Annotated in this window: 119 protein-coding genes and 3 tRNA genes (2 of these 122 running past the window's edge); 46 read left to right on the top strand and 76 right to left on the bottom strand. The window is 69.7% G+C overall.

From position 1 onward, the window contains the following. The 14 genes from lysS to tilS form a co-directional block, all read right to left on the bottom strand. Positions 1-232 carry the 5' portion of a lysine--tRNA ligase gene (gene lysS, locus N1027_RS08050; protein WP_259506804.1) on the bottom strand. It extends 1,286 nt beyond the left edge of the window, so 232 of the gene's 1,518 nt are visible here — the first part of the coding sequence; it begins with the start codon at positions 230-232; the stop codon falls past the left edge of the window. Positions 233-259: 27 nt separating this feature from the next. Further along, positions 260-3,202 (bottom strand): helix-turn-helix transcriptional regulator, encoded by a 2,943-nt coding sequence (locus tag N1027_RS08045; protein ID WP_259506802.1) that lies wholly within the window; start codon positions 3,200-3,202, stop codon positions 260-262. Between the two features lie 141 nt (positions 3,203-3,343). Further along, a complete protein-coding gene (gene panC, locus N1027_RS08040) occupies positions 3,344-4,213 on the bottom strand; it encodes a pantoate--beta-alanine ligase (protein ID WP_284438952.1) in 870 nt (289 codons plus the stop codon). 113 nt (positions 4,214-4,326) lie between these two features. Continuing rightward, positions 4,327-5,031, bottom strand: coding sequence for a Rossmann-like and DUF2520 domain-containing protein (locus tag N1027_RS08035; RefSeq protein WP_259506799.1), 705 nt, complete (start codon positions 5,029-5,031; stop codon positions 4,327-4,329). Continuing rightward, positions 5,028-6,635: a PH domain-containing protein gene (locus N1027_RS08030; protein ID WP_259506798.1), complete on the bottom strand. Its 1,608-nt coding sequence runs from the start codon at positions 6,633-6,635 to the stop codon at positions 5,028-5,030. Before N1027_RS08030 ends, N1027_RS08035 begins: the two co-directional genes overlap by 4 nt. Further along, a complete protein-coding gene (locus tag N1027_RS08025; RefSeq protein WP_308199786.1) occupies positions 6,632-7,231 on the bottom strand; it encodes a PH domain-containing protein in 600 nt (199 codons plus the stop codon). The genes N1027_RS08030 and N1027_RS08025 overlap by 4 nt, the downstream gene beginning before the upstream one ends. A gap of 7 nt (positions 7,232-7,238) precedes the next feature. Beyond that, a complete protein-coding gene (locus N1027_RS08020; RefSeq protein ID WP_259506794.1) occupies positions 7,239-7,691 on the bottom strand; it encodes a DUF3180 domain-containing protein in 453 nt (150 codons plus the stop codon). Continuing rightward, the gene (gene folK, locus N1027_RS08015; RefSeq protein WP_259506792.1) at positions 7,688-8,233 is read right to left on the bottom strand and encodes a 2-amino-4-hydroxy-6-hydroxymethyldihydropteridine diphosphokinase; all 546 of its coding nucleotides are present in this window, start codon (positions 8,231-8,233) and stop codon (positions 7,688-7,690) included. Before folK ends, N1027_RS08020 begins: the two co-directional genes overlap by 4 nt. After that, positions 8,230-8,625: a dihydroneopterin aldolase gene (gene folB / locus N1027_RS08010; RefSeq protein WP_259506791.1), complete on the bottom strand. Its 396-nt coding sequence runs from the start codon at positions 8,623-8,625 to the stop codon at positions 8,230-8,232. The genes folK and folB overlap by 4 nt, the downstream gene beginning before the upstream one ends. Continuing rightward, a complete protein-coding gene (gene folP, locus N1027_RS08005) occupies positions 8,622-9,425 on the bottom strand; it encodes a dihydropteroate synthase (RefSeq protein ID WP_259506790.1) in 804 nt (267 codons plus the stop codon). The genes folB and folP overlap by 4 nt, the downstream gene beginning before the upstream one ends. Then, complete coding sequence (gene folE, locus N1027_RS08000) at positions 9,422-10,057, bottom strand: GTP cyclohydrolase I (RefSeq protein ID WP_259506788.1); 636 nt, start codon at positions 10,055-10,057, stop codon at positions 9,422-9,424. The genes folP and folE overlap by 4 nt, the downstream gene beginning before the upstream one ends. 7 nt (positions 10,058-10,064) lie before the next feature. After that, complete coding sequence (gene ftsH / locus N1027_RS07995) at positions 10,065-12,077, bottom strand: ATP-dependent zinc metalloprotease FtsH (protein ID WP_259506786.1); 2,013 nt, start codon at positions 12,075-12,077, stop codon at positions 10,065-10,067. Positions 12,078-12,229: 152 nt separating this feature from the next. Beyond that, a complete protein-coding gene (gene hpt, locus N1027_RS07990) occupies positions 12,230-12,784 on the bottom strand; it encodes a hypoxanthine phosphoribosyltransferase (RefSeq protein WP_259506784.1) in 555 nt (184 codons plus the stop codon). A 31-nt stretch (positions 12,785-12,815) separates the two neighbouring features. Further along, a complete protein-coding gene (gene tilS, locus N1027_RS07985) occupies positions 12,816-14,006 on the bottom strand; it encodes a tRNA lysidine(34) synthetase TilS (RefSeq protein WP_259507939.1) in 1,191 nt (396 codons plus the stop codon). A 51-nt stretch (positions 14,007-14,057) separates the two neighbouring features. Between tilS and ppa the strand changes: the two genes are divergently transcribed. Then, the gene (gene ppa, locus N1027_RS07980) at positions 14,058-14,552 is read left to right on the top strand and encodes an inorganic diphosphatase (protein ID WP_259506782.1); all 495 of its coding nucleotides are present in this window, start codon (positions 14,058-14,060) and stop codon (positions 14,550-14,552) included. 450 nt (positions 14,553-15,002) lie between these two features. On the opposite strand, the gene N1027_RS07975 is transcribed toward ppa, so the two are convergent. Together N1027_RS07975 and N1027_RS07970 are read right to left on the bottom strand one after the other, a co-directional pair. Continuing rightward, on the bottom strand, positions 15,003-16,280 hold the full coding sequence (locus N1027_RS07975) for a M23 family metallopeptidase (protein ID WP_259506780.1): 1,278 nt from the start codon (positions 16,278-16,280) through the stop codon (positions 15,003-15,005). A 10-nt stretch (positions 16,281-16,290) separates the two neighbouring features. Beyond that, positions 16,291-17,559, bottom strand: coding sequence for a peptidoglycan DD-metalloendopeptidase family protein (locus tag N1027_RS07970; protein WP_259506778.1), 1,269 nt, complete (start codon positions 17,557-17,559; stop codon positions 16,291-16,293). A gap of 180 nt (positions 17,560-17,739) precedes the next feature. Here N1027_RS07970 and N1027_RS07965 point away from each other — a divergent pair. The 3 genes from N1027_RS07965 to N1027_RS07955 all read left to right on the top strand — a co-directional run bounded on the left by N1027_RS07965 (position 17,740) and on the right by N1027_RS07955 (position 18,115). Beyond that, positions 17,740-17,812: transfer RNA gene (locus N1027_RS07965), tRNA-Glu, on the top strand. A gap of 58 nt (positions 17,813-17,870) precedes the next feature. Continuing rightward, positions 17,871-17,947 (top strand) — tRNA-Asp (locus tag N1027_RS07960). A 95-nt stretch (positions 17,948-18,042) separates the two neighbouring features. Further along, positions 18,043-18,115, top strand: a tRNA-Phe gene (locus N1027_RS07955). Positions 18,116-18,159: 44 nt separating this feature from the next. On the opposite strand, the gene N1027_RS07950 is transcribed toward N1027_RS07955, so the two are convergent. Both N1027_RS07950 and N1027_RS07945 read right to left on the bottom strand, forming a co-directional pair. Next, positions 18,160-19,119, bottom strand: coding sequence for a beta-ketoacyl-ACP synthase III (locus N1027_RS07950; RefSeq protein WP_259506777.1), 960 nt, complete (start codon positions 19,117-19,119; stop codon positions 18,160-18,162). A gap of 253 nt (positions 19,120-19,372) precedes the next feature. After that, positions 19,373-21,838 (bottom strand): preprotein translocase subunit SecA, encoded by a 2,466-nt coding sequence (locus N1027_RS07945; RefSeq protein WP_259506775.1) that lies wholly within the window; start codon positions 21,836-21,838, stop codon positions 19,373-19,375. A 264-nt stretch (positions 21,839-22,102) separates the two neighbouring features. Between N1027_RS07945 and N1027_RS07940 the strand changes: the two genes are divergently transcribed. Continuing rightward, positions 22,103-22,966: a DNA/RNA non-specific endonuclease gene (locus N1027_RS07940; protein ID WP_259506767.1), complete on the top strand. Its 864-nt coding sequence runs from the start codon at positions 22,103-22,105 to the stop codon at positions 22,964-22,966. A gap of 56 nt (positions 22,967-23,022) precedes the next feature. Here N1027_RS07940 and N1027_RS07935 read toward each other — a convergent pair whose 3' ends face one another. From N1027_RS07935 to N1027_RS07925, 3 genes are read right to left on the bottom strand one after another with little or no spacing between them, the layout of a single operon-like run. After that, positions 23,023-23,529 carry a GbsR/MarR family transcriptional regulator gene (locus N1027_RS07935; protein WP_259506766.1) on the bottom strand — a complete coding sequence of 169 codons (507 nt, stop codon included), beginning with the start codon at positions 23,527-23,529 and terminating at the stop codon, positions 23,023-23,025. Positions 23,530-23,582: 53 nt separating this feature from the next. Continuing rightward, complete coding sequence (locus N1027_RS07930) at positions 23,583-25,199, bottom strand: ABC transporter permease (RefSeq protein WP_259506764.1); 1,617 nt, start codon at positions 25,197-25,199, stop codon at positions 23,583-23,585. Beyond that, on the bottom strand, positions 25,196-26,305 hold the full coding sequence (locus N1027_RS07925; RefSeq protein WP_259506763.1) for an ABC transporter ATP-binding protein: 1,110 nt from the start codon (positions 26,303-26,305) through the stop codon (positions 25,196-25,198). The genes N1027_RS07930 and N1027_RS07925 overlap by 4 nt, the downstream gene beginning before the upstream one ends. A 146-nt stretch (positions 26,306-26,451) precedes the next feature. On the opposite strand from N1027_RS07925, the gene N1027_RS07920 reads away from it, so the two are divergent. Then, a complete protein-coding gene (locus N1027_RS07920; protein ID WP_259506761.1) occupies positions 26,452-26,745 on the top strand; it encodes a DUF4287 domain-containing protein in 294 nt (97 codons plus the stop codon). 14 nt (positions 26,746-26,759) lie between these two features. Here N1027_RS07920 and N1027_RS07915 read toward each other — a convergent pair whose 3' ends face one another. From N1027_RS07915 to N1027_RS07880, 8 genes are all read right to left on the bottom strand, one after another. Then, a complete protein-coding gene (locus N1027_RS07915) occupies positions 26,760-27,233 on the bottom strand; it encodes a hypothetical protein (RefSeq protein WP_259506760.1) in 474 nt (157 codons plus the stop codon). Then, positions 27,233-27,826, bottom strand: coding sequence for an ArsR family transcriptional regulator (locus N1027_RS07910; protein WP_259506759.1), 594 nt, complete (start codon positions 27,824-27,826; stop codon positions 27,233-27,235). The genes N1027_RS07915 and N1027_RS07910 overlap by 1 nt, the downstream gene beginning before the upstream one ends. Before the next feature lie 72 nt (positions 27,827-27,898). After that, on the bottom strand, positions 27,899-28,291 hold the full coding sequence (locus N1027_RS07905) for a PPOX class F420-dependent oxidoreductase (protein ID WP_259506757.1): 393 nt from the start codon (positions 28,289-28,291) through the stop codon (positions 27,899-27,901). A 35-nt stretch (positions 28,292-28,326) separates the two neighbouring features. Then, entirely contained in the window at positions 28,327-29,019 is a 693-nt protein-coding gene (locus N1027_RS07900; protein WP_308199785.1) for a response regulator, read from the bottom strand. Then, positions 29,016-30,347 carry a sensor histidine kinase gene (locus tag N1027_RS07895; RefSeq protein ID WP_259506756.1) on the bottom strand — a complete coding sequence of 444 codons (1,332 nt, stop codon included), beginning with the start codon at positions 30,345-30,347 and terminating at the stop codon, positions 29,016-29,018. The genes N1027_RS07900 and N1027_RS07895 overlap by 4 nt, the downstream gene beginning before the upstream one ends. Before the next feature lie 121 nt (positions 30,348-30,468). Continuing rightward, entirely contained in the window at positions 30,469-30,873 is a 405-nt protein-coding gene (locus tag N1027_RS07890; protein WP_259506754.1) for a VOC family protein, read from the bottom strand. 10 nt (positions 30,874-30,883) lie between these two features. Continuing rightward, positions 30,884-31,333: a helix-turn-helix transcriptional regulator gene (locus N1027_RS07885; RefSeq protein WP_259506753.1), complete on the bottom strand. Its 450-nt coding sequence runs from the start codon at positions 31,331-31,333 to the stop codon at positions 30,884-30,886. 144 nt (positions 31,334-31,477) lie between these two features. Next, a complete protein-coding gene (locus tag N1027_RS07880; protein ID WP_259506751.1) occupies positions 31,478-31,723 on the bottom strand; it encodes a hypothetical protein in 246 nt (81 codons plus the stop codon). A gap of 35 nt (positions 31,724-31,758) precedes the next feature. Between N1027_RS07880 and N1027_RS07875 the strand changes: the two genes are divergently transcribed. Further along, complete coding sequence (locus N1027_RS07875; RefSeq protein ID WP_259506746.1) at positions 31,759-32,208, top strand: MarR family winged helix-turn-helix transcriptional regulator; 450 nt, start codon at positions 31,759-31,761, stop codon at positions 32,206-32,208. A gap of 9 nt (positions 32,209-32,217) precedes the next feature. On the opposite strand, the gene N1027_RS07870 is transcribed toward N1027_RS07875, so the two are convergent. Next, positions 32,218-32,700, bottom strand: a complete 483-nt coding sequence (locus N1027_RS07870) for a DUF5684 domain-containing protein (RefSeq protein ID WP_259506745.1) — start codon at positions 32,698-32,700, stop codon at positions 32,218-32,220. A 99-nt stretch (positions 32,701-32,799) separates the two neighbouring features. Between N1027_RS07870 and N1027_RS07865 the strand changes: the two genes are divergently transcribed. Together N1027_RS07865 and N1027_RS07860 are read left to right on the top strand one after the other, a co-directional pair. Beyond that, positions 32,800-33,576 carry a class I SAM-dependent methyltransferase gene (locus tag N1027_RS07865; RefSeq protein ID WP_259506744.1) on the top strand — a complete coding sequence of 259 codons (777 nt, stop codon included), beginning with the start codon at positions 32,800-32,802 and terminating at the stop codon, positions 33,574-33,576. Positions 33,577-34,017: 441 nt separating this feature from the next. Next, positions 34,018-34,866, top strand: a complete 849-nt coding sequence (locus N1027_RS07860) for a class I SAM-dependent methyltransferase (protein ID WP_259506743.1) — start codon at positions 34,018-34,020, stop codon at positions 34,864-34,866. A 9-nt stretch (positions 34,867-34,875) separates the two neighbouring features. On the opposite strand, the gene N1027_RS07855 is transcribed toward N1027_RS07860, so the two are convergent. Continuing rightward, positions 34,876-35,193, bottom strand: a complete 318-nt coding sequence (locus N1027_RS07855) for an ArsR/SmtB family transcription factor (RefSeq protein ID WP_259506742.1) — start codon at positions 35,191-35,193, stop codon at positions 34,876-34,878. Beyond that, positions 35,190-35,663: an SRPBCC family protein gene (locus N1027_RS07850; protein WP_259506740.1), complete on the bottom strand. Its 474-nt coding sequence runs from the start codon at positions 35,661-35,663 to the stop codon at positions 35,190-35,192. Before N1027_RS07850 ends, N1027_RS07855 begins: the two co-directional genes overlap by 4 nt. Positions 35,664-35,797: 134 nt before the next feature. On the opposite strand from N1027_RS07850, the gene N1027_RS07845 reads away from it, so the two are divergent. Beyond that, positions 35,798-36,718: an aldo/keto reductase gene (locus N1027_RS07845; RefSeq protein ID WP_259506738.1), complete on the top strand. Its 921-nt coding sequence runs from the start codon at positions 35,798-35,800 to the stop codon at positions 36,716-36,718. Between the two features lie 50 nt (positions 36,719-36,768). On the opposite strand, the gene N1027_RS07840 is transcribed toward N1027_RS07845, so the two are convergent. Both N1027_RS07840 and N1027_RS07835 read right to left on the bottom strand, forming a co-directional pair. Continuing rightward, positions 36,769-37,692 (bottom strand): S1C family serine protease, encoded by a 924-nt coding sequence (locus N1027_RS07840; protein ID WP_259506736.1) that lies wholly within the window; start codon positions 37,690-37,692, stop codon positions 36,769-36,771. 72 nt (positions 37,693-37,764) lie between these two features. Beyond that, positions 37,765-39,363: an ABC-F family ATP-binding cassette domain-containing protein gene (locus tag N1027_RS07835; RefSeq protein ID WP_259506734.1), complete on the bottom strand. Its 1,599-nt coding sequence runs from the start codon at positions 39,361-39,363 to the stop codon at positions 37,765-37,767. A 195-nt stretch (positions 39,364-39,558) separates the two neighbouring features. Here N1027_RS07835 and N1027_RS07830 point away from each other — a divergent pair, with 195 nt between their 5' ends. Beyond that, complete coding sequence (locus N1027_RS07830; RefSeq protein ID WP_259506732.1) at positions 39,559-40,260, top strand: hypothetical protein; 702 nt, start codon at positions 39,559-39,561, stop codon at positions 40,258-40,260. 5 nt (positions 40,261-40,265) lie between these two features. Continuing rightward, the gene (locus N1027_RS07825; RefSeq protein WP_259506731.1) at positions 40,266-40,958 is read left to right on the top strand and encodes a PRC-barrel domain-containing protein; all 693 of its coding nucleotides are present in this window, start codon (positions 40,266-40,268) and stop codon (positions 40,956-40,958) included. 43 nt (positions 40,959-41,001) lie between these two features. Here N1027_RS07825 and N1027_RS07820 read toward each other — a convergent pair whose 3' ends face one another. The 6 genes from N1027_RS07820 to N1027_RS07795 form a co-directional block, all read right to left on the bottom strand. Next, a complete protein-coding gene (locus tag N1027_RS07820; RefSeq protein WP_259506730.1) occupies positions 41,002-41,895 on the bottom strand; it encodes an aldo/keto reductase in 894 nt (297 codons plus the stop codon). Positions 41,896-41,958: 63 nt separating this feature from the next. Continuing rightward, on the bottom strand, positions 41,959-42,312 hold the full coding sequence (locus N1027_RS07815; protein WP_259506728.1) for a nuclear transport factor 2 family protein: 354 nt from the start codon (positions 42,310-42,312) through the stop codon (positions 41,959-41,961). 139 nt (positions 42,313-42,451) lie between these two features. Further along, on the bottom strand, positions 42,452-43,273 hold the full coding sequence (locus N1027_RS07810; RefSeq protein WP_259506726.1) for an anti-sigma factor: 822 nt from the start codon (positions 43,271-43,273) through the stop codon (positions 42,452-42,454). After that, positions 43,254-43,922, bottom strand: a complete 669-nt coding sequence (locus N1027_RS07805) for an RNA polymerase sigma factor (RefSeq protein ID WP_259506725.1) — start codon at positions 43,920-43,922, stop codon at positions 43,254-43,256. Before N1027_RS07805 ends, N1027_RS07810 begins: the two co-directional genes overlap by 20 nt. A 14-nt stretch (positions 43,923-43,936) precedes the next feature. Next, positions 43,937-44,698: a class F sortase gene (locus N1027_RS07800; RefSeq protein ID WP_259506724.1), complete on the bottom strand. Its 762-nt coding sequence runs from the start codon at positions 44,696-44,698 to the stop codon at positions 43,937-43,939. 5 nt (positions 44,699-44,703) lie between these two features. After that, positions 44,704-45,534: a DUF4397 domain-containing protein gene (locus N1027_RS07795; protein ID WP_259506723.1), complete on the bottom strand. Its 831-nt coding sequence runs from the start codon at positions 45,532-45,534 to the stop codon at positions 44,704-44,706. Positions 45,535-45,729: 195 nt separating this feature from the next. Here N1027_RS07795 and N1027_RS07790 point away from each other — a divergent pair, with 195 nt between their 5' ends. Genes N1027_RS07790 through N1027_RS07775 form a run of 4 tightly spaced genes read left to right on the top strand, consistent with a single transcriptional unit; the run spans position 45,730 to position 50,460 of the window. Next, on the top strand, positions 45,730-47,919 hold the full coding sequence (locus N1027_RS07790; RefSeq protein ID WP_259506722.1) for a glycosyltransferase: 2,190 nt from the start codon (positions 45,730-45,732) through the stop codon (positions 47,917-47,919). Beyond that, positions 47,898-49,262, top strand: coding sequence for a glycosyltransferase (locus N1027_RS07785; RefSeq protein WP_308199784.1), 1,365 nt, complete (start codon positions 47,898-47,900; stop codon positions 49,260-49,262). Before N1027_RS07790 ends, N1027_RS07785 begins: the two co-directional genes overlap by 22 nt. Before the next feature lie 17 nt (positions 49,263-49,279). Continuing rightward, positions 49,280-49,549 (top strand): hypothetical protein, encoded by a 270-nt coding sequence (locus N1027_RS07780; RefSeq protein ID WP_259506721.1) that lies wholly within the window; start codon positions 49,280-49,282, stop codon positions 49,547-49,549. A gap of 8 nt (positions 49,550-49,557) precedes the next feature. After that, positions 49,558-50,460: an FHA domain-containing protein gene (locus tag N1027_RS07775; RefSeq protein ID WP_259506720.1), complete on the top strand. Its 903-nt coding sequence runs from the start codon at positions 49,558-49,560 to the stop codon at positions 50,458-50,460. On the opposite strand, the gene N1027_RS07770 is transcribed toward N1027_RS07775, so the two are convergent. Then, positions 50,450-51,364 carry a cation diffusion facilitator family transporter gene (locus N1027_RS07770; RefSeq protein WP_259506719.1) on the bottom strand — a complete coding sequence of 305 codons (915 nt, stop codon included), beginning with the start codon at positions 51,362-51,364 and terminating at the stop codon, positions 50,450-50,452. The genes N1027_RS07775 and N1027_RS07770 overlap by 11 nt on opposite strands. 76 nt (positions 51,365-51,440) lie before the next feature. Here N1027_RS07770 and N1027_RS07765 point away from each other — a divergent pair, with 76 nt between their 5' ends. Both N1027_RS07765 and N1027_RS07760 read left to right on the top strand, forming a co-directional pair. Then, on the top strand, positions 51,441-52,127 hold the full coding sequence (locus N1027_RS07765; RefSeq protein ID WP_259506715.1) for an HAD family hydrolase: 687 nt from the start codon (positions 51,441-51,443) through the stop codon (positions 52,125-52,127). Positions 52,128-52,287: 160 nt separating this feature from the next. After that, a complete protein-coding gene (locus tag N1027_RS07760; RefSeq protein ID WP_259506705.1) occupies positions 52,288-52,581 on the top strand; it encodes a DUF3253 domain-containing protein in 294 nt (97 codons plus the stop codon). Positions 52,582-52,593: 12 nt separating this feature from the next. On the opposite strand, the gene N1027_RS07755 is transcribed toward N1027_RS07760, so the two are convergent. The 6 genes from N1027_RS07755 to N1027_RS07730 all read right to left on the bottom strand — a co-directional run bounded on the left by N1027_RS07755 (position 52,594) and on the right by N1027_RS07730 (position 56,430). Next, positions 52,594-52,953, bottom strand: coding sequence for a SpoIIAA family protein (locus N1027_RS07755; protein ID WP_259506704.1), 360 nt, complete (start codon positions 52,951-52,953; stop codon positions 52,594-52,596). A 39-nt stretch (positions 52,954-52,992) separates the two neighbouring features. Beyond that, positions 52,993-53,754, bottom strand: coding sequence for a ParA family protein (locus N1027_RS07750; protein ID WP_259506702.1), 762 nt, complete (start codon positions 53,752-53,754; stop codon positions 52,993-52,995). Continuing rightward, positions 53,751-54,335, bottom strand: coding sequence for a hypothetical protein (locus N1027_RS07745; RefSeq protein ID WP_259506700.1), 585 nt, complete (start codon positions 54,333-54,335; stop codon positions 53,751-53,753). The genes N1027_RS07750 and N1027_RS07745 overlap by 4 nt, the downstream gene beginning before the upstream one ends. Positions 54,336-54,452: 117 nt before the next feature. Beyond that, positions 54,453-55,229: an SDR family NAD(P)-dependent oxidoreductase gene (locus tag N1027_RS07740; RefSeq protein ID WP_259506699.1), complete on the bottom strand. Its 777-nt coding sequence runs from the start codon at positions 55,227-55,229 to the stop codon at positions 54,453-54,455. A gap of 5 nt (positions 55,230-55,234) precedes the next feature. Further along, positions 55,235-55,441: a hypothetical protein gene (locus tag N1027_RS07735; RefSeq protein WP_259506698.1), complete on the bottom strand. Its 207-nt coding sequence runs from the start codon at positions 55,439-55,441 to the stop codon at positions 55,235-55,237. Positions 55,442-55,530: 89 nt separating this feature from the next. Further along, positions 55,531-56,430 (bottom strand): sigma-70 family RNA polymerase sigma factor, encoded by a 900-nt coding sequence (locus N1027_RS07730; protein WP_259506697.1) that lies wholly within the window; start codon positions 56,428-56,430, stop codon positions 55,531-55,533. A gap of 77 nt (positions 56,431-56,507) precedes the next feature. Here N1027_RS07730 and N1027_RS07725 point away from each other — a divergent pair, with 77 nt between their 5' ends. Both N1027_RS07725 and N1027_RS07720 read left to right on the top strand, forming a co-directional pair. Further along, the gene (locus N1027_RS07725; protein ID WP_259506696.1) at positions 56,508-57,308 is read left to right on the top strand and encodes an SDR family oxidoreductase; all 801 of its coding nucleotides are present in this window, start codon (positions 56,508-56,510) and stop codon (positions 57,306-57,308) included. Positions 57,309-57,344: 36 nt separating this feature from the next. Beyond that, a complete protein-coding gene (locus N1027_RS07720; protein WP_259506695.1) occupies positions 57,345-58,646 on the top strand; it encodes a wax ester/triacylglycerol synthase domain-containing protein in 1,302 nt (433 codons plus the stop codon). Between the two features lie 88 nt (positions 58,647-58,734). On the opposite strand, the gene N1027_RS07715 is transcribed toward N1027_RS07720, so the two are convergent. Both N1027_RS07715 and N1027_RS07710 read right to left on the bottom strand, forming a co-directional pair. Next, complete coding sequence (locus N1027_RS07715) at positions 58,735-59,604, bottom strand: hypothetical protein (protein WP_259506694.1); 870 nt, start codon at positions 59,602-59,604, stop codon at positions 58,735-58,737. After that, the gene (locus N1027_RS07710) at positions 59,597-60,625 is read right to left on the bottom strand and encodes a TerC family protein (RefSeq protein WP_259506693.1); all 1,029 of its coding nucleotides are present in this window, start codon (positions 60,623-60,625) and stop codon (positions 59,597-59,599) included. The genes N1027_RS07715 and N1027_RS07710 overlap by 8 nt, the downstream gene beginning before the upstream one ends. A gap of 241 nt (positions 60,626-60,866) precedes the next feature. Between N1027_RS07710 and N1027_RS07705 the strand changes: the two genes are divergently transcribed. Genes N1027_RS07705 through N1027_RS07695 form a run of 3 tightly spaced genes read left to right on the top strand, consistent with a single transcriptional unit; the run spans position 60,867 to position 62,956 of the window. After that, the gene (locus N1027_RS07705; RefSeq protein ID WP_259506692.1) at positions 60,867-61,622 is read left to right on the top strand and encodes a histidine phosphatase family protein; all 756 of its coding nucleotides are present in this window, start codon (positions 60,867-60,869) and stop codon (positions 61,620-61,622) included. A 9-nt stretch (positions 61,623-61,631) separates the two neighbouring features. Then, positions 61,632-62,189, top strand: coding sequence for a DUF3090 domain-containing protein (locus N1027_RS07700; protein WP_259506691.1), 558 nt, complete (start codon positions 61,632-61,634; stop codon positions 62,187-62,189). Next, on the top strand, positions 62,186-62,956 hold the full coding sequence (locus N1027_RS07695) for an SCO1664 family protein (protein ID WP_259506690.1): 771 nt from the start codon (positions 62,186-62,188) through the stop codon (positions 62,954-62,956). Before N1027_RS07700 ends, N1027_RS07695 begins: the two co-directional genes overlap by 4 nt. Positions 62,957-63,057: 101 nt before the next feature. Here the strand turns inward: N1027_RS07695 and N1027_RS07690 are convergent, their stop codons facing one another. From N1027_RS07690 to N1027_RS07680, 3 genes are all read right to left on the bottom strand, one after another. Continuing rightward, positions 63,058-65,118 (bottom strand): vWA domain-containing protein, encoded by a 2,061-nt coding sequence (locus tag N1027_RS07690; protein ID WP_259507936.1) that lies wholly within the window; start codon positions 65,116-65,118, stop codon positions 63,058-63,060. Between the two features lie 203 nt (positions 65,119-65,321). Next, on the bottom strand, positions 65,322-66,704 hold the full coding sequence (locus tag N1027_RS07685) for a magnesium chelatase ATPase subunit I (protein ID WP_259507935.1): 1,383 nt from the start codon (positions 66,702-66,704) through the stop codon (positions 65,322-65,324). A gap of 66 nt (positions 66,705-66,770) precedes the next feature. Further along, positions 66,771-68,255, bottom strand: coding sequence for a glycosyltransferase family 39 protein (locus N1027_RS07680; RefSeq protein WP_259506689.1), 1,485 nt, complete (start codon positions 68,253-68,255; stop codon positions 66,771-66,773). An 81-nt stretch (positions 68,256-68,336) separates the two neighbouring features. Here N1027_RS07680 and N1027_RS07675 point away from each other — a divergent pair, with 81 nt between their 5' ends. Beyond that, complete coding sequence (locus N1027_RS07675) at positions 68,337-68,978, top strand: dihydrofolate reductase family protein (protein ID WP_259506687.1); 642 nt, start codon at positions 68,337-68,339, stop codon at positions 68,976-68,978. A 21-nt stretch (positions 68,979-68,999) separates the two neighbouring features. Here N1027_RS07675 and N1027_RS07670 read toward each other — a convergent pair whose 3' ends face one another. Next, entirely contained in the window at positions 69,000-69,938 is a 939-nt protein-coding gene (locus tag N1027_RS07670) for a 5'-3' exonuclease (protein WP_259506686.1), read from the bottom strand. A gap of 107 nt (positions 69,939-70,045) precedes the next feature. Here N1027_RS07670 and N1027_RS07665 point away from each other — a divergent pair, with 107 nt between their 5' ends. Next, entirely contained in the window at positions 70,046-70,855 is an 810-nt protein-coding gene (locus N1027_RS07665) for a dienelactone hydrolase family protein (protein ID WP_259506684.1), read from the top strand. 12 nt (positions 70,856-70,867) lie between these two features. On the opposite strand, the gene dgt is transcribed toward N1027_RS07665, so the two are convergent. Next, positions 70,868-72,433: a dGTP triphosphohydrolase gene (gene dgt, locus N1027_RS07660; RefSeq protein ID WP_259506682.1), complete on the bottom strand. Its 1,566-nt coding sequence runs from the start codon at positions 72,431-72,433 to the stop codon at positions 70,868-70,870. A gap of 135 nt (positions 72,434-72,568) precedes the next feature. On the opposite strand from dgt, the gene N1027_RS07655 reads away from it, so the two are divergent. Both N1027_RS07655 and N1027_RS07650 read left to right on the top strand, forming a co-directional pair. Next, positions 72,569-72,883, top strand: a complete 315-nt coding sequence (locus N1027_RS07655) for a hypothetical protein (RefSeq protein ID WP_259506681.1) — start codon at positions 72,569-72,571, stop codon at positions 72,881-72,883. A 23-nt stretch (positions 72,884-72,906) separates the two neighbouring features. Then, entirely contained in the window at positions 72,907-73,242 is a 336-nt protein-coding gene (locus N1027_RS07650; RefSeq protein WP_259506680.1) for a LysR family transcriptional regulator, read from the top strand. 63 nt (positions 73,243-73,305) lie between these two features. On the opposite strand, the gene N1027_RS07645 is transcribed toward N1027_RS07650, so the two are convergent. Next, entirely contained in the window at positions 73,306-74,244 is a 939-nt protein-coding gene (locus tag N1027_RS07645) for a putative endonuclease domain-containing protein (RefSeq protein ID WP_259506679.1), read from the bottom strand. 207 nt (positions 74,245-74,451) lie between these two features. Between N1027_RS07645 and N1027_RS07640 the strand changes: the two genes are divergently transcribed. Both N1027_RS07640 and N1027_RS07635 read left to right on the top strand, forming a co-directional pair. Beyond that, positions 74,452-75,834 (top strand): LLM class flavin-dependent oxidoreductase, encoded by a 1,383-nt coding sequence (locus N1027_RS07640; RefSeq protein WP_259506677.1) that lies wholly within the window; start codon positions 74,452-74,454, stop codon positions 75,832-75,834. Between the two features lie 41 nt (positions 75,835-75,875). After that, the gene (locus N1027_RS07635; RefSeq protein WP_259506675.1) at positions 75,876-76,559 is read left to right on the top strand and encodes a hypothetical protein; all 684 of its coding nucleotides are present in this window, start codon (positions 75,876-75,878) and stop codon (positions 76,557-76,559) included. 3 nt (positions 76,560-76,562) lie between these two features. On the opposite strand, the gene N1027_RS07630 is transcribed toward N1027_RS07635, so the two are convergent. The 3 genes from N1027_RS07630 to N1027_RS07620 all read right to left on the bottom strand — a co-directional run bounded on the left by N1027_RS07630 (position 76,563) and on the right by N1027_RS07620 (position 78,418). Next, entirely contained in the window at positions 76,563-77,264 is a 702-nt protein-coding gene (locus tag N1027_RS07630) for a Pr6Pr family membrane protein (protein ID WP_259506673.1), read from the bottom strand. A gap of 9 nt (positions 77,265-77,273) precedes the next feature. Next, positions 77,274-77,501, bottom strand: a complete 228-nt coding sequence (locus tag N1027_RS07625) for a hypothetical protein (RefSeq protein WP_259506671.1) — start codon at positions 77,499-77,501, stop codon at positions 77,274-77,276. A 92-nt stretch (positions 77,502-77,593) separates the two neighbouring features. Continuing rightward, a complete protein-coding gene (locus tag N1027_RS07620) occupies positions 77,594-78,418 on the bottom strand; it encodes a ferritin-like domain-containing protein (protein WP_259506669.1) in 825 nt (274 codons plus the stop codon). Positions 78,419-78,522: 104 nt separating this feature from the next. Here N1027_RS07620 and N1027_RS07615 point away from each other — a divergent pair, with 104 nt between their 5' ends. Both N1027_RS07615 and N1027_RS07610 read left to right on the top strand, forming a co-directional pair. Next, complete coding sequence (locus N1027_RS07615) at positions 78,523-78,999, top strand: DUF2975 domain-containing protein (RefSeq protein ID WP_259506667.1); 477 nt, start codon at positions 78,523-78,525, stop codon at positions 78,997-78,999. Continuing rightward, positions 78,999-79,211: a helix-turn-helix domain-containing protein gene (locus N1027_RS07610; protein ID WP_259506665.1), complete on the top strand. Its 213-nt coding sequence runs from the start codon at positions 78,999-79,001 to the stop codon at positions 79,209-79,211. The genes N1027_RS07615 and N1027_RS07610 overlap by 1 nt, the downstream gene beginning before the upstream one ends. On the opposite strand, the gene N1027_RS07605 is transcribed toward N1027_RS07610, so the two are convergent. Beyond that, positions 79,208-79,435 carry a hypothetical protein gene (locus N1027_RS07605; protein ID WP_259506663.1) on the bottom strand — a complete coding sequence of 76 codons (228 nt, stop codon included), beginning with the start codon at positions 79,433-79,435 and terminating at the stop codon, positions 79,208-79,210. The genes N1027_RS07610 and N1027_RS07605 overlap by 4 nt on opposite strands. Before the next feature lie 73 nt (positions 79,436-79,508). On the opposite strand from N1027_RS07605, the gene N1027_RS07600 reads away from it, so the two are divergent. The 4 genes from N1027_RS07600 to N1027_RS07585 all read left to right on the top strand — a co-directional run bounded on the left by N1027_RS07600 (position 79,509) and on the right by N1027_RS07585 (position 82,884). Then, positions 79,509-80,456 (top strand): CPBP family intramembrane glutamic endopeptidase, encoded by a 948-nt coding sequence (locus tag N1027_RS07600; protein WP_259506661.1) that lies wholly within the window; start codon positions 79,509-79,511, stop codon positions 80,454-80,456. 82 nt (positions 80,457-80,538) lie between these two features. Continuing rightward, complete coding sequence (locus N1027_RS07595; protein ID WP_259506659.1) at positions 80,539-81,306, top strand: SDR family oxidoreductase; 768 nt, start codon at positions 80,539-80,541, stop codon at positions 81,304-81,306. Positions 81,307-81,583: 277 nt separating this feature from the next. Beyond that, positions 81,584-82,075 carry an FBP domain-containing protein gene (locus N1027_RS07590; RefSeq protein WP_259506657.1) on the top strand — a complete coding sequence of 164 codons (492 nt, stop codon included), beginning with the start codon at positions 81,584-81,586 and terminating at the stop codon, positions 82,073-82,075. A gap of 35 nt (positions 82,076-82,110) precedes the next feature. Next, a complete protein-coding gene (locus N1027_RS07585) occupies positions 82,111-82,884 on the top strand; it encodes an MBL fold metallo-hydrolase (protein ID WP_259506656.1) in 774 nt (257 codons plus the stop codon). Between the two features lie 24 nt (positions 82,885-82,908). On the opposite strand, the gene N1027_RS07580 is transcribed toward N1027_RS07585, so the two are convergent. Further along, the gene (locus N1027_RS07580) at positions 82,909-83,937 is read right to left on the bottom strand and encodes a PHP domain-containing protein (protein ID WP_259506654.1); all 1,029 of its coding nucleotides are present in this window, start codon (positions 83,935-83,937) and stop codon (positions 82,909-82,911) included. A gap of 59 nt (positions 83,938-83,996) precedes the next feature. On the opposite strand from N1027_RS07580, the gene lspA reads away from it, so the two are divergent. Beyond that, positions 83,997-84,632 (top strand): signal peptidase II, encoded by a 636-nt coding sequence (lspA, locus tag N1027_RS07575; protein ID WP_259506652.1) that lies wholly within the window; start codon positions 83,997-83,999, stop codon positions 84,630-84,632. Here the strand turns inward: lspA and N1027_RS07570 are convergent. From N1027_RS07570 to N1027_RS07560, 3 genes are read right to left on the bottom strand one after another with little or no spacing between them, the layout of a single operon-like run. Next, complete coding sequence (locus N1027_RS07570) at positions 84,553-85,668, bottom strand: PDDEXK nuclease domain-containing protein (protein WP_372499692.1); 1,116 nt, start codon at positions 85,666-85,668, stop codon at positions 84,553-84,555. The genes lspA and N1027_RS07570 overlap by 80 nt on opposite strands. 43 nt (positions 85,669-85,711) lie before the next feature. After that, positions 85,712-86,365 (bottom strand): response regulator, encoded by a 654-nt coding sequence (locus N1027_RS07565; protein WP_259506649.1) that lies wholly within the window; start codon positions 86,363-86,365, stop codon positions 85,712-85,714. Further along, complete coding sequence (locus tag N1027_RS07560; protein WP_259506647.1) at positions 86,362-87,783, bottom strand: ATP-binding protein; 1,422 nt, start codon at positions 87,781-87,783, stop codon at positions 86,362-86,364. Before N1027_RS07560 ends, N1027_RS07565 begins: the two co-directional genes overlap by 4 nt. Positions 87,784-87,896: 113 nt before the next feature. Here N1027_RS07560 and N1027_RS07555 point away from each other — a divergent pair, with 113 nt between their 5' ends. The 3 genes from N1027_RS07555 to N1027_RS07545 are packed head-to-tail and all read left to right on the top strand — an operon-like array spanning position 87,897 to position 90,373. After that, positions 87,897-89,465: a PspC domain-containing protein gene (locus N1027_RS07555; RefSeq protein ID WP_259506645.1), complete on the top strand. Its 1,569-nt coding sequence runs from the start codon at positions 87,897-87,899 to the stop codon at positions 89,463-89,465. 7 nt (positions 89,466-89,472) lie between these two features. Then, positions 89,473-89,817, top strand: coding sequence for a hypothetical protein (locus tag N1027_RS07550; RefSeq protein ID WP_259506643.1), 345 nt, complete (start codon positions 89,473-89,475; stop codon positions 89,815-89,817). 46 nt (positions 89,818-89,863) lie between these two features. Continuing rightward, complete coding sequence (locus N1027_RS07545; RefSeq protein WP_259506642.1) at positions 89,864-90,373, top strand: anthrone oxygenase family protein; 510 nt, start codon at positions 89,864-89,866, stop codon at positions 90,371-90,373. 34 nt (positions 90,374-90,407) lie between these two features. Here the strand turns inward: N1027_RS07545 and N1027_RS07540 are convergent, their stop codons facing one another. The 5 genes from N1027_RS07540 to N1027_RS07520 form a co-directional block, all read right to left on the bottom strand. Further along, positions 90,408-91,070, bottom strand: coding sequence for a response regulator transcription factor (locus N1027_RS07540; protein WP_259506640.1), 663 nt, complete (start codon positions 91,068-91,070; stop codon positions 90,408-90,410). Next, positions 91,067-92,242: a sensor histidine kinase gene (locus tag N1027_RS07535; RefSeq protein ID WP_259506638.1), complete on the bottom strand. Its 1,176-nt coding sequence runs from the start codon at positions 92,240-92,242 to the stop codon at positions 91,067-91,069. The genes N1027_RS07540 and N1027_RS07535 overlap by 4 nt, the downstream gene beginning before the upstream one ends. Before the next feature lie 51 nt (positions 92,243-92,293). Further along, on the bottom strand, positions 92,294-93,097 hold the full coding sequence (locus tag N1027_RS07530; protein ID WP_259506637.1) for an ABC transporter permease: 804 nt from the start codon (positions 93,095-93,097) through the stop codon (positions 92,294-92,296). A 1-nt stretch (position 93,098) separates the two neighbouring features. Next, the gene (locus N1027_RS07525; protein WP_259506635.1) at positions 93,099-94,118 is read right to left on the bottom strand and encodes an ABC transporter ATP-binding protein; all 1,020 of its coding nucleotides are present in this window, start codon (positions 94,116-94,118) and stop codon (positions 93,099-93,101) included. A gap of 124 nt (positions 94,119-94,242) precedes the next feature. Further along, positions 94,243-95,184 (bottom strand): NADP-dependent oxidoreductase, encoded by a 942-nt coding sequence (locus tag N1027_RS07520; RefSeq protein WP_259506634.1) that lies wholly within the window; start codon positions 95,182-95,184, stop codon positions 94,243-94,245. A gap of 331 nt (positions 95,185-95,515) precedes the next feature. On the opposite strand from N1027_RS07520, the gene N1027_RS07515 reads away from it, so the two are divergent. From N1027_RS07515 to N1027_RS07505, 3 genes are read left to right on the top strand one after another with little or no spacing between them, the layout of a single operon-like run. Continuing rightward, positions 95,516-96,790: a winged helix DNA-binding domain-containing protein gene (locus tag N1027_RS07515; RefSeq protein ID WP_259506633.1), complete on the top strand. Its 1,275-nt coding sequence runs from the start codon at positions 95,516-95,518 to the stop codon at positions 96,788-96,790. Then, positions 96,787-97,623, top strand: coding sequence for a spermidine synthase (locus N1027_RS07510; RefSeq protein ID WP_259506632.1), 837 nt, complete (start codon positions 96,787-96,789; stop codon positions 97,621-97,623). Before N1027_RS07515 ends, N1027_RS07510 begins: the two co-directional genes overlap by 4 nt. A 35-nt stretch (positions 97,624-97,658) precedes the next feature. Beyond that, on the top strand, positions 97,659-98,369 hold the full coding sequence (locus N1027_RS07505) for an SOS response-associated peptidase (protein WP_259506631.1): 711 nt from the start codon (positions 97,659-97,661) through the stop codon (positions 98,367-98,369). Between the two features lie 8 nt (positions 98,370-98,377). Here the strand turns inward: N1027_RS07505 and N1027_RS07500 are convergent, their stop codons facing one another. From N1027_RS07500 to N1027_RS07490, 3 genes are read right to left on the bottom strand one after another with little or no spacing between them, the layout of a single operon-like run. Further along, complete coding sequence (locus N1027_RS07500) at positions 98,378-99,235, bottom strand: SMP-30/gluconolactonase/LRE family protein (RefSeq protein ID WP_259506630.1); 858 nt, start codon at positions 99,233-99,235, stop codon at positions 98,378-98,380. Between the two features lie 22 nt (positions 99,236-99,257). Further along, positions 99,258-100,136 (bottom strand): zeta toxin family protein, encoded by an 879-nt coding sequence (locus tag N1027_RS07495; protein ID WP_259506628.1) that lies wholly within the window; start codon positions 100,134-100,136, stop codon positions 99,258-99,260. Beyond that, positions 100,133-100,588, bottom strand: a complete 456-nt coding sequence (locus N1027_RS07490) for a winged helix-turn-helix transcriptional regulator (protein WP_259506627.1) — start codon at positions 100,586-100,588, stop codon at positions 100,133-100,135. The genes N1027_RS07495 and N1027_RS07490 overlap by 4 nt, the downstream gene beginning before the upstream one ends. 110 nt (positions 100,589-100,698) lie before the next feature. Between N1027_RS07490 and N1027_RS07485 the strand changes: the two genes are divergently transcribed. From N1027_RS07485 to N1027_RS07470, 4 genes are all read left to right on the top strand, one after another. Further along, complete coding sequence (locus tag N1027_RS07485) at positions 100,699-101,115, top strand: cytochrome c oxidase subunit 4 (RefSeq protein ID WP_259506626.1); 417 nt, start codon at positions 100,699-100,701, stop codon at positions 101,113-101,115. Between the two features lie 65 nt (positions 101,116-101,180). Further along, positions 101,181-102,194 carry a zinc-dependent alcohol dehydrogenase gene (locus N1027_RS07480; protein WP_259506625.1) on the top strand — a complete coding sequence of 338 codons (1,014 nt, stop codon included), beginning with the start codon at positions 101,181-101,183 and terminating at the stop codon, positions 102,192-102,194. A gap of 224 nt (positions 102,195-102,418) precedes the next feature. Continuing rightward, complete coding sequence (locus N1027_RS07475) at positions 102,419-103,165, top strand: phosphotransferase (protein WP_259506623.1); 747 nt, start codon at positions 102,419-102,421, stop codon at positions 103,163-103,165. A 130-nt stretch (positions 103,166-103,295) separates the two neighbouring features. Further along, a complete protein-coding gene (locus N1027_RS07470) occupies positions 103,296-104,138 on the top strand; it encodes a TspO/MBR family protein (protein ID WP_259506621.1) in 843 nt (280 codons plus the stop codon). Positions 104,139-104,141: 3 nt separating this feature from the next. Here N1027_RS07470 and N1027_RS07465 read toward each other — a convergent pair whose 3' ends face one another. The 5 genes from N1027_RS07465 to N1027_RS07445 all read right to left on the bottom strand — a co-directional run. Beyond that, positions 104,142-105,629: a hypothetical protein gene (locus tag N1027_RS07465; protein WP_259506620.1), complete on the bottom strand. Its 1,488-nt coding sequence runs from the start codon at positions 105,627-105,629 to the stop codon at positions 104,142-104,144. After that, on the bottom strand, positions 105,619-106,446 hold the full coding sequence (locus tag N1027_RS07460; RefSeq protein ID WP_259506618.1) for a TIGR03943 family putative permease subunit: 828 nt from the start codon (positions 106,444-106,446) through the stop codon (positions 105,619-105,621). Before N1027_RS07460 ends, N1027_RS07465 begins: the two co-directional genes overlap by 11 nt. Further along, a complete protein-coding gene (locus N1027_RS07455) occupies positions 106,439-107,488 on the bottom strand; it encodes a permease (protein ID WP_284438937.1) in 1,050 nt (349 codons plus the stop codon). Before N1027_RS07455 ends, N1027_RS07460 begins: the two co-directional genes overlap by 8 nt. Positions 107,489-107,753: 265 nt before the next feature. After that, positions 107,754-109,433 carry a sensor histidine kinase gene (locus N1027_RS07450; protein ID WP_259506616.1) on the bottom strand — a complete coding sequence of 560 codons (1,680 nt, stop codon included), beginning with the start codon at positions 109,431-109,433 and terminating at the stop codon, positions 107,754-107,756. Then, positions 109,430-110,087: the 3' portion of a response regulator transcription factor gene (locus N1027_RS07445; RefSeq protein ID WP_259507931.1), read on the bottom strand. 47 nt of this gene lie beyond the right edge of the window; 658 of the gene's 705 nt are visible here — the last part of the coding sequence; the start codon falls outside the window, past its right edge; it ends in the stop codon at positions 109,430-109,432. Before N1027_RS07445 ends, N1027_RS07450 begins: the two co-directional genes overlap by 4 nt.

Raw genomic sequence — 110,087 nt, 5'->3', positions numbered from 1 at the left:
GCCCGGCGATGCCGACGGTCTCGCCCGAAACGGCGTCGGCTTCGAGCCAGCCCCACTTCGCGCGCACCGCGGGGATGGTGGTGGTGACCGGCACGCTCACCGGGTAGGCCTCGACGCCCGACTCGTTGAGCTTGTCGCGCTTGGCCAGGCGCACGGCCTTCTGCTCGGAGACCTCTTCCTCGGTCATCTGAGCGTCGGGTTCGGACGAGCGTGGCGCCTGTGCGTCGGTCATGCGAGAAGGGTCTCCTTGAGGTCGCCCTCAGTTTACCGGCTCGGCCCGGCCGCCCTCCGCGTCGCGTGACGCGGCGAACCAAGTCGCGATCTCGGCGCGCCTAGTGGCGCCGAGCTTCGCGAGGATGTGCTCGACGTGCACCGAGGCGGTCTTGGGTGAGATGGACAAGGCGGTGCCGATCTCGCGATTCGTCGACCCGGTCGCCACCAGCCGCGCCACTTCGAACTCCCGCGCCGTGAGCGGGCCGGCCGAGGTCTCGTCGCCCGCGCGTTCGGCGTGCTGCACCCGCCTCAGCAGGAGGCTCGCCCCTGCCTCGTCGGCTCGGCGTCGCGCTTCGGCGAGAAAGGCAGCACTCTGTGCCGGCCGCCGCGACCGCGAGGCGCAGCGGGCCTGGTCGACGAGCACCTGCGTTCCCTCCCAGAACCGGTCGTGGGCATCCCACTCGGCGGATGCCCGCGCGAGACTCGAGCGCGCGGCATCCGTTCGCCCCTCACTCAGCTGAACCAGCGCTTCCGCGTGTTCCAGCGCGGGCAGGGTTCCAGGAATTCCGCGACGCTCGATCAGAACGCGGCTCCGCTCGAGCCAGTCGCGCGCCCCGCTCGATCCCGAGCCTGCCGCGCTGAGCCGGGCGCGCACGCCCGTGATGACGAAGGGGAACAGGTAAGCGGCGTCGTCGACCAGGGCCGACGACTCGTACGCCCGCTCCGAGAGCGCGAGCGCGGTCGCGGCGTCTGCCCGGGACAGCGCCAGCTCGGTCAGGCCCCAGAGCGCCGGCGAGAGGCGCTGCAGTTCGCCCATCCGCTCACCGATCTCCAGGGCCTCGGTGAGCAGAAGCTCGGCTTCGTCGGGCTCGTCGCGGCCGAGGGCGAGGTAGCCCAGCACGGTGAGGGCCGTGCTCCTCGTGGTGATGCCACCACCTTCGGCGAGTGCCCGGCGCGCCAGGGCTTCTGCCTCGTTCCACCGCCCCTGCGCGCAACGCACGTGGGCGAGGTGGGCCGTGAGGTAGTGGTGGTCGTTCCAGTTCTCGGTGGTCGCGGCATAGCGGATGCCGTCGGTGAGCATCCGCTCGGCCAGTTCGTATTCGGCGAGCACCGACGCTGAGCTGCCTGCCATTCGATAGGCACGGGCGGTCTGGGCCTCGAACCCGGCCGCGGCTCCGTCGGCCACCGCCCGCTCGAGCAGCGCCCAGCCCTCGTCTCCTCGGCCCGCGAACACCAGGATCGCGCCGAGCGTGCTGTCGATGTCGATGCACAGCGGGTCGTCGCAGGCGGTGCGGGCCAGGGATTGCGCCTCTTCGCCGAAGGCGAGCCCGGTGTCCAGCCGACGATCGAGCATGTGGGCTGCCGCGAGCGCGCCGAGCAGCTCGGCCCGCAAGGCGAGCGGGCCGCCGTCGGGCAGCGAATCGAGGTCGTCGAGCGCCGCCTGCACCACCGCGCAGCGCGCTTCGCGGGTGTCGCCGAGCAGGTGACGGGTGGCGATCAGGTGCGGCACCAGCCGCGCCGCCGAGACCCGGTCGCCCTGCTCGCGGTATAGCTCGACGGCGATACGGAAGTGCTGCGCGGCCGCCTCGATGTCGTCGACCGCGGCGAGCTCGCGCGCGAACTCCGCGTGGATGACGGCCTCGCCCGCCTCCGGCTCATCGACCCCGTCATCGAGTCGCCAAGAATTGTCGGAATCACGCGGCTCATTCCGACTGTTTTTGGCGACTCGATGGTCTTCGGCACTCGGTGCTGTGCGAAGGGCACGCGCGTAGAGCTTCGCCGACTCCCGGTGGGCCGACACCCGGGCCGCCAGTCGGGCGGCCTGCAGGGCGAACGGATGCGCCAGCTCGGGCAGTCGGGCGAGCTCGTACTGTTCGGAGATGTAGGCGTCGCGCGCGTGCCGCACGATCGCGGCCTTCGCCACCTCCTCATGCAGCGACCGCCGGCGGATGGGCGGCAGGTCGTCGTGCACCACATCGCGCACGAGGGCGTGCCGGAACTCGAAGCCCGCCTCGGTCTCGACGATGAAGTGCCGGTCGAGCAGGGCCTTCATCGCGCGATCGACGACCTGATCGTCGTCGTCGACCAGGTCGGTGAGCAGCACGAGATCGAAGCGGCACCCCACGATGGCGGCCGCCGAGAGCACGTCGTGCGTCGACGGGTCGAGCGCATCGGCGCGGGCTCGCACGGCGTCGGCGAGGGTGTCGGGAACCCGGTCACCGACACCGGCCACCAGCAGCTCTTCGATGTAGAGCGGGATGCCGTCGCTCCGGCTGTGCAGCAGCGCCACGAGCTCCGACGAGGGCACCGTGCCGGTGAGGGCGGCCACGAACTCCCCCGTTCCCACGGGATCGAACCGGGGGATGCGCACCTCCTCAGCCAGGCGCTGGGCCAGCAGTCGCCCGCGCCACTCGGCGAGCGGGCTGCCCGCGTACACCTCGTCGGTGCGGTAGGTGGCAATCACCAGCCCCGGCGTGGTGAGTAGTGCCGGAGCCAGGCGCGCGAGCACGTCGAGACTGATCTCGTCGGCCCAGTGCAGGTCTTCGAAACGCAGCACGGTGGGCGCCTCGCGCAGCACCTCGAGCACGACCTCGGTGAGATCACGCAGCAGTACTCGGCGGGCGAGCGCGTCGCTGTCGTCGCGGGAGCCCAGCAGCAAGGCGTTCAACCGGTCGGCGTGCGCCCGATCGCCGTGCCGCGCCAGGTCGTCGGCCAGATCGAGCAGGATCGACCCGCCCACCTGGGCATCCTTCGGCCAGATCGAGGCCCCGAAGAAGCGCCCCGAAGAACCGACCCGCTCCGCGAACTCGCGCACCAGGCGACTCTTGCCGATTCCCGCTTCGCCGGCGAAGAGCAGGAGCCGACCGTCGCCCTGCAGGGCGCTCTGCCAGCGTTCGAGGGCGAGGTCGACGAGATCGTCGCGGCCGACGAGTGACCCGTGCCCCACGGCGACGCCGCGGTCAGCCCACGCGGTGTCGACGCCGATCACGCCCCCATTGTAATTCCGGGGGCGTGCGAGGTCACGGGGTGTGGCCATCCTCGCGACTCGCCGAAATCCGCCGTCCCGGCGTGAAAACAGGGCGGATTTTGGCGAGTCGCGAGGAGAGGGAGGCGGGTGGGAAGGGGGGGATCAGCCCAGGTAAAGGGGGGTGTTGTCGATCAGGCGGGTGTCGCCGACCCGGGCCGCCACGATCGCTCGGGCCGGACCGCGGTAGTCGTCGTCGACCGGCAGGAAGGTCTCCGGATGCACGACCGCCAAGTAGTCGACGGAGACCAGCGCCTCGCCCATCGCCGCCGATTGCGCGGCCGCGAGCACGGCGTCGATCCCCCGGTCGGCGGCCGACTCGGCGGCCTCGAGCATGTGCGGCAGCGTGAGCGCCGCACGACGCTCACGCGCGTCGAGGAAGCGGTTACGGCTGGAGAGCGCGAGCTCGTCGGAATCGCGAACGGTCTCGACGACCTCGACCGAGACCGGCATGTTCAGGTCGGCGATCATCTGCGACACCAGGAAGACCTGCTGCGCATCCTTCTGCCCGAACAGGATGCGCTGCGGCCCGACCGCGTTGATCAGCTTCGCCACCACGGTGAGCACGCCATCGAAATGGCCCGGGCGACTGCGGCCCTCGAAGAGCGTGCCGACCCGGCCGGCGGTGACCCGCGTCTGGGAGTCGCCGTGCGGATACAACTCATCGACGAGGGGCGCGAACACGATGTCGACACCGTGACCGGCGAGGGTTCGCAGGTCGCCCTCGAGATCGCGAGGGTAGCGCTCGAGATCGGCTGGATCATTGAACTGCAGCGGATTGACGAAGATCGACACCACGACGATGTCGGCGATCTCGGCCGCGCGGTCGACGAGCGCGAGATGCCCGGCGTGCAGCGCACCCAGGGTGGGCACCAGCGCGACCCGCGCGCGACCGGCGGCCGGCACGGCAACTCCCGTCGCCCTCTTGCGCGTCGCCGCGTCATCGATCTCGCGGCGGACATCCGCCACCGTCATCGTGACGATGGGAGTGTCGGCGGCGAGGGCATCCGTAACGGCTTCGGCCACCGGAACTCCTTCAGCTGCGCACGTGCTCGCGGTCGCCGTGGAGCGCGACCGCCAGATCGATGCTACTCGGGAACCGTGCCCCCCGTGCGCGCCAGCGCGTTCTCCACCGAGGAGCGCACGAGCGGCGCGAGCACCCGGCCGGGGAGTTCGATGCCGATGCCGGTGAGGATGCCGGCCGCCTGATCGACGATCGCGGTCGAGAACGTGGTGGCCGTCTCGATCGCCTCGGCATAGGCCGCGCGATCGGCCTCGGCCACCACCACCGGCTCTCCGCCCATCTCCACGACGAGCGCCTGGGCGATCGGCAGCACGGGTGTGGGAGCGGTGACCGCGAAGTAGGCGCCCGCGAGGCGGGCCAGGTCGACGCTCGTTCCGGTGAACGCCATCGCCGGATGCACGGCGAGCGGGATGACGCCGGCCGGGCGAGCCGGTGCGAACACGTCGGCGCCGAACTCCGGCGCCGTGTGCAGCACGAGCTGACCCATCTGCCAGGTGCCGGTCTCGGCGAGACCCGCGATCAGCGAGCCGAGCTCCGACGACGGCACGGCCAGAACCACGAGTTCACTGCGCTCGACCAGGTCGGGAATGGTGAGGATGGGCACCCCCGGCAGCATCGCATCGGCACGCTCCCGACTCTCGTCGGAGATGGCGGCTATGCCCACGATCGCGTGACCCGCGCCGGCGAGGGCGGCGCCGAGAACCGGTCCGACCCGCCCGGCACCGATGATTCCGACGCCGAGACGCCCGGTTCGTTCGGCCGGCCTCACGAGGTCTGCCCTTCTGCCCAGCGGGTCGAGTGGTCGTTCGCTCCGGCGTCGACGACCTGAGCCGACCAGCGCCCGAAGGCCGCGGTTCCGCCGGCGCGATCGGCGGCGCCCAGGGTGGCCCGCACAGGTCCTGTGACCGTGTGCACGGTGAGCTCGACCAGGTCGAGAACCCGCTGCACCGGACCCTGCGAGATGCGCAGGCTCTGCACCCGCGCCAGCGGCACGACGGTGAGGTGGCGCCAGACGAACCCCGAGCGCAGCAGAATCGCGTCGTCGGTCTCGGCGTACCCGGTGCGTTTCCAGGAGAACGGGCGCAAGGGCCACGCGCGACGCGGCGCATCCGTGAATCCCGCACCCGATTTGGCCAGCAGACCGGCCAGCACGAGCTGCCGGGTCTGCTCGCCGGCGAGACCCGGCAGCAACAGCCCGAGCACCTTGCTCACGTCGTCGACCGTGCCCACGGGGAGCATGAGAGTGCTGGTCTGCGAGGAGCTCTGACCGGCCGCGCCCGCGCGATTGATGCGGATCATCCACCATTTCACCGGCCGCCACAGCAACGGCTGACTCACCTCGATGGCGTGGATGCGCCCGGGCGGCAGGGTGTCGTTGCTCGTGGAGAGCAGGCCGAAACCGATGCGCACCCCGTCGGCCGTGCCGGCGATGCTGAAACGCAGCGACTTCGTGAACCGGTTGAAGTAGTAGCCCGCGGCGGCCAGCACACCCGGGAGGATCAAGAAAAGGAAGAACTCGCGGCGGCCGAGCAGCGACATCACCACGATCAAGACGGCCACCAGCACGAGCACGACGGTGAACCCGCTCAGCACGAGCGACAGAATCAGCCGCAGCGGCGGAATCTTCACCACCGATTCGGGCGGCGCGATGGAGGGGTCGAGTTCGGGAGCGAGCAGTTCGCGCACCCGCTGATTGACCACGCCGGGAACGACGGATGCCGCGGAGGAGCCGGGCGCCACCGCCACGTTCGCGGCATCCGGCCCTGCCGCCGCTTCACGAGCACCCGAGGCCAGCACCAGCACGTCGCGGCGCAGGCGATCGGCCTCCGAGCCGCGCAGGTATGCCAGCTGCACCTTGGCATCCTGGCCGGCGACGCTGATGTCGAGTTTCGCCGCCCCGAACAGCCGTGCGAAGATCGGCCGGCTGATGGCGACACCCTGGATGCGGTCGAGTCGCGCCCGCCGGTGCGTGCGGAACAGGATGCCGCTGCGCACCTCGACCACGTCGTCGCCCACACGGAAGGTGTGCATGCGCCAAGAGGCATAGAACACGACGATGCCCACCACCAGGCCGCCGATGACGATCACGATCGCCCAGCCCAGCTGACCGCGTTCGTAAGCAGTCTGGAACGGGTCGCCCGGGAGATCCGGTGCGCCGAAGATCCAGTCGATCAGTCGTTCACGGAAGTTCGCGAGCACGAAGCCGAGGATCGCGACCAGCACGATGCCGCCTCGCAGGAGCGGGGTGGCGGGGTGGAGACGGTGCCACTCGCCGTCGGTGAGGTCGGTCGGGGCGGTGGGGCCGGTGGATTTCGGCGGCCCGTCGGATGCGGCCGGCTCGAGCGGGGAGCCCGGCACGCGCGGCTCGCTCACAGGCCGACGCGGCGGGATTCGGCCAGGCCCACCAGGTAGTCGCGCAGCGCGTTCGCCTCCTCGTCGACCAGCCCCGGGATCGACACCCCGGTCGACGCGGCCGCCGTCACGAACTTCAGCTCCGCCAGGCCCAGCGCGCGGGCGACGGGCCCGCGGTTGATGTCGATGAGCTGCATGCGACCGTAGGGCACCGAGACGACGCGGTGGAACATGATGCCGCGCTTGAACACCAGGTCGTCGGAGCGCAGCTGGTAGCCGATCGAACGCACCCGCCGGGGCGCCAGCACGAGGGTGACGACACCGATCACGATCGCCACGCCGAGCGCCGGCCAGCCGAACCACGTGCCCAGCACGACGAACACCACGGCGATCGCAGAGAGCACGAGGCCGCTGATGATGCTCGACACGATCTCGACGCCGAGGTACTTCGGGCTGACGCCGTGCCACTCGCCGTCGACCACGAGCCGGCGGGAACCCGATTCGGGAGCGGGCTCGCGCTCGGGCTCAGGCGCGGGCGCGGGCGCGGGTGAAGGTGCGGGGGCGGGCACCTGCTCCGGCGCGTTCAGCGGGGCGATCTGCTCGTCGGGGCTGGACACTGGAGGCTCACTTCGCGTCTGGTTCGTCGGGAGGCAGGGTGCACAGTCGTTCGGCCACGAGCCCTGCCGTGAGGAGCACGGCCCCGGCCAGCGCGGCGGTGATCCCCGGCCACAACGAGCCTACATCGGCCACCACGGGGCGGGTGAGGAGGAAGGCGATCACACCGATCCCGAACCCGGCGATCAGGCTGCCCACGAGGCTCGAGGCCTTGGCGAGCAGCACGATCCGCATCGCCCGGAAAGGATTGATCCGCGCTTGGGAGGTGCCCCGGATGGCGCGGCGGATCGGCACGGCGAGCGCGATCACGATCGCTGCAGCAGCCACCAGCGTGATCGCGAGCGTGTAGGGCGGGATGAGCACCGGCTGCCCCATCGCCACGAGAGCCACCTCGAGCACGAACCCGGTGGCGATGCCGACGACGCCGAAGATGACGATGGTCAGCGGATGCGTGTGCCTCACCGTGACTCCCCCACATAAGGTCGCAGCGTGGTCTGCGGGATGCTCCGCACCAGCTGATCGACGCGCCCCCGGCCGGGCAGTACCGCCGCCGGCTCGATCTCGAGCCACGGCACCAGCACGAAGTCGCGCTCGGCGGCCCGCGGATGGGGCAGCGTGAGCCGCTTCGTGTCGCGCACGACGGAGGCGAAGGTCACGATGTCGACGTCGAGAGTGCGGTCGCCCCAACGCTCCGCCCGCACCCGACCGTGCTCGTGCTCGATGTGGTTGACCACCCCGAGCAGTTCCTCGGGATGCAGGCTCGTGCGGATGAGCGCGACGGCATTGAGGTAGGCGGGCGCGTCGAGATCGACGCCATCCGGTTTCACCGCCGTGGTCTCGTAGAGCCGCGACACCGCGGTGACCTCGACGCCGTCGGTCGCCCGGAGATCGTCGAGGGCACTGAGGATGGTGGCTTCTCGATCGCCGAGGTTGCTGCCGAAGGCCAGCACGGCAGGAAGCCGGATGATCCGTCGCTCGACGCTGTCGATGGGGCGGGGGCTCATGCGATGGGAACCGATCTCGATCTGGTGATGCTGATGCTGACGTCGGCGAAGGGCACGGTGATGGGCGCATCGGGTTTGTGCACCACGACCCGCACCCGCTCCACGGGATCGTTCGCGAGCACGACGCCGGCGATCCGTTCGGCGAGGGTCTCGATGAGGTCGACCGGATCGATCGACGCAGCCTCGGTGATCGCGACCGCCAGCTCGCCGTAGTGCACTGTCTTGGCGAGATCGTCGGAGTCGGCCGCGGGAGCCGTGTCGAGCCAGAGCGTGACGTCGATGACGAAACGCTGGCCCTCGGCACGCTCGAAGTCGAAGACGCCGTGCTGCGCGAACACCTCGAGGCCGGTGAGCGTGAGGGAGTCGAGCTCGTCGTGCTGCTCGCCGCTCATCGTGCTCTCCCTCCATCCCAGGCGTCGGTCACGTTCAGGGCCGCCCGGGTTCCCGACACGTCGTGCACGCGAACCCCCCAGACACCATTGTGCGCCGCCAACGCCGCGATGACGGCGGAGGCGAAGTCGCGCTCCCCCAACTGTGCCCCACCGGGCATCAATTCACTGATGAATCGCTTGCGCGAGGCGCCGATCAGCACCGGAAGACCGAGCTTCTGCAAGCGGTCGAGGTGGCCGAGCACGGTCCAGTTGTGCTCGCCGTTCTTCGCGAAGCCGAGTCCGGGATCGACGATGAGCTTCTCGGGCGACACGCCCTTGACGATCAGTTCGGCCACCCGGTACTCGATCTCGCCCACGACCTCCCCGACGACATCCTTGTAGCGCGCTCGCTCGTTCATCGAGTCGCTGTGGCCGCGCCAGTGCATCACCACGAAACGGGCGCCGGATTCGCGCACCACGTCGTCCATCTCCGGGTCGGAGCGGCCGCCGGAGACGTCGTTCACGATCTCGGCGCCGGCCTCGAGGGCGGCGGCGGCGGTTGCAGCGTTCATCGTGTCGATGCTCACGGTGATGCCCCGCGCGACCAGTTCGCGCACCACGGGGAGCACGCGCCTCTGCTCCTCGGAGATCGCCACCCGCGCGGCGCCCGGGCGCGTGGACTCGCCACCCACGTCGACGATGTCGGCCCCTCGCGCGACCATGCCCACCGCGTGCCGCACGGCGGCGTCGCGATCACGCCACAGGCCCCCGTCGCTGAACGAATCGGGAGTGACGTTGAGGATGCCCAGGATGCGCGTCACCGCTCGTCGCCCCGGGGAGCGGCGATCAGGGCGGTGATCTCGGCGCGAGCGGCGGGTTCGCTGAGGGTGCCGCGTGCGGCGAGGGTGAGGGTGGTGCTGCGGGTCTGCCGGTGCCCGCGGGCGCTCACGCACCCGTGTTTGGCATCCACCACCACCAGCACGCCGCGGGCATCGAGGCCGCGCTGGACGGCGTCGGCGATGTCGTCGGTGAGTCGCTCCTGCAGCTGCGGCCTTGATGACGCGGATTCGACCACCGAGACGATCGAGCCGAGGCCGGCGATGCGGTCACCCGGCACGTAGGCCACGTGCACGATGCCCTCGAAGGGCAAGAAGTGGTGCTCGCACATCGAGCGGAAGGTGATGTCGCGGATCAGCACCGGCTGATCGCCGGCATCCGCTGCCGTGCCCGGCTTCGCGTTCTCCGCCGCGCCGGCCGCCTCCGCAGACGGAGCGGCGAACATCGACCCGAGCGCACCCGCGGGGTCGTCACCCACGCCGCCGAAGAGCTCGGCGTACATCTCGGCCACGCGGCGCGGGGTGTCGCGCAGACCCTCGCGCCCCGGATCCTCGCCGATCGCGGCGAGGATCTCGCTGACCGCGGCCTCGATCCTCTCTCGGTCGACGGAAGCCACGAGGCGCCTACGCGGTGGCGGGGCGGGGCTTGGTTCGCGGAGCGCGCTTCGGCTTCGACTCGGGCTCCGGCTCGGAGCCGACGCCGCCGTCGACAGCCTGCCCGTCGATCGGGGCCTTCTGTGACGGGAACGCCACCGGCGGCAGGGTCGACACCGGGCGCTTCTCGCTCGACAGCCACTGGGGCCGCAACGGCAGCTTTTTGATGCCCTTGAAGATCTCGGCCAGTTCGTCGTGGTCGAGCGTCTCCTTCTCGAGCAGCTCGGCGGCCAACTTGTCGAGGATGTCGCGGTTGTCGTTCAGCACCAACCACGCCTCGTCGTGCGCCGCCTCGATCAGGCCGCGCACCTCAGCGTCGACCTGCTGGGCAAGGCTCTCGGAGTAGTCGCGCTCGTGGCCCATGTTGCGGCCGAGGAACATCTCACCCGAGGCGGCACCGAGTTTCACGGCGCCGAGCGAGGCGCTCATGCCGTATTCGGTCACCATCTTCTTGGCCGTTCCGGTGGCCTTCTCGATGTCGTTCGAGGCGCCGGTGGTGGGGTCATGGAACACGACCTCTTCGGCGACACGGCCGCCCATCGCATAGGCCAGCTGGTCGAGCAGCTCGTTGCGGCTCACCGAGTAGCGGTCTTCGAGGGGCAGCACCATCGTGTAGCCGAGAGCGCGGCCTCGAGGAAGGATCGTGACCTTCGTGACCGGGTCGGTGTAGTTCATCGCCGTGGCGACCAGAGCGTGGCCACCTTCGTGGTAAGCGGTGACCAGCTTCTCCTGGTCGCGCATGATGCGGGTGCGGCGCTGCGGGCCGGCGATGACGCGGTCGATCGCCTCGTCGAGTGCCCGGTTGTCGATCAGCTGCGCGTTGCTGCGCGCGGTGAGCAGCGCGGCCTCGTTCAGCACGTTCGCCAGGTCGGCGCCGGTGAAGCCCGGCGTCTTGCGGGCGACCACTTCGAGGTCGACACCGGCCGCGAGCGGCTTGCCCTTGCCGTGCACCTCGAGGATCTTCTTGCGACCGTTGAGATCCGGCGCGTCGACGCCGATCTGACGGTCGAAGCGGCCCGGGCGCAGCAGAGCGGGGTCGAGGATGTCGGGGCGGTTCGTCGCGGCGATCAGGATGACGTTGGTCTTCACGTCGAAGCCGTCCATCTCCACCAGCAACTGGTTGAGGGTCTGCTCGCGCTCGTCGTGACCGCCGCCCATGCCCGCACCGCGGTGACGGCCGACGGCGTCGATCTCGTCGATGAAGATGATGGCGGGCGAGTTCTCTTTCGCCTGCTGGAACAGGTCGCGCACGCGGCTCGCGCCGACACCCACGAACATCTCCACGAAGTCGGAACCCGAGATGGAGTAGAACGGCACGCCCGCCTCACCCGCGACGGCGCGGGCCAGGAGGGTCTTACCCGTGCCGGGAGGGCCGTACAGCAGCACGCCCTTGGGGATGCGGGCGCCCACGGCGAGGAACTTGGCCGGCTCCTTCAGGAAGTCTTTGATCTCTTCGAGCTCTTCGAGCGCCTCCTCGGCACCCGCGACGTCGTCGAAGGTGACCTTCGGCGACTCCTTGGTGACGAGCTTGGCCTTCGACTTGCCGAACTGCATGACGCGGTTGCCGCCACCCTGCATACCCGACAGCATGAACCAGAAGAACGCGCCGATCAGGATGATCGGGAGCAGCAGTCCGAGCGCCGAGAGGAACCAGTTGGTCTGCGGAACCTGGTCGTTGAAGCCGTCGGAAGGATTCGCATCCGTCACCGCCGTCACGACCTCGGGCCCACGAGGGGCCACGTAGTAGAACTGCACCTTCGAGCCGTACTTGTCGTCGGCCGTCGTGAGCGTCAGGTCGACCCGCTGCTCACCATCGATGATGGTGGCCTCGGAGACCTTGCCGCTCGACAGGAAGCCGAGGCCCTGCTGCGTGGTGACCTGCTGGTAGCCGCCTCCGGTGAGGAGGCTGAAGCCGATCCACAGCGCGATCGCACCCAGGAGGATGTACGGAATGGGAGATCGGAAGATGCGTTTCGCGTTCATGTCTCTTCATCGCTTCGGTGCCGAAGGGGTCGGCACGGGTGCTTAAGTCGTGGTGCTAGGGTACCCGCCGGGGACTGAGCGCCGCCTCCATGTTCCCCGTGGGCGTAACGAGCATTTGCCCTGATCTCGCCCGGGCGGCCGAACCCCCGGTTCTAGGCGTAGACGTGCGGCGCGAGCACGCCGATCGACTTGAGGTTGCGGTAGCGCTCGGCGTAGTCGAGGCCGTAGCCCACGACGAAGGCGTTCGGGATGTCGACGCCCACGTATCGCACGTCGAGTTCGACCTTCACCGCGTCGGGTTTGCGCAGCAGCGCGCAGATCTCCACCGATTCGGCGCCGCGCGTGCGGAGGTTGGCGAGCAGCCACGACAGAGTGAGTCCCGAGTCGATGATGTCCTCCACGATGAGCACCTTCCGCCCCGTGATGTCGGTGTCGAGGTCTTTCAGGATGCGCACCACACCGCTGGACTGCGTGCCCGAACCGTAGGAGCTCACCGCCATCCAATCCATCGTGAGGTGGATGTGCAGCGCCCGGGCGAGGTCGGCCATCACCATCACCGCACCCCGGAGCACGCCGACGATCAGCAGGTCGTCGTCGTCGCTGTAGTCGGCCTCGATCCGGCGGGCGAGTTCGGAGATGGTGTCCGCGATCTGCTCCTCGCTGAGCAGCACCTCGGTGATGTCGGACTCGATGTCCTTGATGTCCATGCGACCTTTTCCCTCCGCGCCCTTTCGGCGCTCAACCGTTCTCTGCAGTCGTCGCGGATCCGCTCCGATCCGCCCGCGAGAACACCACGAACGCGCCCTGCCGCACCACTCTAATCCCTGGCAGGTCGACGCCTTTCTGTCCGTGCCAATCCGTCACCAGCGCCCCCACTGCGAGGGTCTGCGTGCGCGACAGCGAGACACCGAATTCGCTGTCGACGACGTAGCGGATGATGCGATTCCGCAGCGCGGCCGGATTCGCGGCCAGTGCGCCCGCCGAGACGGCGATGCCCGCCTCGGCGTGCTCGACCAGGTCTTCGATGGTCTCGATGGCCACCTCGCGCAGAGTCTCGTCGTCTTCGCGCAACTGCTCGGCCGTGCGGGCGAGCGCCTCCGCGATGCCCGGGCCGAGCTCGCGTTCGAGAAGCGGCAGCACGGTCTGGCGCACGCGCACGCGGGTGAACTCGTCGCTGTCGTTGTGCGGGTCGTGCCAAGGGTCGAGGCCGGAGTCGACGCAGAACTGCTCCGTCTGCGCCCGGCGGATGCCGAGGAGCGGGCGGATGCGCGTGCCCGGCGCGACCCCCGTGGTCGGGTCGTGCGGGTGGTGCGGATCGGGCGCCGCCGGCTCACTGAACGGCGCCATGCCGGCGAGGCTCGCGGCACCCGCGCCGCGGGCCAGGCCGAGGAGCACGGTCTCGGCCTGGTCGTCGAGAGTGTGGCCGAGGAGTACCGCGCAGGCTCCGGCAGCCTCCAAGGCGGCGTCGATCGCGGCATAGCGGGCGCTGCGCGCCGCGGCCTCCGCGCCGCCCGTGACCGAGGCGGGGCCCCGGGGCACCTCGACCCGTGACACGAGCACGGGATCGAGGCCGAGAGCGCGCGCCTGGCCGGCCGCCCGCTCGGCTACCGCATCCGAACCCTCTTGCAGTCCGTGGTCGACGATCACCGCACCGGCGCGGATGCCCGCCCGCGGCGCCTCGAACGCGGTGGCGGCCGCGAGCGCGAGCGAGTCGGGTCCGCCGCTGAGTGCCACGAGCACGTCTGCGACCCTGCGACCACCGACTAACGACGGAGTTTCGCCCGAACGTCGGACCGCGGCTCCGTCGTTTTCGGGATCGGCTCTGAGACCCCGTCGTTCCGACACCGGCAGGAGATGCTCGAGTGCGTCGCGCACGGCACGACGGATGTCGGCGATCGCGGGCGTGAGGCGCGGGCGGCGCTCCTCCATGTGCATCCAGTAACGTTATTGCAGTTTCGCCAGACACGAGGGAGCACCAACATGGCCGAGTACGACGTCGTCGTCGAGATTCCCAAGGGAAGCCGCAACAAGTACGAAGTCGACCACGAGACCGGTCGCGTCTACCTCGACCGCGTGCTCTTCACGAGCTTCGTCTACCCCACCGACTACGGGTTCTTCGAGAACACCCTGGGCCTCGACGGTGACCCCGTCGACGCGCTCGTGCTGCTCGAGTACCCCGTGTTCCCGGGCGTTGGCGTCAAGGTGCGCCCCGTCGGCGTGCTCAACATGAGCGACGAGGCCGGCTCCGACGCCAAGGTGGTCGTGGTTCCCCACAAAGACCCGCGCTGGGCGCACATCCAGGACATCACGGATGTTCCGGAGCAGACCCGCAAGGAGATCGAGCACTTCTTCGCCCGCTACAAAGACCTCGAGCCCGGCAAATGGGTCAAGATCGACGGCTGGGGCGATGCGGCCGAGGCCGAGGCCATCGTCGAGGCCGGCTTCAAGAAGCTGGCCGAAGAGGGCGCACACTAAGCCACGATTTGGGGTGCCGCCCCGCCGCTTCTCGGGCTCGCCCGGCCTTCGGCTGGGCGGGCCCTTATTGCTCGCGCCGCCGCTTCTGCGGCGCGAGGCGACATGTTCGGCTGAGGTCGCTGACGCGGCCTCGGCCTCACCCTGGGGCGTCGAGCGCGGCCCGCGGCCTGCGGTCTCGTGCCCCACGACTTGGGAAACGAGAACGAAACCGAGAACGAAACGACGGAGGCGGCGCGGAACTACGGGCGGAGGCTCCGTCGTTTCCGGTGTGAGGCCCGAAACTCCGTCGTTCCGCACACGAGCGCACGGCACGGCAGGCAACAGGCCCTACTCGATAACCCAGGGTGAGCGCGCGGCCGCGTCAGCGACCGCACGCGAACATGTCGCGTCGCGCCGGGCAGGGACCGGCGCGACCCGTGGAGCGCGCGCGAAGCACGCGCCCCACGGCAGCTAAAAAGCAACGAAGTTGCGCGGGTTCTGCGACGTGCCGCCGACGCGCGTCTCGAAGTGCACGTGGCAGCCGGTGGAGGAACCCGTGGTGCCGGCGCTGGCGATGAGTTCGCCGCCACCGACATCCTGACCCCGTCCGACGTTGAGCGAGCTGTTGTGCCCGTAGACGGTGGTGAGGCCGCCGCCGTGGCTGATGGTGACCGAGTAGCCGAGGCCGCCGTTGTAGCCGGCCTGGATGACCGTGCCCGCCGCGGCCGCGTAGACCGCCGCCCCACAGGTGCCGCCGCCGGCCTGTGCCAGGTCGATGCCGGCGTGGAGGCGGTAGTCGCCACCGATGGGGTGGTAGCGCATGCCCCACTCGTCAGTGACTCGCCAGGCCGACAGCGGCGCCGACCAGCCGTTCACCGACGGCACCGGGCCTCCGCCGTTCGCGGCTGCCGCCGCCGCGGCCGCGGCAGCAGCCGCAGCCGCCGCCGCTCGCGCGGCTTCTTCGGCCTTGCGCCGCTCCTCGACGCCCTTCTCGTATTCGGCCACCGTCTTGACGGTCGCCGCTTGGAGGGCTTCGAGCTGGGCATCGAGCACGATCTTCTGCGCCTCGTGTTCGGCGAGCAGCGCCTCAGCGGCCGCTTGCGCTTCGATGGCAGCGTCGAACGCCTGTTGGGCCGCGACCTTCAGGGCCTCGAGTTCACCTTCGGCGACCTCGGCCTGCCGCGTCAGCGAGGTGGCGGTGTTGCGGTCTTGCGCCGCCTGTTCGTAGAGCTGCGCGGTTTTCTCCGAGAGCTTGCTCATGGCACCGAGTTGGTAGAGCAGGTCGTCGGAATCCTCCCCCGAGAGGATGAGGCTGAGCGTGAGATCGCCCCCGCCGGCCCGGGTGAACTGGGTGATCATCTGACCGGCCTGCGCGTTCGAGGCATCCGCTCGGGTCGTGGCCTCGGCCGCCTGCGCGGCGAGCTCGTCGGCTCGGTAGACGGCGGTGTCGTAAGCGTCTTGAGCCGCGGAGTACTCGTCGGCCTTCTGCATCGCGAACAGCTGCGCGGCTTCGACCTCCTGTTGGGCGGTGTCGATCAGCGCCCGGATGTTCGCGACCTCGGCGTTCTTCGCCGATTCGCTGCCGCGGGCGGCGAGCACGTCGTCCCACGACGGGTAGTCGGCAGCCGATGCCGATTCGGCGCCCCGGAGCAGGTCGACCGCGAGGATGCCCATGGCCAGTGCCAGCGCTGCGAGCACTCTCGACACGGGCCGGCGCGAGGCGCGTGCGGGTCGGGTGTCGATGCTCATGCGTTCTCGCCTATCCGAATTCGATGCCCTGCGCGGCCATGAAGGGGCGCGGGTTGATGGCGGTGCCGTTCTGCCGCACCTCGAAGTGCAGGTGGCACCCGGTGGAGTTTCCGGTCGTGCCGGCGAGCGAGATGGGCTGGCCCACCTGCACGTAATCGCCGTTTCCGACCAGAAGCTGGGTGTTGTGACCGTACGCGGTGGCGACACCGCCGCCGTGATCGATCTGGATGAAGTTGCCGTAGCCGCCGTTCCAGCCGGCGAAGTTCACGAGGCCTTCGGCCGCCGCATAGACGTAGGCACCGCAGGTGCCGCCGCCGTAGACGAGGTCGATGCCCGAATGCAGGCGGTAGCCACCGTCGACCGGGTTGACGCGCATGCCGTATTCGTCGGAGGAGAACGACCCGGGGAAGGGGCTCGCCCAGCCACTGGCCGCGATGAACGGGAGCGTCGGCAGACCCGCGGCCGCAGCGGCTCGAGCAGCGGCGGCCCGCGACTCGACCCCCTTCTGGTAGTCGGCCTCGGTGGCGGCCCGGTTCTCCTTCAGCACCTGCAGCTGCGCCTGCAATTCGACCTGATGGTCTTCCTGCTCCTGGAGCGCGGCCTCGGCGGCCTGCTGGGCCGCCACAGCCTCGTCGCGCAGACGCTGCGCCTCGTCGGCCAGCCCGCGCAATTCGTCGCGCGCCACCGTGGCCTGAGCGGTGAGCGCCGTCGCGGTGTTGCGGTCCTGCTCCGCCTGGGCGTAGATCTGCGACGTCTTCTCGGTGAGCTTCGACATCGCGCTCAGCTGATAGAGCAGATCGTTCGAGAACTGGTCGCCGCCGACGAGCAGGTTGAAAGTGAGGTCGTTGCCGCCGGTGCGGGCGAACTGGGCGGCGAGCTGGCCCGCCTGCTTGTTCGAGGCATCCGCTCGGCCCGATGCCTCGGCGGCCTGGGCCTCGAGCTGGGCCGCCACGAAATCAGCGGTGTCGTACTTCTCTTGCGCCGCCTGATATTCGGTGCCGCGCTGCATGGCGACGGCCTGGGCCTCCGCGACCTGCGCGTTCATCGACTCGATCAGGCCTTGGATGCGCGCGACTTCTTCGTTCTTCGCCGTCTCGCTGGACTGGGCGTTCTTCACGTCTTCCCAGCTCGGGTAGTCGTCGGCGAAGGCGGGGCCCGAGACGACGCCGACGGACACCACGAGAACCGCCGTGGCGATCATCGTCGACACCGCGTTGCGCATGCGCCGAAGGCGGTTCCGCGGACTGGTGCGGCCTCCGGCATTCTCGGTGGTGCTCATGCTCCCCTGGACTGCTCTTCCCCTGGACTCGTGTTCGCATCTGTCACATCTGTCACAGCGCTTCCCGCGAATCTAACGCGCGGGCGCGAAGAATGCACGGACATTCCCGTGGTTGTGCACAACTCGTCGTCGATTGGCGACTGTGCAGATGATGTGGCATACTCGATGAGTTGTCGCCGCGGCCCCATCGTTTAGCGGCCTAGGACGCCGCCCTTTCACGGCGGTAGCACGGGTTCGAATCCCGTTGGGGTCACGAAAACCGTGGTCACAGACCAGGGGTCGGCAACACATACAATAGGAACAACACATAAGGCCCTGTAGCGCAGTTGGTTAGCGTGCCGCCCTGTCACGGCGGAGGTCGCGGGTTCAAGTCCCGTCAGGGTCGCCAGGCGTGAAGCCCTTCCACATCGGAAGGGCTTTTCGCTAGAGCGGCACAGTGTGGTCGGATACAGCAATGTCGTCCGCCCCAAGCGGCGCCTGCTCGGCTCTGTAGCTCAGTTGGTAGAGCGCACGACTGAAAATCGTGAGGTCACGGGATCGACGCCCGTCGGAGCCACTGAAACCCTCGCCTAGCTTCTACATGGCGGGGGTTTCTTCGTTTCACGCGCGCGCCGGGGTGCGCACCACCAGACCGGCGTAAGCGAATCCGCCACCGAAGCCGAACAGCAGAGTGGGCGCATCCGCCGGGATCTCGCCCCGGTGCCAGGCCTTCGAGAGCCCGAGCGGAACGCTCGCGGCCGAGGTGTTGCCCGACTCGACGATGTCGGTGATGACGATCTTGTCGCTGAGCTTCAGCGCCTCGGCGAGCGGCTCGATGATGCGCAGGTTGGCCTGATGTGACACGAGTACCTCGATGTCGCCGAGTGTGAGGCCCGCGGCAGTCACGGCGCGCTCGGCGTGGCCGGCCGCCTCGGTGATGGCCCAACGGAAGACGGAGCGACCCTCCTGCGCGAAGTGGGCGGGTTCGCCTTCCATCCGCACCCCGTCGAGCAGATGCGGAACCGATCCCCACACCGTGGGGCCGACTGTCGGCTGGTCGGTCGCACCCAGCACGAAGGCGCCCGCGCCGTCGGCGGTGAGGATGCAGGTGGAGCGGTCGGTGTAGTCGGTGAAGGCGCTGAGCTTCTCCGAGCCGATGACGAGGGCCGTGGTCGCCGAACCCGCGCGGATCGCCATGTCGGCGACCCCCAAGGCGTACTCGAACCCGGAGCACGCGGCGCTCAGGTCGAAGATGCCGGGGCCGGCCATACCGAGCTCCACCGCCACCCGACCGGCCGAACTGGGACTGCGATCGTGACTGGTGACCGAGGTCACGATGACGAGATCGACGTCTTTCGCGTCGACGCCGGCGTCGGCGAGCGCCATCCGGCCCGCCTCGATCGCCATCGAGGTGACCGTGTCGGTCTCGCTCGCGATGTGGCGGGTGCGAATTCCGGTGCGAGAGGTGATCCACTCGTCGTTCGTGTCGACGAGCTGACTGAGCTCCTCGTTGGTCATGATCCGTTCGGGCTGGAAGTGCCCGAGTCCGAGCATCCGGCTGCCCCTGCGGTCTCCGGTCATGGCATCCCTCTCGGTCGTCGAGCGGATCGCGCGATCGAACGATCCTTGCCGAGAGTAACCCCGCGACCATGCCCGATGGGGCATGAGTGAACATTCGGAAAAGACACTTGGCAAATTATGGTTGGGTATGCGATATTGAAGTCTCAAGTTGCAAGCGGAATCGGGACCGGTTGCAACTTCTCGTCTGACTGGGGCGGGGGGACGGATGCGGCGCCACGGAACACGTGACGCCGCATCCTCTGGTTAAGGCCGGCTACTCCAGTTTGAGCGCGCGTCGCCAGCCGCGACCGAGCGCTCGCACCGCCCGGTCGCCTGGGGTGCCGAGGGGGTTGTCGGTCATCATGTACGTCCAGGTCGCCGACGGACGCACGAGACCGAGCGCCGTCAGACCGCCCTCGAGCGCGTCGGGAGTGAGCGCGGCCACGACGGATGCGGTGCGTGACGCCACCCGCTCGAAGAAGCCGTCGAACTCCTCCCGCGCGATGCGGCTGAACTCGTCGACCGGCACCAGACCGGCCAGAGCGCGCAGATGGATGCCGTCGCGCACCTCCGAGAGCACGGCCAGGTGCGCTTGCCATTCGTCGTCGAGATGGAACAGTTCGATCTGGCGGGCGGCCTCGCGCATCCGCTCCTCGGGAGAGTCGCCGGAGCCCTCCCCCGCTTCCGCGGCTTCCGCCAGCAGGCGGTCGCGCGCCTCGAGCACGGTCGCCCGCTGCCGCACCACCACCCGGTTGTAGGCCCACGTCGAGCGGTGCCGATCGAGCCGGATGCTCTCGGCGATGGCCTGGCTGTCGCGGAGGATCGCCGCTCGACGCGCGGGCGACAGCTCCGTGCCTTCGCGCTCGATGGTCGTGAGCAGGTGGGCGGGTGCAGACGCCCGCACGAGGTCGTCATCGAGGCTCGCGAAGGAGAGGCTCCCGCCCGGGTCGCCCTGTCGTCCGGCCCGGCCGCGGAGCTGGGCGTCGAGTCGGCCCGAGGGGTAGCGCCCGGTGGAGACGACGGCGAGGCCGCCCAGCGCGGCCACGCGGTCGCGGGACGAGCGGCCGGCGTCGGCCGCAACGGAGCCCTCCGCATCCGCGCCAGCCGCGGCCGTGCCCGCCGCATCCGCGCCCGCGCCCTCCGCCTCCGCGGCACCAGCACCCTCCGCACCCGCCCCCTCCGCGTCCGCGCCCTCCGCTCCGCCCAGGCGGATGTCGGTGCCGCGACCCGACATCTGGGTCGAGATCGTGACCGCACCGAGCGCTCCCGCCCCTGCCACGATCCGCGCCTCATCGGCGTCGTTGCGCGCGTTGAGCACTTTCGACGCGATGCCCTGCTGCTCCAGAGCCGCGGCGAGCGCATCCGATTCGGCCACGCTCTGCGTTCCCACCAAGACCGGGCGTCCGGATGCGTGCAGCCCCTGCACGGCGGCCACGACGGCCTCGCGCTTCGCAGCCTGGGTCAGCAGGATCTGCTCGGGCAGGTCGATGCGGATGCTCGGCACGTGGCGCTCGATGCGGCCGGTGGGGAGGCGGTAGAACTCCAGCAGGTCGTCGGCCACCGCCACGACCGTGCCGCTCATGCCGGCGAGGCTCGCGTAGCGGGTGAGCAGGTCGTGAATGGTGACCGTGTCGAGCACCACGCCGGCGCTCGACACGGTCAGACCTTCCTTGGCTTCGACCGCGGCGTGCAGCCCGTCCGGCCACCGCCTCCGCAACGCCACCCGGCCGCGGCCGGCGTCGATCAGCCGGATCTCGCCGTCGTCGACCAGGTAGTCCACGTCGCGGTGCACCAGCACCCGGGCGTGCAGAGCGAGGTTGAGCTGCGTGAGGAGTGCCACGCCGTCGTCGCCGTAGAGGTTCAGGCCGTGCAGGCGGGCTTCGAGAGCGTCGAGCCCCGCGTCGGTGAGGGTGACGGTGGCGCGGTCGTCGTCGATCTCGAAGTGCTCGCCCGGCCGCAGCTCGCGCACGAGCTCGGTCGCCCGCTCCATGCCCGCGGCGGCGTCGGCCGACTCTCCGGCGAGAACGAGCGGAACCGTGGCCTCGTCGATCATGACGGCGTCGGCCTCGTCGACGATCGCTGCGTCGAACACCGGATGCACGGCCTCCCTCGCCGACACCACGAACCGATCGCGCAGCAGGTCGAACCCCACTTCGGCGACGGGCACGTAGACCACGTCTGCTCGGTAGGCCTCGCGCCGCTCCTCGCGCGACGAGGTCTGGCCGAGCGCGGCCACTTCGAGGCCGAGAAACTCGAAGAGCGGTCCCATCCACTCGGCGTCACGCGCGGCGAGGTAGTCGTTGACGGCGAGCACGTGCACCTGTCGGCCCTGGAGTGCGAGGCCGGCGGCGGCGATCGCGCCGGCCAGAGTCTTGCCCTCGCCGGTGTCCATCTCCACGGCGTTTCCGGCCATCAGGGCCGCCGCCGCGAGCAATTGCTCGTCGACCGGCCGGAGGTGCACGGTGCGATCGGCGACCTCGCGCGCAACAGCGAGGAAATCGGACATGGGGTCATCGGATGCTCGACCCCGCGATCCGGCAACGCTGGGCTGGTCGGGCTCCCGGCCGAGCACCGCATCGCCGTAGGCGCGGGCCGCCTGGCGGAGCTGCGTGTCGGTGCGCGTGCGGAGGTCGTCTTCGAGGGCGGAAGCTCCCGCGACCACGGCCGTCTGCTTGCGAAACGACACCGCTCCCGGCCTGCCGAGCACGCGCCCGAGCATGCGGGTCAGTCCCCCGCTCATCCTGCGCTCACCCGCCCATTATCCGTATGCCGCCTGCGAGGGCGCTCGATGCCCGCCCGATGCGCGCCGAGCGTCGTCGGCCTCCCGAATCGAGGATCAGCCCGGAGGCGGGCCGTGAGCAGAGCTGTGAAACCGAGCCGGGCGCGGGCGCAGGTCGCGCCTGCACGGGTCGCCGACGCGGGTGATGCGGGTGCCGGTGAATGTTCAGCGACCCGACACCCGGGGGCGGGTTGCGCATCCGAGCAGGCGTGCTCGACTGGAGGGATGGATGCACTCGGCTTCGACCCCGGATTCCTCGGCACCCCGTGCCCCCTTCCCGAACCGGCCGCGGCGCGCCGCATCCGCGAGCTGGCGTACACGCACTTCACCGTGCTGCTCGACACCGACCGCCGGCTCGCCGCCGCGACAGCAGTGAACATCGACGGCCCCACCCTCCTCGACCTCGGTCGCGGCGACGACTGGCACCTCGACGAGCGAGCACCCGCCGACGAGCAGACCGGCCCCGAGGTCTACGCCCGCAACGATCTCGATCGTGGGCATCTGGTGCGCCGACGCGACCCCGTCTGGGGCGATGCCGCGACAGCGGCCACCGCCAACATCGACACCTTCACCTACACGAATGCCGCCCCGCAGGCCGCGCAGTTCAATCAGTCGAAGGAGCTGTGGAACGGGCTCGAAGACTACGTGCTCGCCTACGCCGAGACCTACCGCCAGCGCTTGAGCGTCTTCACCGGCCCTGTTCTCGGGGAGGCCGATCCCGAGTATCGCGGGGCGCGCATCCCGCTCCGCTTCTGGAAGATCGCCTGCTGGGCCACCCCTCCGCTGCCCGGCGCCGACCCCACCTCCCGGCTGGCCGCGAGCGCCTACCTCCTCGACCAGTCGCCCCAGCTCGGCGACATCGACCTCTCGACCGCCCTCGCCCGGGCACGGGAGACGGAGGCGGTCCCCCCGCTCGGGCCGTACCGCACCTTCCAGCTTCCGGTGACGGATGTCGCGACCCTGACCGCCCTCGATCTCGGCGCCCTCGAGGCGGCCGACGTCTACGCGCCCGTGCCCGCCGCATCCGGAGCACCGCCCGCTCATCCCACCTGGCGCGAGATCACCTCGCCCGCTCAGCTCCGCTTCTGATCGGAGCGCCGGCACCGCGGCGGCGAAGGCTTCCCGAAGCCTCGACGATCCCCGGGTCACTCGGCCGCAGCCACCCCCGGGTCGCCGGCCTCCGCGGCCGCTCCGCGCCGCCCCTCCCACTCCTCGAGCAGTTGCGGCATCCGCACCTCGAGGAAGCGGTAGAAGTCCACCATGTCCTGCACCCGCAGCGCCGCTTCCGACCGGTCGTCGCCGAGCGCATCGTGCACCGCTTCGCCCAGTCCCGCGAGCGTGGCGTAGAGAGGGCTGTTCTTCAGCGATGCCGTGAACCAGGAGTCCTCACCCAATTCGTAACGGTCGCGACGGCTGCCGTGCTGCGCGACGCGGTGCACGGCACCGAGCGTCTGCAGGTACCGCACCCCGCCCGACACGGCGGCGGCGCTCACCCCGAGCGTCTGGGCGAGTTCGGCGGCCGTGAGCCCGCCCGACTCGGCCACCAGCAGGGTCATCAGGAGTCGCGCCGGCATCTTCGGAAACCCGGCCGCCGTGAGTGTTGCGGCCGACTTCTCGACCGCCAGCCGTAACGCCTGCTCGTCTCGCGCCATCCCCTCAGCCTCTCATGCCGTCATCGGCCCCGACGCGCTCATCCTGGGCCCACTCATGCCGTGCTCAGCTCGCGCCGCCGCATCAGAACGACGGACGCCGCCACCGCCGCCACGGCGACAACCGCCATCCACACGCCCCCGCTCCAGTCGGTCGTCGACCCGGTGATCACGGGGGTGTGCGTGAACGGCGATACGTCGCGCAGCCACTCGGGCAGCCCGATCAGTCCGCCGAAGTTGCCCACCACCACGCCCACCGCCACGAAGGCCCAGCCCGCCGCGATCATCGCCTTCGGCACGAGCACGAAGAGCAACGCGAGCAGACCGAGGTAGATCAGCGCGGCGGGCAACTGCGCCGCAGCCGTCGCGAACACGTCGCCGGCGCTCACCGCATCGTCGCCCGACCCGGCGAGACTGAGCGCCGCGACCGCAGCCGACGAGAGCAGCACGATGACGATCGCCGCGAGGCCCAGCACGAGATAGTCGACGAGCCAGCGCACCCGCGACACCGGAGACGAGAGCACCACTTCGGCGGTTCCGAGCGCCTCTTCCTGACGCATCCGGATGACCGCCTGCGTCGCACACGCCGCCGCCAGCACACCCACGAAACTGAACAGCGCCGCCACCAGGGTCTGCGTCATCGTTCCGGCACTCCCGACGATGCTCTGCAGCGACTGCTGGATCGACGGGTCGCTCGCTGCCGCCTGCTGCACCACTGACGAGAGTGTTCCGGCCAGCAACCCGAACGCTGCGCCGCCCACCGACCAGCCGAGGATCGTGCCCCACTGCAACCGCCACGCCAGCCCGAACGAACTCGACAGCGTGGCACCGGCGGATGCCCGCCCTCGCCGCTCCGGAATCAGGCTCGCTCCGCTGTCACGCACCCCCTGCAGCACGAACACGGCCACGAGGCACACCGCCGCGAGTGCCGCGCTGAGCAGCAGCGGGGCGAGAGTGTTCTGGGTGTACGCCGCCGTGTGCTGCGCCCAACCGATCGGCGACAGCCAGCTCGGCCAGGCGCTCGCCATCGAGAGCGGCCCGGTCTGCGTGCCGAGCGCATCCCCGACGCCGCGCAGCAGGAAGGCGATGCCGACGAGCGCCATCGAGAGGCCGTTCGCTCCGCGCGAGGTGCGCATGAACTGGGCCGCGAGCATCCCGACGGCGAGAAAGACGACGCCGGTCGCCGTGGTGGCGACACCCGCGACCAGCGAGCCGTCGACGGCCATTCCACCGAGTGCGAACCCGGCGAAGACTCCGAGGCCGATCAGGACGTTCGCGCCAACGCCGTGCACGAGCGTCGCCACCGTGGGCAGCACGCGGGCCGCCGGGGTGGAGCCGATCAGTTCGGCGCGACCCGATTCCTCCTCGGCCCGGGTGTGCCGCACGGCGAGGAAGGTACTCATCATCGCCGCGAGCAGAGCGAGGTAGGTGAAGATCTCGAAGAAGATGAACTCGTCGAGCCCCCCGCCCTGCGGAAGGCCGCGCAGGATGAGGATGGCCGGGCTCTGAATGGCGAGCGCGAGAATCTGGTTGCGCTCGACCGCGTCGCCGTAGGTGGTGGCCACCGCCGACGCGGTGAAGAGCGCTAAGAGGGCCGTGCCCCCGATCCAGAAGATCAACTGCAAGCGGTCGCGACGGATGCGCTGCCGCAGAAGGGCGGCGAGCTCGTTCATCGTCGGGTCGCCTGTTCCGAGTGGCGCGGCGAAACCGTGGGGGCAGGGGCGTCGGTGGCCCGGGCACCGGCACCGGGCGCGGGTGACCCATCCGCATCCGCGGCAGTGCGGCCACGGTGCCGACCGGACACGCCGCTCGCGCCGGAGCCGCCATCCCGCACGGAGCGCTCGGCGCCCGTGACCGCGGCCGTGACCGCGCCGTCGAGCTGATCGCCGCAATTCCGCAGGAAGAGCTCCTCGAGCGAGGGCGGCGCGATGGTGAGTCCCTGCACGTTCAGAGCGCCGAGCACCGTCAGCACCGGACCGAGCCGATCGCTGTCGACCGTGAAGCGGACGCGGCCGGCGTCGACGACGAGGTCGTGCGCATCCGGGAGCGACGCGAGGTGCGCATCCGTCAGCCCCTCGCTCGTGAACGCCACCTCGGTGCGGGTGAGGTGGCGGAGTTCGGCGAGTGTGCCGGTCTCGGTGGTGACGCCGGCGCGGATGATGGTGACGCGGTCGCAGAGCTGCTCGACCTCGGAGAGGATGTGGCTCGAGAGCAGCACGGTCGCGCCTTCGCCGGCCGCCCGGTGGATCTCCTGCTCGAAGACCGATTCCATGAGCGGATCGAGACCACTGGTCGGTTCGTCGAGAATGAGGAGGTCGGCGCGTGTGGCGAACGCGGCGATGAGAGCGACCTTCTGGCGATTGCCCTTCGAGTAGGCGCGGCCCTTCTTGGTGGGATCGAACTGGAAGACGTCGACCAGCCGCTTCTTGCGGGCCGAGTATTCGGCCTTGTCGGCGGTGCCGCCGCGGAGTCGGCTGATGAGGTCGATCGCCTCGCCGCCCGAGATGTTGGGCCAGAGGTTGACGTCGCCCGGCACGTAGCCGATGCGGCGGTGGAGCTGTTTGGCTTCTGCCCACGGGTCGCGGCCGAAGACCGTCGCGCGACCTCCCGTGGCACGGGCGAGGCCGAGCAGGATGCGGATCGTCGTCGACTTGCCCGCCCCGTTCGGGCCGAGAAAGCCGTGCACCTCGCCGGCGGTGACGTCGAGGTCCAAGCCGTTCAGGGCGTTCACGCGGCCGTACCGCTTCTCGAGGGCCCTGACCTCGATCACTGTGTTCATGGACGTGACACTACGCCCGTTTCACAATTTTGTGAATTCTCCTAACGCAATCCTCACGGGGGGCGAGTCGCCGATCGTCACCTCGCAGTTCGCGCAATACTCTGGACGAGAAGACGATCCGCCGGCACCACCAGCAAGGAGAACCGATGTCCTTCCAGGCCTACCTCGACACCATCGAAACGAAGACCGGCCTCACTCCGCGCCAGCTCGTCGAGAAGGCTCACGAGCGCGGATTCGGCGCCGACACGAAGGCCGGCCCGATCCTCCAGTGGTTGGCCGAGGACTACGGGTTGGGCCGAGGGCACGGCATGGCGCTCGTGCACGTCATCACCAAGGGCGACCGCATCGCCACGAAACACGTGGGCACCGATGGCACACACTCCGACCCCAACGACCACCTCTGGCTCGACGGCGTCGCCACGAAGCCCGAGGGCTACTAGCCGGCCAGCCGGGCTCAGCGCCCATAGGGCGGGAGCTGCCCGATCAACCGCGCCGCCGCATCCACGATCAGAGCGGCAGCCTCGCGACCCGCGACGGCGTCGTCGACGGATGCGACGGGCCGATCGACCGATGGATATTCGCTGTCGTTGCGGAGCGGGCGCATCCATCCGAACGCCCGGAATACGGTTCCGAGCGGCGGGTCGAACTGTGCGAGCACCGCTTCGTACAACACCAGATGGCCCCCGACGGACGTCGGCCGAAGCCCTTGGACGACCAAGAGCGAAGCGAGCCCCTTCCGAGCCGCGTCGTACGCGAGCTGGAACTCCCCCACAGGATCGCTGCCCGCGACCGCGCTCGACGTACGCAGGTGCGCGTAGGCCTGCGAGAGATACTCGTCCGCCAGGTCTCGATTGGCGGCGACCTGCTCCAGGTGGCGCCGCGACAGGAGAGTATCGATTCGTTCGCGCCCTTTCTCCCAGCGCAGCATCACCCGGCATCCGGATGCGGAAGCGCCAGACGGGCCAAGGGCCTCGCCTTCACGGTGCGGAGAAAGGCGTCACCACCGGCATCCCATGCCGAGCGCGAAACGGCACGGATGTTGACCTCCCGGCCGAGCGCACTACTGCCCCGCTCGGCGGCCTCGAAGATCTCGAGGCGGTCCGGCGTTCCGACGACCAGCACGTCCACGTCCTGCGGGTCGCTCCCCGCCTCGCCGGCCAGACGAGCGGCCCATGAGCCGTAGACGTACGCTTCCTCGATCCCGGTGATCGGGGCGAGCATGCCGGGCAGTATCGCGAGCGGGCCATAGGAATATCGCACGATATCGGCAACCGGATTGTAGAGCGGATGCTCGCGGTTGACCCGGATATAGCGGTTGCGACCCGAGAACCGCTCCGTCAGGAAACCCATCGGAACCATGCGGTCAAGCTCCCGCAGGACTGTTGGCAGGCTGGTGTGGACGTCGCGTGCCAATTGGGAGGCAGTGCGTTCCCGCTCCGGGAACAGATAGAGCTCGGCCAGCAGCCTCCCTTGAGTGTCCGACCTCAACAAGGGCGCGAGCAGCGGGACGTTGGGTTTCATAAAAGCTACAATATCGTACGTTTATTGAAACCTCGCATGCGTCGTCCATTAGACGAGCATATCTCATTTTCGTTACTGGGCGGTCGTCTTCTCGATGCTCATCACCAAGACGACGCGGTCGGGAGAGTCCGCGGGCGGGGTCTGGTTCGGGTTGCCGTAGCGCCGGCCGAGGGTCACGTAGAAGGCGCCCGTTGGGTCGGGCTCGACCGCGATCAGGCGGCCGCGCACCTCCAGGTACCGGAACGGATTGTCGGGATCGATCACCGAGAGGCTCATCGACGGGTTGCGCTGCAGGTTGCGGAACTTCGCGCGCTTCGTGGTGTGCGTGAACCGCAGGGTGTCACCGTCGCGGAGGAACCACATCGGGTTCACCTGCACGGTGTCGTCGGGGCGCACGGTGCCGAGATGGCCGTAGTTCGGCTGTTCGAGCAGGTCGGCGTAGTCGGCGGGAATGGGATCGGTCATCCGATCATCCAATCACGCGCACCCGCCGCGACCGCTCAGAACGTCATCAGCCGATTCTCGTAGGCGTGCACCACGATCTGCGCCCGCGTCTCGAGCCCGAGCTTGGCGAGGATGCTCCGCACGTGCGTCTTCACCGTCGCCTCGCTCACGAACGCAGCCGCCGCGATCTCGCTGTTGCGCATGCCCTTCGCGGCGAGCAGGAAGATCTCGCGCTCACGCGGGGTCAGCGCGGCGATCGCCTCTTCCGGCGCATCCGTGGATGCTGACACGACATTCCGCTTCACGAGCTCGGCGAGCGCCGACGGTGGTGCGTCTCCGGCATGCACCGACCGGATGGTCTGGAGCAGCAATTCGGGCGTCGCGTCCTTCGTCACGAATGCGCTCGCACCGTGCTTCATCGATTGGAACACGGCCTCCTCCTGTTGGAAGGTCGTGAGCACGACCACGCGCACTGTCGATGCGTCGGTTGCTCCGTCCGGTCGCGTGATGCGGCGGGTGGCTTCGATGCCGTTCATGACGGGCATCCGGATGTCCATGAGCACCACATCGGGACGGGATTCGGCCACGACCCGCACGGCCTCCGCGCCGTCGGTCGACGAGCCCACGAACTCGAAGTCGGGCTGGGACTCGATGAGCATGCGCATGCCGTAGACGAAGAGCTCCTGATCGTCGACCACCATGACGCGGATCGGGGCCGGGGGCGCGGCCGGCCGTTGCGTCGCGGTCACGCGGCGTCCTCCGCCGCGGTGTCGCCGGCATCCGCACCGGCACCGACACCCGCTCCGGCACCCGCTCCGGCGGCGGCACTCACGCTGGCGTCGGCAACTGCCCGCGTCGGGATGAACGCCGTCACGATGAACGCGCCGTCGTCGTCGCGATCAGCGGTGAGCCATCCGCCGGCGAGATGGGCGCGATCCTTCATCCCCTGAATTCCGAAGGTGCGGGGCGCGGCATCGGTGGGCACCGGCACGGCTCCGGCGTCACCCCCTGGGTCGCTCACCACCGTCAACGCCAAGCCCTCCCCCTGCCAGGCGAACGAGACGGCGGCCACCGGATGCCCGCCCCCGTGCTTCAGCGCATTCGTCAGGCTTTCCTGCACGATGCGGTAGACGCTCAGCTCCTGCGCCGTCGTGAGCGGTCGCGGGTCGCCGAAGTGATCGATCGACACACGCATCCCGGCTGCCGTCACGCGCGCCACCAGCGAGGAGAGGTCGCTGAGCGCGGGCTGCGGGCGGCTGCTGTCGTCGTGCAGCGCCTCGAGCAGCCCGCGTAGGTCGGTGAGCGCCGAGCGGGCGGTGTCGGCGATCTCGCGAAGGGCGGCATCCGTGTGCTCCCCCGACGTCTCGGGGCGGGCGTTGCGCAGGAATCGCGACCCGTCGGCCACCGCGATCACCACGGCGAGCGAGTGCGCGAGCACATCGTGCACCTCTTGGGCGATCTCACTGCGTTCCTTCACGCCGCGCAGTTCGACGTCGGCGACGGCCAGCTCGGCCTCGGCCTGGGCGATGAGCTCCTGATCGAGGCGGCGGCGGGCGTTGACATGCAGGGCGAAGCCCGCGGTCCAGGCCACGAGGCCAAGCACCGCGCCGGTGAGCACCAGCGAGAGCGCAGCGGCCGAGGGGTCGGGCTCCGACACGCCGACGCCGGTTCCGCGCGCGCCGATCCAGCTCAGCCAGTCGCCGCGGTAGACCATCGCGACTCCGACCAGCACCGCCTGCACCACGATCGCCCCGATCGCTGCCCACCGGATGCGCGCGGTCGCCGTCAGCCCCACCACGAAGGCCACCACGACAGCGGCTTCATAGGTGGGCCAGGTGGTCGACTCCGGCGGGCTCAGCACTCCCGCGACCTGCAGCAGCGGCACGCCAACGATGATGCCGAGTGCCACCGCGGGCAGTGCTCGCGAGATCCCGATGGCGACCGCGTACAGCGCCAACGCAACCCAGAAGCCGGCCGGATGCGCACGGCCGACTTCGGCGACGATCCAGAGCACCAGGAACACCACCGCGATCGCGGGTTCGACGGTCAGACGAACGAACTTCGGAAGTCGAGACATGCCCTCACGCTAGGTGCTCCTGTCGAGGAGGCGACAGCATGGCGGCATCCTTTCATCCGAAGGGATGAGCGGCGAAACGTATGGGCGCGATTTCGTGGCCGCCAGCGCGACGGGCCCGGCGTCAGGCCTGGCTGATGCGCACCATGTTGCCGGCGGGGTCGCGGAAGGCGGCATCGCGCACACCCCAGAACTGGTCGGTCGGCTCCTGCAGAATCTCGGCGTTGCCGACCGCACGCACCTTCTCGAAGGTGGCGTCGAGGTCGTCGGTGCGGAACAGCACACCGGGCAGTTCACCCTTGGCGAGCAGCGCGGCGCGGGCGTCGCCGTCGTCTTTCGAGACGCCGGCGTGCGGCTGCGAGAGCACGATCTCGATCTCGGGCTGGGAGGCGGTGGAGAGGGTGATCCAGCGAAATCCGTCGTTCTCGATCTCGTTGCGCACCTCGAGGCCGAGAGTGTCGCGGTAGAAGGCGAGTGCTGCATCCGGGTCGTCGACGAGCACGTGTACGTGGCTGAGTGAGATTGTCATGAAACCGACGCTAGCGGGCGGCCGAGACGGATGCTTCTTCGATCCTGCTCGATTCCGACGGGGGCGTGCGCCGGGCCCGACCGAGCACCATCGCCGCACAACTCGGGATGGCGATCGTCTCGCCATGGTCGCGAGCGCGGTAGGCGCTGGGCGTCTCGCCGACGAGCTCGGTGAACCGCGAGCTGAACGAACCGAGACTGGTACAGCCCACCGCGAAGCACGCGTCACTCACGCTGATGTCGCCCCGCCGGAGGAGGGCTTTCGCGCGCTCGATGCGCCGGGTCATCAGGTGCGAATAAGGTGTCTCGCCGTAGGCCTCGCGGAACCTGCGGCTGAAGTGAGCGGTCGACATGAGCGCGGTGCGAGCGAGCGCAGGAACGTCGAGCGGGCGGGCGTACTCGCGATCCATCAGGTCGCGGGCCCGGCGCAGGCGGCGCAGCTCGTCGAGGTCGGCGCTCATGCACCCATTATGGTTCTTCTCCCCTCCTCGCGACTCGCCAAAATCCGCCCTCTTCTCCCGTTTTCTGGGCGCATTTTGGCGAGTCGCGAGGAGGGGGGCGGCGCGGGGGGCGAGGAGCGGCCGGGAAGGGGCTCTTGCGGGCGGCTACGCGGTGGGGCAGTGGAGCTGGGTGCGCTCACCGGAGCGGTCGATCTCGTGCAGCGCCATCTGCTCACCGCAGAGCGGACAGCGCGGATCGGCCGGCGGAACATAGGGCGCTTCAGCCCGGCCGATGCCCACCTGGGCGGGGCCGGCGTAGCTGTACACGATGCGGTTGATGTTGTTGAACAGACCCGGCTTGCCGTCCCACGGGTTCATCGGGTTCGCCTTGCGTGAGTTCTTTCGTGCCATAACCATTAGTGTACTATCTAATTATGACGAGTGGGATGCTTGACACCGAATCCGATCTGCTCGCGCTGGATCGCCAGCTGTGCTTCGCGCTGGCGGTGGCTTCGCGCTCGGTGATCGGCGCCTACAAGCCGATCCTGGAGCCGATGGGGCTCACGCATCCGCAATATCTCGTGATGCTCGCCCTGTGGGAGAGCGAGCCGCGCTCGCTCTCGTCTCTCGCCGAGGTGCTGCGACTCGAGGCGGCGACCCTGTCGCCCCTGGTCAAGCGGCTCGAAGCCGCCGGGTTCGTGACGCGGGAGCGGTCGGCGGATGACGAGCGGCAGCTCGCCGTGCGACTCACAGCCGCGGGCCGAGCACTTCGTGCTCAGGCAGAGCAGGTGCCCCCGCAGGTGGTGGCTGCGCTCGGTGTCGACATCGACGAGCTGATGGAGCTGCACGCGCGGCTGACGTCGATCATCCAGCGGATCGCGCCACTCCCTGCGTGAACCGTGCCGTCACCGAACAGTGACGTCGTTCGCGAAATGCGGCGCGATCGATCCGTAGCCGACCGTGGGCGGCGGGTAGCCCGACCAGGCGAGCAGCCCGGGCTCGTAGACCGCGGTGCGGCCGCCGAGGATGAACGCCCAGGCGTAGGGGAAGAAGATCCCGAGCACGAAGAACCCGCTGTCGCGGCGGAAATCCAGCGTCGTGCGATACATGCCGATGTAGAGGAAGATGCTGGCGACCATGCCGGCTCCCACCAGTGAGAGCAGCGCCAGCCAACCCTGTTGTCCGCCGAGTTCCAGCCACACCCAGGTGCGGTAGTAGGGCACCCACGCGATCCAAGGCTTCACCCCGACCTTGCGGAACAGCGACATCAGCGCGAACGCCATCACGACCCAGCCGGCGAGAACGAGGAGCAGGGTGAGGGCGACGGTGCCGAGCACCACCACGACGATGATCTGGATCGCCTGGCCGGTGGTCGCATCCGTGATCATCCGCTCAGCGTAGCGGCGCTCGGTTCGGCGTAACGGTCACGGTGTTGCCGTTTCGGCACGGGACTTCGGCGGAACGGCAGCGCGCGCCAAGCTGGAGACATGAACGAGAACACCGAGACGGATGCGACGGCCTTCTGGGAGGGCCGTTACCGCGAGCGCGAACAGATCTGGAGCGGGCGGGCGAACCGTGCTCTCGTCGACGTGGTCGACCAGCTCGCGGTGCCGCCGGGTCGCGCCCTCGATCTGGGGAGCGGTGAGGGCGCCGATTCGATCTGGCTGGCCGAGCACGGCTGGCAGGTGACCGGGGTCGACATCTCAGGCACGGCACTGTCGCGTGCCGGTGTGCACGCATCCGATCGGGGCGTCGCCGACCGCATCACCTGGCTGCAGGCCGATCTGGCCTCCTGGACTCCCCCAGCCGAGTACGACCTCGTGTCGGCTTGCTTCCTGCACTCGCCGGTCGCGTTCCCGCGCGAGGAGGTGCTGCGGCACGCTGCCGGAGCGGTGGCAGCGGGCGGATACCTGCTCGTGGTGGGGCACGCGGGATTCCCGCCCTGGTCGCGGGACTCGCACGACGAGGCGGGCGGTGAAGACGAGGACGTGCGCGCCCCCGGCGGCGAGCACGAGCACGGTGGCGGGCACGGCGGCGAGCACGCACACGGCAACCGGCACACGCACGGCGGCGGGCAGACAGACAGTCATGCGCACGGCCACGACGACCTCCCCACCCCCGCGCAAGTGCGTGAATCGCTCGCGCTCCCCGAGGATGCCTGGGAAACGGTGATCGCCGAGAACCGTTCCCGCGAGGCCACCGGGCCGGACGGTCAGCAGGCCGTGCTCGACGACGCGATCCTGCTGCTCAGACGTCGCGACTGATCCCTTCGCCCGGGCGGCGGTGCGACGCCGCGTTGGATGACGCTAGCCTCCACCGGACCTGTGCTCCCGCCCCTCGCCGCGACCTCGGCGCGTCGCGCCGGTGCCGCCCGGCGGCGTGGGGGCGCCTCTGCGCGGCCCGAACTGAGCCGAGGCCCGGACTTCTCCAATCCTGGTGGCGACTGCGGCTCCCAGGGCGCACGGTCGCCACGACGTTTGGAGAAGTCCGCAACCTTCCACACAGCGCGGCCCGGCGGTATGGGGCGCCTCTGCGCGGCCCGAACTGAGCCGAGGCCCGGACTTCTCCAACCCTGGCGGCGACTGCGGCTCCCAGGGCGCACGGTCGCCACGACGTTTGGAGAAGTCCGCAACCTTCCACGCAGCGCGGCCGGGCGGTATCCTGGTCGGCTCGCCCCACGGCGGCACACGACGAACGGATGCACCGTGAACCACCACCTCGACACCAACCGCGCCAACTGGGACGACCGCGCTTCGGTCCACGCCGCGCGCGAAACCGGCCGGGGCTACGACGTGCAGCGCTACATCGACGACCCGGAGCTCCTCTCCGACGTCGTGCGCTTCGACCGCGAACGCCTGGGCGACATCAGCGGCCTGCGCGTCGTGCACCTCCAGTGCCACATCGGCACCGACACCCTCTCGCTCGCCCGACTCGGCGCCCGGGTGACCGGCCTCGACTTCTCACCCGTCGCCCTCGCCGAAGCCCGCGCACTCGTCGACGACGCACGTACACCCGGCATCGCCCCCATCGACTTCGTCGAGTCGGATGTCGACGCCGCCCCGACCGCACTCGAACCGGCATCCTTCGACCTCGTCTACACCGGCATCGGCGCGCTCTGCTGGCTGCCGCACATCGACGACTGGGCGAACGTCGTCGCCACGCTTCTGAAACCGGGCGGACGCCTCTTCGTGCGGGAGGGGCATCCGATCCTCTGGTCGATGGATGAGACGGAGAGCGACGATCTGCACCTCCGGTTCCCCTATTTCGAGCAGGCCGAGCCCCTCGAGTGGGACGACGCGAACTCCTACGTCGAGACGGATCGACCCCTCACGGCCACGAAGACCTACGAGTGGAACCACGGCATCGGCGAGGTGGTGACCGCGCTGCTCGATGCCGGGCTCGTGCTCACCATGCTGGTCGAGCACGACAGCGTGCCCTGGGAGGCGCTGCCCGGCCAGATGGTGGCGCGACCCGGCGGCGAATTCGCGCTCGACGCTCGGGCGGGCGTCGCGCCGCTGTCGTACACGATCCAGGCGGTGAAGCCGGGCGTGTGATGCCCGGTCCTACAGCCCCTCGGCGATCTCCTTGATCGCCGCCAGACGCCGATCCCATTCCACCCCGAGCGCTTCGAGGCGTCGCGCGGTGGCGCCGAGCGACGCACCGACCACGCGATAGCGCACCTCGCGCCCGACTCGAACGGGCTCGACGAGCCCCACCTCTTGCAGCACCACGAGGTGCTTGGCGATGGCCTGCCGCGTCACGGGCAAGAGCCCGGCGAGGGCCGACGCCGAAGCATCGCCCTCGCCGAGCGCCGCCAGGATGCTCCACCGCGTCTCGTCTCCGAGCGCCGCGAACACCGGAACCAGCGTTCCGGCGGTCACGAGCCGCTCTCGAGCAGGGCGACCAGCTTGTCGAGCTCGCCGTCCCACCCGCCGCGGTGGCTCTCGAGGTCGGCCGACGGATCGGAGGTGGTTTCGAATCCGGTCTCCACCACCGTGAGCTGCGTGCCGTCGGGCAGCGACTCGAGGGTGAAGGTGAAGACTGTGGAGTGCTCGTCGTCGATCCGGGTGGGAACCGGCTCGCCGGGGCAGGGGTTGCTCCAACGGTAGGACACCCGGTGCGGTTCGTCGATCACCTCGACCCGCACGGGGATGGCATCCCGGTCGGGCCAGGTGATGGTGCCGACCGCGCCGGCACCTGCTCCGCTGAGCGCGGTCTGCCCGAACCAGCGCGAGATCTGCTCGGGCTCGGTGACGGCCGCCCAGACTTTCTCGATCGGGGCCGCGATGCGGATCGTGCGCCGCACGGTGAACTCGCCTTCGTCGACGACGGATGCGGGGTTGATGGTCATGCTCATAATCATGCTTCCTCTCCAGTGATTCGCGATTCTTCGACCTGCAACTCAATGGTTGCAGTCTTGAGGAGTAAGCGCAACCCCCAGGTTGCAGTTCATCGATGGATAATCGCGCGGGGTATAACTGGTCTGTGAGTCTTCGTTTCTTCCTCGGCACCGCTTCCTTCCAGTCCTCCGACGCATTCTCGGCACTCGACGCCTACTTCGACGCGGGTGGGCGAGACATCGACACCGCTCGCGTCTACGGAAAGAGCGAAGAGGTCATCGGCGCCTGGATGACCGAACGCGGCAACGCGGGTGAGGTGCGGCTGCTCACGAAGGGCGCGCACCCCGACAACGACACCTGGGCGTCACGACTGTCGGCCTCGGAGGTGCGATCGGATGCTCGGGAGAGCCTCGATCTGCTCGGTGTCGACCGGGTCGACGGTTACCTTCTGCATCGCGACGACCCGTCGCGGCCGGTCGAGGACATCGCCGAGACCTTGACCGCGCTCGTCGTCGACGGCATCGCTGCCCGGATCGGCGTCTCGAACTGGGGCGCCGCGCGAGTGGCTGCGCTCGTCGAGGCCCTCGGGCGCATCGACGGACCACCCCTCACCTGGGTGAGCAACTACTTCGGCCTCGCCGCGGCCTCGGGAACCCCGGAGTGGGCGGGAGTGGAGACTGCTCGGTCCGAGCTCTTCGCCTTGGCGCACGAGCTCGACTTCACCCTGCTCGCCTGGAGCCCACAGTCGAGCGGATACTTCGCCGGCCGCGACGACGCCGGCGGCGGGGCGTTCGACTCCGCGGAGAACCGTCGGCGGCGCGAGATTCTCGAGCGGATCGCGCGGGAGCATTCGGTGTCGTCGGTGGCGGTGCTCGCGCGCTGGCTCGTGACGACCGACTCCCGGCTGGTTCCGGTGCTCGGCAGTACGCGACCCGCGCACCTCGCGGAACTGGTGGCCGCCACCACCTCGGAGTCGCTCGATGCAGCAGTGGCGTCGCTCGAGGCCGAGCTCGGCGCGGCAACCCGCGACCCGGGCGCCTGGACCGAGTCGCTCGCCGCTCGCTGAGCCGGAGGCACCCGGCGCCAGGCGCGGCCGACCCCGACCTCGCGAAGTTCTTACTGGAGCGACAGCTCCTTGGGCTGCAGGATGACGTCGACCAGCGCCCCGTTACGCCAGACCGTCATCTCGATCAGGCGATCGATCGCGTTCTCGACCATGAGCCGCTGAACCGCCGTCGCGCTGACGATCTTCGCTCCGTCGAGCGAGATGACGATGTCGCCGCGACGGATGCCGGCAAGCGCGGCCGGACTGTCGGCGACGACCGTTGCGACCTGCATCCCCTTGGCGGCGCCGACCTTGGCCGCGACCTCGGCGGGTAGCTGGATCTGCACACCAGCGATGCCGAGCCAGGCACGGCGCACCCTCCCGAAGGTGATGAGCGAGTCGATGATCTCGCGAGTGGTGGAGTTGATCGGCACCGCCAGGCCGAGTCCGACGCCGGCGACGGCCGTGTTCACGCCGACGACGGCACCCGATCCGTCGGCCAGCACTCCTCCGCTGTTGCCGGGGTTCAACGCGGCATCCGTCTGGATGACCTCGTCGATGACGCGGCCGGCCGTGGTGGGCAGCGATCGACCGAGAGCCGAGACGATGCCGGCCGTGACGCTCCCGGCGAGCCCGAGGGGATTGCCGAGCGCCACGACGAGCTGGCCCACGCGCAGCGCGGTCGCGTCGCCGAACCTCAGCGGTTCGGGCGTGCTTCCGACGGCGCGGAGGACGGCCAGGTCGGACAGCGCATCCTCGCCGACCACGTGCGCCTCCGAGGAGCGTCCGTCGGCGAACGCCACCTCGAGCGCCCGGGCGCCGGCGATGACGTGCGCGCTGGTGAGCAGGAGGCCGTCGGCTCCGATGACGGAGGCGCTGCCGGCACCGGCGCCGCGACGCGTCTCCACCGCGACGCTCGCGACCGAGGGGAGTACGCGTTCGGCCACGGAGATGACGGTCTGAGAGTAGGCGTCGAGCGGGTCTGCATCGTTCATGCAGCCATTCCACCTCGCGCCGCCGCCCCTCGGGCGATGATTCGCTCAGAGCGGAGCGCTGCAATCTCCGGCCTAGAGGGCCCCGCTCGCCGCTCGCTCCACGACGTGCGGGGTGCCGTCGAAAATGAGCAGGCGATCGGCCAGCTTGTCGACGAAGAAGCGGTCGTGCGACACCACGAGCACGGCGCCCGGAAAATGCGTCAGCGCCCGCTCCATCACCTGGGTGCTCGTGATGTCGAGATGGTTCGTGGGCTCGTCGAGAACGATGACCGCCGCCCCCGAGAGCAGGCACTGCGCGATGGCGACCCGCGCCCGCTGCCCGCCGGACAGGTTTCCGATCTTCTGCTGCAGATCCGCCTCCGAGAACTGCAGCATCGCGAGAAAGCGCCCCACGCTCTTCTTGGTCGCACTGAAGGCGAGCGAATCGGGGTAGGCGTTCACGGCGTGCCCCACCGAGTCGGCCAGATCGAGCGACGCGTAGACCCGGTTGTAGGAGACGAACCGCACCCCCTTGGCCCAGCGCACCTGGCCGGCGTCGGCATCCGTCTCTCCCGTGAGCACGTCGAGCAGCGTCGACTTGCCCGATCCGTTCGAACCGAGCACGGCGACACGATCGCCGCGGTGCAGGCTGAAGGTGAGATCGGAGAAGAGTGGAGGCGCGCCTTCCCCGAATCCCTTCGTGAGCTTCACGACCTCGAGCAGGTCGTTGCTCACCCGCAGCCCGCCGTAGATGTCGGTGATGATCTGGTCGATCGGCCGCGGCGCCTGCCGCTTCTTGATGTCGGCGAGCCGACGCGCCACCGCGTTCGACGGGTTGCGTGCCGCCTCCCGCCGCGCCGCGCTGGCTGCCTGCTCGTAGGCCAGCAGCTCCTCCTCGTGCGCGAACTGCCGCTCGAGCATCTTCAACCGTGATTGCTTGGCGTGCACATAAGCCGAATAGTCGCCCTCGTATTCCTGCAACCGGTAGTTCTCGATCTCGACGATGCGGGTGACGACCCCGTCGAGGAACTGCCGATCGTGCGACACCACCAGCACTGCGCCGAGATAGCGGGCGAGCCAGTTCTCGATCCAGCGCACCCCATCGAGGTCGAGGAAGTTCGTGGGCTCGTCGAGCAGCAGCACATCGGGAGACTGGATGAGCATCTTCGCGAGCGCGGCCCGGTTGCGCCAGCCGCCCGACAACCGGTCGACAGGCAGATCGCGCCGAGACTCGTCGAAGCCGAGACTGGTGAGCACGGTGTCGATGGTGTTCTCATATGACCAGCCGTCGATCGCATCCATCCGCTCGAACAGCTGGCCCTGTTCGACGAGGAGCTCGGTCATGGCGTCGTCGGACATCGGATGCGCGAGCTGCTCACCGATCGCGTCGAGACGACCCTGCGTCTCGTGCACCGCGGCGAAATGCTCGCTCAGGATCTCGCGGATGCTGCGCTCGCCGTCCAGCTCGGAGAACTGCGAGAAGTACCCGATGGTGGTGCCGAGCGTTACATCGACGGTGCCGGAGCTCGGCTGCAATCGCCCCAGGATGAGTTCGAGGAAGCTCGTCTTGCCGGTGCCGTTCTTGCCGATCAGACCGATCCGGTCACCCGCGCGCAGTTTGAGGAACGCTTCGCGCACGACCGGTCGCCCGTCGAACTCGATGCTGACGTCGTTCAGTCGGATCAGGCTCACGGGTGTCCTCGGGTTCGGGGCGGGGCGGGCCGCCTGGCCGCCGTAGCAGCCGGAACGGCTGAGATGCCGCCCGCCGTTCGGCCGACGATCAAGCCTACCTGCGCCGCGGAACGCCGATTTCCCCGATGTCAAGCCTCGGGCGACTTCTGCCAACCGTCGTAGGTTCAGGCATGACGCACTGCGAAAGGATGCATCATGACCGCCGTTCCACCCAACGACCGCGCCCGCGCCGAGGCCGGTGCCGTTCCTGTCGATGACCCCCGCTCGACGGGTTCCTTTCCCGCCGACGACGCCCGCCCCACGGGCTCCGTTCCTCTCGAAGAGCGCAACACCCTGCGCCAGGACGTGGTAGAGCGGGAGCGCCGGGAGTTCGGCGGCTTCAAGTTCGGCTCGGCCTTCTTCGGCTGGCTGACTGCGACCGGCACCGCCGTCATCCTCACGGCCCTGGTCTCGGCGACCGGAGCCGCCATCGGGCTCGGTGTCACCGGCGGCGACGCCGACGCGGCGAACGTCGACGAGAGCCAAGCCACCACGATCGGCATCGCGGGGGGCATCGCCGTGGTGGTCGTGATCTTCGTCGCCTACCTCGCGGGCGGCTACGTCGCCGGCCGGATGGCACGCTTCGATGGTGTGAAGCAGGGCCTGGCCGTCTGGCTGTGGGCCGTCGTGATCGCGATCGTGGTCGCGATCATCGCCGCCATCGCCGGCAGCCAGTTCAACGTGCTGGCGAACATGAACGGATTCCCGCGCATCCCGGTCAATGAAGGCAGCCTCACCACGGCCGGAATCATCGTCGCCGTCGCCGTGGCGCTGGCGAGCCTCGCCGGCGCCCTGCTCGGAGGCGTGGCCGGCATGCGCTTCCACCGCAAGGTCGACCGCGCCGGACTCGGAAGGTGAGAACGATGCTGCCCTCGAACAACATCCAGAGCATCGTCGGAGCCACGCTCTACGGCCGCGACAAAGCCAAGCTCGGCAAGATCGATCAGGTTCTGGTCGACGCCACCGCGGGCCACCCCACCTGGGCGGTGCTGCACGGCGGCATGTTCGGCCGTAAGAACCTGTTCGTTCCGCTCGACGACGCCACCTGGGAGCACGACGACGTGTACGTCGAACTCGAGAAAGACGACGTGAAGAACGCACCGCATCCGGATTCGGAGGGGGGTCTCAGCCCGGCCGAGGAGCAGGAGCTGCGCGCCTACTACTCCGGGCATGACGCCGACGAGTCCTCGCCCCCCGGTGTCGATGCACGTCTGGCAACCTCCGCCGAACGCACGGATGCCGACGCCGACCACAACGACGACGGCGACGACCGCAACGACGACCAGGGCGAAGACATCGACGGACCCAAACACGCGACCGAGGTCGGCGCCCCCGTCGTGGACGAGTCGGTCGTGCTCGTGCAGGAACGCCTCGTCGTGCGCACCGAGCAGGTGCCGGTGGCGCGGGTGAATCTCGACGCGATCGACGATGTGGATGCCACCGACGCCCGTCGTTCGGATGCGTCAGAGGCGGCGGATGCTCCGGATGCGCGTCCACGCACCGACGACACGAACCCTGACGACAACCGCCCAGGCCCCGACCGCGTCATCATCTGAGCGCAGCCGACTGCCCGAGGCCTGGGCTCTCCCGATGGCGGGCTCAGGCCTCCGGAATGGGGCGCCCGAAGGTCTCGAGCGTGATGGCGTCGGGCTCGGGTCCGCGGCGGACGCCGGTGTCCAGAGCGTCGATCTGCGCCAGCTCCGATGCACTCAGGTCGAATCCGGTCACCGCGAAGTTCTCGGCGATCCGCGACGGCGTCACCGACTTCGGAATAGCTGACCGCCCTTCCTGGAGGTGCCACCGCAGCATCGCCTGCGCCGGGCTCACCCCGTGCGCATCCGCGATCGAGAGGATCGTCGGGTCGTCGAGCACGCTGCCGCCGACGCCGTCGCGGTAGAAGGTGATGCCGCCGATCGGCGACCATGCCTGATTCAGGATGCCGAGCGAGTCATCGAGTTCGAGCAGTCCCCTCTGCTGGAAATACGGATGCATCTCGATCTGGTTCACGGCCGGCACCACGGAGGCCACTTCCAGCAGTTCGGTGATGTGCGCCGGCATGAAGTTGCTGACGCCGATGGCGCGCACCCGGCCGTCGGCCAGGAGCTGCTCGAGCGCCTCGTAGGCCGCGAGCGTCGCGATCCAGGCCGACGGCAGCGGCTGATGCAGGATGAGCAGGTCGATCTGGTCGACCCCGAGCTTCGTGGCCGACTTGTCGAAGGCGTGAAGCGTCTCCTCGCGCCCGTAGTCGCTGATCCACACCTTCGTCTCGATGAACAGCTCGCTGCGAGGGAGGCCGGATGCCGCGATCGCCCGTCCCACCTCGCGTTCGTTGCCGTAGGCCGCGGCGGTGTCGATGTGGCGGTAGCCGACCTCCAACGCGGCGCTGACGGCGGCTTCGGTCTCCTCCGGTGCGGACTGGAAGACGCCGAATCCGAGCGCGGGCAGGGTGACGCCGTTGTTCAGCGTGAGGGTGGGGATCGCCGGAGTGCTCATGATCGAAATCTACGCCGACGACCGGCAGGAGTCAGGACCCGGCGTTGATGGTCGGCGGAGACGCTACTCGTGGAGGAGCGTGTGGAGGGCACTGATCCGGCCGTCGCGGATGGTGATCACGTCGATGCCGCGTGCCACCGGCGCCCCGCTCGGACCGAAGGTCCAGGCGAGCGCCGCCGAGTCGGAGCTCGTGTAGGCGATGCCGTCCTCCTCGAAGACGAAGTCGGCCGGAGCGGAGTCGATCAGCCCGGCGGCTTTCCGCTCAAGGGCGTCGCGGCCCGTCTCCGTGCCCTCGGGGTCGGTGAATGCCACGTCGTCGGTGTACGTCACGTCGATCGCTGCACGGCGGGCTGCGGCGTCGCGGTTGCCGAAGACCTGGTGCAGGTTCGCGGCGAGCAGTTCGGTGGGGGTGCTCATGTTTTCTCCTTGCTTTTGGGGAGGCCCGGGTGAAATCGCGTGGATGCGACTGTACCCCGCGCCCCGGCGCGCCGCACCTGCCCTCGCGACGCTCCACAGGGTCGGAGGCGCTGAAGTCGCACCTCGGCCGAGGCCGGCTCTAGATCACTCGGAGCTCCCCTCGAACGATGGAGTCGCCCGAGTGCGCGGGGTCGCCGTTGTCGGCCTCGGCCGAGACATCGACGAGCGCATACTGCACCAGATCGATGCCCGACGGGATGTCGAAACGCCCGGAGGTGCCGTCGAGGAACCCGATGCTGATCAGGCCCGTTCCGTCGGTGCGGATCAACCAGACCTCGCGCAGCGGCGCATCCGGCGACCCTGAATCGACCACCGAGTCGACATCGACGACGACCTGCCGCGTGCCGTCGGCCCGCTGCTCGACCACGGCGCTGCCGCGCGCGCCCGGCCATTCCGGGAACGGTTCGAGATTCGCCTCGGCGACGGTCGAACCGGCCTCGGCCTGACGTGCAGACTCCCACCACACGCCGGCGCCGACACCGCCGATGAGGCCGACGACGAGGGCGGCCGCGGCGAGTGGAATCCAGAACCGCGGGCGTCGCGGTCCCGGGAGGGAGCGAACGGGCGCGAGTGCCGGCGCGACCTCGGGCGCCGTCTCAGGCACGGCGCCAGTTGCTGCCTCAGCCACGGATTCGCGCGCAGGTTCTGCCGCGAGAACAGCCGCACCCGGCGACACATCACCCGACAGCCCGAGTTCGGAGTGAATGCGCGACCAGACCTCCGCCGGCGGCGCGACAAGTTCGGTGCCCCGGCTGGCGCGACCGAGCTCGACGGTGCGCGTCAGCTCGTCGAGTTCGGCGGCGCAGGCGTCGCACTCGGCGAGGTGGGCCTCGTCGGCGGCATCCGATTCCCGTTCTCCCATGGCAAGGGCAGCGAGATCTTCAGGATCGATATGGTTCATCATTCACCTCCAAACGTGTTCGTAGCCGAACCAGACTTCGGCGGATGTGACTTTTCACGGTGCCGAGCGGCAACCCGAGAGTATCGGCGATCTGAGCGTGCGTGAGGTCGTCGTAGAAGGCCAGTTTCATCACCTTCTGCGGGATGGGTTCGAGTCGCTCCAACTCGTCGGCCATCATCACCCGGTCGGCCACACCCGCCACGTCTGCCGTGTCGGCCGCCACCACGGTGCTCGCCTCGGCGGCGTAGGCCTCCTCGGTTCGGCGCCGGCGGGCGCGTGCCTCGTGGGCATCCGCGATGCAGTGGCGGGCGATTCCCACCAGCCATCCGCCCAGACGGGCGCGCGACGGGTCGTAGCGCCCGCGGCTCCGCCAGGCCGACACGAAGACCTTCTGCGTGACGTCTTCCGCTTCGTGCGCATCGCCCAGCGAGCGGAGCGCAAGCGTGTGGATCAGAGGCGACCACCTCGTGTACGCCTCCGCGAGCGCATTCTCGTCGCCGGCGCGGAAGGCGTCGGCCACGGTCTGCTCGTCGGTCGTGGTGTCTGGCACGTCAGTGCGGAACCTCCTGCTCCGGCCCGCGTCGTCGCGAACCGGCTGCGCCTGGTCGGGGTCGACGCCGGGGGGCATCTTCACCGTGTTGAAGAGCATACGGGGCTCCTCCCTCACCCGGTCGGCACCGCGGTCACGATCACGTTGCTGCGATAGTGACCGGTGTCGTAGTCGAACTCGCCTCCGCAGGTGATCAATTCCAGCCGCACCGGGCCCGTGCGGTCGAAGACCTGCGCCCAGTCGATGCCGGACTTGTCCGCGACGGCGACCGACTGCACGGCGAAGGTCGCGACCCGGCCGTCGGCGGCCGTGACGGTGACGGGGGTGCCGGGTGGGGCATCCGTCAATCGGGCGAACGAGCCGAGGCCGTACTCGAGCGAATCGACGTGGGCTGCGATGACGGTGGCGCCGGCGGGGCTCCAAGGCGACGGTCCGTAGCGATACCAGGAGGCGACGCCGGGGTCGGCCGACAAGGCGAGCGCGCTGTTCTCGTCGAGTGCAGCGGCCGTGACGGTGACGTCGATGCCGAGCGACTCGGCCTGCACGCGCACGGGCGCGACGGTCGGCACGGTGGGGCTCGCCGAGATGTCGGCGTTCGTCAACGGCACAGCGGCAACCGTCGGTGTCGGCGGGGCCACGGTGGGGGTCGGGTCGGGTTGAGCCGGGGTCTGGGTCGGGGCCGGGGCGTCCGAAGCGGCCGAGATCGAAGGCGTCTCCGGGTCGCCTGCGGCGCATCCGCTCATCAGCAGCACGCTGCTCAGCGCTGCGATGGATACGACGGCCGCACGAGTTCCCGCGAGCCGGAGCCTTCGGGAACGGGAGAGAACCACGGCAGAGGCGGCGGTCGCCTCTGCCGTGGTCCGTCGCGGGTTCATCCGGATCAGCGTCCGGACTTCGCGACCGCGCGCTGACGGATGACCAGGCCACTGAACGCTGCGGCCATCAGGATGACAGCGGCACCGATCCAGAGCGGCGTGGAGTCGCCCGGCTGGTTGGTGGCCGCGAGCCCGGCATTTCCGGCGGGCACACCGCCCGGGTTCGAGTGCAGACCCTCGATGGTCTGCACGGCCAGCGCGAGGTTGCCGTCTTCGAGGCTGCCCCAGGCGTAGACGATGGTGCTCACGCCTTCGGCGACGGTCACGTCAGCCGGTCCGATGACCGGATCGGTGGTTCCGGTGGCCGCCACGGATGCCGACACGGTGCCGGTGGGGAGAGTCAGCACGGCTTCGGCCGGGTTGGCCAGATTCGTGATGACCGGTGAGCCACCGGCGAGCACGTCGACCGCTGGGGCGGCCGCGTCGTGCCGCACCGTCAGACGGCCCTGGCCCGCGGGGATGGTGGACGTGTCGTTCGTGTACAGGGTGGCGGTGGGGGTGCCGGCGGGATCGAGGTGGGCGACGGCGGTGTAGTTGCCGTTCGCAGCCAGGGGAAGATCGATCGGGCCGATGATCGGAGAGTTCGCGTCGGCGGCGTCGGATGCGGTGATGGCCACCGCGTAGGTGCCGGCCGGCAGTGGCAACGGACCCGCCAGGGTGCCCGGGGTGAAGTCGTCGAGTGTCAGTGCCCCGTTGACGTAGACGTCGACGGTGACGCCCGGAACGGCGTGCAGCACCGAGAGCGAAGCGTCACCGTCGGCGGCAGCGGCGGGAAGCGCCCCGCCGAGGGCGATGAGGGCGCCGGCTGCGACGCCGGCGACGAGGGTCTTACGCATGTGTACCTCCTGATCGGGCCCGGGGGCCGGAGAAAACTGCTTACACCCCTACTTCCGGCCCGAGTGCCGTCTTGGATGCACCCGACGAGAAATCCGATCTTCTTGCTGGGCAGCCTCGCCCTTCGGAGAGTATGACTAGACAAACTAGTATCCAATTGATCTAGGATTACCCGGCGATCAGAAAGCAGGGCGAGCATGGGCATCCAGACATCACTCGACGCTCTCTCCGGGGCGCCACGGATCGTCGAGGCCATGCGACTCGCCGACGAACTCGCGTTCGAGGCCAGCCGCGAACCGGGCCTGCGCACCCTCCGCGTGCTCACATCCGCCCTCCACGGCGACGACGATCTCGCCGCGATCGCCGCCACCCATGGGCTGGGGCAGATCGTCGACGACGACGCCGATCGCGCCCTGACCGCTTTGCTCTCGCACGACCGTGGCTTCCTGAGGGAACACGCTGCCTGGGTTCTGGGCGCCAGAATCCCGCACGCCGACGCCGTCGGCCGCCTCATGGGGATGGTCGTCGAGGGAGGCTTCGGGGGCATGATCGCTCAACGCTCCCTCGAACAGTGGGCCAACACGGCGCCCGATCAGATCGCCGTCGGCCTCGAGGGTGCGCTCTTGGGCGTCGACGACCCGGATGCGCGCTACCGGCTGGTCGAAACCCTGGGCTTGATTCAGGGAGACGGACCGGACCGCCGCCTCATCACCGCCGCTCGTGACGCCGGCGAGCACCCTCAGGTGCGCACCGCGGCCATTGCCGCTCTCGGCCAGCGCCGCGGAGACGACCGGGTCAGCCGCCTACTCGACGATCTGCTGCGCGACGATGATCCGGTGATCGTGGATGTCGCACGCCTCGGCTTGATCGACCTCGCCGCCGGCCCGATCCGCACGCGCACCGCCGGCGGTCCACTCACCGTGGCCCAGCTCTTCCTGCACGCCGATGTCGACGCCCGCCTGAGCGCCGCCGGCAGTGGTGACAACGGCGGCGTCGCCACCTTGCTGGTGCGCCTCGGGGATGCTCTGATCGACGGCAGCCAAGCCCCGGAGCACGGCGAACCCGACGACGGCGCGAGCCGGGTCGGACGCGTGCTGACCCTCTCACGCGGCTCCGTCTCGGAGGCGATCGAGAGCGTCGCCGACATCGCGGCGCACGCCGCGGGCCACCGCTACGGGCGCATCCCCCTGCTCACCCCCACCGTGAGTTCCGCCGCCGCGTGGCCGCAACGGGTCGCGGCACGACGCGGCATCCGGCGGGTTCTGCGGGCCGCCGGCAGCGTCGACCTGCTGCACCTGCGCATGGCCGAGGTCGGCAGTCTTGCGGCGTCGGATGTCGCGCGGGAGCTCGACATCCCGGTGGTCTTCACCGTGGCGCCCGACCCGCACGCGGTGATCGAGTCCATGGACTCGGCCGGATCGCTCACCCGGAGCACCTTCGGCGCGGCCGACGAGCGCGAGCACTTCTGGTTCCGCGCCCGGCTGGTGCAGCGCCTGGCCTCGAACGCGAACCACACGGTGCTCTTCCCGCGCCCTGAGCTCCGTCGCGACATGCGCGCACTCGTGGGCATCGACATCGACGCCCGCCCAGAGCGGCACACGATCGTGCCGGAGGGGATCGACCTGCGGGTCGTCGACCGCGCGGTGCAGGAGGCACGCGACCACGCCGACGGCGCGGCACCCGGCCCCGCACTCGCCGAGTTGCGCGACCTGGTCGAAGCCCTCCCGGCCGAACGACGCCACCTCCCCCTGCTCGTGAGCGTCGGACGCTTCCACCGCGTCAAAGGCATGGCGGCGATCGTGAGCGCCTGGCAGGGCAGCCCCGCGGCCGAGCGCGCGAATCTCCTGCTGATCGGCGGCAACCTCCGCCATCCATCGGCCGACGAGCGCGAGCAGATCGACGCGATCGAGGCGGTCGTGCCAGCCGCGCGCCACCGGGATGCGGGGCTCCTGCTGCCGGGTCATCGACCGAACGACACGGTCGCCCGATGGGTCGCGGCTGCCCGCATCGGTCTTCCTGGACTGTCGGCCGGCAACGGGGTCTACGTGTGCGGCAGTGTGAAGGAGGAGTTCGGCATCGCCCTGCTCGAGGCCATGGCCACCGGCCTCTTCGTCGTCGCTCCCGACGGCGGCGGTCCGGCGACCTACGTCGAGAACGGCGTCACCGGTTTCCTCACCCGCACCTGGGACCAGGCTGCTCTCACTACCGCCGTCGAGAGGGCCCTCACGGCAGCGGCAGCCGAGAGCTCCGAGGAGCGCTCCCTGCGCTCCCGAACGGTGGTCGAAACCAGCTTCACCATCCAGGCGATGGCCACAGCACTTCGCCGCGTCTACGACGGCGTGCGGCGCGAGAGCATCGACTTCGAATGGCCGGTGACCGTCGCATGACGCTGCTCGTCATCAGCCCCGACTACGCCTCGCACCTCTTGCCCTTGGCGACCATCGCGACCGCCTGGCAGCGCCGCGGAGAACGGGTCGTCGTCGCGACCGGGCCGGCCACGGCCCCGATCGTGCAGCAATTCGGGTTCGAGCGCGTGCCGCTCCAGCTCGGCCGCGGCTCCAATCCGGGCGTCATCAAGGCCGAAGGGCAGCCGCTCGCCGAAGACTTGTCGCTGCGCGCGTTCTTCGACGCGACTCGGGTCGGGATGATTCCCACGCTTCATCACCAGGCCGCTGAGCGCCTGACCGATCTGATGTGGCAGCCGGTCGCCAAAGCGGCTGAGACCATCGCCGTCGTCGACGAGGTGCGACCGGATGCGATCGTGGTCGACCACCTCGCCTTCAGCGCTCGTCTCGGTCTGGCCGCTGCCGGCATCCGCTACGCCGACGTGGTGCTCGGTCACCCCTCGGCGCTCCCCGTCGGCGATGAGCTCTACGGTTTCCCCACCTCCTGGCCCGCGGCGTTCGACCCCGATGAGGAGTCGTTGGCCGGGTTGCGCGCGCTCTGCGAACGGGTGACCGTCACCTTCACTGCGGAGTGGAACGCCGCTCTGACGCACCTCGACCCTCTGGCGACGCCGTCCCGGTCGGCGTTCGCGGAAACCGGCGAGCTTCTGCTGTTCAACTACCCCGGGGAGCTCGCCGATGCGGAGCGAGCCGCGTTCCTGCCCCCGCACGTGCACCTCGGATCGACGCCTCGCGACGACTCCGGCGACCCGGAGGTCGACCGGTGGATCGCGAGCGACCCGCATCCGTTCGTCTACGTCAGCTTCGGGAGCTTCCTCTCGGTGCGCGACGACGTGTTGGCCAGGGTGGTCGGCGCGCTGCGGTCCGTGGGTGCACGCGTGGCCCTGGCCACCGGTTCCGCCGACCCCCGCCTCCTCGGCGACCTTCCCGCCGACTGGCTCGTGCGGGAGTACCTGCCGCAGGTCAGCCTCTTGCGCCACGCTGCCGCAGCGGTCACGCACGGAGGGAACAACAGCGTCACCGAGGCGATGACCTTCGGCGTTCCCCTGCTCGTGCTGCCCTTCTCGACCGATCAGTTCGCCGGCGCCGCGGCCCTCGAGCGCTCCGGGACAGCGGAAGCCCTCGATCCGAACGCGGCCACCGAAGCCGAACTGGCCGCGTCGATCATGCGCTTGACGGATGCCTCCTTCGCCGGTCGCCCCGCCCTCCGCGCGATCGCAGCCGAGCTGAGCGGCCTCTCCGGACCGGAGCGCGCTTACGCCGCCATCCGGAATGCCGCTGCGCTCCGCCCAACAACGATCCCCGCAGACGCGGGGATACCCTGAATGAAAGGACGACAATGATGTCTGACACGACGACCACCGACCCCTTCGGCTCCCCCACCGGCCCTGACGGGCGCTCCATCGCCGACTGGACCGACCTCGGCCGGGAGATGTGGTCTTACCTCACCGGACGCGGCGCGGCCGTGGACTACAGCTTCATCGACATGACGGTGGAGGTTCCGCGCGACATCGGGCCGGATGCGCCGCGAGCGACCTGGAAGCTGAACGGCACGCTCCGGGTCACGACGAGCGACGACGGCGGCACCACCCCGCCCCGCAAGGGAGTCTGAGTCGTGCCATGGTGCGCTTCGACATCGACCTGACCTTCTCCTCGACGGATGCGCCCGCGGAAGGTCACGAAGCCGCCGCTGAACCCGAGCTCCACGGTCGGGTCACGGCCTCCGGCTCGACCGTGCACGTGTTCGTCAACGACCCGGCTCGGCTGCCCCACCGCAGCCGGGGAACGCTGCGCGACCTGCGGGTCGTCGCGGCGGCGCTCGCCGCGCGCGGGGTCGAGGTGTGCGTCGACAGCGCCGCCGGAACGATCGTGCGCATCGGCGCGGTGAAACCGAATCCCCTTCAGCGACTGGTGTCGTGGTCGCCCCATATCGCGGTCGGCACCCCGGCTGCACTCGCGCCGGTGCTCGCCCGACGAGGGCCGCGCACGCGATTGCCGTTGCCCCCCGCGACGCTGTTCCCCCTGGTTCCGACGGTGGCTCGCGGCATCCGTCGACGCCCGACCACCACCCACTACCTCCCCGGTTCCGGCCGGCCTCGGCTGCTGTTCATCGTGGGTTCGCAGAATTGGGACGGCCGGCCACCTCGGGAGTTCGATCTGCTCCCCGGCGTGACGCGGATCGGTTCGGGCGACGACGCCGATCTCCGCCTGCCCGGCCTTGAAGCGCTGCATGCCGAAATCCGCCACAACGACGACGACGAGTACGTTCTGCACGGCCTCGCTCCGATCGGAGGTGGTTCGGCCCGACCCGACGACATGCCTTCACCGCAAGGCGCGGAGCGGCCCGGCGATCTCGGACGCATTCTCCGCACCGGCGCCCGGCTCGACCTGGGCCCGTGGCGCCTGGCCTACTTCCGCGAGGAGTTCGCCGACCACGGCCGCCCGTTCGGCGGTCGCCTGGGTGGTGAGCTCTCGCACCAGAAACCGCAGCCTCCGCGCCCGGCAGCCGGGATCACGCGCTGAAGTCGAGGGAGGGTTCGTCGCTCACCGCGAGCGTGAGCACGGCCTTGCCGATCAGCTCCTCCCGCTCGAGATCGGCCTCGAGCCGCCGCAACTGCGCCGCCACACCGTTCTCGGGCTCATCGCCGACGAGATCGACGGCCGCCACCAGGAACAGCGTGCCTGGCCCGCTGAACTCGAGGTAGAGCGAGGTCACCCGCTCGATCTCCGGATGTGCGAGCAGCGTGCGGCCCACCTGCATCCGGAACACGTCCGTCGGTCCGGCGCCCAACAGATACCGCCGGTTGCGGCTGATCAGCAGCAGCGCCACCCCGGCGAGCAGCACGCCGATCGCGATCGAGCCGAGCGCATCCCAGACCGGGTCGCCGGTCGCCTGGTGCAGGCCGATGCCGGCGGCGGCGAGGAGGAGACCCACCAGCGCGGCCGTGTCTTCGAAGAACACCGAACGGAGCGTGGTGTTCGATCCGTTCACCACGTAATCGAAGAAGCCGCGCTGGTAGCGGCGGGATGTGCGCAAGCCCTGCCGCACCGACTGCGACAGCGAGAAGCCCTCGAGCACGAACGCCACCGCGAGCACGATGTAGTTGAGGGTGAAATTCTCGACCGCCTCAGGCGCAGCGAGGCTCTGGATGCCGTGATAGATCGACACCACCGCACCCACGGTGAAGATGCCGAACGCCGCGAACAACGAGAAGATGTAGGCGTCACGGCCGTGACCGAGCGGATGCGCGGCGTCGGGTTTCTTCTCGGCGCGCCGGTCGGCGATCAGCAGGAAGATCTCGTTGCCCGCATCCGCCCAGGAGTGCGCGGCCTCGGCGAGCATCGACGCCGAGCCGGTGAGACCGGCCACGATCGACTTCGCGAGGGCGACGAGGATGTTGGCGATGAACGCGATGACGACGGTCATCTCCAAAATCTACGCGCCACCGGTCGCCCGCGACGCAAGCCCCTTCCGGATTGTCGAAGCGGTGGTTCAGTGGCGTATGGCACACTCATCCGCTCTTCGGGCCGCGTTATTCGACATCGACGGCACTCTGATCGACTCCAACTACCTCCACGTCGACGCCTGGACGCGCGCCTTCGACGACGTGGGGGTCGCAGTCGACGCCTGGCGCGTGCACCGGGCGATCGCCCTCGACTCCAGCAAGCTGCTCGAGGCGCTGCTCGGCGATCGGGCCGACGAGCTCGGCGATCGGGCCAAGGAGCGCCATGCGGCGCACTACGAGAAGCTCCATCCGCGGCTGCGTCGCTTCGACGGGGCGCGCGATTTGATCGCGCGGCTGAGCGAAGCGGGAGTGCGGGTGGTGCTCGCCACCTCCGCCCCGCCGGAGGAGTTCGAGGCGCTGCGTGCGTGCCTCGACGTCGACGATTTTCTGCACGCGGCGACGACGGCCGACGACGTGACGACCGCGAAACCCGATCCGGACATCATCGGCGTCGCTCTGGAGCGCGCGGGGGTGTCGGCGAGCGAGGCCGTGATGATCGGAGACACCCGGTGGGACGCGGAGGCGGCCGGCCGGGCCGGCGTGCGGTCACTCGGCGTGCTGTCGGGAGGAATCGCGGCGGCGGAACTGCGCGACGGGGGCGCGGCCGAGGTGTTCGACGACGTGTCGGCGATCCTCGCGACCGTCGCCGACGCCGGCCCCGCACGCCTCGCCGGGTCGGAGTGAGAACGGATGTCGCGGTGCTTCACGATCGGCCGATGCCGAATCCGCGAAGAGGCGTAGCGTCGAGAACAACCTGACGATTCGAGGAGTGCACGCATGAGTGATCCGAAACCCGAGCACACCACGCCCGACGAGGTCGACCCCGACGAGGGAACCGCGCCCGATGGCACGCCCGTCGAGAACCCCTCCGGCTGAGCACGGGGCGGTCGGCATCGATCACGCCCTCGAGGGAGCCATCCGCGATCTCCTCGAAAGGCGTGCCCCCACGTCGACGATCTGCCCCTCGGATGCCGCGCGGGCGGTGGGTGGCGAGGAGTGGCGTGACCTGATGCAGCCGGCGCGCGACGCCGCGCAGCGACTGGTCGATCAGGGCGAAGTGGTGATCACCCAGAAGGGCGAGACGGTCGACCTCGCCACGGCGAGGGGTGCGATCCGCATCCGTCGCCGGGCGCTCTGAGAGCGAAGCCTCCTACGACTGCAACCAGGCGAGCGCCGCGTCGCGCTCGGCGAGACCGAAGACCCGCACGTCGGCCTTGATGAACAGCGAGGCGCCACGCGCCATGGTGGCCAGCCAGGCGGCATCCGTCAGAAGCGCCGCTCGCCGCACCTTCTTCTCAAGGCCGGCGGAGCGGAGGTCTTCCCAGAGCGCCTTCGGCTCGATCTTCGCGAGCTCGAGGTCGTGGTAGACGGCCAGGAGATCGGCGGGGTCGTTGGCGTCGAGAAAGGCCACGAGCTGATCGCGCAGCGCCTCGAACTCGGCCGCGTCGACCGCACCGGAGTAGGAGATCTCGAAGATGTGGGTCTCAGCAAGCTGGTGTCCGGTGAGCATGAGCCCATCATGCCCCATGACGAGCTGGCCACCACCGGGTCACCGGCGGGGCTTGGCGTGCTTCGGCTTGATGGTGGTGCGCACGATCTCCCAGAGGCCCCCGAACGCTCGCGCCGCTTCGGAGTTCGGCGCATAGCTCCCGATGGGAGCGCGCTCCGTGCCCATCCGTTCGATCTGCACGGTCGCCGGAACCACGACATCCGTCACCGACCGCTCGGCTCCGGGCAGGTCGGCGACCGTCGCCCGGTGCAGCGTCTTGCGGCGATCGACCATGGAGAAGAACGCCACGACACGCGCCTTCGACACCGACGCCGCCACGAACTCGGTGACCTGCTCCAGCGATCGCATGCTCAACGGCGACGGCACGAGCGGAACCACGACCGCATCGGCCGAGAACACCGCGTTCTCGGCGACGAGCGCCGCTCCGGGCGGGCAATCGAGAATGACCACGTCGTAGTCGGAGGCCACCTGGTCGAGGATCTTGGCGATGCGGCGATCCGATTTCTTCGCGTGGTCGAACACCAGGTCGAGGTCGCGATAGCTCGCATCCGCCGGCAGCACGTCGAGGTCGCGGAAGGCGGTGGACCGGATGGCGCGCCCCACCTTGCTCTCACCGGCGACGAGAGCGCCCACCCCACCCTTCACCTTCGGCTTCACCTGGAGCAGGAAGGTGGTGGCGCCCTGCGGATCGAGATCCCACAGCAGCACGCGAAAGTGCTTCGACGCCTCCCAGGCGAGGTTCACCGCCGCAGTCGTCTTGCCGACACCGCCCTTGGTGCTGTAGACCGCGACGACTTTCACGCTCGGGGGGTCGACCGCGGCGTCGGAGAGCGGAGCGCTGTCGTCAACGCAGCCCTGTTCATCCGCGAATATCCGGCGATCTTCTTCGCCTTGGCCTGTTCGCGCAGTTCGGTCACGGTCGGGGCCGCTGGCGCAGGCGCGGCCGGGGCGGCCTTCGCGGGCGTCGGCGGCTTCGACGTTCTCGGCGCACGGCGCACCGGTGCGGCCGTCCGCGCGGGCGCGGGCGCGGGTGCAGGCACGGGTGCCGCCGCTGCGGGCTTCGGAGCGGGCGCGGGAGCGGGAGCGGCCGCGGCGCTCGCAAGCCGGCTCTCCGCCTTCGCCTGCTTCGCGGCCAGCTTCTCCGTCTCCTTCGACAGTGCCAGGGCCTTCCGGCGGAGCTTCTTGCTCGACTTGCGAACGGCGTCATGAGCCCGGCGAACCGACTTCTCGGCACGGGCCAGGGCCTTCTTCGCCCTCTGCTTGCCGGACTTCGTCTCGGCTGACGTGGGGGCCGACTTCGCTGCCGAATTCTTGGCAGCAGACTTCTTGGCAGCCGACTTCTTCTTGCCCGACTTCTTCTGCGACGTCTTCACCTGCGCCATCCCGCGCACCTCCACTCGACAGACCGCTACGGTTCCGCTTTCCACCCTAGTGAATTGTCGATGGCGAGGTCGTGAATAATCGGCGACAGCCGGCGCGGGTTCCCGCGAGTACCCGCATCACGACTCGGGGTCGAGGCCCTGCGCCGACCGACCCCCGTCGACCGGGAGCACCGCTCCCGTGATGAACGCCGCATCCGGTGACAGAAGGAACGCGACGGCCCTGGCCACCTCGTCGGGCGAGCCCACCCGACCGAGCGGATGCAGCACCGCCATCTCCGCGTCGGCGTGCGGGTGCTCGAGCCGGTAGGCGTCGTACCGGGGTGTGCTGATCGACCCCAGCGCGACCGCGTTCGCCCGGATGCCGTCGGGCCCGTGATCCACGGCGGTCGCGCGTGTCAGCCCATCCACCGCGGCCTTCGCCGTCGCGTACGGGAGCGCGCCGCGCACGGGACGTTGAGCTTGATGCGATGACACATTCACGATCGCTCCCTGACGGCGTCGGGCGAGAAAGTGGTTCACCGCGACCTGGGTGCCGGTCACCGCCAGACGCAGGTTGGCGGTGATGAGGGCGAGGATGTCGTCGGGAGCGGATGTCGCCAAGCCCGCGTCGCGCAGGATGGCCGCGTTGTTCACCCAACCGGCCAACGGCGCAGCCCGCTCCGCCCTCGCGGCTGCTTCGCCGGCCACTACCGGGTCGCCCGCGTCACCGACGACGAATTCGAGGGAGCCATCGCGTCGATCGGGACTGCCGACCGCAGGGTCGCCGACGTGCACCTCCCGCACGTCGATGACGACGACGTGCCCGATGGTGCTCAGATGCTCCGCGATGGTGCGACCCACGCCCTGGGCGCCACCGGTGACCACGAACGACGTGAGCGCATCCGTCTCCGACATCGCGCTCAAAAGCTGCCGAAACGGCCGGATCCGGAGCGATGCGCGAGGCTCACGGCCGCCATCTTCTGACCCTCGTCGTGCAGACGGTTCGGCTGGTCACGGGCATCCAAGCGTTCCTGGTAGTCGCCGGCCCGCCGCTGACGGATGCCCATCGCGGTGCCGATCACCGTCACGATGGCTGCGAGGGCGCCGATGCTGATCCAGAGTCCCATGGGTTCCTCCTCGTCGTCGGAAGTCGTGCTCCAATCCTCGGACAGCGACGTCGACACCTGATGAACACCCACCGTATTGCCAGCGAACCTCAGTCGAGTGCGTCTCGCACACCGAGGGACTCGAGGCGGCGCGGATCGGCCAGCACACGAAGGCCCACGATCCGATCGCCCCGGATGTCGAACGCCATGATCGACACCACCTGATCGTTCAGCACCGCAGCGACCCCCGGCAGACCACCGATGAGCACGGGCATCGAATGCGCTGCGAGCCGGGCAGACAGAACCGCCTGTGACGCGATCGACGCGGCGCCCTCGATCACCTGACTGCTCGCGCCGAAGTCGGCGTGCAGCACCGCATCGTCGTCGAGGAGACTGAGCAGGGCCCGGAAGTCGCCGCCCTCGGCCGCGAGCAACCAGGCATCCACGATGCGGCGGCTGGTGGCCCGATCGGTCGGTGAGGCAGTCGACGACGGGGCCGAGCCGAGCGAGGAAGCAGGTCCGCCCCGCACCCTCCGGCGACCCCGCGACGCGAGCTGCCGGGCGGCATCCGGCGAGCGGTCCAGCACGGCAGCGATCTGCTCGAAGGGCTGACCGAACACGTCGTGCAGCACGAAGGCGATGCGTTCGGCGGGGCTCAGCCGTTCGAGCACCACCAGCAGGGCCACGCTCACTCCGTCGGCATCGGCGACGACCTCGGCCGGATCGGGCGTGACCGCCACCGGCTCGTCGCGCCAGGGCGAGACCTGCCACGAGCTCTCCCGCGTGCGGCGAGGCGCACGCAACAGGTCGAGGCTCACCCGCGACACGACGGTCGTCAGCCACGCATCCAGATTCCGGATGCCGGTGTCATCGACCCGCTCGAGGCGCAGCCAGGTCTCTTGCACGGCGTCGTCGGCGTCGGCCGTCGATCCGAGCAGCTGGGCCGCGATCGCCCGTAGCCGTGGGCGTTGCTGCTCGAAGCGTCCTGCAAGATCCGTGCGGTCGGTCATGTCACGTCTCCCCGTGTTCGATCGTCACCTTCCCGACGAACACACGCACGCCGTTGTGACATGGAAGGAAGCCAATCATGAACGCCCCCATTCTCGTGACCGGAGGCACCGGCACCATCGGCCGCCGCGTCGTGCCGTGGCTGGTCGAAGCCGGCCGGTCCGTTCGGATTCTCACCCGCCACCCGGGGGCGGACTCCCCTGGCATCGAGCACGTCGGGGGCGACACCGTCACCGGCCGGGGTGTGGATGCCGCGCTGAGCGGTGTCGAGGTCGTGCTGCACCTCGCCGGCGGCGCGAAGGGCGACGACGTCGCAGCGCGCACCCTCGTCAATGCAGCCCGGGTAGCCGGGGTGCGGCACATCGTGATGATCTCGGTGATCGGGGCTGACCGGATGCCGATCGGCTACTTCCGGGCGAAGGCTGCTGCCGAGCGCACCCTCGCCGAATCCGGGCTGCCGTGGACGGTGCTTCGTGTCGCTCAGCTGCACGACTTCGTGCTCCCGATCGTGCGTTCGATGGCGAGACTTCCTCTTCTGCCGGCACCCCGAGGCCTCCGCTTCGAACCCGTCGACCGCGACGAAGTGGCCGCACGGCTCACCGCGCTCACCCTCGAGGCGCCGGCCGGCCGAGTGCCCGACCTCGCCGGACCGGAGGTGCTCGACATCCCTCAGCTCGCTGCCGCCTATGCCGCCGCGGAGGCGCAGGCCCGGGCGAACGGCCGCCCCCCGCGACGCCGCCCGTCGTTACCCGTGCGCCTACCCGGCGCCGTCGGACGCGCCTATCGCGCGGGCGACAACCTCGCCGACACCGACACCGAGCGCGGGCATCGCACCTGGAGCGATTTCCTCGCGGAACGGGTGACGTCGCCCGTGCGATGATGCTCCGGCCGACCCGTCCTCAGTAGGCTGGCCGCAATGGCCGGCGAGGGGGATCGTCTTTCCGAGGATGACGCGCGCATCCTCGCGCTCGAGTCTGCCGTGCTGACCGGCCACACGCTCAAGCTGATGATCCTGGCCCCCGGAACGCCGCTCGATCTCGACGCCCTCCGCGCGGCGGTGTCGGCCCGGCTGCCAACCCAGCCCCGCGCGACAGAACGTGTTGCGAACGACAGCACCGACGGACCGAGCTGGGTGCCGGCCGACGCTTTCGACATCACCCACCACGTGCGACGTCGGGCGGGCCCGGAGTGCGCCACCCGAAGCGATCTGCGGCGGGTGCTCGGCGAACTGATGTCGGAGCACCTCGATCGGTCGCAGCCGTTGTGGACACTCGACCTCATCGGCCCGCTGGCCGACGGCACCGAGGCGATCGCCGCGCGCATGCACCACGCCATGGTCGACGGCATCGCCGGCATGCGCTTTCTCGAAGGCATCCTCCTCGACCCGCACGACGCCCCGATGCACCCCGTCGGCACCCGCGCAGCATCAGCCGAACCCACCCGACGCGAGCAATGGCGACGGATGCCGGGCGTCGTCGCGCGTGAGCTCGGCCGGCCGGGCTCGCATTCACCCTTCGACAGGCCGATCACGGGCGCCCGGGAGCTCGCCTTCACCTCGGCACCGCTGGAGGGCCTCAAGGCGATCGGCGCCTCCCGCCCGGCCCACGCCACGGTCAACGACGTGCTGCTCGCCATCGTCTCCGGCGGACTCCGCACCTGGCTCGGCGACCACCACTCCGGGCTCGACGTGCACGCCCGGATTCCCGTCAGTCTGCATCATCGCGACGAAGACGCCGCCGATCTCGGCAACCGCGACTCCTTCATCGACGTCGACCTCTTCCTCGGCGAATCCGATCCGCTTCGCCGGCTCGACCGCATCAGTGACCACACCCGCGCCGAGAAACAGCTCGACGACGCCGCACTGCTCTACGACCTGTTCCATGCGCTCGGCCGACTGGGCGTGGCGGGCGAAATAGCGCAACGGATCGCCGGCAGCGCTCGCGAGTTCAGCGTGGCGGTCTCGAACGTGCCCGGCCCCCGGTACACCGTCTCCGTCGCCGGGCGGCGCGTCGAGCAGCTGTTCTCGTCATCGGAACCGGCGGCGCACCACGCCCTGCGCATCGCCGCGATCTCGAATGCCGGCGACGTGGGCATCGGCTTCTGCACCGATCCCACCGCCCTGCCCCGCGTGCACGCACTCGCCGACGCCGTCGCCGCGTCCTACACCGAACTCCACCAAGCGGCACACCCGACCCCACCCCGTCGCACGAGCGCTTGAACCGCGGCTTTTCGCGAAAAGGAGAGGTCGGGTAGCGCCAAAACGCGCGGGTCAGCCGGGCCGAATCAGAGCGCCCGACCGAGCGGCATCAGCGACGGAAGAGGTCGCCGAGGCCCGGAATCTCGAATCCTGAAGCCAGCTCTCGAACCTGATCGCCGAGGCCGGAGACCTGATCGCCGAGCCCCGAGACCGTCTCGCCCGCGCCGGCCGCCACCTCGTCGACCCCGCCGGTGAGGCCCTCCACGCCTCCGGTGAGGCCCTCGACCCCACCGGCCAAGCCCTCGACCCCACCGGTCAGCGCCTCGACGTCGACGGCCCCGGCCAGCGCATCGAAGTCGACGCCGAGCGACGTCGCCTGTTCGAGCAGCGGCCCCGCGACCGAACTGACGACGGCGCCACCGGCGACGGCGGCCAGCATCCCGCCGGCGGCAAGGCCGGCACCGGCGACAGCGCCGCCCATCGCGCCACCGGCGCCCGTGCGGGATCCGGATGTTCCGCGCCCGCCGGCTCGGGCGAGCAGACCGCGCAACATGCCGGGCCGACCCATTTCCGTGCGCGTCGCGGCACGGGCCAAGTCGTCGGGTCGCGAGGACCGCGGATGCTCGTGCCCGGGCAACTCCGCGCGCATCCGCTCGTCGATCTGCGCTCGCTGGGCCGGCGTGAGCCGTTCGAAGGCCTCACGGTGCACCTGCTCGATCTGGTGAGGGTCGGCGGTCTGCAGCAGGTAGTCGTAACGGGCGATCGCCGCCCGGTCTGCCGGATCGGACGCTGCGGCCCGGGCGGCTCGCGCGGCGGGCGGGGTGGACGCAGCCTGGGCAGCGGGCACCGGTCTCGTCGGCTGCGGCTGCGACTGCGGCTGCGACTGTGGCTGCGCTTGCGAACGCGGCCCGTCAGATGCCGACACGGCCTTGTCGAGGGCCTTCTGGGCCAGGCCGAGAAGTCGCGAGATGTTACTCATGAAGTGCCTTTCGGGGTTCGGTGAGTTCGGGAGGAGTGGTGGAACCGGGCGTGGTCCGCGGGCGCCCGCGGGTGGCGAGAAGACTCGCCACCGTCGCGACCGCGATCGTGGCGCCGATGAACAGCAAGGAGAACCAGATCGGGATCTCGGGAATCCACGAGATGTGCTCGCCGCCGTTGATGAACGGCAGCTCGTTGACGTGCAGCGCGTGGAACACGAGCTTCACCCCGATGAACGCGAGGATGACGGCGAGCCCCTGCGAGAGGTAGACGAGGCGTTCGAGCAGCCCGCCGATGAGGAAGAACAGCTGCCGCAGCCCCATCAACGCGAACGCGTTGGCAGTGAACACGATGTAGGCCTCGTTGGTGAGCCCGTAGATCGCGGGGATGGAGTCGACGGCGAAGACCAGGTCGATGAATCCGATCGCGATGATCGTCAAGAACATCGGCGTCACGAAGCGGGCGCCATTCTTCACCACGGTGAGCTTGTCGCCGTGGTATTCGTCACTCACCGGGAGGTGCCGTCGCACGAAGCGCATGAAGCGACCGTCGGCGGGGTTCGAGTCGTGCGACCCGAACGCCTGGCGATAGGCGAGGAAGAGCAGCAGCGCGCCGAACAGATAGAAGATCCACGAGAAGTTCTCGATCAGCGTCGACCCGGCCGCGATGAACCCGCCGCGCAGGATGAGCGCGATGACGATGCCGATCATCAGCACCTTCTGCTGGAAGGCCTTGGGCACGGCGAAGGCGCCCATCACGAGCAGGAAGACGAAGAGGTTGTCGATCGACAAGGCCTTCTCGGTGAGGTAGCCGGCGAAGTACTCGCCGCCATAGTTCCAGCCCGAGACGACCCCGATGCCCACCCCGAAGAGAAGGGCGAGCGAGATGTAGAACGCCGACCACCGCGCCGATTCGGCGATGGTGGGTTCGTGCGGCTTCCGCACGTGGGCGAAGAACTCGTAGACGAAGAAGAGGATCGTGACGGCGATCGTGACGATCCAGACCAGCGGCGTGATCTGCACGGGGAACTCCAAAGGGCTAGGCGTTGACAATGACGCCAAGGTCTCCTCCGCTCCGCCTGAGCAGAACCGGTGGCCCGAGATGCGAGTGCATCCGTATTGACGAGCCGACCGCAGTCGGGAGTACTCCCCTTGTTGCCTCCAACGCTATCGCAGACCGCGGCCGTCGCCCGAATCCGCGCTGCGATTCAGACGTTCTCCTCAGGTGCGACCGTCGGAGCAGCTCGCGTCTAGGCTTGCCCGCATGGCCACAGTCATCCTCGTGCGGCACGGGCGCACCACCGCGAACGTCGAGGGCGTGCTCGCCGGGCGGGCACCGGGGGTCGAACTCGACGCCGTGGGGCGCGAGCAGGCATCCCGCACCGCGGAGCGGTTGGCGGCGGCTCCGCTCGTCGGTGTGGTGTCGAGCCCACTGGAGCGCTGTCGACAGACGGCTTCGTACATCCTCGACCGGCAGCGCGGCGAGACGGATGCGCCGCTCGAGATCGACGACGCCCTCACCGAGTGCGACTACGGCGACTGGCAGGGCCGCACCCTGCGCGAGCTCGCCCAGGAGAAGCTTTGGACAGTGGTGCAGACGCAGCCGTCGGCCGCCGTCTTTCCCGGAGGCGAGTCGCTGGCCGCGATGCAGGCCCGCGCGGTCTCCGCGATCCGACGGCACGACGCTGCGATCGAGGCCGAGCACGGACCGGGCGCCGTGTGGGTGGCGGTGAGCCACGGAGACGTCATCAAGTCGATCCTCGCCGACGCCCTCGGCATGCACCTCGACCTGTTCCAGCGCATCAGTGTCGCGCCGGCATCCGTCTCCATCGTGCGTTACGGCGCGAATCGGCCGGACGTCATCTCGACCAACACCGACTCCGGCGACCTCTCCTGGCTCCGCAGGTCGGCCCCGGTGGCGGATGCGCCGGTGGGCGGCGGCGCAGGCCCGACGGGCGGCGAAGCGGATGCGGGCACGGATACGGCCACCGCACAGGCGCCCGCCACCAGGCGCTCCTAAAATATCCCCATGCCCACAATCGCTCACGAGTTCGACTGGCCCGATCGCGTGGTCATCGGCACGGTCGGCCAACCCGGATCGCGCACCTTCTACCTGCAGGTACGCACCGGCCGCCGGGTGCTCAGTGCCGCACTCGAGAAGGAGCAGTCAGCCCTGCTGGCCGAGAAGATCGACGAGATCCTCGACGAGCTCATGGTGAACGAGGGCAATCCGTTCAGCGTGCCGGCGACCACGCCCGTGGAACTGGTCGACAACGACCCGCTCGAGCAGCCCGTCGACGAGCAATTCCGCACCGGGGCGATGGGGCTCGGCTGGGACCCGTCGACCGCCCAGCTGGTGATCGAGGCCTATCCGCTGGTGATCGTCGACGCCGACGAGGTCGAGACCCTCGACGAAGACGATCTCGAGCCTGAAGAGGTGCTGCTGGTGCGGATGCCGGTGGGCACGGCCCGGGCGTTCGCCAAACGTACGCGCGAAATCGTCGGTGCGGGCCGCCCGCTCTGCCCGCTCTGCGGCACCCCCATCGACCCGGAGGGGCACGTCTGCCCCCTGCCCGGCGAGCTGTGACGACGGAGGCCGATCCGATCGACGGCGAGCTGCAGCTCACCGACCGCATCACGACGGCCTCGAACGCCACCTTCACCGGCTACATCGGCGACACCGAGGTCGTCTACAAGCCGATCGCCGGCGAACAGCCGCTCTGGGATTTTCCCGACGGCAAGCTCGCCCACCGCGAAGTCGCGGCTTACCTGGTGTCGGAATCGTTCGGCTGGAACGTCGTGCCCCGCACCTGGCTGCGAGACGGCCCCTTCGGCCGCGGCATGGTGCAGCTCTGGCAAGACGTCGATCCCGAACAGGAGGCGATCGATCTCGTCGCCTCCGACGCCGTGCCCGACGAGGGCTGGCGCGCGGTCTTCGACGGCCACGACGAGCGCGACCGGCCGGTGACACTCATCCACGAGGACTCCGTGGCGCTCCGACGCATGGCCGTGTTCGACGTGGTGGTGAACAACGCCGACCGCAAGGGCGGCCATGTGCTCCCGATGGCCGACGGTCACCGCTACGGCGTCGACCACGGTCTGACCTTCCACGTCGACCACAAGTTGCGCACCGTGCTCTGGGGTTGGATGGGCGACCACCTCACCCTCGAGGAACTCACCGCCATCGATCGGGTGCGCGCCGATCTCGGCGGCGACCTCGGCGCATCCCTGTCGGGCCTGCTGAGCGATTTCGAGATCGGAGCCTTTGCCGCACGCCTCGACCGGCTCCGTGGCCGCGCCGTCTTCCCGGCGCCGAGCGGTGACATGCCGCCGGTGCCGTATCCGCTGTTCTGACCCGCGCGCTCGTCAAACGACGGAGAATGCAGCGTCACGCCTGAAACGACGGAGCCTCAGCCCGAAACGGCGGCGCGGCTCCGTCGTTTCGACCGGCGCGATCAGCCCCAGCGGCCCCAGCCACGCCCGAACATGTCGTCGAACGAGCCACCGGATGCGCCATCCAGGCCGTCGTCGCCACGTCGCGACCCCAGGTACGAACCCACCACCGCCGCCCCCAGGTCATCGAGCTCGGGCGCCACGACCGTACCGCCCACCCGCTTCGCCATCGATGCGATGAAACGGGCGAGACCCGGGTCTTCGCCCAGGCGGAAGAAGGTGGTCTTGGCGCCCAGGCGCATCGAGTTGTCGAGCTCGCGCACGGCATAGGCGACGGTCAGCGGATGCGGCGGGTAGGTGAAGTACACCTCGCCGTTCGCCTCGAGGTGCGAGGTCGGCTCGCCATCCGTCACGATCAACAGCACGGGCTGGGCGTTCGGATGCTTGCGGAAGTGCCGATTCGCCAGCAGCAGGGCGTGGTGCAGGTTGGTGCCCTTGTCCCACTTCGCCTCGAGACCGGTGAGCTGCTCGATGTCCATCACCTCGGCGTGGCGGCCGAAGCCGATCAGCTGCAGGTCGTCGCCCCGGAACCGACTCGTGATCAGGGTGTGCAACGCCAGCGCCGTGCGCTTCATCGGCACCCAGCGCCCGTCCATCGCCATCGAGAACGAGGTGTCGACGAGCAGCGCCACGCAGGCCTGAGTGCGATCCTCGGTCTCCTGCACCTCGACGTCGCCGATCTCGATGCGCACGCCCTTGGCGGCACCGGCGGTTCGGTCGCCGACCGCCCTGGTGACGGCATTGGTGATCGTTCGCGTCACATCCCACGGTTCCGTGTCGCCGAAGGCCCATTCGCGGGTGGCCCCGGAGAGATCGCCGGCCGCCCCCGCCTGCCGCAGATCACGAGCGCCCCGGCGGCCCGACATCCGCTCCGCCACATCGCGCAGCAGGGCTTTGCCGAGTTGCCGCATCGCCTTGGGAGTCATCTTCAGCTGGCCGTCGGAGCCGCGCTTCATGGTGCCGGTCTCGCGCAGGGCCTTCTCGAGCTGCTGCAGCGTGCGCGCATCCACCGCCGCCTCCGACCCGAGCTGGCGCGACAGCTTTTCGAGATCGAGGTCGTCCATGCGGGAGCCGTCGTAGGACTGCGAGAGCTGCTCCGTCAACTGATCGAGGTCGGCGAGGTCTTGGAAGACACCGGTGCCGTCGCCGAGCCCCAGGCCTTCCGACCCCTCCATGCCCTCCGAGCCGCCCCAGTTCTCGCCCGGTCGGAGCGCCCGCAGATTGCCGTCGAGCTGCGAGAGCGATTGCATCAGCTCGGGTGAGCCGAAGGCCTGCTGGGCGAGCGCGTCGAGTTCGTCGCGCTGTTGCTGCGTCATCGAGTTGCGCATCCGTTGGGCCGCCGCAGCGCGCTGGGCGAGAGTGTCGAGCAGCTCGTCGATGTTCTGCGGGTTCTCGGGGAAGTACTCGCCGTGCTCGGCCATGAACTCGTCGAACTGCTCCTCGGTGTCGTCGCCCCGCTTGTGCGCCTCGAGCAGCTCGTTGAGGTCGCGCATCATCTCCGCGATGGCGGCCCGGTCGTCGTCGGTCGCGTTCTCGAGCGCGTTCTTCAGGCCGGCGAAGCGTTGATCGAGCATCTCGCGGCCGAGCAGGTCTTTGATCTTCTCGAAGTCGGCGCGCGCGTCACTGCTCTTCCAGTCGTAGCCGTTGAGCTCGCTCACCGCGGCAGCAGCGGATGACGGCAGGGTGTCGAGTTGCATCTGCGCCAGGGCGCGGTCGCCCTCGTCCATGAGGGCATCGCGCGCGAGCTGCTTGCGCTCGGCGAGCACGGCCTTCTCGAGCAGCTCTTTCACCTCGCGCAGCGTGCCGTCGAGGTTGTGCTTCTGCGTGAGTTCGCGCCGGCGTTCGGCCACCCGGCCCGCCAGGTCGTCGAGACCCGACTGGTGGCGGCCTCCCCGCCGCAGGAATTCGCGCAGCGCCTGCTCGGGCGAGTAGCCGGCCATCACGTCTTCGCCGATGGCGTCGAGCGCCTCTTTCAGGTCGACCGGCGGGGCGAGCGGATCGGGCCCGTCGACGTACTTGCCATAACGGGAACCGCGGGTGAGCCGCCGGTTCGCCCTAGCCACGACGAGCTCCGGCGCCCGCCCGCTCGACGCCCCGCGCCCCACCTGCACCGGCACCAGCACCAGCACCGGCACCGGCACCAGCGGCAGTCGCCGACCGCCCGAACGACGGAGAAATCGGCCGGATGTCGGAAACGACGGACTCCGAGTCCGAACTCACCCGCCGCATCCGTCGTTCCGACTCCCCGCCGGGGCGAACCGCGTGCTCAGCCATAGACCGTCTCGCCTCCGGCGCTGTCTTTGCTGATCTTGCGGGAGAGGTAGAGGCCCTCCAGCGCCAGTTCGATGGCGCCGGCCCGCTGCCCGTCGTTGGTGGCGCCCAGACGCTCGCAGATCTCGTCGTAGAGCTCGGATTCGCCGAGCGAGGGCAGGCCGGCGAGGAAGTCGCGCGCGGCCACCTGCTCGCCGGTGGTCACCATGATGCCGCTCTCGAGGGCATCCACCAGCAACGAGAAGTCGATGCCGCGGAAGTGCGCGCGCACCGTCTCGGCGGTGGCGGTGCGCAGCAGGTGGTCGAGGATCTCGTCTTCGCGCCCCTCCTCGCCCGACTCGAACTCGATCTTGCCGCCGAGCACGTCGACCGCGGTCTCGAGATCGACCGGGCGCGCCACGGCCTCGGGCTCGCCCTGCCGGGTGGCACGGTGGATGGCCGCAGCCGCGATGGTCTCGGCGCCGGCGATCGCGAAGCGCGCACTCACGCCGCTCCGCTGGTCGACCGCGTTCGAGTCGCGGAGGGCACGGGTGAAGCGGGCGAGGATCTCCACCAGGTAGTCGGGCACCTCGGCCACGAGCTCCGCCTCCTGGCGGATGACGGCCACCTCGTCGTCGAGCTCCGTCGGGTAATGGGTGCGGATCTCAGCACCGAAGCGGTCTTTCAGCGGCGTGATGATGCGGCCGCGGTTCGTGTAGTCCTCGGGGTTGGCGCTGGCCACCACGAGCACGTCGAGCGGCAGCCGCAGCACGTAGCCGCGAATCTGGATGTCGCGCTCCTCCATGACGTTCAGCATCGCCACCTGGATTCGCTCGGCCAGGTCGGGCAACTCGTTGATGGCCACGATGCCGCGGTGGCTTCGCGGGATGAGGCCGAAGTGGATGGTCTCCGGGTCGCCGAGACTGCGGCCTTCGGCCACCTTCATCGGGTCGACGTCGCCGATCAGGTCGGCCACGCTCGTGTCGGGCGTGGCGAGCTTCTCGAAATAGCGCTCCTCGCGTCGTCGCCACGCGATCGGCAGCTCGTCGCCGAGTTCGGCGGCGCGGCGCTTGCTCTCGGAGGTGATGGGGTCGAACGGATGCTCGCCCAGCTCCGATCCGGCGATCACCGGCGACCACTCGTCTAGCAGCCCGCTCAGCGTGCGTAGCAGGCGGGTCTTGCCCTGCCCGCGCTCGCCGAGCAGCACCACGTCGTGCCCCGCGATCAGGGCGCGCTCGAGCTGGGGAATGACGGTGGACTCGAAGCCGTGCAGCCCCGGCCACGGGTCTCGGCCCTCGCGGAGGGCGTTCAGCAGGTTGTCGCGGATCTCGGCGCGCAAGGTCTTCTCGACGTGCCCGGAGGCACGGAGTTCGCCGACCGTTGCAATGGTTGGACGCATCACCCGAGCAACGATACGCCGCGAATCCGACCCCGCTGTCGCCGTTCGCACACGTTCAGCCGGAACTCAGCTGAGGTGCGCCAGACGCGTCCAGACGGCACTCCACGGGCGGAGCGGATCGCGGCACACAGCGATCGGCTCGCCCTGCTCCTCGTTGTCGACGTCGACCCCGTTGTCGAACCGGTCGACCACCTCGCAGTTCGCGAACTCCGAGCGCACCCACCCGTACTGGCCGCCGACCACCACGACGGTGCGGGTCTCCGGCGGCGGGGGTGCACCATCGGCGAGGGCGTTGTGCCCGCTGTAGACAGGCGGCAAGGCCTCCGAGCCGAAGCGGTCGAGTGCCCCGGCCTCGCCGTAGTTGCTCGCCAGCACGATGGTGCCGGCATCCGTCGCCCGCGCCTCGGCGGCCACGCGCTCGACCTGCTCGACGTAGCGGGGCCAGCCGACCTGATCCGCCACCGCCTGGTTCATCGCCGGAATCGGGGTGGTGCCGAGCATCCCCAGCGGCACGACCGGCAGGGAGATCAGGATGCTCACCACGGCGTTCAGCGCGACCGCCGCGATCGCGACTGCTCGCCTCCCGCGGGTGCGAGCCCAGTCGGCGATGGGCACGCATCCGATCGCGAACACGACGGAGAGAAGGCCGAGCGGGTAGTAGAACTGCGATCCTGACGCGAAGACGAGCACGAGGAGCACCAAGAAGGCCACGGCGAGGAAACGCAGGGTGCGCCAGCCCGGGCGGCGGAACAGGGCGATCAGGCCGACCACCCAGAACACGACGAGCGATGGTCCGATCAGGAGGGCGAGGAAGGGCCACATCAGTGTGCGCACCTCGCCGCCGTTCTCGGCCGAGAGCGCAGCGCCCATGGTGAGTTGCGGCAGGCCGTTCAGGAGCTGGTAGAGGATGGCGGGAGCGCCGGCCACCACGGCCACGGCGAGCGCCAGGTAGGGCCAGGGCGTGCGGAACACCCGTCGTGGACCGGCGACCGCCAGGCCGATGGCCACCGCTGCCAGAAGAAGCACGATGAGCAGCTTGTTGTTCAGCGAGAGCCCCACCACGAGCCCCGCGAGCAGCCACCACCGGCCTTCGCCGCGCAGCACCGCGCGCAGGATGAAGAGGGTCACCAGCGGCCACACCAGGAGGTCGAGGGAGGTGGTGAGGAAGACGTGGCCGAAGAGCAACGGAAACACGCCGAAGCCGTAACCCCAGGCGGCGAGGCCCTGCGCGAGGGCGCCGCCGCCGACCTCCCGGGCAACGAGGGCCACCACGAACACGGTGGCGACGGCGGCGATGACGGCAGGGATGCGCAGTGCCCACGGTTCGTCGGCGATCACCTCCGAGAAGGTGCGGGCGAGCCACGGTGTGAGGGGCGGCTGATCGACGTAGCCCGAGGCCCGCGGGAGCACCCGGAAGTAGAGCTCGTCGCGGTGGTAACCGTAGAGGTTCGCGGTGGCGGCGAGCGCCACCAGGAGCGCGGCGCCAGCCGGGGCCACCGCGGCCCAGGAGAACCGGGCCGGCCGTGGTTCGCCGAGCGCCCCCGCCGTCATGCGCTCATGCTAGCGGCGCGGTGGGAGGAACGACCATAGTGGGGATTGCACTCGCAATCGTGATTTTTCTGGGGGGACACCATGGCCGTTCGCGCCGATCTCAACATCTCGCTCGACGGGTTCGCCACCACGACCGACCAGACACCCGAGAACCCGATGGGGCTGGACTGGGGGCGACTGGTGGAGGCCTACGTCTCCACGCGCACCTTCCACGAGCGCGTGCTGCACGACACGACGGGCGCGGGCACCACAGGGGTCGACGACGACTACGCAGAGGCCTACTTCGCCGAGGTGGGTGCCGAGATCATGGGAGCCGGGATGTTCGGCCTCCACACCTTCCCCGACGACCCCGACTGGCGCGGCTGGTGGGGCGACGAACCGCCGTTCCGGATTCCGGTGTTCGTGCTCACCCACACCGCGCGCCCCAGCCTCGAGATGGAGAACGGTACCGCGTTCCATTTCATCTCCGCGAGCCCCGAGGAGGCGCTCGAGCGGGCGCACGCGGTGGCGGGCGGAAAGGACATCCGCGTGGGCGGAGGCGCCAGCACGGTGCGCGAGTTCCTCAAGGCCGGGCTCATCGACCAGCTGCACGTCGGCATCACGCCGATCCTGCTGGGTCGGGGCATCCGGTTGTGGGATGAGCTGCGCGGCCTCGACACCGGCTACACCGTCACCACGGAGACCGCGCCGAGCGGCATCATCCACGTCACGTTCCGCCGTTGACCCGACGGCGATCTGTCGCCCTCAGGCGGTGCGATCGAGGGCTGTGAGCAGACGGCCGACCGCGCCGCCGAGGTTCCAGTCCTCGGCGAGCCGCTCGAGTTCGGCGCGATCGTCGCCCGTCACCGGATGCAGCTTCGCACCGGCCTCCTCGAGGCCCGGCAGCTTCAGATCGCGCACCACCTTCACGACCGTCGGCGCCACCGCCAGGTAGTCGGCTGCCGCTTCGAGCTTCAGCCGAACGGATGCGGAGACTCCGCCGTGCGCATCCGTCGCCGCCGCGAGCAGCCCGTCGAGCGTGCCGTACTCGCCGAGCAGACCCGCCGCGGTCTTCTCGCCGATGCCGGCCACCCCGGGCAGGCCGTCACTGGAGTCCCCGCGCAGGGTCGCGTAGTCGGCGTACTGCTCGGGAAGCACGCGGTACTTGCCCACGACGACCGAGTCGGTCAGCACCTCGAGGTTCTTCATGCCGCGAGCGGTATATATCACCCGGACACCTCGGGCGTCGTCGACGAGTTGAAAGAGGTCGCGATCGCCCGTGACGACATCGACCGGCAGATCAGCGTGGCTCGCGTACGTGCCGATCACGTCGTCGGCCTCGTGCTCGGGAGCGCCGACGACCGCGATGCCGGCGAGGGCGAGCGTCTCGCGGATCATCGGGATCTGCGCCTCGAGCGGATCGGGCACCACCTCGACGTCGGGCGCATCGGCGACCACCTCCGCCACCCGGTGCGCCTTGTAGCTCGGGATGAGGTCGACCCGCCACTGCGGCCGCCAGTCGTCATCCCAGCAGGCCACGAGATGTGTCGCGTCGTAGTCGGTGGTGAGCCGGGCGATCATGTCGAGCAGACCCCGCACGGCGTTGACGGGCGTGCCGTCGGCCCGCCGAATGGTGTCGGGCACACCGTAGAACGCCCGGAAGTACAAAGACGCGGTGTCGAGAAGCATCAGTCGATCGGCCATAGCCGATCCTGACACGGATGCGCCGCCCGGCGCAGGTCTGCGCGGCATCCGTCTGAGCATCCCCTCCCGGTCTGCCCATCGGCGCTCTCGTTCAGCAGAATAGGGGCATGACCGGAGTCGCCCCCACGTCCACCCTCGACGGATGGGTGCGCTCCCCCTTCACCGGCGGGGGCAGCACCTACGACTGCTACGAGAAAGGGTCGGGCCCGGGCGTCGTGCTGATTCCCGAACTGCCCGGCATCACGCCGCAGGTGCTGGGCCTCGCCGAGCACCTCGTCGACGAGGGGTTCACCGTGGTGGTGCCTTCGCCGTTCGGGGTGCCGGAGAAGGAGGGGAGCCCCGGATACACGCTGCGCACGATCGCCCGCATCTGCGTGAGTGCGGAGTTCCGGGCGTTCGCGCTCGACGCGAAGCGACCCATCGCGGCGTTCGTGAGGGCGGTCGCCGCCGATCTGAACTCCCGCACGCCCGGCGCGGGTGTTGGCGTGATCGGGATGTGCTTCACCGGCGGGTTCGCGCTCGCGGCGGCGGTCGACGACGCGGTGCTCGCATCCATCGTCAGTCAGCCGGCGGCGCCGTTCCCGCTCGGAAAGGCGCGGCAGGCCGATCCCGGGCTGTCAGCCGGCGAGCTCGACCAGGTCGCCGCGCGAGCGGACTCCGTCGGGTTCTGCGCCCTTGGGCTGCGGTTCTCCGACGACAGCAACTCCCCGCGCCCGCGCTTCGAAGCCCTCTCGCGGCGCCTCGGTGACGCGTTCGAGGTGATCGAGCTCGACTCCTCCCCCGGCAACCCGGGTGGCTTCTCGCAGCGTGCTCATTCGGTGCTCACCAGCGAGGTGCGCGACACCCCGGGGCACCCGGCCCTACTCGCTCGCGCCCGCGTGGTCGCGTTCCTCCGCACCCACCTCACCCCGGCCTGAGTCGACGCCACATCAGAGGCTCTGCCCGATGTCCCAGAGACGGTCGGTGCGACCGTTCAGGGCCTCGGCCACCGCGATCGCCTGGCCGTCGGAGAGCGACGCCACGTAGTCGACGACCCCGCGCCCGCGGCCCAGACGGTGCAACGCCGACGCATCCGTGTCGTCGAGCAGGTAGGGGCGCTCGGCCGCGAGGCGCTCGTACCCCGTGGTGGCCAGGTCGACCATCTCGATCAGCCGGCGTGGCACGCGTTTGCGGTCGTAGTCATCCTCGAGCCAGTCGGAGAAGGCGCTGACGAGACTCACGAGCACCTGGCTGAGCCCCCGCTGGTACATGGCGATGTCGGGTCGGTTGAGGATGAAGTGCTTGTGCACGAACTTGAGCACCTTCACCTCGTGCCAGGCCCGACGGTCGAGGGTGATGGCGGCGGTGCGCGGAGTGTCGGGGGGAGCAGCCACGATCGAGCGTTCGAAGTGCGCGATCCAGCGGCTCGTGAAAGTCGACAGCCGCCGCTCGGCCGCGATCGACCCGTCGAACACCGTCGAGAGCAGGCCCTCGACGAGGTCCTCCGACACCACGGCCACCGCATCGGCGAACGCGTCGTCGTCGGCGACCCACGGATCGTCGCGGTGGATCTTGCGCCGCAGCGCCTCGATCCCCTCTCCCGCGTGGTTGCGCACGCCCTCGACCTCGAGCTCGGGCGCGTCGAGCCGGCGCAGCTGGGCGGAGTTCTCGAGCCAACCCCTGAACTCGCGCGACACCGCCACCTGGCTCAGGATGCCCGCACGGTAGAAGTCGTCGACGTCGTGGATGGAATACGCGATGTCGTCGGCGATGTCCATCACGGCACACTCGAGCGACTGCTCCCAGGGTGCAAGGGCCGGCGCCGAGGCCCGGGCGTCGAGGAGGTCGTCCTGCTCGAGGAAGTAGGCGGAGTACTTGCGGGCCACGACGGCGTCGCCGACCCGCTTGAGGCCGCGCGGGAGATCGGCGGGGTCGTGGTCGCGATCGGGGTCGAACGACATTCCCTCCAGCTGCGGCGTCCACGGATATTTCGACACCGCCGTGCGCACCGCAGCGGTGAGATTGAGCCCCGCGGATGCGCCGTCGCAGACATCGAGCACCGTGAGGATGCGGTAGGTCTGCGCGTTGCCCTCGAATCCGTCGCGGAGACCCAGCGTGTCGCGGGCGATGCGGTTCAGCACGTTCTCGCCCAGGTGCCCGAACGGCGGGTGGCCGAGGTCGTGCGCACTCGCGGCCGCCTGCACGACGACCGCGTCGCATCCGCCCGGCGACAGCTCGGGCGAGAGGGCGGGCGTCGTGCCGACCAGGGTGTCGTCGACCGTGACGGCGATGGCGCGGGCCACCGCGGTCACCTTGAGCGAGTGCGTGAGGCGGTTGTGGATGAGCGGGCTCGCACCGGCCTGCGAGATCACCTGCGTCACAGCGGACAGGCGCGAGAAGTAGGGCGAGAACCGCACCCGTTCGAGGTCGATGCGGTACTCGGGGTGATGCTCCGCCCGCTGGATGTCGTCGAGCGACTCGGGCTGGCGGCGTTTCACACGGGCGTCGTCGGTCACACACACTCCTCGTTCGTTCGCCCCATTCTGCGCCACAGCGCGCTCCGTGCCGAGTACCAGGATGCGTGCCGTCACGACGGATGCCCGCGATCGCGTTAGCGTGGGCGAAAGGTCGGTTGACGCGAAGGAGCACCGGTGCCACCTCGATTGAGTTCTCAGCAGATGTTCGCCGGCGGTCTGGCCCTGGTGGGTCTCGGCGTCCTGGCGATGACCTTCAGTTCTCAGATCGTCTTCGCGGTCATCGGCAACGACGCGATGGCGCTCTCCGTCGCATCGGGAATCAGCGGCGCTCTCGGGCAGGCGATCCTCACGCTCGGCGTGGTGCTGGTGGGAGTCTCCCCGCTGGCCAGGATGCTCGAACGACCGTTGAAGAGGCCCGACGAGCGCACGGTGCTCATCCGCGAGAGCCTCGACCGCCGCGCTCGGGCGAGGCGGCGACCCGGCTCGTGACCTGCGACGGGTAGCCTGGCCTGGTGGACATCAGCCAGCTCCGGCACTTTCTCGCGGTCGCCGACGAGGGCGACTACTCGCGCGCCGCGAACGCGGAGCACGTCTCGCGCGCCACGATCCAGGCATCCGTCGCCCAGCTCGAAGCTGAACGCGGCGAGACGCTCGTCGAGGCCGACGACACGGGCGTGGCGCTGACCGAGGCGGGCCTGGCGTTCCGGGCCGAGGCGCGCGGACGCGTCGCGAGCGCTCCCCCGCCACCGACGAAGGCCGGCGGCAAGGCCAAGGCCTCGAAGGGCAAGGGCCGCGCCCCCACCGTGAAGGGCGAGCCCCTCCCCTACAAGAAGCGCCAGGGCCGCTGACCCTCCCCCCAGTGTCCTCGCGAAGTCGCCCTAAGTAGGCCCAACGAGGAATCCAGAGCCGACCTAGAGCGACTTCGCGACGCCCGCGGCCTCGAGGGCGCGCGCGACTCGGGCGGCGGTTCCCGAAGGGTCGCCGTAGAGGCCCGCTTTGCGCACCTGGACGACCGTGCGGTCGCTCTCGCGCACCGACTCGAGTCGGCGCAGATCCTTCTCGTACTGCTTCGGGTCGGTGCGGTGCTGCTCTCCGTCGTACTCGACGACCACGCGGTGCTGCCGGTAGAGCAGGTCGACGCACGCGATCCAGCGGCCGGATGCGTCGAACACATCCTGGTTGAGCTCGGGCTCCGGTAGGCCGGAGCGCACGAGGAGAAGCCGCAGGTGCGACTCGGGGCGCGACGCCGATCCCTCGCGCACATCCGCGATCGCCCGTCGTAGCGCTCGACCTCCCCGCCCGGCGAATGCCTCCGCCCGCCGGGTCAACTCGGCCAGGGAGACGAAAGGACGATCGTCTCCATCGGGGCGACGCGGGCGAAACACGAGGTGATCCGCGGCGGACACCAGGTCGTCGTGCTCGAGCACCGTGCCCAGCTGGCACCATGCGGATGCGGCATCGACGACCCGGAGGCCGTACCGTTCCCGGATGCGCACGCCTGCGTCGCCGAGCCGGTGTCCGCGTACGCCTGCAGACCGCGGGATAGCCCCGGCCATCCGCACCGCGACGTCGAGGGTGTACGACTCGCTGAGGCCTCGCGGCAGCGGAACCCGCCACAGCAGTGCCGCCGTCACGTGGCTGAACACGTGAGACGCCGGGGCCCGGCCCGCGTACGCAGCGCAGAGCCCGAGCAGAGTCACCTGTGCGCGGGCGTCCACCCGCGCCCCGCGGAACGGGCGTGCGAGGTCGGTTCCGAGCATCCGGTCGCGGCTCAGCCCTGCGGCGAGCCCTTCTCGCACGGTGAACGCCCGCGCCGACAGCTCGGCGGGCAGGGGCTCGGGTCGCGGCATCCGCCCATCCTGCCGATTCCGCCCTTCCCCTGCAGAACTTATCCACACCCCCACGCATAGAGCTCGCGAAGTCGCTCTAAGTCGGCTCTGTGGTGCCATCAGAGGCGACTTAGAGCGACTTCGCGGGCGATGGGAGTGGGTGCGCGGAGTGTGACGGAATGTGGCGGGGCGTTGGACAGGGGAAGGAGGGGCGCAGAGCATGGCTGTATGAGCAAGCAGATCCGCTTCAACGCCTTCGACATGAACTGTGTGGCCCACCAGTCCTCGGGGATGTGGCGGCACCCCGACGACCAGTCGTGGCGCTACAAGGAGATCTCCTACTGGACAGAGCTCGCCAAGCTGCTCGAGAGCGGCTCGTTCGACGGCATCTTCATCGCGGATGTGCTCGGCACCTACGACGTCTACGGCGGCTCGAACGAGGCCGCCATCCGGCACGGCGCCCAGGTGCCGGTGAACGACCCGGTTCTGCTCATCTCGGCCATGGCGGCAGTGACCCGGAACCTGGGATTCGGGGTGACCGCGGGAACCGCGTACGAGCATCCGTACCCCTTCGCCCGCCGGATGTCGACCCTCGACCACCTCACCGGCGGGCGTGTCGGCTGGAACGTGGTGACCGGATACCTGCCGAGCGCCGCCCGCAACATGGGCCACGACGACCAGCTCGAGCACGACCAGCGCTACGACGTGGCCGACGAATACCTCGAGGTGCTCTACAAGCTGTGGGAGGGTTCGTGGGAAGACGACGCGGTCATCCGCGACCGGGAATCCGGAGTCTTCACCGACCCGTCGAAGGTGCACGAGATCGGGCACCACGGCACGCACTTCACCGTTCCGGGCATCCACATCGCCGAGCCCTCGCCCCAGCGCACGCCCGTGATCTACCAGGCCGGCGCGAGCCCCCGCGGCATCGCGTTCGCGGCCGGTAACGCCGAAGCGATCTTCGTCGCCGCCCCCACCAAGGCGGTGCTGAAGGGCACGGTCGCAAAGATCCGCGACGCGCTGGAGGCGGCCGGCCGGCCCCGTGACTCGGCCAAGATCTACACCCTGCTCACGATCATCACCGACGAGACCAGTGAGAAGGCGCACGCCAAGCACGCCGACTACCTGCGCTACGCCAGCGAGGAGGGCGCACTCGTGTTCATGTCGGGTTGGATGGGCATCGATCTCTCGCAGTACGACCTCGACGAGCCGATCGGCAACGTGAAGTCGAACGCCATCCAGTCGGCGGTGTCGAACTTCCAGTCGGCCAACGAGGACGGCAAGGAATGGACCGTGCGCGACATCGCCAAGCTCGGCGCCATCGGTGGCCTCGGCCCCCTGATCGTCGGCTCGGCCGAGGAGATCGCCGACCAGCTGCAGGAGTGGGTGGAGGAGACGGATGTCGACGGCTTCAACCTCGCGTACGCCATCACCCCCGGCACCTTCGAAGACATCGTGACCTTCGTGATCCCGGAGCTCCGCAAGCGCGGCGCCTACCCCGAGGGCTACGCGCCCGGCACCCTGCGCAACAAGCTGCACGGCCGCGGCGACCGCCTGCCGGCCGAGCACAACGGGGCGCGGTTCACGGTGGGTCAGGCGGTGCGCTCCTAGGACCCATTGCCGCGCGCCGGGCGCGGGGAGCACAATGACGTATGGGCTCGCATGCGAGTGACCCCGCGGCCGCGACCGGCCCCGACCCTGTACCCGTCTCGGTGCGAGCGCAACTCCTCGCCACCGAGCACTGGGGGTTGCTCGCGGCCCGCAGCACGGCTCAGAACGAGGTGCTCACCCGCATCGCGATCTTCTTCACCCTCGTCTCGGCCGGGCTGGTGAGCCTGGCCCTGATCGGCCAGGTGACCGACTTCGCCGATTCGTTCTCGGGGTTCTCGCTCGGCATCATCGGCTTCGTCTGCTTCGTGGGCTTCCTCACGCAGATCAGGGTGTTCGCCGTCGGCATGGAAGACCTCATGTACGTCATCGCCATGAACCGCCTGCGCGGCGCTTACGCCGAGATGGACCCGGGCATCGAGAAGTACTTCATGGCGTCGCGGCACGACGACCGGATCGGGTCGACGCAGACCTACTACTTCTTCCTCCCGCGCCGCACCGAGGTCGCCCAGCTGCTGGCGAGCAGCATGATCTTCGTCGCGGTCGTCAACACCGCCCTGGTGGGGCTCTTCGCCGGCGCCTTGGCGATGTCGCTCGGCGCCGAATACTCCGTCATGATCGCGGTGGGTGTCGCGGCCGGACTCGTCTGGCTCATCGTGACGGTGTATCTCGGCGGCAGGCACTACGACCAGGTCTGGGAACATCACGTGCCGCTGTACCCGAGCTGATCGTCAGGCCACGCGACGCGCGGGTAGCCCTTCGAGACGGCGGGAACGGATGCGCGTGTAGGCCACCGCGAGCGCCCCCAGCCCCACGAGCACCCCGGTGAGCGCCACGATGTAGACGAATACGCTCAGCCAGCCGTCGGTCGCGGGGTCGAGGAACGGATACGGATAGATCGCGCCGCCGCTCGCCGCCGCCCGGAGGAACGTGTACACGGCCCAGGCGACCGGGTAGATCGGCACGATCCAGAGCGACCGCCAGGGCAGCGACGGCCGGCCCGGTGCGAGCAACCAGTCGAGCAGGAGCAGCAGCGGTACCCAGACGTGCACCACCTCGTTCGGCCAGTCGAGCCCCGGGTAGCCCGTGGGCGGGATGTTCCGCAGCAGCAGGTTGTAGACGGCAGCGGTGATGATCGCGTAGGTGAGCGTCGCCATCCGCACCGTCGTGAAGAGCTGCGGATCGCGTGCGAATCGCAGGGCGAGCACGCCGCCCACCAGCAGCACGACGATGTTGAAGAGGCTGGTTTCGATGGTGAAGTAACTGAAGTACTCCCAGGGGTCGAACGCGTTGTTCGCAACACGGTCGCCGATCTGGATGCCGATGGTGACGGCGAGACCGACGCCGACGATCAACCGCACGACTCCTGCGATGCGTCTGCCCACGTCGGGGGTTTTCGGCGACGGCTCGGATGGAGTGCGATCGGCGGCCATCGCCTCACCCTACGCGGGCTGGGGCTGCGTGAACATCACCTCGAGGGCCGACTCCAGATGGTCGGTGGTGCCGGTCGAACGCATCACCACGACCCCGCCCTGGATGGCGGCGACCATGGCCCCGGCGAGCCGTTCTGCCTCGATGCCGGAGTCAGCGCATCCGGATGCCTGCATCGAACGGATGCCCGTGCCCAGCGCCCCCTGCCACTCGTGCGGGCGGCCTGACGCGCTGGCCACCTCCTCGCGACTCGCCAGAATCCGCCCTGTTCTCGCCGCGAGAGGGCGGATAGTGGCGAGTCGCGATGAGGGAGGGGGTGTCCCCGCACCCGCTAGCGAGGGGCGGGGACGGTCGGGCCGTGGGGGGCGGCGCCGGCGGCGTGGCGACCGAGGCGGAACGCCGGGCCGGCCGCGAGACGGAAGTGCCGGAGCGCCCGGCCCCAGAACGTGAGCGGGCGCAGGCCGCAGGCGCGGAGCGCCGGGCCGTGGTCGAAGGCGACGACCGTGGCCGCACCCAGCGCCACGGTCCAGGCCGCGGCCGCCGCGAGCATCCGCCCCGCCGGCGACACCCGCTCGAAGCCGGCGCGCAGCTGGTCGATCTGAAAACGGATGTGCTCGACCTCGTCGGTCAGCACCCGCTCGGCCACCCCTCGGATCACCGGGTCGGGCGACCCGTGCAAGGCACCGAAGTACTCGAGCGCCACCGTCTCGGCGATGAGGAACAGGGTGATCTCGGTGCGCAGCCCCATCAATCGGCGGAGTACCACGAACGCGCCGTCGGACCAGTGCTCCGCGAGCGGCTCCACCCCGAAGCGCTTCAACGCACTTCCGAACAGCGCCGAGTGCTTCTGCTCCTCCTGCACGAAGAGCACGAGCGCTGCGTCGTAGACGACGTCGCCACGAACCCCGGCTTTCGACATCAGGCCTGTGCCCTCGCCGCGCTCACCCAACTCGAACCGCTGCAGCGACTGCGCGATGGCCACGCGGTCAGCGCTCGAGAGAGGTGACGCCGACCCCCACGGGATGTGCGCATCCAAACGGTCGTGTCGGGCCAGGTTGGCCTCGAAATAGTCCGCCCACACCGCGAAGGCGCTGGTGCCTGCGCTCGCCTCCGTGGTCGCGTTCGTGCTCGTCTTCGACAACTCCTGCTGACGCATCCTGACTCCCTCATTCGGCTCACGGCAGTTGTCCCTGCCGCGTTCGAGGTGTTAACGTATCGAATAACGATATGAAACGCACGTTTTTCGATAAGGGAGTTGTCATGACACGACCGGTACTCGTCGCGCTCCGTGTGCTGCTCGTCGCACTGTTCGCCACGTCGATCGTGGCGCAGCTGTTCGCCCACGCCGTGGCCGAGTCGGCTCTCGCGCCGGTGCCCGCCGTCGTGGTGACGGCGTTCGCGATCGCGGCGATCGTCTGCGTCGAGATCGTGATCGCGTGCGTCTGGATGCTGCTCGGCATGGTGCGCGACCAGCGCATCTTCGAGGAGCACGGGCACTCCGACCGCTGGGTGAACGCCGCGATCGGTGCGCTGGCCACGGCCGCCGCGATCGGGACCGCGACGCTGGTCTACCTCCTGCTCGCGCGTGCGACGGAGACACCGGCGGGCGTGACGATCGCGATCCTCGCGGCGGTGACCGCCGGAGCCGGGGCGGCCCTGGCCCTGCTCGTCGTGGTCATGCGGCAGCTTCTGCACACGGCCATCCAATTGCACAGCGAGCTCGCCGAGGTGGTCTGATGGGCATCGTCATCAACCTCGACGTGGAGCTCGCGAAGAAGAAGATGTCGGTCACCGACCTCGCCGCGGCCATCGGGATCACCGTGGCGAACGTGTCGGTGTTGAAGAACGGGCGCGCGAAGGCGGTGCGATTCTCGACGCTCGACGCCATCTGCGAGGTGCTCGGCTGTCAGCCGGGCGACATCCTGAGCTACGTGCCCGACGACGTCTAGGGGTTCTCGCCGTTGGCTGCGGCCTCGATCCAATCGACCCCCGCGTCGGAGAAGAAGAAGCCCGAGGCATCCGTGTCGCCGAACCACCAGGCATCGGAGTCGATCACGCCGGCCACCCGGGTGATCTCTCCCACGATCTCGGCCGGCACCGCGTCGCCGTTGTTGTCGGCCAGCCACTCCCGCGTCGCGGGCGTGAGTTTGGGCCACCACTCTTCGATTCCCATGCTGGCAGTATCCCTCTCCGAGAACGGCGGGGCCAATAGTCGCGCGCCTTCAGGGCGGCCGTAGCCTGGACGCATGAGCACGATCGCGCCTCCGACCGTCACCTACGACCACGCACTGCACGTCGCCCCGGCCTGGTGGCGCGGGGTGCTCGCCATTCTGTGCCTCGTGGCGGCGTACTTCGTGACGTCGTTCCTGTTCAGCGCCGTGGCCGTGCTGATCGATCTGGCCACGGGCCAGTACACGATGGACGAACTGGCACGCGGGTCGCTCACCCTCACCCCGGCGCTGATGCTCGCCAACAACCTCGCACTGGCGTCGCTCTGGCCGATTGCCATGCTGCTGCAGTGGGCGTTCTTCGGCGTGCGGCCACGCTGGCTCTCGTCGGTGGTGGGGCGGTTCCGCTGGCGGTGGCTGGGGCGGCTGGCGACCGTGATCGTGCCCGTCTGGATCGTGTACGTCGGCGTCTCGTTGCTCCTCGGGCCGATCGACCCGATCGATCTCTCCGGTTCGGTGATCGCGATGGTGCTGATCGTGCTCTTCACCACGCCGCTGCAATCGGCGGGCGAGGAGTTCGGCGCGCGGGGACTCATCCAGCGCTCCGTCGGCTCGTGGTTCGGCAGCCCGATCGCCGCTTTCGTCGTGGGCACCATCGTGTCGGGTGCGCTGTTCGCGACGGCGCACGCGGCCGCCGATCCGTGGCTCATCGCCTACTACTTCGTGTTCGGCGCCTCCGCCTCCTTCGCCGCCCGCGGAACCGGCGGGCTCGAAGCCCCGGTTCTCGTGCACGCCACCAACAACGTGCTGCTGCTCGTGCCCACCGCGCTGATGGGCCAGACCGATCAGGTGTTCGAGCGCGGCGACGGCACCGGCGGACCGATCATGCTGCTGCCGATGGCGCTCTGCGTGGCCGCCGCGGTGTTCAGCACCTGGTGGGGCCGGAGAGCGGGCGTGACGACCACGGCTCCCTACCCGCCGTCGCGTGCGACGCGGGAGGTCGCTCTCGTGTCACAAGACGGATGACCACTCGGTCGTAGTGGAGGAACGGGTCACCACGCACTCCGCGTGGCCCCGGAAGCTCCTCCAGCGAACGAAAGGCAATCTCATGAAGATCGTGGTCATCGGCGGCACCGGACTCATCGGCGGCAGACTCGTCGAACTCCTCCGGCAGGCCGGACACGAGACCGTGCCCGCCTCCCCCTCCACCGGTGTCGACACCATCACCGGCGACGGACTGGCCGACGTGCTCCGCGGCGCCGACGTGGTCGTCGACATCCCCAACTCCCCCTCGTTCGACGACGCCCCGGTTCTCGAATTCTTCGAGACCTCCACCCGCACCATCGTCGAGGCGGCCGCCGCAGCGGGCGTGCGTCACCACGTGGTGCTCTCGATCGTCGGAGCCGACCGGATGCCCAACATCGGCTACATGCGGGCGAAGGTCGCGCAGGAACAGATCGCGTCGGCCGGTCCGATCCCCTCCAGCATCGTGCGGGCGACGCAGTTCTTCGAGTTCATCTCGGCCCTCGCGGAGGGCGGCGCCGACGGTGACGTCGTGCGGCTCTCCTCGGTGCTGATGCAGCCGATCGCCGCCGCCGACGTGTCGGCCGCCCTCGCCGTCGTCGCCACCGGCGAGCCGTTGAACGGCGTGATCGAGCTGGCCGGGCCGGAGCCGCTCCGCCTCGCCGAGCTCGGCACCCGGGTGCTGGCTGCCCAGGGCGACCCTCGCACGGTCGTGGTGGCCGACGAGCTGGGCTACTTCGGCGGCAGCGTCACCGACGAGTCACTCACCCCGGGCAACGACCCCCGCGTGACCGTGCAGCAGTACGGGCCGACGCGGTTCGCCGACTGGCTGACCTCCTCGTTCCCGGCATAACCCGCCGCGCCCTGCGCCATTCGTGCCCGAGCGCGCCTTCCTGGCCTGCGCTCGGGGGACGAGTGCATTCACCCGCGCCCTCGGTCGCGGAAGGCGCGTACCCTGGAGGGGTGAGCATCCGTTCTTCCGCCGCTACGCCCTCGGGGCGATCGGAGGTCGTCGGCGCGTCGTCCGCCGGCATCAGATAGTCGTCTGCACCTCGATTTCTTTTTTCTCCGCCCGCGTCTCGCACCGCTCTTCGCCGTGCGGGCGCCGGCCGAATCGATTGGCGACATCCATGCTCCCCCTCCGCGAAAGCACCATCCGCGCAGCGTTCGTGAACGCGACGCGCAAAGAACTGAACGACCTGACCCTGCCCGCCGGTTTCGACGAGATCGACTGGGCGAAGCTCGACTACCTCGGCTGGCGCGACCGCAAGAACCCGCGGCGCGCCTTCGTCGTGGTGCCGGTTGACGGCGAACCCGTGGGCATCATGCTGCGGCAGGCCGAGGCCACCCCGCGCACCCGGGCGCAATGCTCCTGGTGCCGCGACGTGCACCTGCCGAACGACGTCGTGTTCTTCAGCGCGCGCCGCTCCGGCGCAGGCGGACGCAACGGCAACACGGTGGGCACGCTCGTGTGTTCCGAGTTCGAGTGCTCGGCGAACGTGCGCAAGACACCGCCGGTGGCCTACGTCGGCTTCGACGTCGAAGCGGCCCGCGACGAGCGCATCGCGAACCTCCGGATGCGCGCGGCCGGGTTCGCAGCGGAGGTTCTGCACGAAGGCTGAGCGCGGGCGGGGCCGCCAGGAGGCACCATGGATGCATGACCACGTCACACGTCACCGTCCAGCTGATCGGCGGCCCGACGGCCCTCATCGAGATCGGGGGCCTTCGCCTTCTCACCGACCCGACCTTCAGCCCGCCTGGGCCGCAGCCGTCGGGCGCGTCGATACTGACGAAGGTGACCGGTCCGGCGGTCTCAGCCGACGACGTCGGGGCGATCGACGCCGTGCTGCTCTCGCACGACCAGCACCCCGACAATCTCGATGAGGCAGGTCGCGCCTACCTCCCCCGGGTGCCGATCGTCGTCACGACGCAGCTGGCAGCCGAGCGATTGGGCGGCAACGCGGTCGGCGTCGGGCCCTGGACGCACACCGAGCTGCTGCGCCCCGAAGGCGGCGTGCTGCGGGTGGTCGCGGTGCCCGCCATCCACGGGCCCGATGGCATGGAAGCGTCGTCGGGGCCCGTGATCGGCTTCGTGCTGCAGGGCGAGGGCGTGCCCACCACCTACGTCAGCGGCGACAACGCGTCGCTGCGCGTGGTGGAGGAGGTGGCGCACCACCTCGGCCCGGTGGAGATCGCCGTGCTCTTCGGCGGTGGCGCTCGTGTCGCACGGCTCAACGCTTACTTGACGCTCACCAGTCCTCAGGTGGCGCAGGCGGCGGCAATCCTCGGGGCCCGCGCGGTGGTGCCGGTGCACAGCGAGGGCTGGGCGCACTTCACCCAGTCGCAGGCCTCTCTCGCGGCAGCCTTCGAGGTGGCGAACCTCAGCGATCGCCTCGTGCTGCTGGCCCCCGGAGAGTCCCGCACCCTCTAGCGGGCACGACACCCGCCGCCGACCCTACGCCCGCCGGCCCGCCCACTCCTGGAGGCGCGGGAGCTCCCACGTCGTCACGATCCGCTCGGGGGGCACACCGGCCGCCACAGCGCGCGCTGCACCGAGGTCGAGGAAGGCCAGGTGCCCGGGGGCATGCGCATCCGAGTCGATGCTGAAGAGGCATCCGGAATCCAGGGCCAGCTGGATGAGGTCGTCGGGCGGGTCCTGCCGCTCCGGCCGCGAGTTGATCTCGACCGCGACGTCGTTCGCCGCGCAGGCCGCGAAGACCGCTGCGGCATCGAATTCCGATGGAGGCCGCGTGCCTCGCGACCCCTCGACCAGTCGCCCGGTGCAGTGCCCGAGAACGTCGGTGCGGGGGTCGTCGACGGCGGCGAGCATGCGTTTCGTCATCGTCGCCGAATCGGCGCGCAGCTTCGAGTGCACACTGGCCACCACCACGTCGAGCCGCTCGAGCAGGGCTGTCTCCTGGTCGAGGGTGCCGTCTTCCAGGATGTCGACCTCGATTCCCGTGAGCAGCGTGAAGTCGGGGCCGGTGACGTCGGAATCGTTCAGCCCGGCGACGACGTCGAGCTCTTCTTCGAGACGTTCGGGCGAGAGCCCGTTGGCGACCGTGAGACTCGGCGAATGGTCGGTGAGAGCGAGGTAACGGTGCCCGAGAAAGCGGGCGGCGGCGACCATGCTCGGGATGTCGGTGGTGCCGTCAGACCAGTCGCTGTGCGCGTGCAGATCGCCGAGCAACCGGCCACGGAGCTCGGCGACGTCGGCCGGCAGCGTCGACGCCGTGCGCTCCCGCAGGTCGGCGAGGTAGTCGGGAACGCGGCCCGCCAGTGCCTGGGTGATGATCTCGAAAGTGCGCGATCCGATGCCCTTCGTGGCCTTCAGCCGGCCATCGGATGCGCGTGCCGCCAGCTCGTCGGGCGTCCATTCCCCCACCACGGCCGCCGCCCGCCGGAAGGCTTTGACCTTGAAGCCGGGGGCGAGCTCGCGTTCGAGCAGGAACGCGGTCTCGTTCAGGGCGTCCAGCGGGTGCATGCTCCGACCCTACCCACCAGCTGGGCGCGCCACTCGGTCAGGGCTGAGAGGATTGGGGCATGTCCGACGCCCCACCCGATCCCGCCGAGCGCCCGACCGACCCCGCCCACCCCGCCGATGCGCCCGCTCCGGCCGCCTCGGTGCGGTCTCGCCGCCAGACGTTCACCCGCTGGGCGCCCCTGATCTCGGCCGTCATCGCGGTCGCGACCATCGCCGCCGACCAGCTCACGAAGCTGTGGGCCGAGACGGAGCTCACCACAGAGCGCACCCCGCTGCTCGGCGACCTGCTCGGACTGCAGCTCATCTACAACCCCGGCGCCGCGTTCTCGATCGGCGAGCAGTTCACCTGGATCTTCGCCGTGCTCGCCGCCCTGGCAGCCGTGGCGGTGGGCGTCATCGCCTACCGCACGCGGTCCCGCGCCTGGTCGGTGGCCTGGGGACTGCTGCTCGGCGGCGCCGTCACCCACCTCGCCGACCGCCTGTTCCGTGCGCCCGGCTTCGGCGTGGGCCACGTGGTCGACTTCATCGCCTACGGCAACTGGTTCATCGGCAACATCGCCGACGTGGCCATCTTCGCCGGAGCCGTGCTCATCCTGGTGCTGTCGTTCCTCGGCCTCAGGATGCGCCCCGCGGCTCCGGAAGCGGCGCCCGACCCCGCTCCTGCGCCTTCGTCGTCGTCTTCGCCCCAGGCCTGAGCTCCCCACCGACTCCACCGAGTGCATCGAGCAGTTGACGGACATCCGGCAGAGCAGCCTGCTCGGCGGCAGGCAGCGCCTCGTACGTGTACGTCGACACTGCCATCGGCGCGGTGGTGCCGCTCAGGGCGTACCGGACGGTCTGGTCGTTTCGGCCGCCGCAGACGAGGATGCCTACCGACGCGGCGTGCGACGGCCGCCGCAGCCGATCGTCGACCAAGGCAACGTAGAAGCCGAGCTGGCCCGCGAACTCAGGCTGGAATCTGCCTGTCTTCAACTCGACGACCACATATCTCAGCTGCTCGACGTGGAAGAACAGAAGGTCGAGAGAGAAGTCGTCGCCACCCACGTCGAAATGCACCTGCCTCCCCACAAAGGCGTATCCGGCGCCCAGCTCGCGAAGGGTGTCGACAATGCGGTCGGTGAGGGCCTGCTCGAGTTCGCGTTCAGCGACGACATGAGTGAGGTCGAGGAAGTCGAAGACGAAAGGGTCTTTGGAAAGTTGGCTGGCGAGGTCGGAGCCTGCAGGGCCCAGGCGCGCGTCGAAGTTCGACGGTGACGCTCCCACTCGTTCTCGCGTGCGATTCATGATCTGATTGAGGAGCACATTTCTCGACCAGCCGAACTCGGCGGCGCGCTCGGCGTACCAGTTTCGGTCGTCATGGGTCTCTAACTTGTCGAGGATGACCATCAGATGGCCCCACGGCAAAAGTCCAGCAGCGTGCTGGACTTTTTGCTGGAGGTTCGCTCCCAGCTCTGGCCAGGCCTGAGCAAAAGCTCGCATGTAGAAGAGATTCGACCGTGAGAACCCCTTCATCGACGGGAATTCAGCGCGAAGATCTTTAGCCAACTTCCCGACGACAGCATTACCCCACGATGTACGAGCGAGGATGGTTGCCCCGATCGACCAGTAGAGTTCGATCATCTCAGTGTTGACGCGGCGACGGATGGAGAATCGGGCAGAACGAACTCGCTCCTTCAGCTCCATCAGGGTCGATGCGTAGTCACCTGGTTCGAGAACGGTCGAATCTGCCACGGTACGATCATAGATCGATATCGAGCAATGCTCAGATCCTGCATCAGAGCAGCTTGCGCTCCAGCGCCCAGGCCGTGAGCTCGTGGCGGTTCGAGAGCTGGAGTTTGCGCAGCACGGCCGACACATGCGTCTCGACCGTCTTCACCGAGATGTAGAGCTCGGTCGCCACCTCGCGATAGGCGTAGCCGCGCGCGATGAGGCGCATGACCTCCTGCTCGCGCTGCGAGAGCCGGTCGAGCTCGTCGTGCGTGGCCGCCGTCTCGCCCGCCGCCGCTCCGAAGGCGTCGAGCACGAAGCCCGCGAGCCGGGGCGAGAACACCGCGTCGCCATCGGCCACGCGACGGGCCGCATCCGAGACCTCGGCTCCCGAAGAACTCTTGGTGATGTAGCCGCGCGCGCCGGCGCGGATGACACGCACGACGTCGTCGGCGGCATCCGAGACGCTCAGCGCGAGAAAGAGGGTCTCGGGCGACGATGCGGCCGAGCGCTGGATGACCTCGGCCCCACCGCCGCCGTGTCCGCCGGGCAGGTGCACGTCGAGCAGCACGACCCGCGGCCGTGTCGCCCCGACGAGTGCGATGGCGTCGTCGACGGTGGCCGCCTCGCCCACCACGAGCAGTGTCGGGTCGAGCTCTGCGCGGAGGCCCGAGCGAAAGATCGAGTGGTCGTCGACGATGGCGATGCGCAGGTCGGTCATGGTTCTTCGGTCTCTCGTTCGGCGATCGCGGAGCGCGCGGGGGTGGGGGCGGCGGGCGTGGCGGGGGGCTCGGAAGCCCCGGAGGCCGCGACGTCGGATGGCTCGGCGGGCGCCGGGCCGCCGGGCGAGGCGGAAGCGGATGCCGCGGGCGAAGGCGTCGCGGAGGCCTCCGACCCGACCAGACCTGCGCCCTGCATCGGCGTGTTGGCCGCGGCGACGGGGAGGCTCAGCCGCACCTCGGTTCCCGCGCCTCCCCGTCCGGCGCCGATGACCGCCGTGCCACCGGCACGCTTGAGTCGCCCGATGATCGACTCGCGCACGCCGAGCCGGTCAGCCGGGATGGCGTCGAGGCTCATGCCCGGCCCGCGGTCGGTCACGATGAGCTCGATCCGTTCCGGGCCCACTTCGAGAAAGATCGAGACGTCGCCGCCCGCGTGCCGCGCAGCGTTGAGCATCGCCTCGCGCCCCGCAGCGAGCAGGCTCTCGGGCGCCGGAACGGATGCCCCCACGGTCACGATCTCGAACCGCACGGCGTTGTTCTCCTCGATCATGGCGGCCAGCCGGCGCAGCTCGCTCGCCAGATCGCGGTCGTCTGCCGGGGCGGTGTCGAAGAGCCAGTCGCGCAGCTCCCGCTCCTGGGCCCGCGCGAGCCGGGCGGCCTCACTCTGGGCTCCCGCCTTCTGCTGGATGAGCGCGAGCGTCTGCAACACGGAGTCATGCAGGTGCGCCGCGATCTCGGCGCGCTCCGCCGCGCGCTCCAGTGCGGCCCGCTCCGCCCCGAGGTCGCGGGCGAGCCGCACCACCCAGGGCAGCGCCACCAGCGCGACACCGAGCAGCACCGAGACGGCCGCGACCACCACGGTCCACACGTTGGGTGTCTCGCCCGTGATGAAGAAGAGCAGGATGCCCGTGGCCACGAGCACGAGAGCGCCGAGCGACCGCACCACGAGCGTCGGCCCGGAGGTGGTGGTGCCCGCTCGCAGATCGGCGAACTGGCGCCAGGCGAGTGCGACGCCCGCGAGCACCACGATTCCGGGGATGACGACCGCGAGCGGCACCTCGACCCCGAGGCTGCTCGCGACGAGCGCGCCCCCTGCGCCGATGAGCGCGAGCCCCAGGAGAATCTCGGTGACGGGCGCGCGCCTCAGCTGCTCCGCCCGGTGACCGTCGGCCTGCCCGCGTGACCCGGCCGGAGTCGTGAGGCTCTCCCGCATGCGGGGCTCGCGCGCCGCATCCGCCACCGGCGTGGTCGCCCACAGCCAGGCGTAGAGCAGGATGCCCGCCCCTCCGCAGAGCGCCAGCAGCACGGCGACCGTGCGCACCACCGCCACCGGCGCGCCGAGGTGATCCGCGACGCCCGCACACACGCCGCCCACCACGCGTAGGCGCGGGCGCACGATCGTGGCGGTGGTCTCCATTCCAGCATCCAAGCAGGTCGCGCACCCTCACCACACTCTCGGGGACGGATCTCAGGGTCGAATCAGGGTCATCCCCGATATCGGCGCGGCGACGCCGTCGCCAGAATCGAAGCATGTCGTCGTCAACTCCTCCCCCCACTCCTCCCGCGCCGCCGCAACCGGTGGGCGCCTCGTTCTTCGCCTGGCTCCGCAGCCTCGGCGTCACGCGCCGCGACGATGCCTGGGTCGCCGGCGTCTGCTCCGGCATCGCTGCCCGCACGGGGCTCGACGTGCGGCTCGTGCGCGGGATCGCGATCGTCATCGCGATCCTCGGCGGCCCGATCTTTCTCGCTTACGCCGTGGGCTGGGCTCTGCTTCCCGACTCACGCGGGAACATCCACGCCGAACGTGCCGTGCACGGTCAGTTCACCTATCCCATGATCTTCATCGGTATCGCCGCCATCCTCACCTTCCTGCCGTTCATGCGCGGCATCTGGTTCGACGGGGCGCCGCACATCTGGGGCATGCCGGACTGGCTCGAGATCACGTTGCGCACACTCTGGGTGCTGGCACTGATCGCCGGCGCGATCTGGCTCACCGTCGTCATCGCCCGAAGCGTTCCGCGAGGACCCGGGGCAGGCTGGGGCGGCGCCGGCAGTGCGGATGCGGGCAGCCCCTTCGCTGCACCCGCCGGCTACCCGGCCGCTGGCTCTGCGAACGCGGCGGCGGCGACGGCGAGCGCCCCGACGGCACCCGGATCTCCCACCTCCACGACGGCACCGGATGCCGCGACGTCTCCAGTGGGTTCGGTGCCCGACGCGGGTGCCGCCTCCGCCGAACCCGCGTCCGGGTTCGCGTCCGCCTCCGCGACATCCGTGCCGCCCGCCGATTCGTGGTCGTCGCATGCGGCCTGGACCCATCAGGGCAGCACCGATCACGGCTGGAACCGCGAGCGGCACGAGCAGGCGCGAGAGGCGTCGCGCGCCCGCACCGCAGCCTGGCACGCCGCGCATCCGCGCCCCCACGGCGCCGGTGCGGCGTTCTCCTCGGTCGTGCTCGGCATCGCCCTCGTGGCAGCAGCCGTGGTGGGAATCGCGTACGGCGCGGTCGTGCCCGACGGCAAGCTCGTGCTGGTGATCTCGATCGCAGCGCTCGTCGTGATCGCGGTCGGCATCGTGATCGCGGGCATCCGGGGTCGTACGAGCGGGGGACTCGGACCCTTCGCCTTCCTGCTCGCGATCGTGGTGCTCTTCACCGGGGTGCTGCCGGCCGGCACCGACGTGCAGCCGTTCGGAACGCAGAACATCGATGTGAGCCGCGGGGTGGCCGACGGCGCGGACAGCTACCTCGTCATCGCCGGCAAGAGCGTCGTGGACGCTCAGGATCTCACCACCCGGTCGCCCGACGACACCGTCGACGTGTGGCTCGGCGCCGGCCAGGCCGAAGTGCTGCTGCCGGAGGGTGTGCCGGTCGTGGTGGAATCGCACGTGTTCGCCGGCACCGTCAGCTCGACGCTCGGCACCGAACGCAGCGGGGTGCTGATCGACGACGACCGGCTGTTCCCGGCATCCGGTTCGCCCGCGGGGATCCCCGCAGGATCGGATGCCGACCGCGTCGCCGACGCGAAGGCCGCGGGGATTCCCGTGATCCGCATCTGGATGCTCGCCGGCAGCGTCACCCTCGTGCCCGAGAACGAAAGGTAGGGACATCATGACCGACAACCTGAACGTCGAGGGCGCTGAGGCCGACCGGACTCCGCCCACCGCCCCGACCACAGCGGCGCCCGCCTCGACGACGTCGACAGCACCTCCGACGGCCACTGCGACGCCCACTGCGGCGCCTGCCCCTCCGGCCGATGCGGCGAAGCGCCCCCGCCCGGCGCAGTTCGGCACGATCGTCTGGGGCATGCTGCTCCTGGCGCTCTGCGGCTTCGTCGCGCTCGCTCAATTCGGCCCCGGAGTCGACGCCGACCGCTACCTCTGGGCCTTCATCGCTGTCATCGCCGCGGGAGTCGCCCTCGTGGCGGTAGGAATCGTGGCCGCCTTCCGGCGCTGAGGGGGCGGGCTTCTCAATCGACGGGAGCTGGGACCACAATGGCAGCATGACCGAACCACTCGCCGCCGTCGTCGCGGTCGTCGCCGTGACCGGCGCCAGCGCGCTCGGCGCCGCCGTCGTGGGGGGCGTCTTCTTCGCGTTCTCCGGGTTCGTGATGCGCGCGCTCGGCGACACCACCCCGTCTGCCGGCCTCGCCGTCATGCAGGCCATCAACCGCACCGCCGTGCGCCCGCCCCTCATGATCACCCTGTTCGGCACCCTGCTCGCGGGGCTCGCCGCGTGCATCCTTCTCGTCGTCACCCCCGCCGGACCAGCACTGTGGTGGGCGGTCGCAGGCGAAGCCGTCTACCTCGTGGGGGTGATCGGTCTGACCGTTGGGTTCCACGTGCCGCGCAACAACGCGATCGATCGGCTCGACGCCGGGTCGACGGATGCCGTGCCCGAGTGGAGCACGTATCTCACCGAGTGGACCCGCGGCAACCACGTGCGCGCCCTGGCCGGCGTGATCGCCGCCGTGCTGTTCGGCATCGCGGCCGGGCTCGCGTCGACCCTCTGAGTGCAGCACGCGGCCGGCCCTGCGAGTCGCCCCGCTACAGCAGCCAGCCGTTCGACTCCGCTATGCGCACCGCTTCGGCCCGCGTGCGCGCCCCCGCCTTGCCCATCGCGCTCGAGAGGTAGTTGCGCACGGTGCCTTCACTGAGGTGGAGGCTCCGGGAGATGTCGGCGATGGTTCCGCCCGTGCGCGCCACCGCGAGCACTTGCTCCTCCCGCTCGGTGAGCGGACTGTCACCACTCGTCAGCGTCTCGGCCGCGAGCACCGGATCGATCACCCGGATGCCGCGCGCGACATCCCGCACCGCGGCCGCGAGCGCCCGAGCCGGCGTGTCTTTCACCACGAAACCGGTGGCACCGGCCTGCAGCGCGCGCCGCACATAGCCCGGACGACCGAAAGTGGTCACCATCAGCACCCGGCACCCGGGCAACGCCTCCCGCAGCTCCGCTGCCGCCGAGATCCCGTCGAGTTCGGGCATCTCGACGTCGAGCATGGCGACATCCGCCTGCCGGGCGATGGCGAGGTCGACCGCCTCGCGCCCCGTTCCCGCCTCGGCCACGACCTCGATGTCGGGCTCGAGCCCGAGCAACGCGGCGAGCGCCCCGCGAACGAGGGCCTGGTCGTCAGCCACGAGAAGACGGATGCGCGAACCGCCAACGTCACCACCGGCACCGGTCGCCGCACCGGCCGTGCCCGTCATCGCGCCACCCGCAAGAGGTAGCCGCCCTCGGGCGAGCGACTGATGCGTAGCGTTGCTCCGGCTGCCTGCGCGCGTTCGGTCAGACCCAGGATGCCGTTGCCGGGTGGCCCGCCGATCGCGTCACCGTACCCGCTGTCGCCGTGGCTTTCCGAACCGCCGCCGGCAGCACCGACGGACGGCCCGCATCCGTCGTCGGCCACTTCCACGAAATCCGACCCCAGCGACACCCGCACGTGCTGCGCGCCCGAGTGCCGAACCACATTGGTGACGCCTTCGCGCACCACCCAGCCGAACAGCTCTCGATCGCCGGCCGGCACCACGTCGGCGCTTCCCGGCAGTTGCGCCGCGATGCCGGCCGATTCGAGCGCCGCCCGTGCTCCGGCGAGCTCCGACACGATGCTCACCCCGCGGTATCCGCTCACCGTCGCCCGCACGTCGCCGAGCGCACCCCGCGCCAACCCCTCCAGTTCGAGGATCTCGCCCTTCGCCCGCGCCGGATCGACGTCGAGCAACCGGCCGGCCAGCTCGGCCTTCACCGTGATGACCGTCAACGAGTGCCCCAGGATGTCGTGGATGTCGCGGGCCACTCGCGACCGCTCCTCCTGCACGGCGAGCCCCGCGAGCTCCGCCTGCGTCGAGCGCAACTGGTCGATCAGCTCGATCTGCCGTCGGAACGCCCCCATCAGGAGCGACACCGACACGGTGATGGCAGGGATGGCCCAGACCGAGCCGCTGCCGGGGTCGACCTGATATTCGGCGACGAGTGCGAGCCCCGCCAGCAGCAGCACGAACGCGACCAGGAGTCGCGGACCGATTCCGCTCATCCCCGCTGCCACTCCCACATAGGTCCAGAACACGGCGATGTTCCAGCCGAGCGTCGGCAGCACGGTGAAGGTGAGCGCGAACAGCACCAGCGCCGGCACCAGTTTGTATCGCGCCGGCAGCGCCCAGGAGACAGGCGGCGCAAGCATGAAGACCGCCCCGAAGACCGCGGTCTGGGCGATGCCGATCCAGCGCAGCGCATCGGGCTCGGGCCGCTCGGCGATGGTCACCACGACGGCCACCAGCCAGACCAGCGCCAGCCCGGAGCCCACATACCACTTGCGCGCCTTGCGTGACACGATCAGCGCCCGCACACGGGCGAGATCCGTTCGCCGGGTGTCGCTGGTCATGGCGCCGAGCATAATCCGCGGTCCTGACACTGATTCGAGCACTCCGCCGACTCAGACCCGCTTGGTGTCGCGCCGGAACGCGAGCGCCGCGCCGACGCTGAAGATGACCAGCCAGAGGATGACGTTGCCGAGCCCGAGCAGGTCGAATCCCGACCCGGTGAGCGGAGCGCGGGAGAGCTCACCGACCCCGTAGACCGGCAGCCACACCCCGATGTCCTGCATGATCACCGGGAAGTTCGACAGCGGCACGAACAGCCCGCCGAAGATCGCCAGGAATCCGAGGATCGGGCCGAGGAACTGCATCACGTTCTCGCTCGGCACCAGGTAGCCGAGCAGGAGACCCAGCGCGGTGAAGATCACCGAGGTGAGCCACGCGATGAGCCCGCAGGCGAGCCACTGTTGCCAGTCGAGTTGCACCCCGCTGATCGCGCCGGCGAGAAAGGCGCCGAGCACCGAGATGAAGCCGAGCATGAGACCGGCGATGATCTTCGTCGCGATGTTGGCGATCGGATTGAGCGGGGTGAGTCGTAGCTGGCGGCTCCAGCCCATCGAGCGCTCGATCGCGACCGCTCCGCCCGCAGCCGCCGAGGAGAACATCGATCCGTAGACCGCCATCGACACCATGATGTAGGCGGCCACCGACACGCCGCCCTGCGCCACCGGGGTGGTGGAGAGGGGCGTGTTCAGCTGCGGAACACCGATCACGATGTAGAGCACGATCGGCAGGGCGAGCGTGAAGATCAGCGTGCGGCGGTTGGCCAGTCGGCGCTTCAGCTCGATGCCGAGCAGGGTGAGGTTGAAGCCGCCGAGGGGAGGCACGGTGCGTTCGCGCGCGGTGGGTGTGACGAGAGTCATGTCAGTTCTCCGTTCGAGGAGCCGAGGGGGAGACGGATGCGGTGGAGCTCGCTCCGGCCGGCGTCGCGGCCGCCCCGGCGGTTCCGGTCAGCGCGATGAACGCGTCTTCGAGGTTGTGCGAGGTGATCTCGAGGTCGCGCGCATCCGTCTGGGTCAGCAGGTAGCGGGCCACCGCATCCGAATCGCTGGTGGCGACCAGCACCCCTTCGCTGCGCACATCGACGCTCGTCACCCCCGGGATCGCGGCGAGCGCCACGTGATCCGGCCGCGTCAGAGTAGCCCGCACGGTGCGGCCGGAGGCGAGGTTCTTGATCTCGGCGCTCGTGCCGTCGGCCACGATGCGCCCCTGCCGCAGCAGGATGATGCGGTCGGCGTAGGCGTCGGCCTCGTCGAGGTAGTGGGTGGCGAAGACGACGGTGCGTCCGCGGGCGGCATCGGCGCGGATGGCCGACCAGAAGTCGCGGCGGCCTTCGACGTCCATGCCCGTGGTGGGTTCGTCGAGGATGAGCAGTCCTGGGTCGGGCAGCAAGGCCATGGCGAATCGCAGCCGTTGCTGCTGGCCGCCGGAGCACTTGCCCACCATCCGATCACCGATGCCCAGGATGCCGGCCCGCTCGAGCACCTCGTCGACCGGTCGGGTGTCGCTGAACAGGCTCGCCGTGAGGCGCACGGTGTCGCGCACCGTGATGTCCTTCAACAGGCCACCTGTCTGCAGCACCGCCGACACGAGGCCGCGCGCGATCGCTCCGCGCGGCGTGTTGCCGTAAACCTCGACGGTGCCGCCGTCGGGCTTGGAGAGTCCGAGGAGCATGTCGATGGTCGTCGTTTTGCCGGCGCCGTTCGGGCCGAGGAACGCGACGATCTCGCCCGGGCGCACCCGCAGGTCGACACCGTTCACGGCGCGCACCGAGCCGAAGTGCTTGATGAGGCCGCGGGCGTCGATCGCGAGCGCGTCGCGTTGCGCTCCAGATGGAGCGGCGCGGCCGGCCGGTGCCGTCGTCGGAGCCTGTGATTCGTTCATGGTCCCAGTCTGGCGAGCGGATGCGCGGCCTCTCGCACACAAGCGTCACCGGCCGGGCATGACATCCGTCACATGCGGATCACGGACGGCGTTCGGAAGCTGCGGTGTGCGATCGCGGGGAGGCTCAGGGGCGCACGACGAGCACCGTCTTGCCGGGCTTGTGCAGCCGCGGGCCCTCCTCGAACGCCGCGCGGCCCTCGGCGAGCGGGAAGGTCTGGGCCACGATCGGCCGGAGGCTCCCGTCGTCGACCAGTTCGGCGAGGCGTCGCAGCTCCGCAGGATCGGCACCGACCACGAAGAACGTCGCCGTCACATCCCGCCCGTCCGTCAGCTCGGGGAGCGGCGGAGCCGTCAAGGTCACGAGTCGCCCGCCGGGCTTCACGAGCTCGAACGCTCGCGCCAAGCTGGGGCCTCCGACGGTGTCGATCACGACATCCGCGGGCTCCAGAACGTTGTCGTCGGTGGCGTTGGCGTAGTCGATGACCAGATCGGCGCCGAGGTCGAGCACCAGACCGAGGTCGCTGCCCCGCGCGGTGGCGCTGACGGTGGCTCCGAGGATGCGCGCCAACTGCACCGCGTAGACACCCACGCCGCCCGAGGCACCGCGCACCAGCACGTGCTCGCCGGGCTGCACGCGGGCGTGGTCGACGAGTGCCTGCCACGCGGTGAGCGCCGCGAGGGGAAGTGCGGCGCTCTCGGCGTGACTGATGGAGTGCGGGCGGATCGCGGCATCCGCCACCCCCATCACGACGTAGTCGGCTGCTGCTCCATCGCGGGTGAAGCTGATGCGGCCGTAGACCTCGTCGCCGACCGCGAACTCCGTCACGCCTTCGCCGAGGCCGCCCACCACGCCGGAGAACTCGTGCGAGGGGATGATCGGGGTGCGGTCGGTGCCGTCGGCGTGCTGCCACGTCTCGTCCCAGGTGAGCTCCGCGAAGGTGATGGCGGCGGCGTGCACCTCGACGAGGATCTCGCCCGGCCCCGCCACCGGCACGGGGGCGGACTCGAACACCAGGGTCTCGGGGCCGCCGCGGGTGTGCGCTCGGAGTGCTCGCATCGTCGACATGTCATCCTCCCGTCGGGTCGGCGCGCGTCACGTGCGCCTGCCTCCACTCTGCTCGCCCGGCCCGCGGCTGTCCACGGTCGCCCGGGTCGCTCTTCGGGAGGAGGAGGCTCGCACGACCGGCCCTCCAGGGCGTCGTTCTCCGCAGCTCCTCCCGAAACGAACCCGGCTCGGCCCCCGTTGCCGCCCCTTCAGGAGCCCGCCTCCCAGTGCGGAGCCCGCCTCCCATTCGGGAGGAGGAGACTCGCACGACCGGCCCTCCAGGGCGTCGTTCTCCGCAGCTCCTCCCGAAACGAACCCGCCCGCCGTCGGCGGCCGCGGGCATACTGGGCGCATGGTGAAATCGGCGACGCGCAGCCGCACTGCGGCCCGCGAACTGCTGCTGCGGCGGCTCGAGACGCAGTGGATCGCGCCTCCCGCCCGTCCCGCCGGCACGGCCGGCCGCGGCATCGCCGACGTCGCCCGCCACCTGCTCGCCCTGCAGGCTCAGGATTTCGGGCAGGCGGTCTGGGCCCTCGGCCTCCGATCCCCCGGTGCCACCCGCGCCGACGTCGCGGCGGCACTCGACGGCGCTCAGGTCGTGCGCTCCTGGCCGATGCGCGGCACCCTGCACTTCAGCACCCCCGACGACCTGCGCTGGATGCTGTCGCTCACCGCCGCGAAGACCATCACCGGCGTCGCCGCCCGGCACCGCCAGCTCGAGCTCGACGACACCGTGTTCGGTCGCGCCCGCCGCATCGCCGCGGCAGAGCTCCGCGGCGGCGGCTCGTTCTCCCGCGACGAGTTCTTCGCTCTGCTCGAGGCCGACGGCATCCCCACCAAGAACCAGCGCGGCGTGCACATCATCTGGTGGCTCGCGCACGACGGTCTGCTCTGCTGGGGTCCGACCCGAGGCACCCAGCAGGCGCTCGTGCTGCTCGACGAGTGGGCGCCGCCGGCCCGCGACCCACACGCCAGCCGCGACGACTCGCTCGCGGAGTTCGTGCTGCGCTACTTCACGGGCCATGGGCCGGCGACGCTGAAGGACTTCTGCTGGTGGTCGAAGACTACGGTGACGGATGCGCAGCGCGGCCTGGCGCTCGTGCGCGACCGGCTCACGGAGACCGAGATCGATGGCGTGACCTTCTGGATGCGCGACCCGGCCGACCGAGACGCCTCGGCGGGTCGGCACGACGGGAGTTCGCGCCCGGCGGCGGGCGCGCATCCGTCTCCCCGCCGACGCCCACCCGGGGTGCGCGCCCTCCCCGGGTTCGACGAGTACCTCCTCGGCTACCAGGACCGATCGCATGCCCTTCCCTCCGAGTTCGCCGACCGGATCGTGCCGGGCAACAACGGGATGTTCCTCCCCATGATCGTGTCGCGGGGCGAGATCGTGGGCACCTGGCGCCGAAGCGTCACGGCGAAGAAGGCCGAGGTCACCGCCGAGCCCTTCACGGCGTTGAGCAGCACGGAGCAGCGCGGGTTCGTGCGCGAAGTGACCCGCTACGGCCGCTTCCTCGGGGTTCCGGTGACCATCACGGATTCCGCACCAGCCGACCACGGCACCGTCGGCAACCAGGGCCAGGGCCAGGGCCACGGCGCCGGCGACCCCGACGGAGACCGCGCATGACCCACGCCTCCATCACGCTGCAGCCGAGCGGCTCGCTCGCCGAGATCGCGCCCGACCCGGTGGTGCCCGGTTCCTTCGTGCTCTCGATCGGCGGCACCGTGCAATCGCACGTCTCGCTCGGCGACCCGGGCTCGCTGTTCTACGACTACGTGCGCCGCATCGGCAACGCGATCGACGGCATCCGGATGCCCGGCGAGCCCATCACCGCCGTGCACCTCGGAGCCGGCGCCCTCACGCTGCCTCGTTATGTGCAGGCGACCCGGCCCGAATCCGAGCAGCACGTCATCGAACTCGAGGTGAACCTCGTCGACTTCGTCACCGCGCACCTGCCGTTGCCCGCGGGAACGGATCTGGCCGTGCATCCGGGAGACGCCTTCGAGCGCCTCGCCGATCTCGCGCCGTTCCTCGGCGGCCAAGCCGACCTCGTGCTGGCGGATCTCTACCAGGGCACCAACACTCCGCCTCACCTCCGCACCACGGCGTTCTTCGAACGCGCCGCCGACCTGCTGGTTCCGGCGGGCGTGCTCGCCGTGAACGTGGCCGATGACGACGGGCTGCCGGCACTGCGCGAGCAGCTGACCGCCCTGGCGCCCGTGTTGCCGCACCTGCTCGTGCTCGGTCCGGCGTCGGTGCTCCGGGATGCGCGCACCGGCAACGCGGTGGTGCTCGCCTCCCGCTCACCCGCGCTGTTCGATCAGGCGGACTCGTTGCGGCTGGCCGGCCCGCATCCGGGCGCGGTGCTCTCGAGCGAAGACGACTCGCTCAACCGGCTCGTGCGCGCTCTGCACGACGCCGACCCGGATGCCCGCCCCGGTGTCGGTGGCGGCGACTAGCGTAGAAGAACACCGGAGCGAGAGGACGGTGCACAATGTGCGGCCGATTCACGATGAGCGCCGAGACGGATGAACTCATCACCGAGTTCGTGGCGCGAGGCGGCAAGCTCGAAGACTGGCGTCCGTCGTACAACGTGGCGCCCACCGAGACCTCGCCGATCGTGCGCGAGCGCCTCATCGAAGGCGAGCTCGTGCGCGAGATCGACTCGGCCTCCTGGGGGCTGCGACCGGCGTGGGCGAAGCAGGGCGGTCCGGCGCCGATCAACGCGCGACTTGAAAGCGTGGCCACGAACGGGTTGTTCCGCAACGCCTTCGCCCAGCGCCGCTGCATCGTGCCGATGAACGGTTACTTCGAGTGGGAGGCGACGCCGACCGGCAAGCAGCCGCACTACATCCACGCGCCCGAGAGCATCCTGGCGGCCGCCGGGCTCTACGAGCTGAAGAAGGAGACCGATGGCTGGGCGCTCTCGTTCACCATCATCACCCGCGAAGCCGCGGATGCCTCCGGCGAGGTGCACGACCGCATGCCGGTGTTCCTCACGCCGGACACGTGGGATGCGTGGACCGAGCCGATCAAAGTCGAGGAGACCTCCGCCAAAGAGGGGCTCGTGGCCATGCTCGACCGCTCCTCGCTCGCCGTGGCGAGCACCATCACCACCTACCCGGTCTCGAAGCGCGTGAACAACGTGCGCGACACCTCGGTGGCCAAAGACGACCCCACGCTGATCGAGCCGATCGCGGTCTAGCCGGGCGCTCAGCCCGCGAAGGGGCGCACAACCGTGCCGCGCACACCGGCGGGTGCGGCGAACACCGAGCCCGCGAGCGGCTGCTCGTCATCGGCGAGCCCTTCACGCGAGGTCGTGATGTAGAGGGTGCTGAGGTCGGGCCCGCCGAAGGTGCACGAGGTGATCTTCGAGACCGGCAGCTCCACGACATCCGTCAGCGTTCCGGATGCGTCGTAATGGTGCACCGCTGATCCCCCGTACAGCGCCACCCAGACGCCGTCCTCCGCATCGACCCAGAGACCGTCGGGGTCGCCGGCCCCCTCCTCCACGTGCACGAACGGCCGCCGATCGAGCAGCACCCCGTCGACGTAATCGAACACGTCGATGCGCCGGGTGCGCGAGTCGACGTAGTACATGCGCGAGTCGTCACCGGTGAAGCCGAGTCCGTTCGAGATGGTCACGTCGCCGAACACCCGCTCGGCCGTCCGCTCCGCGTCGAACCTCCACACCGTTCCTGCGCCGGGCGTCTGCTCGTACGACATCGATCCGCAGAGCAGCCGCCCTTCCGGGTCGCATCCGCCCTCGTTGAACCGGATGCCCGCACTCGCCTCCCACAGGGGTTCGCCGGCCCACTCGCGGCGCCCGTCGGCATCCCAGAGCGTGAACTCGCGCTCGGTCACCACAACGAACCCGCCGTCGACCCGGGGGCGCACCATCGCGGCGACGGTCGAACCCGTCGGCATCCGGTCGACCGACCCGTCGGCGCCGAGCGTGAGCACGTCGCCCCGCATCATGTCCACCCATTTCAGGCCGCCCCAGGCGTTTGACCAGACCGCCCCTTCGGCGTGGAACGCAATCGGATCGGTGACCTGCTCGGCGCTGACCATGTTCGCGTTCCCCCTCGTGTCGTCAGTCCATCATGGCAGCCGCGTCAGCCTCATCCGACCCATCTGCACCACCGACCTCATCCACGACTTCGACCGCGTCGACCAGGGTCACCTCCCAGCCGTAGTCCTCCGCGCGCCGCCGCAACGCCTCGGCATTCACCGAGCACCGCGAGGCCGCCGATGTGGCCGACGGCGACGGATACAGCTCGCGAATGACCAGCGGCGGCACGAACCGCCCCCCGAGACCGGAGCGCACCTCGCATCGGTCGGTCCACCAGCGATCGGTCGAGCGTCGCACCGCGGTTCCCGCCGGCACCTCCGCTCGCAGCACGACGAGCGCCTCGTAGCCGTGCTCGTCGAGGTCGCCGAGCAGCGTCTCGAGGTGCTCGGTGCTCGAGAGGGTGCCCAGGATGACCACGTTCTCCTGGTGCTGGAGACTGCGTTGGCGCATCCGGTTCGCCACCGCGGTCGACTCGGCATGCACGAAAGCGGACAGTTCACGCACCGAGACGGGGCGCCCGTCGGAGAGCCGCTGCGCCATCCATTCGTCGAGGCGTCCGCTGTCGCGCGACTCGATGAGCAAGGCGTCTTTGAAGGCGTCGGCGTCGATGTGCCGGTAGCCGACGAGGTCGGCTCGGCTGGCGATCGCCGTGGTCTTTCCTGCACCGGGCGGCCCGGCCGTGATGACTGCGGTCAACGGCCCGCTCTGCTCGGGTTGCATCTCGGCGAGGGCGGCGTCGATCAGGTCGTCGTGGAAGCGCAACCGCGCGGGCTCGTACAGCTCGCCGTCGGTGGAGAAGAGCGTGCGCGTCGTACCTCCGGCCGCTTCCGTCCACGGGTCGGAGAGTCCCGCCCGTTCGAGGCGCAGCGAGAGCTCGGCTGCGACGACGTCGGCGCTCACGATCGCCCGGTGGCGACCGTTCGCACCCGCTCCCGCAGCTGGTCGTACTCCACCTCCGTCAGCAGACCGTCCTGGAACGCCTGCCCGAGCTGCGCCGCGTTGCCGGATGCCGACACGCCGCCATCGTGGGCAGCACCGGCCGACGGCGGAGAGGAGGTCATCGTCATCGCCAGCAACTGCTCCATCATCTGCTCGTCGGTGCAGTCTCCGACCGCTCGGTGCAGGATGATCTCGCGCGGTGATTCCTCGAACGACGCGAGTCGACGGCGCTTCAGCCGCCGCGACACCTCGGGCTGGGAGAGACCGACGAGTTCGGCGATGGTGCGCTGCGAGAGACCTTCGTCGTCGAGGCGCAGGATGTCGCGCCGGAGGTGGAGGTCGGCGAGTTCTTTCTGGCTGCGCGACAGCAGCGCACGCCGCACGGCGGGCAGAGCCAGGAGTTCCGGAGTCATCAGACGCACCTTTCCATACCAAAAGTATCACCCTCTTGTCACGGCGGCCGAGGAGGAGGACCCTTGGTGCCAGATATGCAGACGAAGTGGTCGGGAAGGCGGCAATTCTCATGCGCGTCAATGCTGTGCTGTGGTGGATTCTTGCAGCGTTCTTCGTGGTGGTGGCCGTCGCCTACATCGTGTGGAACCTGGTCTCGAACGGTGCCGTGGAATGGGCGGGCACTGTTGGGCTCTCCCTGGCCGCAATCGCTTCGATCTTCCTTGCCTTCTATCTCACCCGGGCGCATTCCGCCGAACACGGCGAACTGCCCGAAGACCGCCTCGACGGCGAAATCGACGAGGGCGATCCGGAGATGGGGTTCTACAGCCCGTGGAGCTGGTGGCCCATCATGCTCGCGGGTTCGGCCGCCCTCCTGATGCTCGGACTCGCCGTCGGATTCTGGATCTGTTTCATCGGCGCTGCCTTCCTCCTCATCTCGGTGGTGGGCTGGGTGTTCGAGTACTACCGCGGCTACTTCGCCCGCTGACGCGCTCGTCTGCTCGCCTGCTCGCCTGCTCGCCTGCTTCAGGGCAGGGTGTCTACAGTGACAGCATGAAGGCCTTCCTCGTCACCTCTGCTGCCACCGGTTCCGTCGACGACGTCACCCCGCCCCAACCCCGATCCGGGCAGGTGGTGGTCGGCATCGATCACGTCGGCATCTGCGGCACCGACGTCTCGCTGTTCGCTGGAGACCCAGCACGTCTCGCTCAACTCGATCTCTCGTTCCCCCTCCGGCTCGGCCACGAGTGGGACGGCCGGGTGATCGAGGTCGGAGAAGGCGTCGACCCCGCGTGGCTCGGCAAACGGGTGACCGGTGACACGATGCTCGGCTGCGGCCGATGCGAGCGCTGCCTCGACGGCCGGCATCATCTCTGCGCCGAGCGGTTCGAGATCGGCGTGCGGGGCAACTGGCCCGGCGCCCTTGCCGAGCGGCTGCTCGTGCCCGTGGCCGCGTTGTACGAACTGCCCGACGCCGTGACCGCGGAGCTGGGAGCGATGGTGGAGCCCGGGGCGAACGCCTGGCGCAGCGTGCACACCGCCGGGGTGCACGAAGGATCACGGGTGCTCGTGCTCGGCACCGGCACGATCGGGCTGCTCAGCGCCCTGTTCGCGCGGGCCGAGGGGGCCGAGGTACACGTGCTGGGCCGCGACCGCGAGGCCCTCGAGCTCGCGCGATCGCTCGGCGTCACGGGCGCCTGGACGCAGGACGCCTTACCTGCACTGACCTGGGATGCCGTGATCGACGCCACGAACGCCGCTTCGATGCCGCAGTTCGCGGTCGATGTGGTCGAACCCGGGGGCCGCGTCGTGCTGGTGGGCATCTCCGGCGAGCCGAGTCTGATCGATTCGCGCGTCGTGGGGCGGAAGGATGTGACCGTCGTCGGCATCCTCGGCGGCTCGGCCGGCATCCAGGCGACCATCGACGCGTACGCGAGTGGGCGGGTCGATCCGCTCCCTTTGATCTCGCGGATCATCGGCCTCGACGAGGTGGCCGCCGCGCTCAGCGGGGCGCGGCCGATGAAGTCGTCGGGTGCGCCGAAGGTGCTGGTCGACTTGGCGCGCTAAGACGTCCGCGGCACGGGTAGCCGGCGCGCCACCACATGCCCGCATCCCCCGCACCCGCGCCCCCCTCTCCCTCTGCGACCACCCCAGGCGCCACCGCCAGCGTTCGGGCGCGCGTGCATTTTCGGGAGGAGGAGATGGCAACGAGGGTCGTATACGGGGGTCGTTCGTTTCTCCTCCTCCCGAAAACGACGCTGGGCGCCCCGACGCACTGACAGACTGGCCGCGTGGAGATCGCTGGGCCGCCCGCCGCGCCGCCGCCCGTGCCGGCGGCGATCCGCGCGCTGGCGGGCGACGACCGCATCCGCGCCGTCTGGCTCAACTCGCTCGGCGGCCTGACCTTCGAACTCACCGCGGCCGACTCCTCTCGCCGCTTCGCGAAGTGGGCGCCGGTCGGCTCAGGCCTCGACCTCGGCGCCGAGCGCGTGCGACTTGAGTGGGCCGGCGCCTTCGCGGCCGTGCCTCGCGTGCTCTCCTTCGGCTCGGACACCGACGGCGACTGGATGCTCACCGCAGGTCTGCCTGGAGCCAGCGCCATGAGCGCGTCGTTTCAGAGTTCGTCCGAGCGGAAGCTGCTCGCCGTGCGGGGCGTCGCGCGGGGGCTCCGAATGCTCCACGACACGCTCCCCGTCGACGCCTGCCCGTTCTCCTGGTCGGTCGCCGACCGGCTTACGGCCGAGCAGATCTCGGTCGATGCAGGGGTCGATCCCGCGCCGCCCGTCGACCGCCTCGTCGTCTGCCACGGCGATGCCTGCGCGCCGAACACCCTGCTCGACGCGAACGGCGTCGTCACCGGCCACGTCGACCTCGGATCGCTCGGCGTCGCCGACCGCTGGGCCGACATCGCGGTCTCGGCCTGGAGCACGGAATGGAACTACGGCCCCGGCTACGAGACCGCTTTCCTCGAGGCCTACGGCATCGCTCCCGACTCCGAGCGAATGCGCTACTACCGCGCACTCTGGAACGCCACCTGAGCGCGTCCGTTCACGGCGGCGGAGAGACAGCGAGCGGCCCCGTCAGTTCACGAGCGCCTAGCCGACAAGGTAACTAAGCTGGTTAGCGAATTCGAACGAATTGCGATGCACTGAACGCGAGGAGAGAGCGATGACCGACTCCACGACCGCCGCCACGACGACGACGAACCCGATCAGGGCCGACCGTGTGCGCCAGGTGGTGGTCGCGGCGAGCGCCGTGATCGCCGTGATCGGCTCGTTCATCGGATCGGGCGCGGCCGGCGGCACACCGATCCAGGATGCCGCGGGCGGAGCCCTGAGCGCCGACGCGACCCTCATCGCCCCCGCCGGCCCCGCCTTCTCGATCTGGAGCGTCATCTACACAGGCCTCCTCGCCTACGCGGTCTGGCAGTTCCTCCCCCGTCAGACGGCGAGCGCACGCCAGCGCCGGCTGGGCTACCCGATCGCCGTCACCTTGCTGCTGAACGCGGCCTGGATTCTCAGCGTGCAGGCGGGCCTGCTCGCCGTCAGCGCCGTCGTGATCGTGGTGCTGCTCGCAGCCCTCCTCGTGACCTTCGTGCTCGTCGTGCGCACCCGCCGACGCGGCCAATCTTGGGTCGAGTCGATCGTGGTCGACGGCACGGTGGGGCTCTACCTCGGCTGGGTCTGCGTGGCCACCGCCGCGAACCTCACCTCTGCCCTGATGGTCGCCGGTTTCGACGGCTTCGGCGGGTCTCCGGATGTCTGGGGCTCGGCCATCGTGATCGTCGCCGGTCTCGCAGGCCTCGCCCTCGCCGTCTTCGGGGGCGGGCGGCTGGCGCCGTCCGCAGCCCTGGCCTGGGGACTGGTGTGGGTGGCCGTCTCCCGCATCTCGGGCGAGCTCGTGTCGCCGCTCGTCGCATCCGTCGCCATCACCACGGCGATCGCGGTCGTGGTGGTGACGGTGATGATCCGCACCGCCACCGTTCTTCGGGCTCGACCCGCCGCCCGATGACGCTCAGCTGCACCAGTCGGGGAGGAACCCGGGCACACCGCGGGTGCTCGCACCGGTGCGGATGTCGACCAGCGACGTCGTCATGCCCGAGTATCCGGGCAGGGCGTAGCCGTCACTGACGCCGTCCGACGGGATCGTCTCCACGGCCAAGTACTGCCCGTTCGGTGACACGCAGAAGTCGCGAACCCGCGATCCGGCCACCGGTGGGCGGTAGAGCTCTCGGGAGCCACCGGCGTCCGAGGCCACGATGACCGACCCCACGACGGGGCTCGCTTCGCTGTAATCGACGTCGTCGTACTGCCCGATCGTGAGACTCCCTGCGAGCGTCACGATCTTCTTCGGGTAGTAGGCGGGATCGACGTCGGGAAGGGAGCGGTCGAGAGGCTGCTCGGCCCCGGTGGCGAGGTCGATGGTGGAGGTCGTCTCACCGTCGCCGACGATCAGCTGAACCCCTCCGGGAAGAAAGCCCAGCATTGCCGCATGGCGGCCGAGCGGGGTCGGTTCGGCGTCGGAGCCGGCGAGCGCATCGATCAGGTAGAGCTGCTGATCCGTGCCCTGCGCCACCAGCGACGACGTGCCGGGCACGAACTCCCAGTCCACGACCCGCAGGGGCTCGCCCGAGAATCCGGTCACCTCCTCGGCACGACCCGAGGTGGAGAACGGATCGACGACGAAGAGTGCGTTCTGGTACACCCGGTCCGAGGCATCCCCCTCCACTGTTCCACCGTTCACGGTGAACCCGAAGAGGTGGGCGCTCGGCGACGCGTGGAGGTTCTGGATGCGCCCGCCGGCCGGGGTGTGCACGTCGGCCGCGGCGCCGCCATCGACCGAGAGCTCGAGCGCGGTGCCGCCGTCGTCGCCCACCACCACGGCGGCGAGCGCCGAGCCGGCCACGGCGAATTGCTGGATGCGCGGCGCTTCGAACACGACGTCGCTGCGGGCATCCGCTCCGCCCGCCACCCCCGAGCGCAAGATCTGGTCGGGGGGCCGATCGGCGGCCGCCGCCCCACCCTGGCGCAGGAGCGTGTACACCTCGGGGTCAGGCGTCTCGAAGGAGTAGTCCAGCGCACCCGAGAGCCCCGTCGACGCCCCTTCGGCGCCGTCGACCCGAACGCGGTAGTCGGTGGCGTAGTCGAGCATGCCGGCGAAGGTCAGGGTGACGTCGGAGCCGTCGCTGGACACGTCGAAGGGCGCCGAGGGGGTGATCGACACCTGCTCCGGGTTCACTCCGACGAGCGGCTGGTCGGCGTGCAGCACGAGTTTCTGCGCGTCGCGGGAGATGACGGCGGAGAGATTGACCGATGCCGAGTCGAGCTTCGGGCCGCGCAGCACAGCGGCGAAGCCGAGCCCGGCGGCGCCGAGCGCGAGCACCGCGATGGTGGCGACGGTGGCCCTGCGGTACTCACGCCACCTCCGCGCATTCTGTCGCGGGCGGGCGGGCGGCGGATGCTGCAGCTCACGCCGCCCGGTCGCCGGTCGGTCAGTAGACATACGGCTCCGCCGGCTGGTCGGTGGCGGTGATCCGCGTCGGTTCGAACACGATCGCCTGCGAGCCCGAGACGCTCGGGTTCGCGCCGAAGCCCCCGTCGGCGGTGACCCAGCTGTCCACCGCGTAGTCATCCGCCCACCCGGGCAAGTAGACCGGCACGCCGACGGGTTGGGCATCCACGGCGCAGCACGTCACCACGAATCGGGCGATGTAGAACACGTTGTCGGAATCGTCGGGGTCGGGGGTCACGAAACCGGTGAGGGTGGCTGTCTTGCCCGCGAAGTAGTCTTCGCCGGCGCCCTGGCGCAGGAGCGATGCCCAGTCCTTCACGGTGAACGAGTCGGTGTCGCTGCCCACGAGATCAGCGGGCGGCGCCTCGGTGGTGCCCTGATCGGTGAGGGCGGCGGAGGCGTTGAGGTCGCGCTGGTCGACGGTCGCCGAGGTGAGCGTGGCCGGAGGCAGTACGAGCAGTGCGCCGACGGTGCCGACGACGATCAGGGCGGTGACCACTGTCCAGATCCACTCGCGTCGACGGCGCCCGGGGCCGGTGGCATGGCCGGTGTCCTCGTCGTGGTCGTGCCCGTCGTGGTCGTGCCCGTCGTGGTCGTGCCCGTCGTGATCGTGCGTCGCACGGGGAAGCACGGCGAAGGCCGCAATCACGATCGCTCCCGCGATCACCGCCATGATCACCGTGAATTCGACGTAGCGCGGATGGATGTAGAGCACCAGCTGACCGGCAGCAGCCAGCCAGACGATGGCCACGACTCCGACCAGGCTGAGCACGATCCCGCGCCAGCGGGAGAGCAGGCGGTCACGCAACGACGTTCACCCCGAATCCGAGAGCGAGGCTCGCCAGGGCGACGATCGCGACGAGCCGCACGAGGGTTCCGGTGGTGAACGTCGTGCGCATCAGCGTGATCATCTTCACATCGATCATCGCCCCGAAAGTGAGGAACGCCACGACGCCCCCGGGCAGGAAGGTCGACCCGAAGGCGAGGATGAAGAACGCGTCGACGTTGGAGCAGATCGCGATCACGAAAGCCAAGATCATCAGCGCCAGCACCGACCAGATCGGGTTGCTGCCGAGCGCCACCAGCAGGTCCCGCGAGAGCCCGACCTGGATGGCGCCGGCGATCGCCGAACCGACGATCAAGGCCGGGAGCATGGTCGAGGTCTCCTCGGCGAAGGCGAGCACAGCCCGCCGCACCTTCACCCCGCCGGCGAGCGAGGCATCCGGTTCGACGGCCTCGACGCGGCAGGCCGCTTCGAAACGCGGCGTCAGCAGCAGGTCGGGCCGCGGATGGAGGCTGAACAGCCACCCCACCAGGTTCGCGATCACGAACCCGCCGGCGATCCGCCCGATCAGGATTCCGTCGTTCCAGCCGAAGGCTTGGTAGGTCGTGACGATCGTGACGGGGTTGAGGATCGGCGCTGCGAGCAAGAACGTCATCGCCTCGGGAACGCTGAAGCCCTTCATGATGAAGCCGCGGGCCAGGGGCACGTTGCCGCACTCGCACACCGGCAGAAGCACGCCCACGAGCGAGATCGTGACCCGCCGCAGCCACGGGGTGCGTGGCATCACTCGCACCAGCCACCGGTCGGGCACCCAGAACCGCACCACGATCGAGATCAGGATGCCGAGGAACACGAACGGCAACGACTCGATGATCACGCTGGTCGAGAGCGTGACGAAATCGCGGACCCGATCGGGCAGGGCCGTCGCGTTCCAGCCCGCGGTCGTGATGCGCAGCGCGAGAAGCGCGAATGCGATCACCGCCCCGATTACGAGACCCCGGATCGCAAAGGCCCGCGAGGGCCGACGGGGCCCGGATCCGCGGAGCGGCCGCGCGCGGCCGACCATGCGCTCGACAGCCCGCTCGCTCACCTCACCCGCCACCAGGTCAGCGTAGCCGGGGCTTCCTGGGTGAATCGGATCTCGCGCCACGGTCCGATCATGCAATTAATGAGAACCGTTCTCAACCGGCGGCCTGCTCGAATCCGTCGCCACCCGCTTCGCGGAGGGCGGTGCGGGCGCACGCCGTCCGTTTCGGGAGGAGGAGCGTCGAAGGAGGGCCGTATGAGGGGGTCGTTCTACGCTCCTCCTCCCGAAACGGCGAACGGGCCGATCAGACGCGCGTGGCCTCGGTGGGGGCGATGTCTGACGCGGGCGGCATGGCCGGCCCGGGAGCCCCGGGCGCGGGGGGCGGAGCGGGTGCGCGGGATGCCGCTCGGGCCAGGCGCACCGTGAACGTGGTGCCGGCGGGGGTGGAAGCTACCGCGATCGAGCCCGCGTGCGCCTCGACGATCGACGCCACGATCGCGAGCCCCAGGCCCGTGCTGCCCGCGCGACGAGAGCGGGAGGAGTCGCCTCGGGCGAACCGCTCGAAGAGTTCGGGCACGAGTTCAGGCGCGATTCCGGGGCCGTCGTCGGCCACTTGCAGCTCCACCACGACGTCGTCCACGGACGCGGACGCCGACGCCGACGCGGACGCGGACGCAGACGCGGTGGCAGAACCAGAAGCGCCGCCGTCGGCGGCCCCGACGAACGCCACCCGCGCCGTCACCGCCGTGCCCTCCGGCGTGTGCACCGCCGCGTTCGACAGCAGGTTCAGCACGAGCTGGTGCATTCGCTCGCGGTCGGCGAGTACGAGGGCCGGTGCATCCGGAACGTCCACCGTCCACCGATGCCCGGGGGCCGACGCCTTCGCGTCGCTCACCGCGTTCACCACGATCTCGCCCAGGTCGATCTCGTCGAGGTGCAGATCCTGCCCCTCGTCGAGCCGCGCCAGCAGCAGCAGGTCGCTCACGAGCGAGTTCATCCGCTGCGCTTCCGACTCGATGCGGGCGAGCGCGTACTCCGTCATCTCGGGCAGCTCTGCGCTCTGCTGCCGCGTCAACTCCGCGTAGCCCTGGATCGCCGCGAGCGGGGTGCGCAGTTCGTGGCTCGCGTCGGTGACGAAGCGGCGCATCCGTTTGTCGGTCGCCGCGCGCACCGCGAGTGCGTCGTCGACGTGCACCAGTAGGTGATTCAGCGCCTCGCCCACCTGACCGACCTCCGTGCGCGGGTCGGTGTCGGCATCCCGAACCCGCGTGGTGATCTCGACCTCGCCGCGGTCGAGGGGCATGGCAGCGACGTCGACGGCCGTGGCGGCGACCCGCTCGAGGGGCCGCAGTGCGAGCCGCACGACCACGATCACGCCGACACCGATGATGACGATCGCGATGAGAGCGAGCACCACCATCGTGATCGTCTGCTGCGCCGCCGCGGCGTCGGCCGTCGCCATCGAGACGCCGGTCACGAGCAACGCGCCCCGGCTGTCTGCCTCCGTGGCGATGCGATAGCCGCCGAGACCGTCGAGCGTCATGGTCTCGCGGGCGCCGGGGGACAGTCCCTGCGAGGTGAGCTGCTCGAGAACGACGGGTGGCAGCGCCGTGGCATCGCCATCCGTGAACCGGGCCGAGTCGACGACCGTTCCGCCGTCGATCAACGCGATCACCGAGCCGGGCCCGCTGCCCGTGTACTCGGTGAACGGCTTCTCAGGATGTGCCTCGATCTGCCGCAGCCCGTCAGGGCTCTGGAAATTGCCGTAGCGATATTTCTCGACCGAGAAGCTGAACGATGACATCGACCCGGTCAGCTGCGTGTCGACGACCCGGGTGACGGTCGAATTCAGCACGAGGATGCTCGCGATGCCGATCGCGACGAGCACCCCCGCGACGATTCCGGTGACCCCGACGACGAGGCGGGAGCGCAGGGTCCACGGCCGGCTCGCGCGAGAGCGGGAGCCGGTGCCGGCGACGCTCATTCTGCGGGCCTCAGCACGTAGCCGACCCCGCGCACCGTGTGGATCATCGACGGGCGCCCGACGTCGATCTTCTTGCGGAGGTACGACACGTAGAGGTCGACGATGGAGGCCTTGCCGGCGAAGTCGTAGTTCCACACGCGGTCGAGGATCTGCGCCCGCGAGAGCACGCGACGGGGATTGCGCATCAGGTACCGCAGCAGCTCGAATTCGGTCGTCGTGAGCGCGATCGCGTCGCCGCCGCGGTTGACTTCGTAGCTCGTCTCGTCGAGCAGCAGGTCGCCCACCACGATCCGCGAATCCTCGTCGGAACTCGTCGGGATCGACCGGCGCAGAAGCCCGCGCAGCCGTGCCACCAGCTCCTCGAGACTGAACGGTTTGGTCATGTAGTCGTCGCCACCCGCGGTCAGTCCGCTAATCCGGTCGTCGACCGAATCGCGCGCCGTCAAGAAGAGAGTGGGCGAGCTCTGCTCCACCTCGCGCAACTGCCGTAGCAGCCGGATGCCGTCGGTGTCGGGCAGCATGATGTCGAGCACCACGACGTCCGGCCGTTCCTCGCGGTATTTGTGCAGTGCGGTCGCGCCGTCATGGGCGACGTCGACCACCCAGCCTTCGTAGGCGAGCGCGAGGCTGACGAGGCTTGTGAGCACCACTTCG

This window comes from Herbiconiux aconitum (assembly GCF_024979235.1).
Taxonomy (GTDB): Bacteria; Actinomycetota; Actinomycetes; order Actinomycetales; family Microbacteriaceae; genus Herbiconiux; species Herbiconiux aconitum.
This window is presented reverse-complemented; position numbering and strand designations above follow the sequence as displayed.

Bases quoted from the DNA above. Each gene is read 5' to 3' on its own strand.
- panC (WP_284438952.1), bottom strand. From the start codon at position 4,213: ATGACGGTGGCGGATGTCCGCCGCGAGATCGATGACGCGGCGACGCGC.
- folK (WP_259506792.1), bottom strand. From the start codon at position 8,233: ATGAGCCCCCGCCCCATCGACAGCGTCGAGCGACGGATCATCCGGCTT.
- folB (WP_259506791.1), bottom strand. From the start codon at position 8,625: ATGAGCGGCGAGCAGCACGACGAGCTCGACTCCCTCACGCTCACCGGC.
- ftsH (WP_259506786.1), bottom strand. From the start codon at position 12,077: ATGAACGCGAAACGCATCTTCCGATCTCCCATTCCGTACATCCTCCTG.
- hpt (WP_259506784.1), bottom strand. From the start codon at position 12,784: ATGGACATCAAGGACATCGAGTCCGACATCACCGAGGTGCTGCTCAGC.
- tilS (WP_259507939.1), bottom strand. From the start codon at position 14,006: ATGGAGGAGCGCCGCCCGCGCCTCACGCCCGCGATCGCCGACATCCGT.
- ppa (WP_259506782.1), top strand. From the start codon at position 14,058: ATGGCCGAGTACGACGTCGTCGTCGAGATTCCCAAGGGAAGCCGCAAC.
- N1027_RS07975 (WP_259506780.1), bottom strand. From the start codon at position 16,280: ATGAGCATCGACACCCGACCCGCACGCGCCTCGCGCCGGCCCGTGTCG.
- N1027_RS07970 (WP_259506778.1), bottom strand. From the start codon at position 17,559: ATGAGCACCACCGAGAATGCCGGAGGCCGCACCAGTCCGCGGAACCGC.
- N1027_RS07950 (WP_259506777.1), bottom strand. From the start codon at position 19,119: ATGACCGGAGACCGCAGGGGCAGCCGGATGCTCGGACTCGGGCACTTC.
- N1027_RS07945 (WP_259506775.1), bottom strand. From the start codon at position 21,838: ATGAGCGGGGGACTGACCCGCATGCTCGGGCGCGTGCTCGGCAGGCCG.
- N1027_RS07940 (WP_259506767.1), top strand. From the start codon at position 22,103: ATGGATGCACTCGGCTTCGACCCCGGATTCCTCGGCACCCCGTGCCCC.
- N1027_RS07935 (WP_259506766.1), bottom strand. From the start codon at position 23,529: ATGGCGCGAGACGAGCAGGCGTTACGGCTGGCGGTCGAGAAGTCGGCC.
- N1027_RS07930 (WP_259506764.1), bottom strand. From the start codon at position 25,199: ATGAACGAGCTCGCCGCCCTTCTGCGGCAGCGCATCCGTCGCGACCGC.
- N1027_RS07925 (WP_259506763.1), bottom strand. From the start codon at position 26,305: ATGAACACAGTGATCGAGGTCAGGGCCCTCGAGAAGCGGTACGGCCGC.
- N1027_RS07920 (WP_259506761.1), top strand. From the start codon at position 26,452: ATGTCCTTCCAGGCCTACCTCGACACCATCGAAACGAAGACCGGCCTC.
- N1027_RS07915 (WP_259506760.1), bottom strand. From the start codon at position 27,233: ATGCTGCGCTGGGAGAAAGGGCGCGAACGAATCGATACTCTCCTGTCG.
- N1027_RS07910 (WP_259506759.1), bottom strand. From the start codon at position 27,826: ATGAAACCCAACGTCCCGCTGCTCGCGCCCTTGTTGAGGTCGGACACT.
- N1027_RS07905 (WP_259506757.1), bottom strand. From the start codon at position 28,291: ATGACCGATCCCATTCCCGCCGACTACGCCGACCTGCTCGAACAGCCG.
- N1027_RS07895 (WP_259506756.1), bottom strand. From the start codon at position 30,347: ATGTCTCGACTTCCGAAGTTCGTTCGTCTGACCGTCGAACCCGCGATC.
- N1027_RS07890 (WP_259506754.1), bottom strand. From the start codon at position 30,873: ATGACAATCTCACTCAGCCACGTACACGTGCTCGTCGACGACCCGGAT.
- N1027_RS07885 (WP_259506753.1), bottom strand. From the start codon at position 31,333: ATGAGCGCCGACCTCGACGAGCTGCGCCGCCTGCGCCGGGCCCGCGAC.
- N1027_RS07880 (WP_259506751.1), bottom strand. From the start codon at position 31,723: ATGGCACGAAAGAACTCACGCAAGGCGAACCCGATGAACCCGTGGGAC.
- N1027_RS07875 (WP_259506746.1), top strand. From the start codon at position 31,759: ATGCTTGACACCGAATCCGATCTGCTCGCGCTGGATCGCCAGCTGTGC.
- N1027_RS07870 (WP_259506745.1), bottom strand. From the start codon at position 32,700: ATGATCACGGATGCGACCACCGGCCAGGCGATCCAGATCATCGTCGTG.
- N1027_RS07865 (WP_259506744.1), top strand. From the start codon at position 32,800: ATGAACGAGAACACCGAGACGGATGCGACGGCCTTCTGGGAGGGCCGT.
- N1027_RS07850 (WP_259506740.1), bottom strand. From the start codon at position 35,663: ATGACCATCAACCCCGCATCCGTCGTCGACGAAGGCGAGTTCACCGTG.
- N1027_RS07840 (WP_259506736.1), bottom strand. From the start codon at position 37,692: ATGAACGATGCAGACCCGCTCGACGCCTACTCTCAGACCGTCATCTCC.
- N1027_RS07830 (WP_259506732.1), top strand. From the start codon at position 39,559: ATGACCGCCGTTCCACCCAACGACCGCGCCCGCGCCGAGGCCGGTGCC.
- N1027_RS07825 (WP_259506731.1), top strand. From the start codon at position 40,266: ATGCTGCCCTCGAACAACATCCAGAGCATCGTCGGAGCCACGCTCTAC.
- N1027_RS07820 (WP_259506730.1), bottom strand. From the start codon at position 41,895: ATGAGCACTCCGGCGATCCCCACCCTCACGCTGAACAACGGCGTCACC.
- N1027_RS07815 (WP_259506728.1), bottom strand. From the start codon at position 42,312: ATGAGCACCCCCACCGAACTGCTCGCCGCGAACCTGCACCAGGTCTTC.
- N1027_RS07810 (WP_259506726.1), bottom strand. From the start codon at position 43,273: ATGAACCATATCGATCCTGAAGATCTCGCTGCCCTTGCCATGGGAGAA.
- N1027_RS07805 (WP_259506725.1), bottom strand. From the start codon at position 43,922: ATGCTCTTCAACACGGTGAAGATGCCCCCCGGCGTCGACCCCGACCAG.
- N1027_RS07800 (WP_259506724.1), bottom strand. From the start codon at position 44,698: ATGAACCCGCGACGGACCACGGCAGAGGCGACCGCCGCCTCTGCCGTG.
- N1027_RS07795 (WP_259506723.1), bottom strand. From the start codon at position 45,534: ATGCGTAAGACCCTCGTCGCCGGCGTCGCAGCCGGCGCCCTCATCGCC.
- N1027_RS07790 (WP_259506722.1), top strand. From the start codon at position 45,730: ATGGGCATCCAGACATCACTCGACGCTCTCTCCGGGGCGCCACGGATC.
- N1027_RS07785 (WP_308199784.1), top strand. From the start codon at position 47,898: ATGGCCGGTGACCGTCGCATGACGCTGCTCGTCATCAGCCCCGACTAC.
- N1027_RS07780 (WP_259506721.1), top strand. From the start codon at position 49,280: ATGTCTGACACGACGACCACCGACCCCTTCGGCTCCCCCACCGGCCCT.
- N1027_RS07775 (WP_259506720.1), top strand. From the start codon at position 49,558: ATGGTGCGCTTCGACATCGACCTGACCTTCTCCTCGACGGATGCGCCC.
- N1027_RS07770 (WP_259506719.1), bottom strand. From the start codon at position 51,364: ATGACCGTCGTCATCGCGTTCATCGCCAACATCCTCGTCGCCCTCGCG.
- N1027_RS07765 (WP_259506715.1), top strand. From the start codon at position 51,441: ATGGCACACTCATCCGCTCTTCGGGCCGCGTTATTCGACATCGACGGC.
- N1027_RS07760 (WP_259506705.1), top strand. From the start codon at position 52,288: ATGGCACGCCCGTCGAGAACCCCTCCGGCTGAGCACGGGGCGGTCGGC.
- N1027_RS07755 (WP_259506704.1), bottom strand. From the start codon at position 52,953: ATGCTCACCGGACACCAGCTTGCTGAGACCCACATCTTCGAGATCTCC.
- N1027_RS07745 (WP_259506700.1), bottom strand. From the start codon at position 54,335: ATGGCGCAGGTGAAGACGTCGCAGAAGAAGTCGGGCAAGAAGAAGTCG.
- N1027_RS07740 (WP_259506699.1), bottom strand. From the start codon at position 55,229: ATGTCGGAGACGGATGCGCTCACGTCGTTCGTGGTCACCGGTGGCGCC.
- N1027_RS07735 (WP_259506698.1), bottom strand. From the start codon at position 55,441: ATGGGACTCTGGATCAGCATCGGCGCCCTCGCAGCCATCGTGACGGTG.
- N1027_RS07730 (WP_259506697.1), bottom strand. From the start codon at position 56,430: ATGACCGACCGCACGGATCTTGCAGGACGCTTCGAGCAGCAACGCCCA.
- N1027_RS07725 (WP_259506696.1), top strand. From the start codon at position 56,508: ATGAACGCCCCCATTCTCGTGACCGGAGGCACCGGCACCATCGGCCGC.
- N1027_RS07720 (WP_259506695.1), top strand. From the start codon at position 57,345: ATGGCCGGCGAGGGGGATCGTCTTTCCGAGGATGACGCGCGCATCCTC.
- N1027_RS07715 (WP_259506694.1), bottom strand. From the start codon at position 59,604: ATGAGTAACATCTCGCGACTTCTCGGCCTGGCCCAGAAGGCCCTCGAC.
- N1027_RS07705 (WP_259506692.1), top strand. From the start codon at position 60,867: ATGGCCACAGTCATCCTCGTGCGGCACGGGCGCACCACCGCGAACGTC.
- N1027_RS07700 (WP_259506691.1), top strand. From the start codon at position 61,632: ATGCCCACAATCGCTCACGAGTTCGACTGGCCCGATCGCGTGGTCATC.
- N1027_RS07685 (WP_259507935.1), bottom strand. From the start codon at position 66,704: ATGCGTCCAACCATTGCAACGGTCGGCGAACTCCGTGCCTCCGGGCAC.
- N1027_RS07680 (WP_259506689.1), bottom strand. From the start codon at position 68,255: ATGACGGCGGGGGCGCTCGGCGAACCACGGCCGGCCCGGTTCTCCTGG.
- N1027_RS07675 (WP_259506687.1), top strand. From the start codon at position 68,337: ATGGCCGTTCGCGCCGATCTCAACATCTCGCTCGACGGGTTCGCCACC.
- N1027_RS07670 (WP_259506686.1), bottom strand. From the start codon at position 69,938: ATGGCCGATCGACTGATGCTTCTCGACACCGCGTCTTTGTACTTCCGG.
- N1027_RS07665 (WP_259506684.1), top strand. From the start codon at position 70,046: ATGACCGGAGTCGCCCCCACGTCCACCCTCGACGGATGGGTGCGCTCC.
- N1027_RS07645 (WP_259506679.1), bottom strand. From the start codon at position 74,244: ATGCCGCGACCCGAGCCCCTGCCCGCCGAGCTGTCGGCGCGGGCGTTC.
- N1027_RS07640 (WP_259506677.1), top strand. From the start codon at position 74,452: ATGAGCAAGCAGATCCGCTTCAACGCCTTCGACATGAACTGTGTGGCC.
- N1027_RS07635 (WP_259506675.1), top strand. From the start codon at position 75,876: ATGGGCTCGCATGCGAGTGACCCCGCGGCCGCGACCGGCCCCGACCCT.
- N1027_RS07630 (WP_259506673.1), bottom strand. From the start codon at position 77,264: ATGGCCGCCGATCGCACTCCATCCGAGCCGTCGCCGAAAACCCCCGAC.
- N1027_RS07620 (WP_259506669.1), bottom strand. From the start codon at position 78,418: ATGCGTCAGCAGGAGTTGTCGAAGACGAGCACGAACGCGACCACGGAG.
- N1027_RS07615 (WP_259506667.1), top strand. From the start codon at position 78,523: ATGACACGACCGGTACTCGTCGCGCTCCGTGTGCTGCTCGTCGCACTG.
- N1027_RS07610 (WP_259506665.1), top strand. From the start codon at position 78,999: ATGGGCATCGTCATCAACCTCGACGTGGAGCTCGCGAAGAAGAAGATG.
- N1027_RS07605 (WP_259506663.1), bottom strand. From the start codon at position 79,435: ATGGGAATCGAAGAGTGGTGGCCCAAACTCACGCCCGCGACGCGGGAG.
- N1027_RS07600 (WP_259506661.1), top strand. From the start codon at position 79,509: ATGAGCACGATCGCGCCTCCGACCGTCACCTACGACCACGCACTGCAC.
- N1027_RS07595 (WP_259506659.1), top strand. From the start codon at position 80,539: ATGAAGATCGTGGTCATCGGCGGCACCGGACTCATCGGCGGCAGACTC.
- N1027_RS07590 (WP_259506657.1), top strand. From the start codon at position 81,584: ATGCTCCCCCTCCGCGAAAGCACCATCCGCGCAGCGTTCGTGAACGCG.
- N1027_RS07585 (WP_259506656.1), top strand. From the start codon at position 82,111: ATGACCACGTCACACGTCACCGTCCAGCTGATCGGCGGCCCGACGGCC.
- N1027_RS07580 (WP_259506654.1), bottom strand. From the start codon at position 83,937: ATGCACCCGCTGGACGCCCTGAACGAGACCGCGTTCCTGCTCGAACGC.
- lspA (WP_259506652.1), top strand. From the start codon at position 83,997: ATGTCCGACGCCCCACCCGATCCCGCCGAGCGCCCGACCGACCCCGCC.
- N1027_RS07565 (WP_259506649.1), bottom strand. From the start codon at position 86,365: ATGACCGACCTGCGCATCGCCATCGTCGACGACCACTCGATCTTTCGC.
- N1027_RS07560 (WP_259506647.1), bottom strand. From the start codon at position 87,783: ATGGAGACCACCGCCACGATCGTGCGCCCGCGCCTACGCGTGGTGGGC.
- N1027_RS07555 (WP_259506645.1), top strand. From the start codon at position 87,897: ATGTCGTCGTCAACTCCTCCCCCCACTCCTCCCGCGCCGCCGCAACCG.
- N1027_RS07550 (WP_259506643.1), top strand. From the start codon at position 89,473: ATGACCGACAACCTGAACGTCGAGGGCGCTGAGGCCGACCGGACTCCG.
- N1027_RS07545 (WP_259506642.1), top strand. From the start codon at position 89,864: ATGACCGAACCACTCGCCGCCGTCGTCGCGGTCGTCGCCGTGACCGGC.
- N1027_RS07540 (WP_259506640.1), bottom strand. From the start codon at position 91,070: ATGACGGGCACGGCCGGTGCGGCGACCGGTGCCGGTGGTGACGTTGGC.
- N1027_RS07535 (WP_259506638.1), bottom strand. From the start codon at position 92,242: ATGACCAGCGACACCCGGCGAACGGATCTCGCCCGTGTGCGGGCGCTG.
- N1027_RS07530 (WP_259506637.1), bottom strand. From the start codon at position 93,097: ATGACTCTCGTCACACCCACCGCGCGCGAACGCACCGTGCCTCCCCTC.
- N1027_RS07525 (WP_259506635.1), bottom strand. From the start codon at position 94,118: ATGAACGAATCACAGGCTCCGACGACGGCACCGGCCGGCCGCGCCGCT.
- N1027_RS07520 (WP_259506634.1), bottom strand. From the start codon at position 95,184: ATGTCGACGATGCGAGCACTCCGAGCGCACACCCGCGGCGGCCCCGAG.
- N1027_RS07515 (WP_259506633.1), top strand. From the start codon at position 95,516: ATGGTGAAATCGGCGACGCGCAGCCGCACTGCGGCCCGCGAACTGCTG.
- N1027_RS07510 (WP_259506632.1), top strand. From the start codon at position 96,787: ATGACCCACGCCTCCATCACGCTGCAGCCGAGCGGCTCGCTCGCCGAG.
- N1027_RS07505 (WP_259506631.1), top strand. From the start codon at position 97,659: ATGTGCGGCCGATTCACGATGAGCGCCGAGACGGATGAACTCATCACC.
- N1027_RS07500 (WP_259506630.1), bottom strand. From the start codon at position 99,235: ATGGTCAGCGCCGAGCAGGTCACCGATCCGATTGCGTTCCACGCCGAA.
- N1027_RS07490 (WP_259506627.1), bottom strand. From the start codon at position 100,588: ATGACTCCGGAACTCCTGGCTCTGCCCGCCGTGCGGCGTGCGCTGCTG.
- N1027_RS07485 (WP_259506626.1), top strand. From the start codon at position 100,699: ATGCGCGTCAATGCTGTGCTGTGGTGGATTCTTGCAGCGTTCTTCGTG.
- N1027_RS07480 (WP_259506625.1), top strand. From the start codon at position 101,181: ATGAAGGCCTTCCTCGTCACCTCTGCTGCCACCGGTTCCGTCGACGAC.
- N1027_RS07470 (WP_259506621.1), top strand. From the start codon at position 103,296: ATGACCGACTCCACGACCGCCGCCACGACGACGACGAACCCGATCAGG.
- N1027_RS07465 (WP_259506620.1), bottom strand. From the start codon at position 105,629: ATGTCTACTGACCGACCGGCGACCGGGCGGCGTGAGCTGCAGCATCCG.
- N1027_RS07455 (WP_284438937.1), bottom strand. From the start codon at position 107,488: ATGGTCGGCCGCGCGCGGCCGCTCCGCGGATCCGGGCCCCGTCGGCCC.
- N1027_RS07450 (WP_259506616.1), bottom strand. From the start codon at position 109,433: ATGAGCGTCGCCGGCACCGGCTCCCGCTCTCGCGCGAGCCGGCCGTGG.